The sequence below is a fragment of the Rathayibacter sp. KR2-224 genome (assembly GCF_049446075.1).
Classification (GTDB): Bacteria; Actinomycetota; Actinomycetes; order Actinomycetales; family Microbacteriaceae; genus Humibacter.
On sequence record NZ_JBMSEB010000001.1, the window covers coordinates 854130 to 969472 of the forward strand.

The window sequence follows — 115343 nt, forward strand, 5'->3', positions numbered from 1 at the left end:
GGGCAGGTGGTCGTGCAGCAGGCGGAAGTCCGTCAGAGCGGCAGCGTCACTCCCTGAGGATCGCCTCGACATCATCGACGTCATCGACGTCGGAGTCGTCGCCACGCTCGAGTGTTTCGTCGTCTCCTGCGTGGATCTCGGCGAACCGCTCCCACTCATCCATCAGCTGCTGCACGGCGTCGCGGAGTCGCCTGATGGCCGCGCCGGGGGTCGTGTCGCCGAAGTAGTGCTGCACCCAGAACGCGAGTCGCTCGCCGGCCTCGTCGTCGTGCTGCAGCGCGTCGAGGATCGAAACGATGCTGCCTGCATCCTTGGCGTACAGCCACTCGCAGGCGGAGAGATAGCCGGCTCTGTCGATCTCGGCCTCAGGGCGGACAGGATGCGTGACGAGCAGCGGCTTGCCGGCAGCCAGCCGGTCGTAGACCATCGCGGAGATGTCGACGACCGCGATATCGGCGGCCGAGAGCTGCCATCCGAGCTCGGGGCCGTCGTCGTACACGTGCTTCGCCTCGGAATCCGCCACGTTGGCTGCTGCGATGGCCTGGATGATGCGCTTGTTCGCCGCCGCATACGCCTCGTCGACCACGCCCGAGCGAGGGTGCGGACGGTAGATCACGCGATGCCGCCCAGTCGCGAGAAGCGCATCCACGAGCGCAACGCCGTGCGAGCCTATCGATCCGTAGGCCGCCGCCGCCCTGTCACCTTCCCAAGTGGGCGCGTACAGCACGACCGTCCTCTCGTCCGGTGTGTACGGAAGCTCACCCGAGTAGTAGTCGGCCTGCGGTCGCCCGATCTTGATGGCCCGCTTGTCGAAGTCGTAGTCCCACAGCACTTTGCTCAGGCGGGTGACGGCGGCGTCACCTGCCACCAGCGCGTAGTCGTACGCCTTGAACTGGTTGGTGGTCATGTAGACCTTGTCGGACTCGCCATGGTTGATGAACACGTGCCAACGCCGTCCGTATCGCATCATCTGGAAGTTGCGGGTGCTCTGGTTCACATAGAAGATGACCCGCAGATCTTGGTTCGCGATCGTGTTCTCCAGGTCGACCACGGTGCGCACGTAGGCGACGGGGACGGGCGACTCCTCGAGGAGCACGGATGCCGCGAGGGGCGAGCGCGAGAGGATCACGACGGGCCACCTCTTGCTCAACTCGGCCATCGGCTTGTACCACTGACGAATCTGGTAAAGGCTCGCAGCGCCGTCCGCAAAGTAGACGCCGATCTTGTACGTGCCGGGTACGAGTTCGGGAGCCTTGGGCAGCCGCGCCGCCAGTTCCACCCGAGCCCGCCGGTGCGCAAAGGCGTTCCGCACGAGACGAACGCCGGCTCGGGCGTCACGAACTAGACCCATGGCGTCAAGAGTATTAGCGGATTCTTAGCGACAGCCTGGCCGTCCGGTCAGATGATCGGAGGTCTGCCCGAGAGCGTCATGCGCAGCACCGTGCGCCACCGCATGGGACGCCGCTCACCCGGATCGTCACGCCAACCGGCCGCCCACCCGGCGAACCATGGACGGAGGGTGCGTGGTGCGCGGGCTGCACGCAGCAGCTGTATGACCGTCCAGGTCGCGACATAGACGGGAACGAGCACCACGGGGAGATTTCGCCTGGCCACCCACACCCTGTTGCGGGCGTTGCGCCAGTAGAAGTCGGTGTGCCGTGTTGCCGCCACGTTCGGATGCCTCGCCTCGAGGTCACCCGCGTACCACGCACGCCTGCCCTGATCCCATACCCGCCAGGCGAGCTCGATTCCCTCATGCGCGTAGAAGAACGGGCCTGCCCAGCCACCGACCGACTCGAAGATCGCGCGGGGCATGACGATCGCTCCCTCGAGCAGGGAGAACACCGGACTGGACTCTGCGGGATCCCCTTTTCGAAGACGCGGTATCCAGCGCCTCGGCGGCTGGGAACCGTCGATGGTGCGAACGCGAGGCTGCAGCACGCCAAGCGTGCGGTCGGCGCGGAAACGCGCGATGGCATCCGCGAGGAAGGTCTCGCTTTCGACGTATTCGTCGTCGTCGAGGAAGAAGAGGAACTCGCCTGTCGTGCGCGGCACACCTGCATTGCGACCTGCAGGGATGCCGAGGTTCTCTGGCAACCCGAGCGCCGCCACCCCGGGCGGCAGTCCGGTCGGCTCCCATCCATTGCCGACGCAGACGATGTCGACCTCCACGTCACGCTGAGCCAACACGGATGCCAGCGCGCGATTCAGTTCGGCCGGTCGCGTTCCCTGCGTGAGTACCACGACTCCCACGGTGGGGTGACCGGCGGCCGCATAGCTCCCGGGGGACGCCTCACTCATGGCCTGGTCGCCTCAGCGGTGAGGACCACGGTCACGCCCGCAGCCGCCTGGAGCTCATGATCGCGACGAAATGCCCGAGCAATCCGACGTTCGCGAACAGCAGCAGCACCACGAGGTAGACGCGTTCGGTCGCGGGGGAACCGGTGAACAGGGCTATCACCGCGACCACGAACGTGACGAGCGTGAGCTCGACCGAGTGGAACATGCGGTGGAACGGGAAGAACTTGACCGCGCGCCTGGCCAGCGCGATGAGGCGCTGCTGGGGGGCGGCATCCGCTTCGGCGTTCCCCAGGCGAGGCAGGCCGGCGTATGCGCGCGCAACCCTCGTCAGGTCGTTCAGGGCCTTGTTCAACACGAGAACGAGCGCTAACCCCAGCCCCAGGGTCGTCCACAGATAGTCGTCTGGCGCCGTGAACGGCCATGCCGCGGCGCGAAGTCCGAGCGCGATGGCGATGAACGTCTCGGTCGTGTAGTGGCCGACGGCATCGAGGAAGTGACCCGCCGGGGATGAGCTGTTGCGCCACCTGGCCACTTCGCCGTCGCAGCAGTCGAAGAGCATCTGGACTTGCCCGAGCACGACGGCGAGAAGCGCTCCACCGATGCCGGGAATCAGGAGGGAGGCCGCAGTCAGCCATCCGGACAGGATCATGAACCCGGTGACGCCGTTGGCGCTTATCCGTGTCTTCAGCAGCGCCCAGGTGAGGTAGGGCGAGACGTCGCGCAGGTAGAGGTGGGCGGTCCAGTGCTCTGCGTTGCGTCGCTGGCGCACCTCCGGTGGCTGCGTGACCTCGCGCAACTCCGCGATGGACGCGGGCCGGCGCTGCGATTCCGAAGCCGACACGCTACCTCCCAGACCGGCTGTGCAGGTCGTGCGACAGCTCGAAGAACCCGCCGATGAAGCCGATCCCCCAACTCAGATGGATCGTCGGCACGACCACAATGAATCGCAGCATAGCGGCGATCCCGTCTTGTGAGCCGATGGTCAACGCGGCGACGAGTACGAACAGCAGGTAGAGAACCGGCACGGCGAACGCCAGGGTCAGCCACCCCAACGCTGCTCCGATGAGCAGACCTGCGATGCCGAGCAGGCCGACGATGAGCGACGCTGCCAGCAGCACGACCAGCACCGGAGGGGCGAAGTAGCGTACGGAGTTCGCAGACGAGAAGCGCCGCACCAGCTCGCCTCGCCACATGCCGGTGGCGAAGAACTGGTTCATGAGCGAGCGGATGCTCGACCGTGGCTGATACGTCACCACCAGTTGCGGAGTGAACCACACCGTTCCGCCGGTCGCCCGCAACCGCCTGTTGAGCTCCCAGTCCTGACCACGTCGTACGCCTTCGTCGAAGAGTCCGACTGCTTCCAGCCGGTCGCGGCGGAACGAGCCGAGGTAGGCGGTCTGGGCCGGGCCCTCCTTGCCGCCGACATGGTGCTGAGTGCCGCCGAGCCCGATGCGGGAACGGTAGGCGCGCGCGACGGCTTTCTCGAAGGGGGTAGTGCCGCGGGCATCCATGAGGCCGCCGACGTTGTCGGCGCCGGTGCGCTGCAGCGTGTCGACCGCGATGCGGGTGTAGTCGGGCGGCAGAAGTGAATGGGCGTCGACCCTGATCACGACCGGGTGCGAGGATGCCCTGATTGCCGCGTTCAACCCGGCCGAGGTGGACGCCGCCGGGTTGGCCACGACGCGCACGTTCGGGTACTCGCGCGACAAGGCGGCCAGGACGTCTTCGGTGCCGTCGTTGCTGGGCCCCACGGCCAACGTGATGTCGTAAGGACCGGTGTAATCCTGGGCCAGGAGGCGTTCGACGGCGGCTCGCACGTATGGTGCTTCGTTCAAAACGGGCATCACGTACGAGACACCGGGTAGTGCGCCCGTACCGGCGCCTGTACTGCTGGATTCGCCCATCACATCCGCTCGTCGAACCGTCGGCTCAGCCTATCAGCGCGGCGTGAGCGGACACCCGGCAGGTGCACAGGAGGATGCCCGCGCAGTCGGCGTCTCGTGCGGCGCCGGACGACGACGAAACCGCCGATCGAGTTCGTCGAAAGCCCCTGGCAAGGGGTCGCGACGCGCGCCTTCGGCGCTGCTCGATCGGCGGTTTCGGGCCGTTCAGCCGGTAGGTCAGTCGGTCGAGAGCGTTCCGAGCGTCACATCTGTCTGCTTCGCCTGGCCGCCGCGCACGTACGTGACAGTCGCCTTGCTTCCACCGGCCAGAGCCCGAACCTGCGCCGTGAGGTCGGTCGCATCGGTGATGGGCTTGCCGTCGAAGTTGGTCACGATGTCCCCCGCCTTCAGCCCGGCGTTCGCGGCAGCGCCGCCTGAGCTGACCGACTTGATCAAGGCACCGACAGTCGTGGCACTGGTGTCCGACGTGGAGTCGGCGACCGTCGCGCCGAGCAGACCGCTGCTCGCCTTCCCGTCCTTGATGATGTCGTCCGCGACGCGCTTGGCCACGTTCGAAGGGATCGCGAATCCGACGCCGATGCTTCCGGTCTGTCCGCTCGAGGCGCTGGACGAGCCCGCGCTCGCAATGGCGACGTTGATGCCCATGACCTGACCCTTGCCGTTCAGCAGTGGCCCCCCGGAGTTGCCCGGGTTGATCGCGGCATCCGTCTGGATGACAGGCAGCGAGATCGTGCTCTGCGTCGACGACTGACCGCTTCCGCCGTTCTGGTCGAAGTTCCAGAAGTTGAACGGGTTGCTGCCGTTGCCGCCGTTACCGCCGTTGTCCTGCTGGTCCTGCTTGGGCGCAGCGGACGACGCGATCTGGATGCTCCGGTTCAGCGCGCTGACGATGCCGTTCGTCACGGTTCCGGCGAGGCCGAGCGGTGCGCCGATGGCGATCGTCGAGTCTCCGACATTCACCTTGTCGGAGTCCGTGAAGGTCGCAGGGGTGAGGCCGCTGGCTCCCTGCAGCTGGATCACCGCGAGGTCGAGCACGGGGTCGGTACCGACCACCTTAGCCTTGTAGATCTTGCCATCATTGGTCGTGACGGTGACCGTCGGGCTCCCGGTGACGCCGTCGAGCGTGACCACGTGAGTGTTGGTGAGCACGTAGCCGTCCGAGCTCAGGATGATGCCAGAACCGGTGCCGGCCTCCTGGCTGCCCGACACATTGATCGTCACGACGCTCGGGCTCACCTTGGATGCCACGGCCGTGACGTTCGTCGCCGTCTGCGGGTTGTTCACCGTCACGTTCGTGGCGCCGGTGGAGGCCACAACCTTGCCACCGTTCGAGTTGGCAGCGTAGATGCCGACGACACCCGCTCCGACGCCGCCGCCAAGCAGCCCCGCGAGTACGAACCCGGTGATGAGAAGCCCGGCCCTGTTGCTCTTACCGTCCTTCTGCTTGGCCGGCTTCTCGGTCGTCGCTGTCTGGGCACCGAGGCCCGGCTCCTGAGCGGCATAGGTGGGCTGGCCGAACGCGCCGTGCTGCGGCTGCGCGTGTCCGGGCTGCTGGGGCGAGTACTGGTACGCCCCGGCGTGCTGGCCGTAGGCCGGCTGTTGCGGGTACTGATACCCCTGCTGCGCCGCGTATGGGTTCTCCGTGCCTTGCGCCGCCTGGCCACTACCCTGCGGGGACTGCGGGATGCCCGTCTGTGGTGCTGCGCCGTACGGCGGCAACTGCTCGGTCGGCTGCGTCTCGTTCAGCCCAGTCTCGTTCGATGGAGTCTCGTTCGACCCGGATTCAAATGGCCGGGTCTCGTTCGCGCTCGAGCCGTCGTTCTGCTGCGCGGCCGGCTGCACCGTCGGCTGCGTTGTCGTGTTCTGCTCGGTCGCGCCTGTTCTCGTGGAGACGCTGTCGCTCGACCCGGGCTGGGGCGCGGCTGTCTCCTCGCGTGCGTCGGATTGCGTCGCATCGGCAACCGAGTCCTGCGCGGCAGGCTGCTGCGGTGCCGTCTCCGGCGTCTCCGCGGGGTCCTTCGGTGTGTCGGTCATCTGTCGTTGCTCCTTCCAAGCACTACAAGCATCCGCCGTCATGCTGGGCATGGATTATGGGCAATCTGTGAACGGACTAGAACATTCCCATGGTTTAGCAACGACGCATCGATCGCTCCGACGTGACCGGCATCATGCCCGATGCCTGGTCATGCCCTTCGACATCAACGGATCCGCCGCAGCCCTCAGCAGCCCGGCCCTCGTGGATCGAGCTGACAGTTGCGCTGCACCAGAACCGTCTTCGCGTCGGCCGCGATGACGGTGAACGTCGGCGCGGACAGGGCCAGCGTACCCGGCACGTCTTGCCATGGCGCCGATCCGATGCGGTACTGCGCCGTGTATTGCACGCTGAGGCTGACGCCGTAACTGCCGGGCGCGGAGTAGACGTGACTGGTGGGCGTCGGGCTGAACTCGGGAAGACCGAGCTCCTTCCACGTTCTGCCGCCCGTGGCGGTTTCGGCACGGATGCCATCGCCGTAGTCCCACGAGAATGCCTGCGGCGTGAAGCGCACCGTCGCGGGCCGGCCCAGCAACGAGCCGGACGCTGAATGCGTTCGAGGGTCGGCGACGAAATTCGTGTCGAGGCCGATGATCGCCCAGCCGTTCGGTTCCTCGCTGATCGTGGGCTTCTGAGGGTAGAACGACGCGAGGTCGGACATCGCGAGGCTGACCGGTTGGAACACCGCCTCGCCGGTGCAGATGCGCCCCTGTCCAACGCAGGCATCTGCGGCGGGTGGCCCGGGAGGCGCATTGCCGTCGGATGCCTGATCGTCGCGCGTCTCGCCTGCGCCGCCTCCGCCGCCGGTGTGACCCCCGATGTCGACGTGGTCCCCGTTGATGGAGCCGGTGGAGCAGCCGCCCGTGTATTGGCTCCAGCGACCGCAGCCCTCATCGCTATTAGCGCCGGCCAGCCCTGTGAAAGAGATGGCGACTACAACTAGAGCGGCCGCTATCCCTCGCAATAGTCCTGCCCCGTCCACAGCATCCGGTCGACGACCACTAGCCGACTGTTGGATGAAGCCTGAAACCAGACTTGCCAAGGAGTTCGTGTCTTCCTGTCGCCACTAACAACCGAGGTCCCATGACTGTCCACCACATCAACATTGCTCACGTCGTCGCACACAAAAATCGATACGGGGATCTTCAGAGCCGGTTTGTAGAACGACAGACGCGCCGAGTCGAACTTGGTGTATCCAACCGTGTGCGCGCTATTTCTCTTGAATTCATCGGCATCGCTCACTGCCTTCTTGAAAGCGTCGCCAGTTGAAACTTGTCGGAACGCCTCCCGTTCGGCTCCCCCACTAGCAAGAACTTCGTCAGTGACTTTCAAGTACGCGGCGTAGGCATCCGTTGCGGCTTTGAGTGCCTCCTCGTCCGAGGCGAACAGCGGGCTGCGCGTCGCGGTCGGCGAAGGTGTCGGCGTCGGATTGCTCGGCGTGCACCCGGCGAGCGAGAGCGCGATGAGCGCAGCGAAGGCCGCAGCGGGCATCCGTCTGCGCAGCGACATGGACACCACGGTAGGGCACCCTCGGCAGGTCCGATTCTGTTATCCACAGCCCCATCTGTCGATCGAGGATCGGCGAAGCCGCACGTCACGGCGGCGGGGCATTAGCGTTGGGGAGCACCGCACCACGAGGAGGAGGCACCATGCCGTCGTTGATCCATGGCAACTGGCAACGAGCGGCGCACGGCGCAGGATTGCTCGGCCGCGACGGCGCCGTTTCGCCCACGATCTTCGCGGAGATGAGCGCGCTCGCCACTCGCACCGGCGCCATCAATCTCGGGCAGGGGTTTCCGGACGAAGACGGTCCGGCCGAGGTGCTGGAGGCGGCCGTGCGAAGCATCCGGGACGGCGTGAACCAGTACCCGCCCGGCATGGGAATGCCGGTGCTGCGCGAGGCCATCGCCGAGCACCAGAAGCGCTTCTACGGTCTTACCGTCGATCCGGACCGCGAGGTACTCGTCACGGCCGGAGCGACCGAAGCGCTTGCGGCCACGCTGCTCGCGCTGCTCCAGGACGGCGACGAGGTGGTCACATTCGAGCCGTTCTACGACGCCTACGGGGCGACGATCGCGCTCGCAGGCGGCATCCATCGCACCGTGGCGCTGAGGGCTCCGGACTTCGAGCCCGATCTCGAGGAGCTGCGCGCCGCCGTCACCGATCGCACCCGCGTCATCCTCGTCAATGACCCCCACAATCCCACCGGAGCCGTGTTCGGCCGCGAGACGCTCGAGACCATCGTGGAGCTGGCACACGCCCACGACGCGATCATCGTCACCGACGAGGTGTACGAGCACCTCACGTTCGATCGGCCGCATATCCCGATCGCGACGCTGGCCGGCGGTCGCGACCGCACGGTGACCATCTCGTCGGGCGGCAAAACGTTCAGCACCACCGGATGGAAGATCGGCTGGGTCGTCGCTCCCCCGCCGCTCGTCACCGCGATCACCGCCGTGAAGCAGTTCCTCACCTACGTCAACGGTGCACCGTTCCAGCCCGCGATCGCGGCCGGGCTGCGGATGCCCGACTCATTCTTCGCAGACATCGCCGCCACGCTGGCGGCCAAGCGCGACCTGCTGTCCGCCGGACTGGAGAGCGCCGGATTCGGCGTTTTCCCGTCGCACGGCTCGTATTTCGTCGTGGCGGATGCCGCACCCCTCGGCTACACGGATGCCGTGGCCTTCTGCCGCGAGCTCCCCTCTCTCGCCGGCGTGGTCGCCGTGCCGATCAGCGCCTTCTGCGGACAACGAATGCGCGGCGAGGCGGAATCGCTCGTGCGCTTCGCGTTCTGCAAGCGGGTGGACGTGCTGGAGCGTGCAGCGGCGCAGCTCGCCGACCTGCGCTGAGCTGATTCGCCGCCTCGGCGGCCGCTCACCGCTCTTGCTCGCAGTGTCCGCCCCGGCCACAGCGGGTGCTCCGACCTTCGCAGGCCGCTCAGTCCTTTGGCACCACGGAGTAGCGCCTGAGTGCGAGCGCCGGGTTGATCTCGCGCACCTGCTCGAGACGTGCACGGTCGAGCCAGGCGAGGGTCACGGCCTCGCGCTCACCGGCATCCGCGAGCACGACGCCCATCGGGTCGACGATCACGCTCGAGCCCACGCCCACGGGCCCGAGGTGGTCGGCTGCAGCGACGAAGACCGTGTTCTCGATGGCCCGCGCGGTGATGAGGGTGCGCCAATGGTGCTCCTTGAGCGGACCGCGTACCCATTCGCTCGGAACCACGACGACCTCAGCCCCGGCGTCGACGATGGTACGCGTTATCTCGGGAAACCTCAGGTCGTAGCAGGTCTGAAGCCCGATCGTGAGGTCCCCGACCGTGAACAGCTGCGGTGCAGCCAGCTCGCCGGCGAGCACGACATCGGATTCGCGTGCACCGAACGCGTCGTAGAGGTGCTGCTTGCGGTACAGGGCGACGATGCCCGCGGACGGCGCGACGGCTGCGAGTGTGTTGGAGAAGCGACCTGCGACGTCCGTCTTCTCGGCGAAGCCCGCCACGATCGTCACGCCGAGCATGTCGGCGAGGTCTGCCAGTCGTTTCGTGAACGGGCCGTCGACAGGCTCGGCGTTCGCAAGGAAACGCGAGTCGACGGGATCCGCGAAGTACGACGAGTACTCGGGAAAGACGATCAACCGGGCGCCTCGGCCAGCCGCAGTGGTCGAAAGCTGCTCGATGATCGCGAGATTGTGGTGCGCATCCTCGCCGGGCGCGAACTGAGCGACCGCGACCGCGACCGACCTCTCGGCCGCCGGTCCCTCTGCCGGGCGCGACCCTGCGTCGTCTGCGGTGGATCCGATGCCAGCCACGTCACCTCATTCGGTCGGCGCCACGAGGATACGAAGAAGGCGTCCCTTGCGGGACGCCTTCTCGATTGGTTGCGGGGGCAGGATTTGAACCTACGACCTCTGGGTTATGAGCCCAGCGAGCTACCGAGCTGCTCCACCCCGCGGCACGATTACGAGCCTAGCATGCCGGCAAGGGGAGCTGAAATCCGCGGGTTACGCCGTCGGTGGTGTGACCGGTTCCGCGCCGCGCTCGATCGTGACGCCCGTGAACTCCACGTCCACGGGTTCTGTGAACCTGCGGCCGTTGATCTCGTCGTGTCGCATGAAGGCGGGCGGCTCGACGTGCACGCGCAACACGTACTCGCCGTCTTCCGGAACCGTCCAGTTGCGCGCGTAGTGGTAGATCATCGGATGCCACACCAGCACCTGCTCGTGCGGCCCCAGCTCATCGCCTGACGGCGTGACCAGAGTCGCCGTGACGCCGACGCTCGGCACGAATCGTCCGTCCGAGCCGTCGCAGACGACGACCTCCAGATGCACGTTCTCGTCCTCGGGGTTGTGCCAGGTGAGGGTTCCTTCGTCGAAGCTGTACATGCCCTCCGCATCTTCGACCGCGTACCCGATCAGGTAGTCGCCGGCTCGCTGCAGGCCTCCGCCCTTGGCCACCTCGCCGACCATGTAGTCGAGAGCCTTGCGATACGACCGCCCCTGCTCGGCTGCGAGCTCGAGCTGGCGTTTGGTGGCCTCGGACGTGTCCGGGTCCATCGGTGGCGTTGCGTCCTTTCCCGGATCGCGGTTCGGCTCACTGCTCATGCGTTCCTCCTCTCTTTCCGTGGGATGCCGTGCTCGACCGGCGTCGGCGTACGTGACGACCGACGCGCGTGCATCCGCCACCCCTCCGCCCACGGACGGGCACGACCGGGTCCACGAACGGGCACGACCGGACGTAACGGTAGGGAGCTAGAAGATCGGAGGGAACCGGTTCTCACCACGTGGTGCTGGTGCTAGGCCGCCGCCTACGCTTAGAAGGTTCTTGGGTCAGGGTTCAGAGCCTGGGGCTACCCTGCCCGGATCAAGTCCGCCAACCTCAACTCAAGGTCGCCTGTGAAGTCACCACTCGCCCGCATCCGCCGCCAGGCGCGAAAGCTGCGGCGTGCCGCCCAATACGATCGCCACGCATTCTGGCGCAAGCAACCCATCCGCCCAGGCACCGTTCTCTACGAGTCGTTCTCGGGAAACGGGGCGCTCTGCAATCCGGAGGCGATCTTCCGCGGGCTGATCGCCGACCCTGAGTTCGCGGACTTCCGGCACGTGTGGGCGATCGCCGGGCGGAACGCCGCTCCCGAGCTGATGCGCGAGTTCGCCGATGACGAGCGCGTCTCCTTCGTGACGTATCGCAGCAGCGCCTACTACAAGGCGCTCGCCACCAGCCAGTACCTTGTGAGCAACGCCACGTTCCCCGCCGAGTTCAGCAAGCGAGCAGGACAGGTGTACCTGAACACCTGGCACGGCACACCGCTGAAACAGATGGGCTTCGACATGCCGGGCGGAGCGCTCGACTCGGCCAACACGCTGCGCAACTTTCTCGCGGCCGACTTTCTGCTGGCCGCCAACGAGTTCATGGCCGAGCGCATGTACGAGGACGCCTACCGCCTGCGCAACATCTACACCGGCCGCATCATCACCGAGGGTTACCCTCGCATCGACCGACAGCGTCTGGACGGTCAGGCCGCCGCTCACCTCCGTGCGGCCCTGGAGCGATCGGGCGCAGAGCTTGGCGACCGCTCCATCGTGCTTTACGCACCGACCTGGCATGGTGAAACGTTCGGCCGGCCGGAGGATGACGTCGACCAGCTGATCGCCGACGTGCGCGCGATGCAACGCGAGCTCGGACCACGCTACGTCGTGCTGCTGAAGACGCATCAGATCGTGCATTCGTTCGCGGCCTCCCGGCCCGAGCTGAGGAGCATCCTCGCGCCGAACTCACTGCCGACGAACGCCATCCTCGGCGTATGCGACGGGCTCGTCACGGACTACTCGTCGATCTTCTTCGACTATCTGGCCACGGGAAAGCCGATCGTCTTCTACACGCCGGATGCGCCGGCGTACGCGGAAACGCGCGGCACGTACTTCGCGCCAGATGAGCTGCCCGGGCCCGTGGTCGATGACGCGGCTCTGGCCGGGAGCACGATGCACGCGTTGCTCGGTGGCGAGCCGCTCACCCCTAAGTACGCAGACTGGCAGCGGCGCTTCGCTTCCAAAGAGGACGGCAATGCGACGGGCCGGGTCATCGACGTGGTGTTCCGTGGTCTGACGGACGGGCTCGACGTGCGGCCGGCCGCCACGGACGGCAGGCGCCGGCTGCTGCTGTACCTAGGCGGAATGCGTTCGAACGGCATCACCACCGCGGCCATGAACCTGCTGGCCGACATCGACCACGATCGCTACGACGTGACGGTCCTCATGTCGTACTCGCGTCGCGGATGGCACCGCGCCAACCAGGCGCTGATCCCTCCCGAGGTGCGCCAGATCTTCCGGGTCGGCGGCATGAACGGCAGCAAGCTCTCCCACGTGCGACGCAAGTGGGACGAGCGCCGGGGCGACGTGCTTCAACACGAGGACCCCCTTCGCCACAAGTCGCTGTGGGACGACGAATGGACCAGAGTATTCGGAGACGCACGCTTCGACTGGGTCGCCGACTTCAGCGGCTACGGCCCGTTCTGGTCGACGCTTCTGCTGCATTCCCCCGACGCACCGCGTGCGATCTGGTTGCACAACGAGATGGCGGCGGACCGGCAGCGAGAGGTGAACGGCAAGAAACGCATGCTGCGCAGCCTCGGGCACGTGTTCGCCCTGTACCACTCGTACGACCGCCTGGTCTCGGTGTCGCCGCGTCTGACCGAGCTGAACCGAAGAGAGCTGGCCGAGTACGCGCCGCCCGAGCACTTCGTGACAGTGCGGAACCTGCCCAACGTCGAGCGAGTGCTCGCCGGGATGAAGCAGCCGTTGGCCGAGTTGGAAGGGCATCCAGTCGACCCGGAAACCGAGGAGGTGCTGGTTCCCGACTGGGTGCAGCAACTGGAGCGGCACGACGCGCGCTGGTTCGTGACGGTCGGACGCCTGTCGCCGGAGAAGAATCACGCACGCCTGATCCGGGCGTTCGCGCACGTGCATGACAGGCATCCTGATGCGCGCCTCCTCATCGTCGGCGGTGGACCGTTGCGCGATCAGTTGCAAGACCTGATCGACGACAGCGGCCTAGGAAACGTGGTCACGCTGACCGGCGCCTATCAGAATCCGTTCGCCATTCTGGCGGCCGCGGACTGCTTCGTGCTCTCAAGCGTGTACGAGGGCCAGCCGATGGTGCTGCTGGAGGCAGCGGTCTGCAGGCTTCCGATCGTCTCTACCGCGTTCGCGTCGGTGCATGACGCGCTGCCATCTGGCGCGATCCACGTGGTCGGTCAGAGCGACGCGTCGTTGGCCGACGGCATGATGGCGTTCTGGGCAGGCGACGTTCCCCCGAGCTCGCTCGACGCCGATGCCTACCGAGCGGAGGTGGCAGAGGAGTTCACGGCCGTGGTCGAGGCCGCGCACGAGGACGCGCGATGACCTTGCGGCGTATCGGACCTGAAGTCGCCAGATGCCGTATCGCCGCTTCACGACGGATGCCGTGGCATCCGTGCCGCCATCAGGCCGAGTCGACCTGGTCGTGGTACCCCTGATGATGAACGCCGGATTGCCGAAGCTGAACAGCGCCCGTGGACGAAGGTACGACGGGACCGAACAGCAGAGCGCCGACGTGCAGGGCGCCGGTGCGTTGGAGCCGGCCGAGCGGGGGCGAAAGGTGCGGCCGATGGGCACGAACGGCGGGGACACCGGGGAGACGCGGCAGTTGCTGCTGCTCATCGAGGACGACGCCCGGCTCGGCCCCCTCATGGCGAAGGTTCTGCAGGCATCCTTCGAGGTCGAGCTCGTCGCCGACGGGCAACAAGGGTACGAACGCGCACGCAGCGGCGATCACGACGTGATGGTCATCGATCGCAGACTCCCGTCCGTCGACGGCCTGACGATCGTGAAGAGGCTCCGTCAGGACCGCGTGACCACGCCCATTCTGCTGCTCACGGCCCTCGGCACGACTGCCGACAAGGTAGACGGGCTGGATGCCGGTGCCAATGACTATCTGGTGAAGCCCTTCGAGTACGACGAGCTGCTGGCGAGGCTTCGAGCGCTCACCAGGCGGTTCGATCCGCAGGGTGTCGGGCTGCCGATCGGCGAGTCCACGTTCTACCCGGATGACGGATGCATCTACTCGCCGCACATCGGGCGCATCCTGCTCACGCCTCGCGAGTGCGCCATGCTTCGGCTGTTCGCCGAGAACCCGGAGCGCACGTTCTCGCGCGAGCACATCCTGCGCACCGTGTTCAGCGCCGACGATCAGCCCGGAACGGTCGACACCTACGTGCACTACCTGAGGCGCAAGACCGACAGGGACATCGTCTTGACCGTGCGGCGCAGGGGCTACCGCCTGGGCCAGTTGTGATGAAACGCGCGGCGGTGGGCCCCGACTCGGCTCGCGCCAAAGGAGCGGATGCCGCAGCGATCGCCAGGGCGTCGCGCGTCGTTGCAGCCCAGATCACGCTGGCCGCAACGGCCATCGTCGTTCTCGTGATCGCCCTCACGGTGGCGTTCATCATCGATCAGTCGCAGCCCAGCGAGCTGGTGGAGAAGTCGGCGCCCGGCGAGACGAAGATCTACGTCGACGCGCATGCCGTACTCCTGGCTCTGGTCGCACTCGGCATCATCGCCATCGTCGTCGCGGGGGGCCTCAGCTGGGTCATCGCCAGCCGCGCAGTGCGGCCGCTCGGGGAAGCGCTGCGCATCCAACGCACCTTCGTCGCCGACGCCAGCCACGAACTGCGCACGCCGGTTGCCGTCGTTGCCGCGCGTGTCGAACTGCTCGGCCAGGAGATGGAGTCAGGTGCCGACACCAGGGAGAACCTCGAGGATTTGAGGCAAGACGTGCGCGTGCTGGGCGACGTGATCACCGACCTGCTCCTTGCGGCCGCCTCTCCCGGCGAGATCGAGTCCGGACGCACGGCCGACGTCGCATCACTCGCTCAGGAGACGCTCGACGATCTGCAGCTGATCGCGCGCGAGCGCGGCGTGGTATTGCGGCTGAACGCGCGGGGACAGAGCATCACGCACGTGCCGCGGAGCACGCTGCGACGGTGCATCGTCGCGCTCGTCGACAATGCCATTGCACATTCGCCGGCTCGAGGCACGGTCACGGTCACCATCGAGCCGGCGAAGGAGCCATCCTTCTTCGCCCTGTCGGTGCGCGACGAGGGCGAAGGCGTCAAGGGCATCGACCCCGACCGGCTCTTCGAGCGGTTCGCGCACGGCGACGTAGCCACCCGGGGTAACGCGCGCTCCGGATTCGGTATCGGTCTCGCCCTGGTGCGTGACATCGCCGACCGCTACGGCGGACGCATCGAGTTGACCGCGACCTCATCTGCAGGCACCTGCTTCACTCTCACGCTGCCCCAGGTCTGAGCATCCTCTAAGGGTGCCCCCGTTCTTGGCCGAATCTGGGAATCATTGATCGAACGTGGCTGAAGGGGAACGGATTTCGGGAGGCCTCATGGACGTCAAGTGGATCGCCGCCCCGGCGACCCTCGCTGCCGCCCTGCTGGCCGGCGCCGTCTTCTTCGGCCTGGCCCTTCTCGGCAACGAGTGGCGCCTCCGAAACGAAGAGTCAGCGCCAGACGATCCGGATTGGACGGAAGAGTGACGGCAGACACCGCCACGATCCACCTGCCATCCGTCGTTCGCGTCAGCGAACGGCGGCGGCTCGGCGTGCTCGCGCTGACGCTGGGCGTTGTTGCCACGGCTGTCGCTCTGACCGGCTCCTGGATCCCGTCGCTGTGGGGCGACGAGGCCGCGAGCCTGCTGTCTGCGCAGCGCTCGTTCGACAGCCTCTTCACGATGCTCGGCCATGTGGATGCAGTGCACGGCCTCTACTACGTGCTGCTGCACCTGTGGATAGGCGTCGCAGGCACGTCGCCGTTCGCCATCCGCCTGCCCAGCGCCGTGGCGACCGGTCTCGCAGCTGCGGCCGTTGCCTGGATGTGCGGAAGACTGGGGTCCCGACGCCTCGCGCTCCTCGCCGGCATCGTCGCCGCGGTGCTACCGCGGCTGACCTTCGCGGGCGAGGAAGCGCGCTCGTACGCGACGGACGCCGCGCTGTGCGCGGTGCTGTGCGTCATCGTGGTGGAGATCGTGCTGCGGCAGCGGAGCAGCGCCGGACTGTGGACGGCCTACACGTGCGTGCTCGCCCTGGCAACCTACCTGTTCCTCTACGACCTGCTCATCGTCGTGGCGATCGGCGCGTTCCTCGCGCTCACGCCGAGCGTCAGGCGCCACCTGCTCGCCTTCGTCGTAGCCACAGGCATCGCCGTGCTCGCGGCCTCACCGATTCTGGTGTTCGCATACCTCGAGCGCGCGCAGGTGGCATACCTCGGCGGGCAAGCGCAGGTGACCGCCACGTCGGTATTCGTGCAGATGTGGTTCGGCGCGCTGCCCTTCGCGATCCTCGCCTGGCTGCTCATCCTGGTGGCGGTATACGACCTCGTTGCGCGCTCACTCGGCAGGGGCATCCTGCCGAGCCTGAATGCGTGGCCGTCAAGCGCGCCCGCGACAGTGGACTCGGCACCGAACGCCCGTCCGGACGTCGTGTTGCTGGCGCTCTGCTGGCTCGTTCTGCCCATGGGCTCGCTCATCGCCGCGACCGCGGTGTTCCACGGCTTCACCGCCAGGTATGGCACCATGGCGGCGCCTGCCGCGGCCATCCTCATCGCAGCGGGCATCGACCGCCTCGCCCGGCGCAGGTGGGTGGTGGTGGCGGGCCTGGCGGCGGTGCTCCTCGCCGCAACGCCGGTCTGGATCGGCCAGCGCGGGCCGTATTCGATGAACGAGTCCGATTGGAACCAGATCGCCGCGACGATCCAGGCCAAGGCGGTGGCCGGGGACGGCATCGTGTTCGACGAGGGCGTCAGGCCTTCGAGGCGTACCCGACTGGCGATGAGCACGGATCCTTCTGCGTTCTCGGCCGTGAAGGATGTCACACTGCGCGTGCCGTACGCCCAGAACCTCACCTGGTACGACTCCGCGTACACGGTGGACCAAGCCGCCGCTCTCGGTCGCTTCCACGGGGTCGACCGCGTGTGGGTCGTGGAGTACTCCATGCCCGGACACGAATACCTGTGGGGCACGTCGTCGCTCGAACGGCTCGGCTATCACGAGACGGCGCACTATTCGCTGCACCGCAGCGTGATCTACCTCTTCACGAAGTGAGATCGCACGGCACACGCACGAGTGCCGGTTGTCCCAGAAGCACGACCAACGCCATGAACACAGGGAACGCATGACACAGCTCGACGCAGGACGAAGCCTCCGACCACGACTCCCCCGCGTTCCCGACCCGACACCGATCTTCTGGATCACGAAGGCCGTCTCCACCGCAATGGGCGAGGCCGTGTCGGACTACTCGATCCACGTGCTCCCACCCGTCGTCGCCGTGCTGTGCGGATTCGCGCTCTTCGTCATCGCCCTCATCGTGCAGTTCAGCCGCGCGAGGTACACACCGTGGTCGTACTGGTTCACGGTCGGAATGGTCGGCGTGTTCGGCACCATGGCCGCCGACGTCATGCACGTCGCGCTCGGCGTTCCCTACGCAGTGAGCACGGCCTTCTACGCCGTCGCCCTCGCGGCCGTCTTCGTGCTGTGGCGAAGGTTCGAGCACACGCTCTCGGTGCACGATGTCGACACGCCAAGGCGTGAGGCGTTCTACTGGGCCGCTGTCGTGGCGACCTTCGCCATGGGCACGGCACTCGGCGACCTCACTGCGATCGGCCTGGGCTTGGGTTACCTGTCTTCGATCGTGGTCTTCGCCATCGTCATCCTGATTCCCGCGCTCGGGTACCGCTTCGCGCGGTGGAACGCCGTCTTCAGTTTCTGGTTCGCGTACGTGGTGACCAGGCCGCTCGGGGCATCCATCGCCGACTGGCTCGGCAAGCCGCGCGTCGACGGAGGCCTAGGTGTCGGAGAGGGAGTCGTCTCGCTCGCCCTGGTGCTGGCCATGGTGCTGCTGGTCTGCTTCATGTACGTGCGAGCGCCCAGACGAGAGCGCGCCGCCACTCAGGAACAGCTGGAGGGCGCAAGCGAGTCGTGAGCGCGCGAGCTCGCGCGGCTCTCGCCTCAGTCGCCTCTATCGCGGCGTACCGCTCACAGACTCCATCGGCTCGGCCACACGAGCAAGCTCGCGCGGCTCTCGCCTCAGTCGCCTCTATCGCGGCGTACCGCTCAGAGACTCCATCGGCTCGGCCACGCGAGCAAGCTCGCGCGGCTCTCGCCTCAGTCGCCTCTATCGCGGCGTACCGCTCACAGACTCCATCGGCTCGGCCACGCGAGCAAGCTCGCGCGGCTCTCGCCTCAGTCGCCTCTAGGCTTCTGGCATGACCCCGGTGCTTCTGAACAGTCTCATCGGGATCGCCGTGCTCATCGCCTTGACCACAGGCGTGCTGTGGTTCTACGGAGCGCCCCGCCACTGGGCGCCCGCGCTGGCCGTGCTGCGCGGCATCCTTCAATTGGCGGTCGTGAGCCTCATCCTGACGGGCGTCATCACCAACGGGTATTGGGTAGCCCTGGCGCTGCTCGTCATGTTCTCGGTGGCCTGCGCGACCGCGATCCGGCGCATCGGATGGAGCAGGCAGCACGCGCTCATGATGCTGTCCGCCATGGCCGCCGGCATTGCAGTCACGCTGACCATCGTCTTCGTCACGGGGACGATCGAATTCACCGCCAGATACGTGCTCGCGATCGGCGGCATCGTGATCGGCAACTCCATGACCATCGCGACACTCGCCGGCCGGAGGTTCGTCGAGCTCGTCCGTGACCGCTGGGACCAGGTGGAGGCCTGGATGTCCCTCGGCGCCACCCCGCGTCAGTCGACTCACGAGCTCGCCAGAGACGCCGTCTACGCCGCGCTCATCCCCTCGACCGACCAGACGAAGACGACCGGGCTCGTGACCCTTCCAGGCGCGTTCGTCGGCGCCATCTTCGGCGGCGTCTCGCCTCTGGAGGCCGGGCGCTTCCAGATCGTCGTGCTGGCTTCGATCATGGCCGCAGGGGCCATCACCGCCGTCATCGTGGCGCTGTGGCTGTCTCCCGTGCGGGTCAAGCCCGCGGCCTTGGTGTGAACGGCGTGAAGTCGTCGACCGAAAGGATCGGGCGAAGGGCGCTGAAGCGTCTGCTCGTCGGGGTCGTCGCGCTCGCGACGATGAGCGCCGCACTGACCGGATGCGTCACGACCGAACAGGGACCGCAGCTCACCGCGCCGCCCATGGGATGGAACAGCTGGAACCACTTCGGCTGCTCCGTGACCGAAGCCGACGTCAAGGCGGCCGCCGACGCCATCGTCGCGGACGGTCTGCGGGATGCCGGTTACCGGTATGTCAACGTCGACGACTGCTGGCAGGACCCCGCGCGAGACTCGCATGGCCGGCTGCGCTCCGACCCGAAGCGCTTTCCCGATGGCATGGCAGCGCTGGCTGCGTACGTGCATTCCAAAGGCCTGCTGTTCGGCATCTACGCGGCCCCTGGCAGCCGAACCTGCGCCGAGCGCTACCAGGGATACCCGGGGCGCATAGGCAGCCTTGGCCATGTCGAACAGGATGCTCGCACCTTCGCCTCATGGGGCGTCGACTATCTGAAGTACGACTGGTGCGGCGCCGACCGCGAAGGAGTCGGGCACGAGCAGGCGTTCGCGCGAATGCGACAGGCGCTCAACGCGACCGGCCGGAGCATCGTGTTCAGCATTCACGACAAACCGGAGCAACCCGTGCCAGCGTGGCGGCACTGGGTTTCCGATCTCTCCAGGTCAACACCAGACATCCAGGACTCCTGGCCGTCTGTCGTCTCGATCACGGAGTCGACACTCGCGCTGACGAAGCAGACTCCGCCTGGGTTCTGGAACGACCCGGACATGCTCGAGGTGGGCAACGACGGTATGAGCCTCGACGAGCAACGCAGCCATTTCGCGCTCTGGGCACAGCTGTCGGCGCCGCTTCTGATCGGATCCGACCTGCGCACGGCCGGCACAGCTGCCGTCGGCATCCTGGGCAACCGCCGCGTCATCCGCGTCGATCAGGACCGACTCGCCTCCGCACCATCGGTTCTGAACTCCACCCCCAACGAGCTCGTGCTGCTGAAGCGCCTCTCTGACGGATCCTCGGCGCTCACGATCACGAACCTCGGCTCGACCACGCGCACGATCGCCGTGAGATACCATTCGCTCGGCATGACCCCGCGCTATTCGGCGACGGATGTGTGGACGGGCGTGACGCGCGCCGAAACCGGAGGCATGTCGGTGCGGCTCGCGGCACACGCAACCGCCATGTACCTGCTGGCGAACTGACGGGGCCGCCCGGCAAAGGGCTGCCCCTTCCCTGTGCTTCTTCTAAGTCTTGCTATGCGTCGTCTCTGACGTCACTGGGAGGGGCCGTTTCTTGCAGTGGTCTCAAAATCGCGCAAGCAGCATCTCAGTATGACCACCTATCGACAGGAGCCGTCCGGGCTCTCCGCCGACGTGTCCGGCACAGCCCCGACCTGGGTCATGCCGGTCGAGGGCGGCAGTTCGCGCACGGATTGGTGGCGCATCGGAGCGGTCACCGTCGTGTGGCTCACGAGCTTGTTCGTGGTCGCCCTGTGGATGTCGGGCGGTGGCATCGAGGATCTCCTGCGACTGAACGCCGACAGCCTGAACACGCTCGGGCGCGTCACGGGTCTCGTGTCGGCGAACCTCCTCCTGTACCAGGTGCTCCTGATGGCCAGGATCCCGCTCTTCGAACGCGGATTCGGTCGCGACGGCATGACCAGGATGCACCGCCTCGTGGGGTTCTGGTCGTTCTGGCTCATGCTCGCGCACATCGTGCTGCTCACCATCGGTTATGCCGCCGAAAGCGGTACGAATCTGGTCGTTCAGGCCTGGCAGTTCGTGTGGGACTACCCGGGAATGCTGCTGGCCACGGCAGGCACACTGCTGCTCATCATGGTCGTCATCACCTCCATGCGAAGGGCGAGGCGCCGCATCCGCTACGAGTCGTGGCACCTGCTGCACCTCTACGCCTACCTCGGCATCGGGTTCTCCATCCCGCACATGCTCTGGACGGGTGCCGACTTCCTGAACTCCCCCGCCGCGACCGCGTACTGGTGGACGCTGTGGGCGCTGGCCGCCGCAAGCGTCGTGGTCTACCGGATCCTCGTACCGCTTGCCCGCTCCCTCAGGCACAGCGTGCGAGTCGCCTCGGTGGAACCGGACGGCGACCGCGGGGTGGTGGTACGTATGCAGGGACGTGCGCTGTCCAGGCTCCGCGCCGAGGCAGGTCAGTTCTTCGTCTGGCGCTTCATGGACGGGCCGGGGTGGATGCGCGGGCATCCGTTCTCGCTTGCTGCGGCTCCCCGCGGCGATGAGCTGGTGATCTCGGCACGAGTCCTCGGCGACGGAACGCGCAGGCTGACCCGCTTGCGCCGCGGAACCAGGGTCATGTTCGAAGGCCCGTTCGGGCGCATGACGGGCAAAGAGCGCCAGGGACGCAAACTGCTCATGCTTGGCGCGGGTGCAGGCGTCGCGCCGCTCGTGTCGCTTCTCGAGTCCGAAAACTACGCCGAAGGCGAGGCCACCCTTGTCGTCCGCGACAGTGCGAGCGGCGATGGGCTACGCAGCCGAGCCATCGACCGCCTGGTGCTGGAGCGCGGTGTTCGCTTCGCACGGCTCGACGGACCGCGTTCGAATGGCCGATCGGCATGGCTGCCCGCGACGCACGCGGAGTGGCGAGGTCCCGAGCTCATCCGCTACCTCGCGCCCGATCTCGAGGAGTACGACGCATACGTCTGCGGGCCTCAGCCCTGGATGGAGAGCGTCACGCGCGATCTGCGTGCTGCCGGATTGCCCGCCTCGCGCATCCACACGGAGCGGTTCTCGATATGAGCGGGCGTCAAGCGAGCAGGTGCAGTAGCGGGAGCAGAAACGGGACAGTGAGACACGCACGACGGGAGTTCAGGTCATGAAGAAGATCATCTACGGGCTGCTCGCGACGGTAACGGGAACGGTTCTGCTGCTGAGCTATCGCACATCCCTCGAGGTCGTGAATCCGACGGCATCGACCGGCACGGGCTCGAGCACGAGCGGCTCGGGATCGTCGGCTCAATCGGGATCGACAGGCACGACCCAGTCCGGATCGACCTCGAGCAGCTCGACGCCCTCGTCGACGCCGTCGGCGTCGTCGTCATCGTCCTCCGGGCTCAAGGACGGCACCTACACGGGGCAGGCGGCCGACACGCGCTACGGGGCCGTGCAGGTGAAGGTCACCGTCTCCGGGGGCAAGATCACGGCCGTCGACGTTCCGCAATACCCGACCGAGAGCTTCAGGGACGAGGAGATCAACCGGCAGGCCGTACCGCAGCTCGTCTCCGAGACGCTCAAGGCCCAGAGTTCCTCCATCGACATGGTCTCGGGCGCCACCTATACGAGCGAGGGCTATCTGCAGTCGCTGCAGAGCGCACTCGACGGGGCGCGAGCATGAGCACAAGCAGCGGGAGCCGCCAGATTCGCACCGACGACGTCATGGGAACGGTTGCGAGCATCCACGTGATCACGGATGCCTCCCACGACGTGGTCTCCGCGGTCGATGAGTCCGCGCGGTCGTGCTTCGACGAGTTGCACGAGCTGGACAGGATCTTCTCGACCTATCGCGACGACTCCGACATCTCGCGGATCCGAAGCGGCGAACTCGACCTCGCGCATGCCGACGAACGCGTAGCCATGGTGGACGCCGCTTGTCTCGAGGCGCGAGAGACGACCGGTGGCCTGTTCGACGCCTGGCAACAGGGCTGGTTCGATCCGACCGGCTATGTGAAGGGCTGGGCGGCCGAAGGCGCCGCACGGCGTGCGCTGCTCCCTCTTCTCGACGTCCCAGGCATACATGCCGCCGGCCTGACAGTGGGCGGTGACATGCAGCTGTTCACGGCGGACCGCTCGGACTGGACGTGGCGCGTCGGCGTCGCCGACCCTGCGGACCCGGCGCGCCTCGCCGCGACCGTCGACGTGCGCACGGGTGCCGTCGCCACCTCGGGCACCGCAGAACGCGGCTGCCACATCGTCGACCCGCGGACCGGGCGGGCGAGCTCGTCGGTCGCAGGCGCAACGGTCGTCGCAGACCGGCTCACGACGGCTGACCTGTGGGCTACGACGGCCGTCGTCGCCGGATTCGAGGACCTGACCTGGATCAGGACTCCAGGGGTGCGGTCCGGCGTCGTCATCGCATCCGACGGGCGGGTGCGCCGCTGGGCAGCCGGCGTCGAGCTCACGTCGGCGGGCGCGTCCGCTGCCTGGCCCGTGGCGCACCGCTCCGCCTCGCGGTCGGCAGCTTGAGCAGGAACACGGTGCCCTGGGCCGACGTGCGCTCCACAACCACCGTGCCGCCGTAGCGTGTGGCGACCTGCCGCACCAGTGCGAGCCCGATACCGAATCCCCGCCTCCTGCCCGTCTCCGGCGAGCGCGCGAACCTGTCGAACACGCGTTCGGGGTCGATGCCGACGATCCCCTCACCCGCGTCCGCCACGCGGATGGCCGCGAAACCATCCTCAGCGTCGGCACTCACGATCACGTCGCTGTTCGCCGGCGCATGCTGCACGGCGTTGTCGATGAGCGCGATGGCCACCCTGGTCACGGTTGCGGACGGGAGCCTCACGGCGAGGTCCGTTGACGCGTCGAGCCTGAGGCGCACGTCTGCATCAGAGGCAAGCGGGGACATGGCATCCACGGCATGGCGAAGCGCCTCGGCCACGACCGTCGAATGCTCCGGTGCGGTGCCCGCGCCCTCTGCCGTGAGCAAGAGGTCGGTGAGGAGCTCCGCCATGGCGTCGACGTCACGCCTCAAGCGGGAGATCGTGTCATCGATCGGCTGGCCGCGCTGTTGACGCCGTTGCAGCACCTGAACGCGGCTGCTCAACGCGGTCAGCGGCGTGCGCAACTCGTGACTCGCGTCGGCGACGAAGCTGCGCTGCAGCGTCAAGGCATCCGATAGAGGCTTCGACGTCCTGCGCGCCGCCAGCCACCCGACAACGGCCAGCAGCGCCACGCCGACCACGCCGAGGCCGATGACCCAGGGCAGCACGTGATCCACGTCGACGACGAACGTGTCGCCGACGCGGGGAGGGCCGCCGAACTCAGGGTGGTCGGGACCACCCTCGTGACGGCCCGTCGTGAGGATCACTGCGAGCAGGATGCCGACGCCCGCCGCGATGATGATCGCCGACGCCACGCCGACGAAGAGACCCACCGCGAGCGCCGCGCGCCGAGCCCGCCGGTCGTCGTCGTTCATGACCCGCCGGCCCGGTATCCTCGCGCACGCACCGTCTCGATGACCTCTTTCGCCGTCTTGCGCCTGATGAAGTGAACGTAAGTGTCGACGGAGCCTGGGCTCTCGCCGCCGGGAAAGACGACTGCGAGTATCTCCTCCCGGCTGAAGACGTGCTCCGGGCTGTCCGTGAGCAAGCGCATCAGAGCATCCTCCGTCGCCGTCAGAGGCACGCGAGACCCGCCTGGCGAGTACATGGCCTGCGACTCGGGAACGTACAGCCACTCGCCGACGTACCGACGACGCCCCTCCGCACGGAAACCGCGACGCAGGGCACGCAGACGGGCGAGCAGCTCCTCGAAGTCGAACGGCTTCACCAGGTAGTCGTTGGCACCGGCATCCAGCCCCTCGACGCGGTCGCGCGTGGAGTCGAGCGCGGTCAGCAACAGGATCGGTGTCGTGATCTGCGCCTTCCGCACGGCCCGCACGAGTTCCACTCCGTCGAAGCCAGGTAGCCGGCGGTCGACGACCATCGCGTCGTAGCGCTGTCCGAGTGCATGGCGAAGCGCGAGGTCGCCATCGGTCACATGGTCGACGTCATACGCCTCCGACAGCACTTCGACCACCATGCCGGCGATATCTCTGTCGTCTTCGACGTAGAGGATGCCCGGGCGAGCGTTGGCGGATGACGGCATGAGAGAAGCACATCACACCTCGGCGGCATCACCGCTCGTCAGAGCCTGTGTTCCCCTCGCGCAATGCACGCTCGCCTCGTTGCATCACCTCTGCAATGTTCCCGACCTCATCGGCTGGCGCCTCGACGTCTCCGGGGTCGTCCGGCCCGCCCTCTCCCGGCGCTTGGCGCACGGCGGACTGGTCGATCTGCGGGTCTGACGGCGCTGCGTCGCCCTTCGGAGACTCGTGCTGGCGCACTTCGGTCTCCCGTTCGCTCGACGGACTGTACGCCCTGTCGTGCTGGATGCTCTCTTCCTCGCCCACGCACCACTCCCTCTTCTCGACTGGTTGCCAGCCCAAGGTCTCAGGAGCGGCAGCACCGCTCAAGGGGTTGTCTCTATCACGATCCAGGTGACCTGGCGACCCGTTTCAGCGCACGTCGTCCGCAGCGTAGTCAAGATGCATGCGAGCTCTCACCTGGCAAGCCATGAAACAGGTCGCCGTGATCGACGTGCCCGACCCGCACATCGAGGAGCCGACGGATGCCATCGTTCGCGTGACATCCACGGCCATCTGCGGCTCCGACCTCCACCTGTACGACGTGCTCGGTCCCTTCCTCTCTGCAGGTGACGTGCTGGGCCACGAGCCGATGGGCATCGTGGAGGAGGTGGGATCCGAGGTTCACAACCTCGCCGTCGGCGACCGCGTCGTCGTGCCCTTCGTGATCGGGTGCGGCGAGTGCTTCATGTGCCGTCTCGGCCTGACCACCCAGTGCGAGACGACCCAGAACCGGGAGCACGGCACGGGCGCCGCCCTCTACGGCTACACGGAGCTCTACGGGTCGGTGCCAGGAGGGCAGGCACAACGGATGCGCGTTCGCCTGGCCGATTACAACGCCGTGAAGGTGGGCAGCGATCTTCCCGACGAGCGGTATCTGTTCCTGAGCGACATCCTGCCCACAGCCTGGCAGGCCGTGGAGTACGCGCAGTTGCCACCCGGCGGCGTGCTGGGAGTCATCGGCCTCGGGCCGGTCGGCCAGTTCGTCTCGCGCATCGCCCGGCGGCGAGGGCACCGGGTGGTGGCCGTCGAGCCCGTCGCGGAGCGACGCGCCATGGCCGAGCGGCACGGGATCGACACGTTCGACCTGAGCGACGACATCGCCGACTGGCTCAGGGAGGCGACGGATGGCAGGGGGCCGGACGCGGTGGTGGATGCCGTCGGCATGGAAGCGCACGGCAGTCCGGCCGCGGCCGCGGCTCAGTCGGCGACCGGGATGCTGCCCGACCCGGCGGCGAAGAAGCTCATGGAAACGGTCGGCGTCGACCGGCTGGCCGCCATGCGGCTCGCCTTCGATGCCGTGCGACGAGGTGGCACTGTATCGCTCGCAGGGGTATACGCCGGAGCGGCCGACCCGTTCCCGATGGTCCAGTTGTTCGACAAGCAGGTCGCGATCCGCATGGGACAGTGCAACGTGCAGGCCTGGGTCGAGCAGATCCTTCCGTACGTCGAGGCCCCGGACGATCCGCTGGGAACCGAGGACCTTGTGACCCACCACGCGCCGCTCGAAGACGGCCCCGAGCTGTACGAGACGTTCCGCGACAAGAAGGACGGCTGCGTCAAGGTGGTGTTGCACCCGTGAGGCTGCCCCATGTGAACAACACCCTGCTCGCCAACCTCACCAGAGGCATGGCCGCGGGACTCGTGGCGACCGGTGCGATGAGCGTCGTGCTCGCAGCGGCACATAAGGTCGGTGCCATCGGCCGCCAGCCTCCGGAGATCATCGTCGACTCGTTCCTTCCGCAACTGCCGGTGGACAAGAAGCGCATGCTCGCCTTGATCGCACACTTCGGGTACGGGTCGGCTGCGGCCGCAGCGTATGCCGCCGCGCTTCCGACCCTCTTCCGCGGCGTGACGTCGGGCACTGTGTACGGAGCCGCGGTCTGGCTGGCCGGATACGAGGGATGGCTGCCGATGATGGGCATCCTTCCTCCAGCTCACCGCGACGACCGCAGGCGCGTGGGCACAATGGTGGCCGGCCATCTGGTCTTCGGAGCAGCGCTCGGCCTCATCCTGCGACGCAGGCGAGGCTGAGTCCCCCTGCCGCTCAGACGGCTACGTCGAGAGACGGTTCGGTCGCGGCGACGACCTCGTCGACCGTGACGCCCGGGGCGAGCTCCACAAGCCTCAGACCGACATCCGTCACATCGATCACCGCGAGGTCGGTGATGATGCGGTCCACGACCGCCTTTCCCGTCAGCGGCAGCGAGCATGCGTTCACGATCTTGGGGCTGCCGTCTTTCGCCACGTGCTCCATGAGCACGATGACCTTGCGGGCGCCGTGCACGAGGTCCATCGCGCCGCCCGGTCCCTTCACCATCTTGCCCGGGATCATCCAGTTCGCCAGATCGCCGCATGCCGACACCTGCATGGCCCCGAGGATCGCCGCGTCGATCTTGCCGCCCCTGATCATTCCGAAGCTCAGCGCCGAGTCGAAGAACGCGGCACCGCGAAGTACCGTGACCGTCTCTTTGCCTGCGTTGATGAGGTCGGGGTCGACGGCATCCTCGGCCGGGTAGGGACCGACGCCGAGGATGCCGTTCTCGGACTGAAGCACGACCGTCACGCCGTCGGGCACGTAGTTGGGCACGAGCGTCGGCAGGCCGATGCCGAGGTTCACGTATGCGCCGTCCGGCAGTTCGCGAGCGGCGCGTGCCGCCATCTGCTCTCTCGTCAGCGGCATGGTCAGTTCCCTTCTCTCGCCGGCTGACCTGCACTCGTCGCCTCGTCGGCGCTCCTGCGCACGGTTCGGCGCTCGATGCGCTTCTCGACGTCGGGGCCGACCACCACGATGCGGTCGACGTAGATTCCCGGGAGGTGCACGGCGTCGGGATCGATGGAACCGGGATCCACCACCTGCTCGACTTCCGCGATGCAGAGACGGCCGGCCATTGCGCACAGCGGTGAGAAGTTGCGCGCCGACTTGTCGAACACCAGGTTTCCGTGTCGGTCGGCGAGCTTCGCGTGCACGAGCGAGAAGTCGGTCGTGATGGCCTCTTCGAGCACGAACTCCTTGTCGACGCCGTCCACCCGGAAGGACTGCACCTGCTTGCGCGGGCTCTGCACCGCGACGCTGCCGTTGGCGTTGTACCGTCTGGGCAGTCCACCCTCCGCCACCTGCGTGCCGACCCCGGTCTGTGTGAAGAACGCGGCGATGCCGCTTCCACCCGCCCGCAGCTTCTCGGCGAGCGTGCCCTGCGGCGTCAGTTCGAGCTCGAGCTCCCCGGAGAGGTATTGCCGCTCGAACTCCTTGTTCTCGCCCACATACGACGAGGTCATCTTGCTGATGCGCCCGGCCGCGAGCAGAACGCCCAGGCCCCAGTCATCGACACCGCAGTTGTTCGAAACGACGCTCAACCGCTCGACGCCAGTCTCCAGGACCGCATTGATGAGGACCATCGGGATGCCGCACAGCCCGAATCCGCCAACGGCCAGACTCGCACCACTCGGGATGTCGGCAACGGCCTCCGCTGCGGATTCGACCACCTTGTCGATCACCTCGGCGTCACCCCCTCGCCCGGGACACAGGTCGTGTGAAGGTGATGCATGCGGGCCTCCTTGCCTGCCTGGGCCGGTCATCCGTCATGGGGATGCCCCGAACCCGTTTGCCGCTTCGCGTGCGAACGCCTGCACCGGCTGGTGGCCGTCGCAGGGGCTCACCTCCAGCGTGGCACGAGTGCGGCGCTCGCGCATGCGCCGGGGCCGGCCGAGTCTCGATACGCGCCTTCGCCGCCACTCGGCCCTCGACAGCCCTCAGCGTTCGAGCGTGAAGTCGAAGACCGACGTGTCGAACCGGGTGTATCCCTCGTAGTCGATGAGGTCGTACAGCTCGGAGCGATGCTGCATGCGATCGACCGCGCCCGCTAGGCTCCCCCGCTCGTCGAGCTCATCCAGACCGCGCATCGCAGCGCCCATCGCCAGGCGCAGCAACGAGACCGGCCAGATCACGAGATTCATGCCCACATCTGCAAGTTGCTGCACCGTGAACAGCTCGCTCTTGCCGAACTCGGTCATATTGGCCAGCAGTGGCACATCAACGGCGGCCCGCACGGCCGCGAACTCGTCCAGGGTCGTCATGGCCTCGGGGAAGACGGCATCAGCTCCTGCGTCCACGAGAGCCTTCGAGCGGTCGACCGCGGCCTGTAGTCCGTCCACTGCCCGGATGTCGGTGCGCGCCATGATGAGGAAGTTCGGGTCGCGTCGGGCATCCACCGCCGCCCGGATGCGTTGAAGCGCCGTCTGCTCATCCACGACCTGCTTGCCGTCGAGATGACCGCATCGCTTGGGATTCACCTGGTCTTCGATGTGCAGGCCGGCGAGGCCGGCATCCTCCAGTTCCTGCACAGTGCGCGCCACATTCATGGGTTCACCGAACCCCGTGTCTGCATCGACGATGGCCGGCAGGTCTGTCATTCGGGCGATCTGCCGGGCCCGCCCGGCGACCTCGGTGAGTGTCGTGAGCCCGATGTCCGGCAGCCCGAGGTCGGCAGAGAGCACCGCACCGGAGATGTAGACGCCGTCGAATCCCTTGCGCTCGATGAGCCGTGCACTCAGCGGGTTGAACGCGCCGGGGAACCGTAGCAGGCCGCCGGCGGCGAGCGCCGCTCTGAAGTCCGCCCGTTTGTCGGCGGGGTTCTTGCCGGAATACAGCATGGTGCGTCCTTTCGGTGCCAGACGTTTCGTCGCGCGTTCGTGGCGCGCTGCAACGAACGTAACAGCGGCGCACGGGCCGGGAGCATCCGCGCCTCGCATCTGCCGACCGTGAATGTCAACATCTCGAACCGTCGAGATCAGGGCTCATAACATCGCCACCAGGCGCCGCAGCGCCGCACCGCTCACGCACCACGAGGACCACACAGCATGACAAGCACAACAGTCGCCGAGGCATCCGCCGCATCGACGGCTGCCATCGTGCGACGCGCGAGGCTGCGGCGAAGCGACCCGAACGGGCCGGGCATCCGTCGTCTCGACGGCGACCCACCGCAGTACGTGGATGCAAAGGGCCGCCGGCTCACCGACTCCCGTCAGCTGGACCGCATCCTCGCCCTGGCCATACCACCCGCATGGCAGGAGGTGTGGATCTCCGCCGACGAGCGTGGGCACATTCAGGCCGTGGGAACCGACGGCGCCGGACGCCGCCAGTACCTCTACCACGAGGATTGGCGCAAGCAGCGGGATGCCGCCAAGTTCGACCGTGTGCTGTTGCTCGCCCGCTCGCTTCCCGCCGCCAGGCGCGTCGTCACGCGCGACCTCAAGAGGGACGGCTTCAGCCACGACCGCGCACTTGCCGCCGCCTTCAGAGTCATCGACCGGGTTTCGCTGCGCATCGGAAGCGAGGAGTACCTGCGTCGTTACGGAAGCCGCGGGCTCACAACGCTGCAGTGCCGCGACGTGGTCGTCGAGGGCGATGACATCACTCTGCATTTCCCCGCCAAGAGCGGCCAGCGGTTCCAGTCCAGGGTCACCGATCCGGAACTCGCGCGCTATCTCGGCGACGTCTGCCGCTCGCGTCGCCCCAGTGGAAGAGCCATCGCGTGGCGGGACTCGACGTGGCATGCTCTCACGACGCGCGAAGTGAACGATTACATCCGGGCACGCACCGGAGTGGATGCCACGGCCAAGGACTTCCGCACCTTACGCGGGACCATCGTCGCGGCGTCGGCCCTGGCGCAGATCGGACAGCAGAGCACCAAACGAGCAAGGGATGCCGCGGTGCGCGCAGCCGTCGACGTCGCGGCGGAGGCGCTCGGCAACACCCCGACGGTGGCCAGGACGAGCTACATCGACCCACGGGTGCTCGACAGGTATCGCTCCGGCGAGTTGTTGTCGTTGAGAGGCGCGCCCGAGGCGGCACTGTGCCAGCTGCTGTCGTGACGGTCTGAGACGTGCGCGAGGTCGGCTCCCCTCAGCGTGCGCTACCGTGATCCCCGATGGCTACGCAGGAGCAGACGGCGACCGGGTCGAGCAGCAGCTGGCGTCCCCTGACCTGGATCATTCCGGTCGTCGTGGTGGGCGCCGTGATCGTGGTGCTGGCGGCCCGCTGGTTCGTGGCGTTGCCGGCCGTTGCAGACTTCATCCACGCCTATCCGGGCAGGAGCGAACTGCCGTCCTGGGCTCCAGTCGGATTTCCGTTGTGGCTCTCGATCCTGCATTTCCTGAGCGGCACGTTCCTGCTCTTCATCGTGCTGTCCGGGTGGTCGGTACGCCGCACGAGGCGATCGGGAGCGCGTCCACGCGAGTTCTGGATCCGCGACAATGATCGGCTCGTGCGCACCAAGAACCCTCCGGTGCGCATCACGCTGACCTCGTGGTGGCACCTCACGGTCAACACGCTCTGGGTCGCGACGGGCATCCTGTTCGTGGTGCTGCTGTTCAGTACGGGACAGTGGGTCCGCATCGTGCCGACGCGCTGGGACGTCATCCCGAACGCCGTGTCCGCTGGACTGCAGTACGTCTCGTTCGAGTGGCCGCACGCCAACGGCTGGGTCAACTACAACTCGCTGCAGCTGCTCACGTACTTCGCCACCGTCTTCCTCGCGGCGCCGCTCGCGGTGCTCACGGGCATCCGGCTCGCGCCGGGGCTGTCGATGCGGTTGCGCCGCTTCGACAAGGCGCTCCCACTGCGGGCCGCGCGCGGCATCCATTTCGCGGTGATGATCTGGTTCGTGGCGTTCACGGTCGTGCACGTGAGCCTCGTGCTCCTCACCGGACCGCTGCGCAACCTGAACCACATGTACGGGCTGCGCGACGACGAAAGCTGGATCGGGCTCATCGTCTTCGTGATCTCGCTCGTGGTGATCGTCGTGGCGTGGGCGCTGCTGCGGCCACCGCGCCTGGATTCCGTAGCCGAGCTCACCGGCAGCGTCAGGCGCCGCTGAGCCGACGCCCGGCGCCGACCGGCGCAGGCGACCGGCCCGGTCCGCCGACGAATCGGGCTAGCGAGCGGTCCAGCCGCCGTCGACCGCCAGCGTCTGGCCCGTGACGAGCGAGGCCGCAGGCGACGCGAGGAACACGGCGGCTCCCGAGACCTCGCGAGGAACGCCGATCCTGTGCAGGCCGGCTATGCGTTCGACTGTGTCGGCGCGAAACACCGCGTCGGCGAGCGCCGCTTCGGTGCCGTCCGTCTCGATGAACGTCGGTGCCAGCGCGTTCACCCGGATGCCGTACTCACCCCACTCCACCGCGTGGCACCTGGTCATGTGGACGACCGCCGCTTTCGCGACGCAGTACGAGGACTCGCCGGGGAGCGCGACAAGACCGGCCTGAGACGCGACGTTCACGATGGCACCACCGCCTGCAGCCCGCATGTGCATGGCCGCGTGCTGCGAGAGGAAGTACGTGGACTTGGTGTTGAGCGCCCAGACCCGGTCGAAGTCCTCCTCCGTCACGTCTATGGCAGCTCCGAGGATGCCGCCGCCCGCGTTGTTCACGAGGGTGTGCAGACGGCCGAACTCGGTCACGGCCCGGTCGATCGCCTCCCGCCCGGAACGCAGGTCGGTCACATCGAGGCGCACGGCGAGCGCTCTGCGGCCGAGCGATTCGATCTCGGATGCCAGCCCCGCGTCATCCGTTTCGTCGCGCAGCCCGATGGCGACGTCGGCTCCTGCCATGGCGAACTCGAGCGCGATGGCACGTCCAAGACCTCGCCTGGCACCCGTGACGAGCACTGCGGTTCCCGACAGGTCGAACGGAGAAGCCTGTGCGGAAAGATGCGCGGATGTCTGCCGCGACGTGTCGGCTGGTTCTGCGGAAGGGAAGAGGTCGGTCATGCGCGCCAGGCTACCGAGCGGAGCGCTTCACCGGGACGAGAGCACGCGCACGGGTACGCCGGCGAGATAGGCGAGAACGTCTTCCACCGCGTCCGCATAGAACGCGCGATAGTTGTCCGTCGTGACGTAGCCGATGTGCGGCAGCAACAGCGTGTCGGGCGCCGACCTTAGCGGGTGATCGGTGGGAAGAGGTTCGACGTCGTACACGTCGAGCGCGGCTCCGGCGAGGCGACGATGGCGAAGGGCATCGAGCAGTGCGCTCTCGTCCACGATGGGGCCACGAGACGTGTTGATCAGGTACGCGTCCTCGCGCATCAGAGCCAACTCGTCTCTCCCGATCAGGCCTCGGGTTTCCGCAGTGAGCGGCAGATGCACGGTGAGGATGTCCGACTCGGCGAAAAGCGCGTCCCGCGACACAGCCGTCACGCCGTGCTCGGCAGCACGGGCAGCAGTCAGCGACCTGCTCCACGCGACCACGTTCATTCCGAACGCCAGGCCGAGCCGTGCCACCGGGATCCCGAGCCGCCCGAGCCCGAGCACTCCGAGCGTGAGGCCGGAGAGGCCGGGGCCGATGGTGTGCTGCCACCCGCCGGCGCGGATCGCCGCGTCTTCCTGCACGAAGTGCCTGGTGAGGGCGATGGCCATTCCGAAGACGAGCTCGGGAACGCTGTTGCCGGCCGACCCCGTTCCGGTGACGACGATTCCGTGGTGCGCGGCGGCATCCAGGTCGATCGACGCGTTCCGCATTCCGGTCGTCACCAGCAGCCGCAGCGCAGGGAGGGATGCCATGACCTCGGCTGGGAACCCGGTGCGTTCCCGCATCGCCACGATCACTTCGCTCGAGGCGATGCGGGCAAGGAGCTCGTCGCCCTCCAGGTGCTCGCGCACGACGTCGATGTCGAAAACATCGCGCAGCGCGCTCCAGTCGGCCGAGGTCGTCGCAACGCCCTGGTAGTCGTCCAGCACGGTGAGCCGACGAGCCATGGAACTACTTCGAGCCGGTCGACGAACCCGATCCGAGCGCCTGCGAGATCGTCAGTGCGTCGGCCAGGTCCTTCTTCAGGCGGGCATCCTGAACACCGTACGTCGCCCAGTCGCCGGCCTTCAACGCGGCATCGCGGTCGGCGAGCGCCTGCTTGGCGTCATTGAGCGCGTTCTGCAGCTTCTGCTGCTCTGTGGCGTTGGCCGCCGAGCCGCCGGTCTGGCCCGTTCCACCGGTCTGGCCGGCACCCGTCGACCCGGTTCCCTGGGAGGAGCCGTTCGTCGAGCCCGCCCCCGTATCACCGGCTGTCGCGCCCGAGTCCCCGCCGAACAACACGTCGAGAGCGCCGTCGAGCGTGTCTTCGAACGCGATCTTGTCGCCGAACGACACGAGCACCTTCTGCAGGAGCGGATAGCTCGTCGATCCACTGGATTGGATGTAGACGGGTTCCACGTACAGCAGACCGCCGCCCACCGGCAACGTCAGCAGGTTGCCGTTGATCACCTTCGTCGATCCCTGACGCAGCAGGTTCAGCGCTGCCGAGACGCTCGGATCGGAGTCGAAGTTGTTCTGCACCTGTCCGGGTCCCGGAATGGTGTCTTGCGACGGCAACCTGAGCAGCCGGAGCGTGCCATAGTCGGACGCCTTCGTGCCCGTCTTGTTGCCCGCGTTCGAGTCCACGGCGAGGTAGCCCTTGAGCACGCTGCGGTTGGAAGCGCTCGTCGACTGCGGAATGTAGGTGGTGTAGAGCGAGAACTGTGGCGACTTCTGGCCAGGCATCTGCATGGTCAGGTAGTAAGGGGGCTGCAACGACGCGGAGTCAGCACTCGACGGGTCATCCGGCACCTGCCACGCGTCCGTGCGCGAGAAGAACGAACCGGGGTCGGTCACGTGGTACTGCGCGAGGATCTCGCGCTGCACTTTGAACAGGTCGGCCGGGTAACGCACGTGGCTCATCAGGGCGCCGCTCATGGCGCTCATCGGCTTCACGGTGCCGGGGAAGACCTTCTCCCACGTCTTCAGCACGGGATCGGTGGAGTCCCACGAATAGAGCGTGACCTTGCCGGAGTACGCGTCGACCGTGGCCTTCACCGAGTTGCGGATGTAGTTGACGTTGTCCATGCCGAAACCGGGCGTGGACGAGCGCTGCGAGTCTGCGATGGTGTCGCTGTACGGCACCTCTTGCGAGTACGGGTACTGATCGCTCGTCGTATAGCCGTCGACGATCCATACGATGTGGCCGTTGACGACGGACGGGTACGGGTCGCTGTCGAGGGTGAGATACGGCGCCACCTGCTCGATGCGCGAGACCGGGTTGCGGTTGTAGAGGATCTGGGAGTGGCTGTTCACGGCATCCGAGAGCACGATCTGTTCGTCCTGGAACTTGATGGCGTAGGCCAGCCGGGTGAACAGGTTGTCGAGCTTGGGGCCGCCGTTCGACGAGTACGTGGTGTACGTCGCCTGCTGGCTTCCCGTGCCGGCCGGGTAGTCCAGTTCGACCGGCTTCGATCCGTTCGGCGCTCCGACGATCGAATACTTCGGCGAATCCTCCCCGAAGTAGACGCGCGGTTGGTAGCTGCCGAGCGCCCCGGCTGTCGGGATGCCTGACTCGAAGAAATCGGGCTGGCCGTCCGTCTGGCGCTTGTTGCCGTAGGCCGCGACGAGGCCGTAGCCGTGCGTGTACACGAACGTCTCGTTGTACTTGCCGGAGTCGCCGAGGCCCGACTGGTGCAGCTCACGTACGGCGACGACGCTGTCCTGCTCCTTGCCGTCGATCGTGTAGCGGTCGACGTCGAGGTCTGAGGTAAATCCGTAGTACTGCCGGAACTGCTGCAGCTGCGCGAAGGCACCAGACACCACGGCCGGGTCGAGGATGCGGATGCTCGCCGTGGTGTCGGCGTCCTTGCGCAGCGCACCCTGCTTGGCATCCGTCTTCGCGTCGTAGGTGCTCACCTTCACCTTGTCGACGCCGAAGGCTTCCTGCGTCGACTTGATCGATCGTGCGATGTAGGTCGACTCGATGGTCTTCTCGCTGGGTGCGACGAGAAGCTTCTGCACGCCCCACGGGTAGATGACCCCCACGATGAGCGCGGACACGATGAGCAGGGCGGTGCCCACCAGCGGATACCGCCAGCGCCCGACGAACGCCGTGAGCACGAACAGCAGAGCGACCAGAACGGCGATTCCGGCAAGGATCGCCCGTCCGGGAATGGTGGCGTTGACATCGGTGTATGCGGCGCCCGTCACCCGGCCGTCGACCGATGCGTCGGTGACGGAGGCGTACCTGTCGAGCCAGATGCTCACGGCCTGCAGCAGCATGTAGACGGCGGCGATCACAGCGATCTGCACACGGGCCGATCGCGAGATGCGCACCTCTCGCCCGCTCACTCGAATGGAACCGTAGAGGTAGCTCGTTGCCACGCTGGCGAGCAGCGCGATGATGACGACGGCCGACGAGAATGCGACGACGCTGCGGTAGAACGGCAGCGCGAACATGTAGAACGACACGTCGAGATGGAATTGCGGGTCGGTCTTGCCCGCCGAGACCCCGTTGAGCCACAAGGCCGCCGTCTGCCATCTGCTGGCCGATGCGGCGCCCGCGAAGAGGCCGAAGACGATGGGGATGCCATAGGTCGCGACCCGCCTCAACGGTTCGACGACCTGCTGGTAGCGCCCGACCCCCGAGTCGAGCTTCGCGTACACCGGGCGAAGCCGGTATGCGAGGAACATGCACAGCCACAGCGGCACCGCCATGCCGGCGAATCCGATCAGGAACATCGTCGTGCCTGCGAACCACTGCGTGGTGAGCACCTCGAGGTAGCCGACCTGCTGGAACCACAGCACGTCGGTGTACAGGCTCGTGAAGATGAAGAAGGCGATCACCAGCACCGTCACGATGCCGAGCGTGATCCAGACGGCCGCGCGGCGTCTGCCAGGAGGGCGAACTGATGCGGATGTCACGAAGGGTCCTCTTCTGGGCGCGCGAACCCTGCGGTCCGCTGTCGGGCGACAGGGCACGCTGAGCGCGCCCTGGAAGTTTCCATCCTATGGCGGGGGTACGCGGCACCGGTCGGGCGCCACCTGCGAGTGGACTGTGCGTCCGATACCGGTCTGCCGAATATCTCGGTGACGCGTGGAGGTCGCCGAGCGCGATCAGGAGGTCGGGCAGGTCGGCAACTGGGCAGTACTCGAGCCGGTGCGCACGGCATCCAGAACCTTGATCGAATCGCTCAGTGTCTTCACCGCGTAGACATGGAGTCCTGACGGGATGTGGCCTGTGACCTCGTCGCAGTTCGAAGCCGGAGCCAGGAACACGGTTGCGCCCGCGTCACGCGCACCGTACATCTTCTGACGGATGCCGCCGATCGCCCCCACGTTTCCCTCGTTGTCGATCGTGCCGGTCCCGGCTACCCGCTCTCCCCCGTTCAGTGAACCGGGCGTGAGCTTGTCCATGATCCCGAGAGCGAACATCTGTCCCGCACTCGGGCCGCCCACGTTGTCGAGCTGGATCTTCACCTGGAAGGGGAAGGCGTAGTCCATCTGCGCCCCGACGCCGATCACGACCGTTCCGTCCGTCTTCTCCGGGGTGACGGTCACGACCCGCTGCTCGCCGTCGCGAAGAATGGTGATCGACGCGGGCTTTCCCGCCCCGTTCTTGTTCACCTCGTCGCGCAGCGACTGCACGCCTTTCACGGGCACGCCGTTCACCGCAGTGATGCGGTCTCCGACGTCAATGACGCCCTTTGCAGGTCCGTCGACGACCTGTTTGACCACGATGCTCTGCCGAAAGTGGTACCCGAGTTCGTTGAGAGCGGCGGCGACGGCATCCTTCTGCGAGTCCGTCATGAGCTGCGCGTTCTCCGCGTTCTGTTCCTGCACGTTCTGCCCAGGCGGATAGGCGATGTCGACGGGGATGACGGCCTTCGACGGCGTGAACCAGGCTTGGATGACCTCGCCCCAGTTCGGAAGCTGCTGCGGGTTGCCGATCTCGGACACCGTGAGCAGATCGAGGGACCCGCTCGTCGGGTAGGTCTTACGCCCATCGATCACGATAAGCGGCTTCTTCTGGTCGGCACCGCTCGGCTCCGCCCCCACCGGATGGTTGGCGCCCAGTGTGTTGAAGACGGGCCCAGGGGCTTCGATCACATATGGCGCGGGCGAGAGTGCCATGACCAGAAGCAGCACGAACGCCACAACGACGAGCGCTGCGCCGACGCGCTGGGAGCGTGGAACGCGGGGCTCGACGGACGCGTCGTCGCCGGCATCCGTTTCCCCGCCCGCCGAGTCTGCGCCGGGCGACTCAGCGGCATCCGAGTCGTGCCGGATGCGCGAGTCATCGGAGAAGAGGGACACTCGCGCAACTCCTGTTCGCGACGGGCGGACGGCAGACCAGCCAAGCGTAGCGATTTCCCACCCTCACCCGCTGTGCACCGGGCTAGCGTTGGATATGCGTCGATGCCGCTCAGGTTCAAGTGCAGGCGGCCGACGCGGCGGTATGACCAAGCGCCATCGACAGGAAGAGGCATCGCATGTCCGATGACGACAGGAACGACCCCGAGGACGAGTTGCGCGACATGCTGCGGCAGTTCCTGTCGGGCAACGCGTCGTTCGACCCGAGCCAGCTTGCCGGGGCGGCTGGGCTCCCGGGCGACGCCGCAAGCATCCAGGCGCTGATGAGCCAGTTGCAGAGCGCGTTGCGCTCACCGTCCGACGGCATCGACTGGAACATCGCCCTCGACCAGGGAACGAGCATCGCCTCGAAGGATGCCGTCGAGGCCACCCCTGCCGAACGCGCGGCCCTCGACCAGGCATTCACGGTCGCGGCGCTCTGGCTCGACGAGGTGACGAGCATTGCAGAACTCACGACCACGCCCGTGCTGCTGAGCAGGCGGCAGTGGGTGAAAGACAGCATGCCGGTCTGGACTCAGCTCGCGGAGCCGGTCGCGACGAGCATCTCGGATGCCCTCTCGCGCGTCATGCAGGAACAGGCGCCCGAAGAGCTGCAGGGCATGCTGCAGAACGCGGGACACATCGTGCGAGCCGTGGGCGGCACACTTTTCGCAGTGCAATTGGGACAGGTGGTTGGCCAGCTGTCGGCCGAGGTGGTCTCGGGGGGCGACGTGGGCATCCCGTTGCTGAGTGACGGCACGGCGGCGCTTCTGCCTCAGAACGTCACGGCGTTCGGCGATGGCCTCGACATCGACTCCGACCAGATCGCCATCTACCTCGCCGTGCGCGAGCTTGCGCACGCGCGACTGTTCCGGCACGCCAAATGGCTCCGGCTCCGCCTCATCACGGCCATCACCGAGTTCGCGCGCGGCGTCAGCATCGACACGGAGCGCATGCAGGAGCTGGCCGAGAGCTTCGACCCGTCCAACCCGGAAGAGCTGCGCGAGGCCATGGTGAGCGGCGCGCTCATACCGCCGAAGACGGAAGCGCAGCAGGCGGCACTCAGCCGGCTGGAAACGATGCTGGCGCTCATCGAGGGCTGGGTGGACGTCGTGACCGCTCGCGCGACCGGGCGTTTGCCGAAGTCGGATGCGGTCGCCGAGACCGTGCGTCGTCGCAGGGCGGCGGGCGGCCCTGCCGAGTCGGCGTTCGCCACCCTCGTCGGCCTCGAACTGCGTCCGAGACGCCTGCGCGAGGCCGCAGCAATGTGGTCGAAGCTCACGGACGCCGTCGGCGACGACGAGCGCGACAAGCTGTGGTCGCACCCCGACCTCCTGCCGACCTCCGACGACGTCGACGATCCCAGCAGGCTCATCGCGAGGCTGACGGCATCCGCTTCGGGTGCGCAGCCGGAGTACGACGAGCTCGACGAGGCCATCGCCGCGATGCTCGACGGAACGGACATCGCGGGCGACGAATCGTCGGGTGCGGGCCAGAGTGGTGAGGCGACCGATCACAGCGCTGAGGATGGCCCCGACGAGGACGGGCCGAAGCCCGTCTGAGGCAGCGCCACAACTCGCGGTATGGCGCGAAGTCGACCGTCAACCGAGCAGATGCCTCAAGTAACGCTCCGGGGCCTGCAGGTATGAGCGCCAGTGGCCGACGAGTTCCAGATCGGCCCACGCGGTCTCCCGCATTCCCCATGGGCCCAGTTCGAGGATGCGCGCGCCAGGCAACGCGGCGAGAACGGGCGAGTGCGTCGCGCAGATCACCTGTCCGCCGTCGTTCGCTATTCGGTCCAGCGTGGCGATGAGGGCGAGGGTCGAGTTGAACGACAGTGCGGCCTCCGGCTCATCGAGGCAGTAGAAGCCGGGAGAGTCGAAGCGCGTCTCCAGGATGGCGAGGAACGACTCCCCATGACTCATCTCGTGGAACACCGGTTCCGATCGGCGTGACGGGTTGCGCTCCAGATACGTGTAGAACGAGTGCATCGTCTCAGCCCGCAGGAAGTAGCCCCACCGCCCGGCTCCGATGCCTCGTTGCAGCATCAGCCAGTCCGAGAGCGGGGATTCGGTCGGTCGCGTGGAGTGCCTGGCGGAAACCGACCCACCCTCTGGCGATAAGCCGTAGGCGAGAGCGATGGCCTCGACCACCGTCGACTTTCCCGACCCGTTCTCGCCCACCAGGAACGTGACGCCTGGAGCCGGCCTCAGCCCTTCATCCAGCAGCTGAGCGACGGCCGGCACGGTCCGGGGCCACACGCCATCCCGATCGGCCGAGTCCGCTGCTCGGTTGACCGCCACAACGGGAGGCTGGTGGAAGCGGGATCGCCGGTTCCTGCCGCGATTCTGGCAGCCGCCACCGACTCCCTCCAGGCAGGCGGCGGATGGGCGACTGTGGACAACGTCGCCGTCGCGGCTGCCGCGCCGAGCATGATGTCCGCATGATCTATCGCCTCGATCCGGCCGTTCCCCTCGTCTGGCGCGACCCGCACACCCTGCAGCTCGGCGTCGACCGCGTGGTGTGCGTGTTCCCTCTGGTGTCGCAGTCGACCGAGCGGATGCTCGCAGCACTGCGCACCGGGGCGCCCAGGTCCGCGCTCGAGGTTGAGGCGGCATCCTCATCGCGAGAGGATGCCTCGCACGAGGTGACCGCACTGCTCGAGTCGGTCGCCGGCGCGCTCGAACCGCAGGAACCGCGCGAGCGAGCACAACAGGCGTCGACCATTGCCCTCGACGGGGACGGCCCGACCGCTGAGCGGGTGATGCGATTGCTGCGCGAGAGCGGGCATCGCGTGGTGGCTTCCGCTCCGGACGGTGCAGCGCCAGATCCGGCCGCAGCGGTCATCGTCGGCTCGTACGTGCTCCCGCCATGGCGCCACGGTGCGTGGTTGCGGAGGGACGTTCCGCACCTGCCCATCGTGTTCGGAGACGACGGTGCAGAGGTGGGCCCGTTCGTCGACACGGACGGGCCATGCCTGCGCTGCCTGTCACTGGCGAGGCGCGACCTCGATCCGGCGTGGCCGGCGATCGCCACACAACTCGACACGCATCAGCGGCCCGCAGAGCCGGCGCTCCTGTCTGCGCAGGTTGCGTCGCTTGCGTCGCGATGGGTGGATGCCCGAGTGCGGGCGGGCGACAGGTCTCACGCGGCCACCAGCATCCGGGTGCACCGCGACGGGACGGTCAGCGAGTTCGAGCACTCTCCGCATGCTCTGTGCGGATGCCGAGCTCTGCCAGAAAACGTGACGGCTCTCGTCGCCCTGCAGCATTCGTAGCCCAGCTCAGCGCAAGCCGGCGCCTCGCGCGCGTGACGCCCACGTAGAGCAACCGCCGTTCCTCCTCGACTGCTTCGGGTGTTCGCGCGTACCCGATGGGAACGAGGCCCTCGCCGAGACCGACGATGTGCACGTCGTCCCACTCCAGACCCTTCGCCGCGTGCAGCGTGCACAGGGTGACTGCAGCGATCGCAGGCTCGTGCTGCGCCGCCTGTCGCGCGAGCAGATCCTCGGTGAATTCGCGGAAGGTGGTTCCTTGCGGCGCATCGTCGACGAGGCCCATGATCGCGTTCAACGACTCCCAGCGATCCCGCACACTGCCTGCCGCCTGCGGAGGCTCGAGCGTCCAACCGAGGGAACGCAGCACGTCGCTGACGGACTGGAAGAGCGGCTCATCGGTCGCCGCGAGCGACGCTGCGCGGAGCGTCATCACCGCCTGCCGAACCTCCGGAAGCTCGAAGAACCGCTTGCCGCCTCGCATCTGGTAAGCGACGCCCGCATCGTTCAGTGCGACCTCAAGGGGCGCAGCCTGCGCGTTCACCCGGTACAGCACCGCGAAGTCCTGCGGCTTCTCCCCCTGCAGAATACGTGCCCGGAGTTGGGCGGCCACGGCGGCTGCTTCCTCGGCGTCGGTCGCGAATCCCGCGACCGTTGGTTCGGGCGGCGTCTCGACGATCTGAGGGATGGGCCGCTGTCGTTTGCCCTTCGACGTGCCTCCCGCTTGCTCAGTGAGCGGTGTCGCGCCCGAGGCCTGGTCAGGGAGCAGTGCCACGCCTGCGGCCTCATCAGAGAGGGACGTGGGGCCTTCGGCGCCCTCTGCAATCGGCGCGGGCTGCGGGTCACGCGCCCTGAGCGTGAGCGCACCCGGTTTGCCTCTCATGAGGCGGTTCGCCGTCTCGACGATCGGCGCGCTCGACCGGTAGTTGTCCTCGAGCCGCACGATCGCGGCATCCGCATACCGCCGGCCGAAATCGAGCAGGAACGAACTGGATGCCCCGGCGAACGAGTAGATCGTCTGGCTCGCGTCGCCCACGACGCACAGGTCTGACCTGTCTCCAAGCCAGAGATCGAGCAGGCGTTGCTGCAAAGGCGAGACGTCCTGATACTCGTCGACGACGAAGAACCGGTATTGCTCGTGCACGTGCATCGCGACGGCTGGTTCGGTCTCGATCATGCCGGCGCACGCCAGCAGTACGTCCTCGAAGTCCAGTTGCCGCCGCTCGTCTTTGAGCGCCTCGTACGCGCGCTGCAGGTCGACCACCTGCTGCGGCTTCAGCGACCCCGGCGTCGGACGACGTGGCGTACCCGGTGAACGCTCCGTCGGGGAGGCATCCCCCACCATCCGCTCGTAGTCGTCGATGCTCAGTTCGCTCACCTTGCGCCACTCGATCTCGGCCGCAACATCTCGCAGAGTGGCGGTGTCGATGCGCATGCGGATGCGCTCGGCCGCCTGGGCGAGCAGCCTTGCCTTGCCGTCGAGCACGCGGGGCAGGCTGCCGCCGACGACGATCGGCCAGAAATAGTTCAGCTGGCTCAGGGCCGCAGCGTGGAAGGTGCGGGCAGCGACACCTGATGCCCCGAGCACACGCAACCGGGTGCGCAGCTCCGACGCGGCACGGCTCGTGAACGTGAGCGCCATGACACGGTTGGGTGCATAGACACCGGTCGCCACACCGTACGCGATGCGATGCGTGATCGCCCTGGTCTTACCGGTGCCTGCGCCGGCCAGCACGCACACCGGCCCGAGCAGGGCCTCGGCGACGACACGCTGAGCGTCGTCCAGCCCAGCAAGCAGCTCCTCGGCGGAGTGCGTCACGCCGCGTCCGATCGCCCGTCGTCTGGGGAAGCGTCTCGGGCATCGTCGGATACGGCGTCGTCTCGCGTGTCTCGACCAGGCGCCTGGTCGAGCGGACCGCCGTACCAGTCGCGCACGATGGCATGCGCGATCGACGACCCGCCTGGCAGCAGGATGTCGTCGCGCTCTCGCCAGATCTCCTCACGGCTGAACCACCGAAGGGCGAGGATCTCCTCGCCGTCCGGATGCAATCCGGTGTGGCCGGCCACTGCCCTGGCCTCCATGCCGATCATGATGGATGCCGGGAACGGCCATGGCTGCGAGCCGAGGTACTGCGGGTCGGCCACGATCACGCCGGACTCCTCGGCGACCTCGCGCAGCACGGCGTCTTCGAACGACTCCCCGGCCTCGACGAACCCGGCGAGCAGAGACCAGCGATTGTTCTCCCACAGGGCGTTGGATCCCAGCAGGATGCGGTCCTGATCGTCGAGCACTCGCACGATCACAGCCGGGTCGGTGCGCGGGAAGATCTCGTTGTTGTCCACGAAGCAGCGGCGCATCCATCCGCCGTGTTCGACCACGGTCGGAGTGCCGCAGCGCGGGCAGTGAGTGTGCGACGCGTGCCAGTTCGCGATCGCGACGGACTCGGTCACGAGGCCCGCGTCCCGATCGCTGAGGTGGGTTGCCAGCTCGCGCAGGCCGCGCCAGGCGGACTGGTCGGGCTGCAGCTCCCCCGCTGCGGCATCGGTGAGCACGGAGAGGATGACGGGCGTTCCGGCCGGCTCGTCCCTGGTCGCCTCGATGGTGCGCCCGAGGTAGACCCTCGTGAGCGCGGACGTCACCTCGCCTGTGCGGAAGAGCCTGATGCGCAGGTTGCCCTCGGCCTCGCCGGGATCGGCATCCGTGGTCAGCACTCTGCCGTTCCACATCGGAAGAACGCGTGCGGCCTCGTCGGAGAGCAGTTCGTCGAACAGTGAGTCGCGGGTGCGACGTGCGCCGTCGCGGTCCACGGCCGACCTGGACATGGGAAGAACGCCGAGCGGACGGGGCATGGAGCACTCCTCAGGCCGATGGATGAACGGGGACCTTGCGTGACCGGACCACGATGTGGCGGCCGGTTCCGCTGACGCCACCGCCGGACCGATCGCCCCCGGCAGGGCCGGATGCGTACTCGGCGTGGACCGGAGCGCGTGGCGCGCGGGCCCGGCACCGACGGGCGCGCCTACCCTTGACGGTATGGCCAGATCCCATCTCACTCTAGCCGCGCTGGCCACGTCGGCCGTGCCCGACCTGGACGTCGCCGGAACCCGCAGCTACAGCTACGATCTGCACGGCGATTTCGAGTCAGCGCTGCTCACCAGTCGCGACGGCACCGAGATGATCATCCGCGTGCCCACCTCGCAAGATGCGGAGACGGAGCAGAGCGCCGACCTCGTCGCATTGCACGCGCTGACGCCTGGCGTGCGGTCGCGGCTGCCATTCGACGTGCCCGAATATGTCGGCCAGACTCCGATCGGCGGCACACGTGCCGTCGTCTACACGTTCCTGCCTGGCGACAAGGTCGCACTCGAGAACGTTCAGCCCGGCGACGGCCTTGCTGCATCCATCGGCCGGTCGATCGCCGCGATCCACGCGCTGCCGACCTCCTTCGTGACTGATGCCGGCCTTCCCGCGCTGTCGGCATCCGAGTGTCTTGCGGCGACCAAGACACTCATCGCCTCTGCGAACGCCACCGGGCTGGTACCCGCCGCCCTGGCGAAGCGTTGGAGGGAAGCGGTCGACGATGAGGAGCTCTGGCGGTTCCAGCCGACGGCGATCAACGGCGCACTCACGATCGACTCGTTCATCGTCCGCCAGGAGTCGGTGATCGGCCTCCTCGGCTGGTCGGCGCTGCGCGTCGGGGATCCGGCACGTGACCTGCACTGGGTGCTCGGCATGAACGCGGATGCCGCCGAGAGTGCGATCGAGGCGTACTCGCTCGCTCGCGGCTCGGCATCCGATCGCAATCTGCTGTTCCGGGCGACGCTGTATGCGGAGCTCGAGCTGGCGCGCTGGCTCATGCACGGCAGAGATCTGCACGATCAGCTGATCATCGATGACGCGGTGTCCATGCTCGACAGCCTCGTCGAGCGCGTGCACGACGACGAGGTGGATCCCCTCGCCCCGCACACCGGGCCCATCATGGCGGTTACCGACGTCGAGGCGCTGCTGGATGCCACGCCGCTCGACCGCCGACGCGGCGACGCGTCGCAGGGGCTCCCGCCGGTGGCGGACGACCGCCCGCTGTCCGACGACGAATTCGACCGAGACGACGACTGAGCCGACCGCCCTCGAGTCGCCGCACTTCCTGGGTGACCGGTCCTCCGTGCTCCGGCCGTGCGTGCCCGGGCCTGCGTGCTCCCGCCCTCCGTGCTCCGGCCCTCCGTGCTCCGGCCCTGCGTGCCCGGGTGGTGCCCTCGGTCGCCATCTCCCGCAGCCTGACGCCAGCACGTTTTCAGGACAACGCCCGATCGGCGGCCACTATGTGGCTGGCGCAGCACATGTCCTGAAATACGTTCGGCGAGACGGCGTCGGGCCGGCAATAGTCTGCGTTCGCTCGGAGTCCGAGGACTCACGCCGCGGCGAAACCGCTGCCGGCGGCGTGGGTGCTCGCTCGCCAGAGCCGCAACAGCTCGTGCTCGTCGACCAGCTCGGTCGGTCGGATGACGAGGTCGTCGGCCACGTAGTAGAAGGCCGCATCGACCAGGTCGGGGTCGATGCCTCGCCACCGTGAGAAGGCCAAGCGGTACAGGGCCAGCTGCAGCTGCTTGCTCGCGAGGTCGGCGGCATCCTTCGGCGGCCTGCCGGTCTTCCAGTCCACGATCTCGAACCGTCCGTCGTTCTCGTAGACGGCGTCGATCTTGCAGATGACCAGGTGGCCGTCGAACGGCAGGTGGATCTCCCGCTCCACCTCGATGGGCTGCCGATGGGCCCACGGGGAGCGCTCGAACGTGCGCTGCAGCGCCGCCAGGCGTTCCCGCTCGACCCGATCGGCGGATGCCTGCGACGGCTCCGCCCCGTCCCCATCGCGCTCGACGGCGCCGATGCCGAGCGGGTCGTCGTCGAACTCCCCGACGAGTGCATCGATGACCTCGGTGCCACCCGCGATTCCCGCGCGTCGCTCGACCCAGGCGTGGAACAGTGTGCCGAGCCGTGTCGCTCGATAGGGGCGCTCGGGCATCGGGCGTCGCAGCTCTTCCGCCACCTGTGCGGGCGAATCCACGTAGTCCTTGAAACGCGAAGCAGGCACCCGTGTCGGCATGGCGACCTCCGGGGATGCACGCAGCATGCGCTCGCGCTCGGCCAGCAGCAATCGCACGTCGTGGGCCCACCTACCTGCTTCGGCCACGGCCACCTCGACCGGGGCCGCGCGTGCCTGTCCGACGTCTGCGTATCCACCGTCCGTGCGTCCGGTGTCTGCCTGCCCGGTGTCTGCCTGCGCGGCGCCTGCGCGTCCGGCATCTGCGTGTCCTGAATCTGTGTGTCCTGAGTCTGTGTGTCCTGAGTCTGCCGGACCCGGTTCACCACGCCCGGCGAGCCCGGACCCCGCACCGGCCTCCTCGGCACGTGGCGGGTTGCCCTGAATGCGCTCACGGGCCTCGCGCACCATGGCAGCTGCCCCCTCCACCGCCTCGCGTCGACCGCCCAACGGGTCGAGCGGCCAGCTGATCGACAGCGCAGCGTCGCCCATCGGATTCTCTTCGTGCGCTGACGCCTCGGGAAGGGGCGCCACGATGCCCGCGTCGGCGAGTTCGACCAGGTATCGGCTGGCATGACGCGGTTGCTTCTGCGTCGACCAGAACGAGCCGGTCAGCAGAAGACCGTGCCGGGCGCGTGTGACGGCGACGTAGGCGAGCCGGCGCTCCTCGCGCTCGTAGTGCTCGGCGACCTCGCGCTTGAACGTCTCCCGTGCAGCCTTCAGCTCTTTCCTTGTCGTCGCCTCTCGCCAGCCGAACGACGGAAGCTCGTCCGCGTCGCCGCGGAACTCCCATGGCAGACGGCCGAATCCGATCCACCCGTTGGTTCCCTCGTTCGGCTTAGACGGAAGCTCATCCTCGACCAGCCGCGGCACGACGACCTGGTCCCACTCCAGTCCTTTCGAGCCATGCACCGTGAGGATCTGAACGCATCCCGGCTCCGGCTTCTCGGGTCTCGGCGCCAGAGAATCGCGGCGTTCCGCCTCTCGCAGCCAGCCGAGAAAACCAGGGAGGCCGGCCATCTCGCTCACCGCGAGGTAGTCCTCGAGTGCGTCGAAGAAGGCATCCATGGCCCCGCGCCCGCCCGTGCGCGATTCGTTGGCGGCCAGTTCGATGTCGATGCCCAACTCGTGCTCGACGAGCGTGACGAAGTCGAGCAGGTCGAGACCGCTTCGCGCTCGGAGTCGCGCGAAGAGCCGGCCGGCATCGCGCATCCTCGCCAGGCCGATCTCACTGATACCGGCGAGCATGCTGTGTCCGTCTGGCGCATGCACTATCGCGTCCAGCGCGTCGACGATGGATGCCTGCTCGCTGTCGATCACGCTGGCTCGCATGGCCGCCCGAACCTCGGCGTCCAGTCGCTGCTGCCGGTAGTCGTGCTCGGCCAGCCACCTCGCCGCGTCACGCAGCCCGCGCAGGTCGCGTACGCCGATACGCCACCTCGCTCCCGCCAGCAGGCGCACGAGCTCGGAACCGGCCGTCGGGTCATCGACGACCCGAAGCGCGCATACCAGATCGGCGATCTCCGGTTCTGCGAGCAGCCCGCCCACCCCGAGCACGTGGTACCTGACACCGTGGTCGCGCAAAGCCGCCGTGAACGCGGCCTGTGTCGCCCTGGACCGAAACAACATGGCGGCACTCGGCACGACCCGTCGGCCCTGCGCGTCGAGCGCCGGACGACCATCATCGTTCATCACGGGCTCGGCAAGGCGGTCGCGAAGCCACAGTGCGGCCGTCTCCGCCTCATCGGCAAGCGTCTCTGCAAAGGCAGCGTGCACGTCCCGTGCACTGGCGGTGGGCGAAGGGGTGAGGGCGTCGACGGCAACCCGAGAGCGAGCGGTCAGCGGTTCGACCAGGCGATTCGCGGCATCCAGAATGCGGATTCCGTTGCGCCAGCTCGTGCTCAGCCCGTAACGCTGCACCGCGCCACCGTCACCGGAACCGAACGCTTGCGCGAACTGCTCGAGATTCGACGCGCTTGCACCGCGCCAGCCGTAGATGGACTGGTGCGGATCGCCCACCGCCATCACCGCCCTGCCTACGAAGAGGGCGGAGAGCAGCTTGGTCTGAACTACCGAGGTGTCCTGGTACTCGTCCAGAAGCACCACCGAGTGCTGTTCCCGAAGCCGCTCGCCGACCTCCGGCGACCGCTGCACAATCTGGAGGGCGAACGCCACCTGATCGGAGTACTCCACGAGTCCCCGACGCAGCTTCTCCTGCTCGAACGCCCTCGCCAGGTCGAGCAGCAACGGTAGCTGCCCTACGGCACGAGCCGGCTCGACGACCTCCTTCACGTACGCTCCAGTGCCACCGTTCGGCAAGTCCTCCAACCGGGCGAACTCCCGAGCCATGCCTGCGACATCCTCGGCATCCGCGATGTTCTCGGCCAAAGAGTGAGCCAGCTCGAGCACGGCGCGCGTGACCTGGTCGACGGACTGGTCGATCTCGAGCAGGCGAGGGTCGTTGCTCGAGACGACCACGTTCCTGGCCAATTGCCATGCCGATGCCTCGCCAAGCAGCGCCCCATCGCCTTCGCGTCCGAGCAGCAGGGCGTTGTCGCGGTAGACGGTGTTCGCGAACGAGTTGTAGGTGGAGACCACGGGAGGATCGAATTCGTCGGGCTCCTCGATGAGCCCGGCCTGCGCCAGACGAGCGACACGATCACGGATGCGATCGCGCAACTCACCCGCCGCCTTTCGGGTGAACGTCAGGCCGAGAACACGACCGGGTTCCACGAGCCTGTTGGCGAGAAGCCAGAGCACACGGAACGCCATCGTCTCGGTCTTGCCACTGCCCGCGCCGGCTACGACGAGGGCGGGCCCGAGCGGCGCCTCGATCACGGCGCGTTGCTCCGCCGTGGGCCGATGTGCGCCGAGAGCGTCGGCTATGGCATCAGCCGAAACGCTTGCACGTATGTCGGCCATCAGGTCGTCGACCGTCGCGGCGTCAGTCACTGCTCACCGCCTTCACCCGGTGCATACGGCGCACCGCGACGCCGTACTTGAAGTCGTCCAGCTCGGCCTTTCCCTCGAAAACTGCGACGGCGATCGCTTCGGCCGCCTGCCGTATACGCTGCCTGAACGCGTCGAGACCGGCTTCATCGAGTGTTTCCTGCCGGCCCTCGCGGTACGACTTGTCGCGCACCCCTTCACGCACGTACAGCAGCTTCGCGCCTGCGGAGCGGTGCGGTTCGAACGGCTCGCACAACTCGTTCAACTGACCGGAGGCATATGCCAGCTGGTACACGCCCAGCTGAGGCATCTCGGCCAGCTTGGCTGCGCTGGTCTCCGGTCTGCCCGTCTTCAGGTCCACGATCGTGATCCCTCCCGAGGGATCTGCTTCGACCCGGTCGATCTTGCCGTGCACCTGTGCACGACCGACCTCGAGCCGGAATCCGGTCTCGGCGGCCACCAGGCGAGATCCGGCGCGCTGCGCATCGGCCAGGTACTCGGCGACGCCCTGCACCAGCCGTCGCACCGCACGCTTCTCACGCGCCGCGATCCAGGGCGCTTCGAACACGAGCTCGTTCCATCGTGATTCCACGGCGGCGAAGAGTGCGTCGACGTCCGGATCGTCAGCCGTCTCCATCGCCCAGTGCACGATCGTGCCGATGCCCATGGACGTGCTCGTGGTCGAGCCTGCAATGTGGTCGAGAAACCAGTCGAGCGGCGACTCCTCGATGTTCTCGATATGCGAAGGCGAGACCGGCACCGGTTCATCGCCCTCGAAGAGCGGCTCCGTCGTCGAGGGTTCGACTAGTCCGTGCCAGTGCACCGGATCGGCACCAGGCACGCCCGATTCCGCAAGTGCCGCTAGAGCCGAGGCCGCCTCACGCCTCGCGACGTTCGGGGTGTCGTTCCTGGTGAGCTCGCGCCGTAACCGTCCCGTGAGGCCGCGCAGCGTGAGCGCCGGTGCGGAGACGTCCACACTGGGGGTGCCGCGAGGGGCGAGCCCGAACAGGACGCTCGGCGATTCCTCGTCGTCGGATGCCGCGGCGAGCACGACTTGTCTCGCGGCGCGCGAGATGGCAACGGCGAACATGCGCAGCTCGTCTGCCGCAACCTGTTTGCGGGCGTCGAGCACGGCATCCGCCTCGCCAGACGCGGCGCGCACGAGCGCGTCGGTGTTCAAGAGGGTGCCACGCACGCGCAGATCGGGCCAGACCCCATCTTGCAGCCCGGCCACGACGACGACGTCGAACTCGCGACCCACGACAGCTGACGGCGTTGCGATCAGCACGGACTCCGGCGTGCGGGTCGGGGACAGCGTGTCTTCCGGAACGTCCGCGTCGAGCACCCGCGTCAGGAACACCGTGGGCGGTGAGTCGGGTTCGCGCTCCCCGAACCGTTTGGCCGCCGTGAACAGTGCCACCACGCCATCCAGATTGCGATTAGCCTCGGATGCCGCCACCCCGCTACCCGACGCCGCCTTGCGCCACCGAATGCCGGCCCCGGTGCGCTCCCACACCGTCCACAGCAGCTCTTCGACGCCTGCTCCAGCGACGGATGCCTCGCGCACCGCTTCCAGCGCTCGCGCGAGTCGGTCGGCCTCCCTGGCGATGCGATGGTCGATCGTCGAGAGCCTGCCAGGAGCAGAGATCGCCTCCACCAGCAGATCGTCTGCCGCTCGGTCGCCTCCCGACGCGACTTCCTCGGTGCGCAGGGCGACGCGCAGCCTTCGCACTGCGAGCCGGTCGAGGCCGCCGAACGGACCGAGCAGCATGGCCGTCACCGCATCGATGTCGAGCGGCGTGCGCCCGATGCCGTGGTGGACGATGTCGAGCAGCGCCCGCGCTGCCGGGTCGTCGCGAAGCGCGAGGGTGGCTGCCGCCGTCTGCACAGGGACCTCCGACACTGCCAGAGCTCGCGCCACCCCGTCGATCAGAGCGCCGGAGCGCACGACCACGGCGAGCCGGGACCACGGGATGCCGTCGATGAGGTGCCGCTCGCGCAGCAGGCGAGCGACTGCCGCCCATTCCCTGGCCGGCGTTGGCGCCTCGATCGTCATGATGGGCGCCAACGGGTCGTTGCCGGGCCGTGCCGCCATGGGTGCTGCCGCGCGCTGGCCCACCACTCCTGCGGTGCCGATCTTCTCGGTCACCTTTCGGGTCAGTTCGCGCAGCGCTGGCGGCTGCCGGTGCGCGATCCGAAGCAGGTGGGTCGGCAGGCCTGCGCCGAACCGCGAGACGATATCGGCCGATCCTCCGCGGAAGACGCTCGTCGAGGCATCCGGGTCGCCGAAGGCCACGACGGCGACGCCTCGTGACCGCAGCGCGGCGATCAACGCGAGCCCGAGTTCGGTGGCCTCCTGCAGGTCATCGACCGCGACCAGTCGCAGACGCGCGACCGCATCGCTGACCTCACCACGCTCCAGTGCAGCGACCGCGAAGCGCACCAGCTCGGCCGAGTCCAACTGGTCGGGCCGCGCGGACGCGATGGATGCCGCGTAATCGTCGATGAAGTCCGCTGCGGCGGCCCATTCCTCGTGCCCGTGCCGGCGGCCGAGGCTCCGTATCCGTTCGGACGTCATCCGGTGCTCGGTGGCTCTCGCCATGAGCTCGCGCAACTCCGTGCGGAACGAACGCAGCCCACGCACCGCTTCTCCCAGATGCTGCGGCCAGTGCGGACCCACTCCGTCTTCGATATGCCCGGCAAGCAGCGCTGCCACGTCGGCATCCTGCTCGGCCCCCGTCAGCAGCGTCGGCGGTTCCGCGCCGGCCCTGATCGCCGCCTGCGCGACCAGGTCGAACGCGAGCGACGAGACCGTGCGCGCAAGCGGTCCGTTCACCGCTTCCCCGATGCGCAGCCCCAGGCGATCGCGCAGCCGAGTCGCGCTCGCCCTGTCGAACGTGAGCGCGAGCACGGATTCGGGAGCGAAGCCCAGACGAAGCACCCGGTCGGCGAGGAGTTCGACGAGCGTGGTGGTCTTGCCCGTACCCGGTGCACCGACGACGAGAGCGGATGCCGCGGCATCCATCGCGAGCACGCCCCGTTGCGAACCGTCGAGGTCGCTCGACGCGGTGGGCACTGGGCGGTTCTGCATCACGGCGTTCACGATAGGGCCGGCCTCCGACACGGCGAGGCTGCCCTGCCGCGTCTGCCCGAAGCGGATGCCCGATGGTCTCCGAGCGCGCCGTTCTGCCGTCAGTGAACTGTCGCGGAACGGGCGCGGTGGCTGCCGTAGTGTGACTGAACGAAACAGGCACGTCCGATCGGTGCGGCCGGGATGCTCGCATCCGCGGCCTTGTCGGTTCGGGATGTCACGCGGCACAGCCGCGAGCACGAGACAACGGAAGGTATCCCGTGGAAATTCGCATCGGCATCGTCAACGCCCCCCGTGAGTTGAGCTTCGAGTCCAATCAGCCGGCGGCAGAGGTCGAGGAGGCAGTGACTGCGGCTCTGAGCAGCTCCGCGACCACACTCGAGCTTCGCGACGATCACGGCAGCCTCTTCATCGTGCCGACCGCGGGCATCGCGTACGTGCAGATCGGCAGCGAGGAATCGCGTCGCGTGGGCTTCGTCGCGTAGCCTGGCACCGCCATGGAGCTACTCTTCATAACCCTGGGCGGTGCGATCGTCGGCCTGATCGCGCGCTACACGCTTCCGCACAGGCACGCTCACGGCAGCGTGCTCGTGCCCGCATTCGGCGCGGGCGTCGCTGCGGCGCTCTGGGTCGCCCTCACGTGGATCGGGTTGAAGTGGAACGGCGGCTGGATCTGGTGGATCACGCTCGTCGGCACCATCATCGTCACGGTCGTCGTCGACCTTCTGATCGGCAACCTCCGCTCCCGCGGCGACAAGCAGCGGCTCGAGCGCTACACCCGGGCGGGCGTCCCCTCGAAGGCCTGATTCCTTCGCACGGCCACGCGCCGCTCGGCTTCAGGCGGTGAGCCCGAGAGCGTCCATTCTGCGGGTGTGAGCGCCGATGATCTCGGAGAACACGGGATCGAGGCGCTCGTCGTTCCAACGCTGATTGCCGGAGAGGTTCAGCGCCGACCTGGCGACGAGCAGTGTGTCGCCGACGAGACGCCTGCCCCACATCGCTAAACGTGAGCCGAGCGTGGCGTCGGCGTGGATCTCGGCCTCGAGGATGCCTGCAAGCTGCTCCGACCCGGTCTGCGCGCCGAGCAGGCTCGCCGCGCGGGGTCCGACGTCGCCTGGGAGTCCCTGAGCGAGCCGCATGAAGAAATCGCTGAGCAGGCCGTCGGTGACGTAGACGGCGAGCAGGGTCTCCTGCCAGTTCCGTCCGACGGTGATCGCCTGGAACCCGTCGACGGCCAACGCGAACGGCGCCATCACGTCCGCCGGATCCGCGTCGCGCCTGCGGATCTCGGCGATGACGGCCTGATGCCTGCTCAATGCGGCGCCGGCGGCGTTCGCGATGATCTCCTTGCTGTTGAGCGACGGCACCTGCTGCACGACTCGGGAGAGCGTCTCGAACGCCTGCAACTGCAGGTACGCGACCTGACCGAGGTACGGAAGCAACGCGGGTGCGATCTCGTGCAGGTCCACTCGAGTTCCCGCGACCTGTTCACGTCGCGGCTTGAGCTTCGGCGCGTCGACGGGCGCCGATCTGCGCGCGAACCAGGAAGCCACGAAACGTAAGTCTATGGGCGATTGAGGGTCGGACAGGCGAGCTGGCTCGCCTGTCCGAGCCGATTGAGCCCATGAGCCGCCAGCGGCGATATGGGCGCGCTGGGCGGCGAGACTCGGCGTATGCGACGAGACATGGCGCACAGACACGAGTCTCGTCGCGCACACCAACTCTCGCCTGAGGGGAGCTCGCCTGCGCCCGCCTCCGTCGCCGATAGACTGGACTGGCCGTCGGCGCAGGATCGACGGCCACCGTGCCCTGTGAAGACGTGATGAACCGTGCGGGCGCGGCCATGCGGATCGCCTCGATCCGCTTCATCTCCTTCGACAGGCAGAAAAGACGTGACGTTCTCCGATTTGAACATCGATGCCGACATGGTGCAGGCACTCGCCGCACAGGGCATCACCGAACCGTTTCCCATCCAACAGCAGACGATCCCGCTCGCGCTCTCCGGCCAAGACATCATCGGTCAGGCCAAGACCGGCACGGGCAAGACCTTCGGCTTCGGGCTTCCGCTCATCCAGCGCCTCGGCCCGGATCCCGCGCCAGGCGTGAAGGCGCTGATCGTCGCTCCGACCCGCGAGTTGGCCATCCAAGTCGCGGAGGACCTCGAGGTGGCCACCTCGGGCCGCCCGACCACCATCGCATCGATCTACGGCGGCAAGGCCTATGAGGGTCAGATCGAGCAGATCAAAGCCGGTGCGCAGATCATCGTCGGCACGCCGGGCCGCCTGCTCGACCTTGCAGGCCAACGTCTGCTCGACCTTTCACACGTGAGCGAGATGGTGCTCGACGAAGCGGACAGGATGCTCGACCTGGGCTTCCTGCCTGACGTCGAGAAGCTCTTCTCGCTCACCCCCGCGACACGCCACACCATGCTGTTCTCGGCGACCATGCCAGGGCCCATCGTCGCCCTCGCCAGACGCTTCATGTCCAGGCCCATCCATATTCGAGCCTCTGAGCCCGACGAGGGTCTGACCCAGGCGAACATCAAGCACCTCATCTACCGGGCGCACGCGCTCGACAAAGACGAGGTGATCGCGCGCATCCTGCAGGCCGAAGGACGCGGCAAAACCCTGATCTTCACTCGCACCAAGCGCGCAGCGGCCAAACTCGTCGAAGAACTCAGCGACCGTGGCTTCAATGCGGTCGCAGTGCACGGCGACCTCAACCAGGAGCAGCGCGAGCGGGCCATGAACGCCTTCCGTGCAGGCAAACGCGACGTTCTGATCGCTACGGATGTGGCCGCACGCGGGATCGATGTCGATGACGTCACGCATGTGATCAACCACACCATCCCCGAGGACGAGAAGGCCTACCTGCACCGCGTCGGCCGCACCGGCCGCGCCAACAAGACAGGCATCGCGGTCACGTTCGTGGACTGGGACGACCTGCACAAGTGGGCTCTCATCAACCGGGCGCTCGAGTTCGGACAGCCGGAGCCGACGGAAACCTATTCCTCGTCGCCGCACCTCTACAGCGACCTCAACATTCCCGATGGCGCGAAGGGCCGCTTGAAGGCGACTCCTCCCGTCAAGGCCGAGCGCCCGCGCAACAGCGAGAGCTCAGGCGGCTCGGGCGAGGCATCCACTTCGGCCTCGAACCGGTCGCGCTCACGCAGGCGTACCACCGCCGGATCGAACTCCGGTTCAGCAGCGCCGTCCGTTGCAACGGATGCCTCCCCTGCCACCGAGAAAGCCGCCGCGGGCACGCACGACGGACAGGGGCACCAGCACCACGACGGAAATGCCGCGCCACAGCGTCGCCGTCGCCGTCGCCGCGGTCCGTCCGGCGCCGCCGCAGCACAGTAGGCCGCCGCGGGCGGCCGTCAGCGGCTGCCCGCGAGGTATGCGGACTGGGCGAGGATGCGTTCGAGCGCCTCGGGCGACGTCGTGTTCTCGCCCAGCCGGTTCGGCTTGCCCGCCCCGTGGTAGTCGCTCGACCCGGTGAGCACCAGCCCGTAGCGGGCGGCGAGCTCGCGCAGCGCGGCCTTGCCGTCTTCGGTGTTCTCGCGATGGTCCAGCTCTAGGCCGGCCAGACCGGCATCGACGAGCCGCTGCAGATAGACATCCTGAATGATGCCGTCTCTCCCCCTGGTGGCCGGATGCGCGAGCACGGGTACCCCGCCTGCACCCCTGATGAGGCGTACACCGTCCAACGGGGTCGGCGCGTAGATCGGCTCGTAGTATCCGCCCCGCGGATGCAGCAGCGTGGCGAACGCCGCCGACCTGTCGGGCACGACACCGCGCGCGACAAGCGCGTCGGCGATGTGCGGCCTGCCCACGGTCGCTCCTGGCGCCGTGTGCGCGAGAACGTCGTCCCAGCTGAGGTCGTAGTCCACAGCGAGACGGTCGACCATGGTCTCGGCCCGGCTGAGGCGTGCCTCGCGGATGCGTTCCAGCTCGGCGGTGAGCGGCTCATCGGCCGGGTCGAATAGGTAGGCGAGCATGTGCACGCTCTTCCAGCCGTACCTCGTGGAGAGCTCCATGCCCGGGATGAAGGTGATTCCCGTCTCGGATGCCGCCTCCGAAGCATCCGCCCACCCGGCCGTCGCATCGTGATCCGTGAGCGCCACCGTTCCGATCCCGGCGCCTGCGGCGGCACGCACCAGCTCATCCGGCGACTCTGTGCCGTCGGAGACGCTGGAATGCGTGTGCAGATCGATCGGTGCCCGGAATTCGCGGCGGTCGGCGGCCATCCCACCATCGTATTGCCGCGGCCTTCCCGTCCCTGCGCCGACCCGGATCATGCACGCGGGCGCAAGGGAGACAATGGACAGATGTCCGACACCGCGACCTCATCGACCGAAGCCGGGACCGCATCCGCTACGGATGCCCCGCAACCGCGTGCGACTCAGAATCGTTCGACAACTCCCGCGTCGTCTGCTTTCGCCGAGTACATCGGCTCCGGTTGGGCCGACCGCGACGAGGAGTTGCCGGAACCCAGGGATGCCGCGGCTTCTGCCGCAGCACATCGAGCGGCTATCTCGGCCCGGCACCCGGGCAAACGGTTGATCGTCCCCGCGGGCAGGCTCAAGCAGCGCTCGAACGACACCGACTACCCGTTCCGCGCCCACTCGGCCTTCACCCAGCTCACCGGGTGGGGGGCTGACACGGAACCCGGAAGCGTTCTCGTCATGGAGCCTGGTGGCAACGGCCACGACGCCACGCTGTACTTCCGTGAGCGCGCCGCACGCGACTCAGACGAGTTTTACGCCAACCCCGAGATCGGGGAGTTCTGGATCGGCCCTCGGCCTTCACTGCAGCAGGTTGCCGGAGACCTCGCGCTGCCGACGAGGCACATCGCCGAATTGCGGGACGCGCTCGACGCGGCCGATGGTTCCACACTCATCGTGCGGGACGCGGATCCCGCGATCACCGCCGAGCTCGACGCACACCGCGGCGCTGGGACCGGGGACTCGGACGGCGTCGCTGCCGAGTCGGATGCCGAGCTCGCACGCGACCTCTCCGAGCTGCGTCTCACCAAGGACGCTTGGGAGGTGGCCGAGCTTCGCGCCGCGGTCTCCGCCACCGCGAAGGGGTTCGACGACATCGTCCGGGAGCTCCCCCGGATCGCGGAGCACGAGCGTGGCGAGCGCATCATCGAGGGCGTCTTCAACGCGAGGGCTCGGCTGGATGGCAACACTGTCGGCTACGACACGATCGCGGCGGCGGGCCCGCACGCGTGCATCCTGCACTGGACTCGCAACAACGGCCCGGTGCTGCCAGGCGACCTCGTACTCATCGATGCCGGTGTGGAGGTCGAGAGCCTCTACACCGCGGACATCACCAGAACGCTGCCCGTCAGCGGCACATTCTCGCCGACTCAGAGGCTCGTGTACGAGGCCGTGCGGGAAGCAGCGGATGCCGCCTTTGCGGTCGTGCGGCCCGGCATCCGTTTCCGCGAGGTGCACGCAACCGCCATGCAGGTCATCGCCCGCCACGTTGCGGCATGGGGCATGCTGCCCGTCAGCGCGGAGGAAGCGCTCGAGGCCGACCAGCAGCAGCACCGCCGCTACATGGTGCACGGCACCAGCCACCACCTGGGTCTGGACGTGCACGACTGCGCACAGGCACGCCGCGAGTTCTACATCGACGGCGTGGTCGAGGCCGGCATGACGTTCACCATCGAGCCGGGCCTGTACTTCCAGCCGGACGACCTGACCGTGCCGGAGGAGTTCCGCGGCATCGGTGTGCGGATCGAAGACGACATCCTCGTCACCGAGACGGGCGCTGAGAACCTCTCCGTCGCCATTCCGCGCACCGCAGACGACGTAGAGGCGTGGATCGCACGCTTGCGGGCCTGACGCATATGCCCTCCGGGGCATAGAACCCTTCAGCCCGGCCTCTGACCGCGAACGTCACCGAACGCGGTCCCTTAGCTCACGCACTGGGCTCAGGCGTGACCTATTCGCCCGATGGCGGCGTCGATTCGTCTCGCGTCGTGGGCTCAGCGGTCCGCTCGCCGTACCTAGGCGGCTCAGCGGAGGATGAACGAGTCTGCCCCTTCTCGGGTGAGTCCTGACGCCCGGGAGCCTGTGCCGGCGGCGCCGAAGGCGGGTCGGACGGATGTTCCGACGGCGGCGCGAAGGCTGGCGGCACGCCCTGCGCGGTGGCGGAAGCGCCGCTCACGCCCTGCTGACCGAGAAGGTTGCGCGCCCTATTCGCCAACTCGGGGTCGACGATGATCGAATAGCTCGTCGCCAGCACCTGAGTCATCGACGTGTAGTCCCTGCGCCTGCGGGTGATGGCATACGAGACCAGGCTGAAGAGGATGCCGAACCCGGCCCCAAGAAGCAGCGCGGCAAGCAGCACACCGAAGCTTGTCGCCGGGCTGAAGATCAGCAGCAGCAGACCGAAGAAGATGCCGAGCCACACACCGGATGCAGCCCCCGCGGCAGCGACGCGGCCCCAGGTCAGCCTGCCGGTCACGCGCTCTACCGTCTTCAGGTCGCTGCCCACGATGGACACCTGCGCGACCGGGAAGTCGGCCCTCGCCAGAACGTCTACGGCGCCCTGCGCGTCCTGGTACGTCTCGAAGGTCGCGACCACCTCGCCTTTCGGCACCGTCGGGAAAACCTGGCGCTGACGCCCGTCGAGCGGGCTCTGGCTGCTCATGCGGCCATTGTCCCATGCCAGGTGGCGAGACCCGAGGCTCTGAGCGTATGCAAAGCCTGGGACTGCGGGGTACTCGAGAAGTCGCGAACGAGCACCGTGTACTCGGACCGAGCCGGCACAGCCGCCTCGGCGCTGGCATCGAGGCGAAGGCCCACCGGACCTTCGCTCACAGCTCCAGCGCGCAATCGCCCGTATCGCGCCTGCGCCGCTCAGAGGCTCAATCGGGTTGGTGCCAGGAGCAAGCTCCCGCGGTACTCCCAGCGCGCGCCCGTATCGCGGCTGCGCCGCTCAGAGACTCAATCGGGTCGGTGCCAGGAGCAAGCTCCCGGCACTCTCCCCTCAATCGCCTCTAAGGTTTAGTTGTGAGTGCAGCACGCGTCTTCGTGGCCCGGTTGGCCGGGTGCACGGTCTTCGACCCAGCGGGTGACCGCGTGGGCAAGGTACGTGACGTGCTGGTGGTCTATCGCAAGAACGATCCGCCTCGCGTCGTCGGGCTCGTCGTTGAGATTCCCGGAAAACGCCGCGTGTTCGTCTCGATCGGCCGCGTCACGAGCATCGGCGCAGGTCAGATCATCACGACCGGTCTCATCAACGTGCGCCGATTCGAACAGCGCGGCGGCGAAGTGCGCGTCATCGCCGAGGTCCTCGGACGCACCGTGGACTTCCGCGACGGATCCGGCCCCGCCACCATCGAAGACGTCGCCATCGAGCAGTCCGCGCCGGGCGAATGGTCCATCTCCCAACTCTTCGTACGCAGACCCAAGACGAGCGCATCTCCGTTCGCGAAGGGGGCGACCGCGTTCGTCACCTGGAACGACGTGCGAGAGCGCACGGCAAAGGGAGGCGTGCAGTCCGCCGAACAGCTCATTGCGACCTACTCCGACCTGAAGCCCGCGGACCTCGCGAGCACGCTTCTCGACCTTCCCGAGCGGAGACGGCTCGAGGTCGCAGGCGAACTGCCCGACGACAGACTCGCCGACGCGCTCGAGGAGATGCCGGAGAGCGAACAGGTCGAGATCCTTGCCGGGCTCGACGACGATCGCGCCGCCGACGTGCTCGATCAGATGCAGCCGGACGACGCCGCCGACCTCATCGCCCAGCTTCCGGGCGACAGAGGCGAGCACCTCCTCGAGCTCATGGAGCCCGAAGAAGCAGACGATGTTCGGATGCTGCTCAACTACGCGCCCGACTCGGCGGGCGGTCTCATGACGACCGAGCCGGTCATCCTCTCCGCCGACGCCACCGTTGCCGAGGGTCTCGCGCTGATCCGCCGCCAAGAACTCGCCCCTGCGCTCGGTGCCGCGGTCTGCGTCACCTTGCCGCCGTACGAGCCGCCCACCGGTCGCTTCCTCGGCATGGTGCACTTCCAGCGGATGCTCCGCTATCCGCCCCACGAGCGACTGGGCACCATCATCGACCAGACCCTCGAACCGGTGACCGCGAACACCTCGGCTGCTGAGGTGTCGCGCATCCTCGCCAGCTACAACCTGGTCTCGGTGCCGGTCGTCGACGACAACTACAGGCTCGTCGGGGTGGTGACCATTGACGACATCCTCGACTTCCTACTGCCGGACGACTGGCGAAGTCACGACGAAGACGACGAACTGCCCAGGAGGCAGAGCCAGGCGCTGAGCACCGGCATCACGCGCAACAACACGGGAAGGAGGGTGAGCAATGGCACGAGTTGACAGGGCCGTCGCACGACTGGATGCGCCCAAAGGCCTACGCACTCCTGTACTGCGTCTCGGCGTCCGCAGCGACGGCGACAGATTCGGCCGTTTCTCGGAGGCGTTCGCGCGCGCGATGGGTACATCCGGATTCCTGATCGGCATGACGGTCTTCGTGGCCGTCTGGCTGCTGTGGAATATCGGCATGCCGCGGTCGCTGCAGTTCGATCCTGCGGCGACCAACTTCACGCTGCTCACGCTCATCCTTTCCTTGCAGGCGTCGTACGCCGCCCCCTTGATCCTGCTCGCGCAGAACAGGCAGGACGACCGCGACCGCGTGCAGATCGAGCAGGACAGACAGCGCGCCGAGCGAAACCTCGCTGACACCGAGTACCTGGCCAGGGAGGTCGTCGCGCTGCGTTTGGCGGTGAAAGACATGGCCACCAAGGACTTCATCAGGGCCGAGTTGCGCTCGCTGCTGGACGAGCTGGATCGCGACAGGGAAGAGCCGCACGAGACATCCCAATCAGACGGCCCGGATGCCCAGCGAGTCCGCGCCACGAAGCGCGACGAGTCCTCCCGTGGCTGAGTCCGCCCCACCCGATTCGGCCAGAGCAGAAGGGGTGCGGGCCGCCCTCGCGCGCGTCATCGATCCGGAGATCCGCCGGCCCATTACCGAGCTCGGCATGGTGGGCGACGTGTCCGTCGACCGGGCGGGACGCGCATCCGTCGCGATCAAGCTGACGATCGTGGGATGCCCCGCAGCAGACACGATCGAACGTGACGTGCGCGAGGCGGTCGCCTCCGCATCGGGCGTGACGTCGATTGACCTGAGCGTGTCCGTCATGACGCCCGCCGAACGAGCGGCGCTCACCGAGCGGCTGCGGGGGTCGCGTGGGCGCACCAACCCGTTCACCGCCGACTCGCTGACCCGGGTGTACGCGGTGACCAGCGGAAAGGGCGGCGTGGGCAAGTCCACGATCACCGCCAACCTCGCGGTTGCCCTCGCCGAGAGGGGACTCCGGGTCGGCCTCGTCGACGCCGACGTCTACGGCTTCTCGATCCCCGCCATCCTCGGCCTCTCCCACGACGGAGTGACGCAGCAGCCCACCCGAGTGGACGACATGATCCTGCCGCCTGTCGCGTTCGGCGTGAAGACCATCTCCATCGGGATGTTCCTCGACCCCGCACGCGGACAGGGCTCGTCCACCGCAGTAGCGTGGCGAGGCCCGATGCTGCACCGCACGATCTCGCAGTTCCTTACAGACGTGTACTTCGGCGACCTGGACGTGCTGCTGCTCGACCTGCCGCCAGGTACCGGCGATGTCGCCATCTCCGTGGGTCAGCTGCTGCCCGGCGCCGATGTACTCGTCGTGACGACGCCGCAGCCGGCGGCAGCCGACGTCGCGGTGCGCAGCGGCATCGTGGCGAGGCAGACCGGGCAGAACGTCTTCGGGGTCATCGAGAACATGGCCGGTCTCCCCCAGCCCGATGGTACGGTGCTCGACCTCTTCGGCTCTGGCGGTGGTGCCGAGGTCGCGATGCGACTTTCCGAGGTGGCGGAGCGGGAGGTGCCTCTGCTGGCATCCGTTCCACTGAGCATCGCACTGCGCGAAGGCGGCGACATGGGCGAGCCCATCGTCGTCGGGCGTCCCAATGATCCGGCGTCCATCGCGATCAAGGCCGTGGCGGATCGCCTCGCGAGCCGGCCGCGCGGACTTGCCGGCCGTCCGCTCAATCCGAGACCTGTATAGGCACGGGTTCGGGGCGCGAGTGGCTAGGTCGCTTCGCTGTCGTACGGCGGCAGCGCCCCCTCGTCGAGGCGCGCCGTCTTGCTCGGCCGGCTCAACGTGGGCGCCGGCTCGTCGTCGAGCAGGGCGTCACGGATGATGCGGCGCGGGTCGTACTGCCTTGGGTCGAGCTTGCGCCAGTCGACGTCGTCGAATTCCGGCCCCAGTTCCTCGCGCATCTTCTCAGTCGCGTTGGTGGCCATGTTCCTCAGATTGCGCGCCCACTGACCCAGTTGAGCGGCGTATTTCGGCAACCGGTTGGGCCCGACGAGAAAGACGGCGATCACCCCGATGATCACCAGCTTCTCCATGGTCAAACCGAACACCCGTACAGAGTAACCCGAGCGACCGTGCGTCGGCCCACTGGTGCGCATCTCGTTACCTGCGGACTTGGGGGTCGTCCGCAGTGCGCAAGCACGTTCGTCGCGGTGCGAAGCCTGCCGAGGCGGCCTGGCGCGGCAGCCGGGCCCGGCTGCCGGCTGGCCGTATTGTTGAGCGCGAGGAAGGAAGGTCAGTGTCTCAACACGATCAGAGCTGGAAGTTCGCGGACGACATCGTCTTGGAGTCACCCGTCGTGCAGGCCGCCAGGGCGCAGTCCCTCGAGCTCGGCATCGAGCCGGTCTCGCCCGCCGTCGGCGCGCAGGCAGCCGTGATCGCGGCTGCGTCGCAGGCCACCAGCATCCTCGAGGTCGGCACGGGTGTCGGGGTCTCCGGCCTTTGGCTGCTGCAGGGTGCCGGCTCGGCCACGCTGACGTCGATCGACGTGGAAGCCGACCACCTGCACAACGCGCGCACCAACTTCACCGATGCGGGCATCCAGCCCGCCAGGGTTCGTCTCATCACCGGGCGAGCCCGAGACGTGCTGCCTCGCATGAACGAGAACGCATACGACATCGTCTTCGTCGACGCCGATCCGGCAGGCGTCATCGAGTACGTGGAGCACGCGCTGCGCCTCGCCCGCCCGGGCGGAACGGTTCTCGTCGCTCACGCTCTGTGGAAAGGCCGAGTCGCCGACCCGGCGCAGCGCGACGAGGTCACCACCGGTTTCCGTTCCCTCGTCACCGAGATCGCAGCCTCACCGGCAGTGGTGAGCGCACTCAGCACCGTCGGCGACGGGCTCCTTCAGATCACCAAACTGGGCGCCTGACCGGACTGCCCATGCCGGCCACTGGCCGCCGCAAAAGCCATCGCCGCGGCAAGGACGAACGAGAGCGGATGCCCTAAGGCATCCGCTCTCGTCGGTTGTGCTTGGTTGCGGGGCGTCAGCTGCCCGAGATGACCGCGCCGAGCACGTCGTGAAGCTCTCGAGCCTCGGCGTCATTGACCGAGACGACGAGCCGGCCACCACCTTCGAGGGGGACGCGCACGATGATGAGCCGCCCCTCCTTCACAGCCTCCATGGGTCCGTCTCCGGTTCTCGGCTTCATGGCCGCCATGTAGCTCCCCTTTCGTGGATGTCTCTCCATTATCCGACATCTGATGAACGGCTGGGAAATCGCGACACGCGACTGAGCATGCGCTGGGGCATCGTTCGGCGCTCGAGCGGCCTTCGGAGGGGCGTGATCACGGTGGTGACCAGTCGGCTCCGTCCACCCCCCAGCAGAGCAACAGCCAGCCCCACTGGAGCACGATGCAGGCAACCACAGCAGCGATGCGATAGACGCGGCTCGTCGGCTGAGCGAGCGCGCCGGCCAACGGCGACATCGGTGCTAGCAGCCGGAACGTGCTCGACTGCGGAAAGAACACCGCGAGAAGGTACAACGCGTATGCGATGATCCAGAACCGCAGATCGACCCCGAGCCGGCGCACGGACGGCGCGAACATCCAGATCGCGAACAGCGCGAGGATGAGGACGAGCGTGAGGATGCCCAGCCACGGCGGAACGCGCAGCCACACCGAGAACCACCAGTCCACGGCCTGGAACCAGGGCGCGAACGGCAGCAGATGGCTTGCGCCGATGTAGTCGGCGCGCCACGAGAGCTCGGTCGCTGTGTAGGCATCCGGAACCCCCGTGACCCAGCCGGCGATCACCGGCCAGGCGATGCCCGAGAGCCCGGCCACGAGCGTGAGGACGACGGATGCCACGCGCTCGGCAACCGGGAACGGGTCGCGTCGACGCGTCACCCACCTGTACACGACGTGGAAGCCCATGGCGAGCGCGAAGGCGAGTCCGCTGGGACGCGTGAACGCCATCGCGAGGATGGGTGCGAGCATCCACCAGTACCTGCGTTTCAGCAGCAGGTAGAGGGCCAGCATCAGGAAGAACAGATACATCGACTCGGCGTAGGCCACCTGGAAGAGCGGCGACGTGGGGCCGGCGCTGAACAGGACCGTCGCGAACAGCGCAGTCGAGGAGGACAGACGAAGCGCGAGCAACCGGTGGAACAGCAGGGCCGCGCCGAGTCCGAAACCGAATGACACCAGAACGGCGGCCGGCGACCACGGTAGGAACGTCACCGTCATGACCGCACGCACCAGGAACGGATATGCGGGCAGGAACGCCCACGCGTTCTGCTGCACCGTGCCGTCTGTGCCGAGCGGCAGCGTCTTCGGATAACCCGCCTCTGCAACAATGTCGTACCAGCGGCCGTCCCAGATGGACGAGTAGTCGAAGTATCCGGGCTGCGCACCCGTCCACGGGTTCGGGCCCTGAACGCTGGCAAGCACCAGAAGCATGACCGTCGTCACCAGCCGGGCGAGCAGGTAGACGACCACCACCTTGACCCACCAGGGGGTGAGCCGGTAGCGCACGCGGATGCCGGGCGAGAGCATCCCGCCCGCCCGATGAGCGGTGCCGACGGCTGTCACCGGCTGAGCCAGCGCCGCAGTCCCCGTTCGCACGCCTCGATCTCCGCCAGCGCGACCCGCTCGTCATCGGCGTGCGCCTTGAGTGGATCGCCCGGCCCGTAGTTGACCGCGGGGATGCCGAGGGCGGAGAACCGTGCGACATCCGTCCAGCCGTACTTCGGCCGTGGCGTCGCGCCGACCGCTGCGAGGAAGTCCTGCGCGAACGACGTGTCGAGCCCCGGCCGGGCGCCCTCTGCGAGATCGACCACCTCGACCTCGTACTCGCCGAACAGCTCGTTCAGGTGCTCGATGGCCTCCTCCCCTGAGCGGCTGGGAGCGAAACGGTAGTTGACGTGCACCACGCACTCGTCGGGAATGACGTTGGTGGCAACTCCCCCCGTGATGAGCACGGCGTTCAGCGCCTCGCGATAGACCAGCCCATCGACCTCCACCTCTCGCGGGGTGTAGTCGGCGAGCGTCTTGAGGATGCCCGCTGCCTTGTGGATGGCGTTGTCACCCACCCACGGTCGGGCCGAGTGCGCCCGCAGTCCCGTGGTGCGCACGTCGACGCGCAACGTGCCGTTGCATCCGCCCTCCACGCCCGCTCCGGTCGGCTCGCCGAGGATGGCGAAGTCGGCGAGCAGGAGCTCCGGATGCTCGACCGACAGCCGGCGCAATCCGTTCAGCTCGGAGGAGACCTCCTCGTTGTCGTACCAGAGCCACGTGATGTCATAGCGGGGGTCAGCGAGCTCTGCCGCGAGCACCAGCTGCACGGCGACCCCGGCCTTCATGTCGACCGTGCCGCGTCCCCACAGGTATTCGACGCCGTCGATCGTCTCGAAGCTGGTGGGCAGGTTGCCGTTGACCGGAACCGTGTCGATGTGGCCGGCGATCGCGACACGCTTTTCCCGTCCGAGATGGGTGCTCGCCACGACGTTGTTGCCCACCCGGGTCACCTTCAGGTGCTGCAGCGGCTCGAGGGCCTGTTCAATGGCATCCGCCAGCTCGCGCTCGTTGCCGGAGACGGAGTCGATGTCGCAGATGGCGCGGGTGAGGTCGACCGGGCCGGCCGTGAGGTCCAGAAGCACGCTACTAATCTAGATGCATGCCCGCCGCCGAATCCGACGCCGTCCGTTCCGCCGACTTCGAGGCCGCAGAGGCGGGCGGTGCACTCGCGTCTCACGCCTGGGGGTACGGGCTCGTCACCGTTGCGGCCGACGGTACCATCCTCGACACCTGGTACCCGCAGCCGCGACTCGGGCGGCTTCCCAAAGACCGGGAGCCGTGGATCGTTCCGGCCGAACTCGAAGCTCAGACAGGTGCCGACACCCGACGCGACGTGCGTCTCGACGCCCGCGCCATCGAGATCGACCTTTCCTCACCGGTCGGCAGCACGCCGGATGCCTACCTGCGGCTGCATCTGCTCTCCCACCTTCTGGTGCAGCCGAACAGCATCGAGCTCGACGGTCTCTTCGCGCATCTGCCGATCGTGGCGTGGACGAATGCCGGCCCGATGCATCCTGCGGACTACGCGCGCCTCCGCCCGGCCCTGCAGCGGGATGGCATTCAGGCGAGCGGCATCGACAGGTTCCCGAGGCTGCTCGACTACGTCGTTCCGCAGCGGGTCCGCATAGCGGATGCCTCGCGCGTGCGCCTCGGCGCGCACCTCTCCCCTGGCACCACAGTCATGCACGAGGGCTTCGTGAACTACAACGCCGGCACGCTCGGCGCCTCGATGGTGGAGGGCCGCATCTCGCAGGGCGTCGTGGTCGGCGACGGATCGGACATCGGCGGCGGTGCGTCGATCATGGGGACCCTCTCCGGCGGGGGCACGCAGCGCGTGTCGATCGGGGAGCGGTCGCTGCTCGGCGCGAACAGCGGCATCGGCATCTCGATCGGAGACGACTGCATCGTCGAGGCCGGCCTGTACGTGACGGCGGGAACGAAGCTGGTCGTCGTCGGGTCTGCGCCTGACTCCTCGGGCCGCCCCCAAACGGTCAAGGCCGTCGAGCTCTCCGGCGTGCCGAACCTGCTCTTCCGGCGCAATTCGCTCACGGGCGCGGTCGAGGTGCTGCAGCGCAGCGGCAAAGGCATCCAGCTGAACGCCGTTTTGCACGCCTAAGCGGGTCGCCGACCTTCCCCGGTGCGTCGGCCGCCGCCGATACGATGAGCGCGACGGCCGACACGAAGGAGTGAAGTGGGCACCGACGCATCGCGCCTGAGTCGCAGGCATCCGTTCTGGCGGTTCCTTGGCATCCTCCTCGCCATCGTCGTGACTCTCGCGGTGATCGTGGGCGTTCTGGGCTTCTGGACGGTGACCAGGTCGTTCCCGCAGACGACGGGCACTCTGTCGGTTCCCGGCCTCAAGGCCAAGGTGGAGGTGCAGCGCGACGACGCGGGCATCCCGCAGATCACGGCATCCAGCGCGCACGATCTGTTTCTCGCCGAGGGCTACGTGCACGCGCAGGACCGGTTCTGGGAGATGGACTTCCGCAGGCACGTCACGGCCGGGCGCCTGAGCGAGTTGTTCGGCAAGAGCCAGATCGGCACGGACGAGTTCATCCGCACGCTCGGCTGGCGACGCGTGGCCGAGCAGGAGGTCAAGCAGATGGATGCGACCTCGCTCTCGTACTACCAGGCGTATGCGGATGGGGTGAACGCCTACCTCGCCGACCACAAGGGAGCCGACCTCTCCCTGGAGTACGCGGTGCTCGGGCTGCAGAACTCCGGCTACAAGCCCGAGAAGTGGACGCCCGCAGATTCCGTCGCGTGGCTGAAGGCCATGGCGTGGGACCTGCGATCCAATCTCGAAGACGAGCTCGACCGCGCGCTGCTCGCGACGAAGTTCTCACCGGAGCAGATCGCGCAACTGCATCCCACGTACCCCTACGCCTCGCACCCCACCATCACGGATGCCGGCGGCGGCAACCCGCAGCGCGTGGCTCCCGCGGTGTCCCCCACCGCAGACACCACTGCCGCAGCCACGGCTTCCGATTCGGAGGCCGCGGCAAAGGACGTCGCCGATCTCGCGACGCGAGTGCAGGCATCCGCTGCGAAGGTGCCAGCACTGCTCGGCATCAACAGCGATGACATCGGCTCGAACTCCTGGGTGGTCGCCGGCTCGCATACGGCCACCGGAAAGCCCATGCTCTCCAACGATCCGCATCTGGGACCGGCGGCACCGAGCATCTGGTACCAAGTCGGGCTGCACTGCTCCCAGGTGCGCCCATCGTGTCCGTTCGATGTCGCCGGCTTCAGCTTCTCCGGCCTGCCGGGCGTGATCATCGGGCACAACGACCGCATCGCATGGGGGTTCACCAACCTGGGTCCGGACGTTGCCGACCTCTACCTCGAGAAGCTGAGTGGTACGGGCTATGAGTACGACGGGCAGGTGCTGCCGTTCACAACGCGCAAGGAGACCATCAAGGTGGCAGGCGGTAAGCCCGTCACCATCACGGTGCGCTCAACGGTGCACGGCCCGATAGTCACGGGCGGGGACTACGACACCATCGTCAAGAGCCACCGTAAGCCGACGGGTGATGTTCCCGGCGGTAACTACGCCTTGTCGCTGCAGTGGACGGCACTCACACCCGGCACGACGGCCCAGTCCATCTTCGCTCTCGACGAGGCGCGCGATTGGCAGGGATTCAGGGATGCCGCCCGCAAGTTCGCGGTGCCCGCGCAGAACCTCATCTACGCAGACACCGCGGGAAACATCGGGTACCAGGCGCCCGGCACGATCCCGATCCGCAAGCAGGGCGACGGCACGACCATCACTCCAGGCTGGTCGAGCGCGTATGGCTGGAGCGGCTACATCCCCTTCGATCAGCTACCGAGCGTCTACAACCCGTCGAGCGGCTTCATCGTCACGGCCAACAACGCGGCGGTGGGGCCGGGCTTCGCGCTCAACCTCACGCAGGATTGGGATTCCGGCTACCGGGCCGACCGCATCACGAGCGACCTGCAGAAGCTGATCGCGTCCGGCAAGAAGATCACGTCCGCCGACATGTCCAAGGTGGATGCCGACACGTACGACGCGAACGCGGCCGTGCTCGTTCCGTTGCTGCAGAACGCTTCCCTCGATGACGGAACCCGCAAAGCCGTCGACCTGCTCGCACACTGGAACTACCACGACGACGCCGACAGCGCGGCCGCCGCCTACTTCAACATCTTCTGGCGAAACCTGCTGCACGACGCGTTCGCTCGCAAGCTGCCGTCGGGTGCTGCACCCGTCGGAGGCGACAGGTGGTTCCAGGTGGTCGGCGCTCTGTCCAAGGAGCAGAACTCGTCATGGTGGGTCGACGGTGACCTGGGTGTCGGCAACCGTGACGAGATGTTCGCCTATGCCGCCGACCAGGCTTACCACGAGGCCGTGAAGCTCATGGGACCCGACATGTCCTCGTGGAAGTGGGGAGACATCCACACGCTCGAGGTCACCAACCAGAGCTTCGGCGAGTCGGGCATCGGGCCGATCGAATGGCTCTTCAACCGAGGACCGTACCGGTTGGGCGGCGGCTCATCGGTTGTGGATGCCGTGGGCTGGGACGCTTCGCGGGGCTACGACGTGAACTGGGTGCCGTCCATGCGGCAGGTGATCGACCTCGGGCACTTCGACCGGTCCACCTGGATCAACCTGACCGGCGACTCCGGCCACGCATTCCACCCGCACTACGTGGACCAGACCACGCTGTGGCAGCTGAACAAGACCCGTGCCTGGCCGTTCACGCCGGATGCCGTCGCGAAGAGCACCAAGGACACCCTGACGCTGGCGCCCGCCTCGTAGCCGGCACGGCCGCGAGGCAGGCCGGGCGTGCTAGCGCTCGGACGGGTAGTTTCGCTCGGGCTCACCCACGTAGAGCTGCTGCGGACGCCCGATCTTTGTAGCCGGGTCCGCGTTCAGCTCACGCCAGTGCGCGATCCAGCCGGGCAGGCGTCCGATCGCAAACAGCACGGTGAACATGCGGGTGGGGAAGCCCATCGCCTTGTAGATCACGCCCGTGTAGAAGTCGACGTTCGGGTACAGCTTGCGCTGGATGAAGTAGTCGTCGTCGAGCGCGATCTGCTCGAGTTCCTTCGCGATGTCAAGCAGCGGGTCGTGCACGCCCAGATCTTGCAGCACGGCATCCGCGCTCTCCTTGACGAGCTTGGCGCGCGGGTCGTAGTTCTTGTAGACGCGGTGCCCGAAACCCATCAGGCGAACGCCGTCTTCCTTGTTCTTCACGCGCTCCACGAAGCGGTGCACGCTCTCGCCTGAGTCCCTGATGGTGGCGAGCATGTCGAGCACGGCCTCGTTGGCGCCGCCGTGCAACGGACCGTACAGAGCGTTGACTCCGGCAGAGATCGAAGAAAACAGATTCGCCTGCGTCGACCCGACGAGGCGCACCGTCGAGGTGGAGGCGTTCTGCTCATGATCGGCGTGGAGGATGAGCAGCCGCTCGAGCGCCCTCGACACCGTCGGGTTGACCTCGTACGACTCCGCCATGGTGCCGAAGTTGAGCCGCAGGAAGTTGTCGACGAAGCTCAACGAGTTATCGGGGTAAAGGAAGGCCTGCCCGAGGCTCTTCTTGTGGGCGTACGCCGCGATGACGGGCAGCTTTGCCAGCAGACGGATCGTGGAGAGCTCGACCGCCTCCGGATCGTGGATGCTCAGCGAATCCTGGTAGAACGTGCCAAGTGCCGAGACCGCGCTGGAGAGCACGGACATGGGGTGCGCGTCGTGCGGCAGGGCGCTGAAGAAGCGCCTCAGGTCTTCGTGCAGCAGCGTGTGCCTGCGGATGCGTTCGTCGAACGCGCCAAGCTCGTCGGCGGTGGGCAGCTCGCCGTGGATGAGCAGCCACGCGACCTCGAGAAAAGTCGAGTTCGCGGCCAGTTCCTCGATCGGGTAGCCGCGATAGCGCAGGATTCCCGCCTCGCCGTCGATGTACGTGATCTCAGAGCGCGTGGCGGCCGTGTTGACGAATCCGTAGTCGAGCGAGGTGAAGCCGGTCTGCTTGGTGAGCGTCGAGATGTCGATGCTGGATGCGCCGTCCACGCTGGGCAGGATCGGGAACTCCGCACTTCCGCCCGGGTACGTCAGAGTGGCTCGCGTTTCGCCTTCCGCTCCGTCGTGACCACCTGCGTTCACTCGAGTCTCCTCACGAATATGCGCCAACGAACGTGCCAGTACAGCCTACGGGCAAAGGTGGTCCACTGTCGTACCCGCCAACGGCACCCCCGTTCAGCGTGAGAAACCCGCCAAAAGCGGGCATTCTGCGCGGCCGAAGAGTGAATCCGGTGTCGATGTCACGGCTACTCGCCGCCCACTCAGAGCAAGGCGAGCCGTTCAGCCGCAGCGTCGATTCGCTCGTCGGTGGCAGTGAGCGAGAATCGCACATGCTGCGGGAAGAAGTCGCCGTAGAACACTCCTGGGCCGGCGAGGATGCCGACGTCCGCCAGCCTGCCCATGGTGGTCCAGGCATCCTCGCCCGCGGTAGCCCACAGGTAGAGGCCGGCCTCGCTGTGGTCGATACGGAACCCCGATGCCCGCAGCGCAGGCAGGAGCACCTCGCGCCTGCTCCGGTACCTGTCCACCTGCTCCCGAACGGCCTCGTCATCGCCCAAGGCGACCACCATCGCCCGCTGCAGCGGGGCAGGCAGCATGAGGCCCGCGTGCTTGCGCACAGTCAGCAGCTTCGCGATGAGCTGCCGGTCACCCGCGAGGAACGCGGCACGGTACCCGGCCATATTCGACTGCTTGCTCAGCGAGTACACCGAGAGAACGCCGCTCGTGTCGTCGCCGATCACCCGCGGGTCGAGGATGCTCGGCACCGGTTCGGTCGCCCAGCGCCCCTCCCAGCCGAGTTCGGCGTAGCACTCGTCGTTCGCGATCACGGCGCCAAGCTCGCGGGCACGCTCGACCGCCCTGCGCAGGAACGCCTCATCGAGCACCCGACCGTCCGGATTCCCTGGGGAGTTCAGCCAGATGAGCTTCGTACCCTCCGGCCACTCGTCCGGTTCGTCGGCCGCAACCGCATGCGCCTGCACGATGGCCGCGCCGATGGCGTAGGTCGGATAGGCGGCACGTGGATGCACGACGACATCGCCCTCGCCGAGGCCGAGCAGCACGGGAAGCAGGGCGACGAGCTCCTTCGACCCGATGGTGGGCAGCACATTCGAGGCCGCCAGGCCCGGCACTCCCCTGCGCCGCAGGTACCACGACGAGATGGCATCTCGCAGCTCGGCCGTCCCGGCCGTCTGCGGGTAGGCGTGGGCATCCGTCGCCTCCGCCAGTGCTCTGCGCACGGACTCAGGTGTCGGGTCGACCGGTGACCCGATCGACAGGTCGACGATGCCGCCCGGATGCCTGCGGGCACGCTCGGCGAACGGGGCGACCTGATCCCATGGGTAGTCGGGCAGATCCGGACGGGACACGGTTGGCCCGGCCGGTCAGTGGCTCTGCGGCGGAAGCGCTGCCACCAGGGGGTGGTCCTTCGGGATCACGCCGACCTTCGCTGCGCCGCCCGGCGATCCGATGTCGTCGAAGAACTCCACGTTCGCCCGGTAGTAGTCGCTCCAGACCTCTGGCAGGTCGTCCTCGTAGTAGATGGCCTCGACAGGGCACACCGGCTCGCATGCACCGCAGTCCACGCACTCGTCCGGGTGGATGTACAGCGAGCGCTCACCCTCGTAAATGCAGTCCACCGGGCATTCGTCGACGCATGCGCGGTCTTTCACATCCACACACGGCAGAGCGATGACATAGGTCACGTGGGCTGGCTCCTCTCGGGCTCTCTTGAGCGCCATGCAAGTCTACGACGGCGGTTTACAGCTCGTGACGCCCCGTGACACCGCGTGACGGACGATGCAACGGAATTGCCTGCACGCTCAGGATGCCCGCGGGCGAGCGGCGAACCGAGGCCACCCGACCACCAGAAGAGCGATCGCGAGGGTGCCGCCCATCCAGGTCCAGCCGATCGCGCTGTCGGTGATGAGCACCGACCCGCCGAAGCTCTTCTGCGAGAGAACGCCGATCGCGATCAGGGCTCCGAGCGCTGCGCACACCGTGTACAGCCTGCCCGTGCTGAGCAACCGGATGCCCGCCAGCAGGCATCCGAGTGCGGCCAGCGCCACCACGATGCCCCAGGGCAGATGCAAAGTGCCCACGGTCGCCGTGTGCACCAGTGTGCCGAGGGCTCCGAACACGATGCCGACGAGGCCGAGCAGAACGGCGGTCAGCAGGCGCACGAGCATGCTCACATCCTATTGAGTGGTCGCTGCCGGGCGGAGTGCTGCGAGCCGCCGGGGTCGGCGTCGAGCTGACGGGGCGGCGGGCGTGAACCTGACCTGGTCCACGGGCGTCGAGCTCCCGAGTGGACACCGCGGCCCCTTCGCGGATACAGTCGATGCAGGTAAGGTTAGCCTTACCGAATTCCCCCGAATCCCCTCCTCCCCTGAAGGCTCCCCTGTGCTCGCAACCCTGGTGATCGGTCTTCGCGAAGGCCTCGAGGCAGCGCTGATCGTCGGCATCATCGCCGCGTTCCTGAAGCGCAACGGGGCATCCATGCGCCCGATGTGGATAGGCGTCTGCACGGCCATCGGGCTCAGCATCGCGGTCGGAGTCGTTCTGCAGGCCATCGAGGCCGGCCTTCCCCAGGCCGCCCAGGAGGGCATGGAGACCATCATCGGCGCGGTCGCCGTGGTCTTCGTCACCACCATGATCGTCTGGATGAAAAAGCACTCCCGCGGCATGAAGAAGGAGCTCGAACGGGAAGCCGCGGCGGCGCTCGGCTCCGGCACGACGTGGGCTCTTGCCGGCATGGCCTTCCTCGCCGTGCTCAAGGAGGGATTCGAGACCTCGGTGTTCCTGCTCGCCACGTTCCAGGCATCCACCAGCTCTGGGGCAGCAGCACTTGGTGCGGTGATCGGAATTGTTGGCGCCGTCGTCATCGGGATCGGGCTCTACACCGGCGGCGTCAAGCTCAACCTTTCCCGGTTCTTCACCGTCACGGGCGTGTTCCTGGTGTTCGTCGCGGCGGGGCTCGTCGTCGCAACGCTGCGCACCGGGCACGAGGCAGGCTGGATCACCTTCGGACAGCAGCGCACGGTCGACCTCGGCTGGCTTGCGCCAACCGGCTCGGTTCAGGCCGCGCTGATCACCGGCGTGCTGGGCATCCCTGCCGATCCCCGGGTGATCGAGGTGCTCGGGTGGCTGCTCTATGTGATCCCCGTGCTCGCGTACTCACTGTGGCCCAAGGGCTGGCGGTTGGCGCCGTCGGCGGCGCGGAAGACACTGTTCGGCTCCGCTGCTGTGCTCGCGCTCACCGCCATCGTTCTCGCGATCGCGGTTCCGTTGGGATCCGGTTCGCAGGTGCCCGCCTCGGCTCCCCTCAGCAACGGGGCGACCGCGACTCTGGTGCACAGCGACACAGGCCAGTCCCTCCGTGTGTCGGGAGCAGGCGCGTACAGCCTCGGTGCGCCAGAGGCGACGACCCACGAGGGTGCCGACCGCGTGTGGACGACGAGCAAGACGACCCGCCCTGCGAACCGTCCCACCACGCTCAGCCTCGACGACCTCGTGGAACTGAGCGGCGACCGCATTCCGGTCGGCATCGACCCCAGCAGAGCGCCCGGCCCGTACAGCGCCAGCTGGACGACCACGACGCGCGTCACCGCATACACCCGCGACAACGGCCTGGTGGATGCCTCGAGTACGGCACGCACCGTGGTCGCGATCTCCGGCGGCGGCCTCTCGGCGCCTCGCGCCTTCGCCGTGAGCGACGGCGACGCCGGCTGGTCGGTGAACGCCGGCCACGTTGCAGCCGTCAGCGCCTCGATCGCCAGGGCACACGCATCCGATCGCGAAGCCATGCTGTGGAAACTGTGGCTCCCTCTGGTCTTCGCCATCGCGGCGGTCGCGCTCGCATGGCGTGGGGTGCGCGCGACGGGCCTCGCCTCCCCGGAAGAGCCGGTGCGCGACCGTTCCTCCTCGGCCGTCGTGGCCGGCCCTGTTAATACCGATGCCGGCACGGCCGCACAACGCACGGCATCCCCGAACACCAGGAGTTCAACGTATGCAGCCAAGTAGGCGTCGTCGCTTCGGTACAGGCCTGGCGGCGATGGCCGCTGTGGCGAGCGCAACACTCGTTCTTGCCGGATGCGCCACCGACCAGGGAGCTGCGAAACCGTCCGCCTCTGGGGCTTCGCACGTGAAGATCACGCTGAAGAACGACGGGTCATCCGATCTGTGCGCGTTCGACCATGCTTCGGCGCCCGCGGGACCCATCACGTTCACGGTGGCAAACGAGAGCGCAACCGGCATCACCGAGGTCGAGCTGCAGAGCGACCAGCGGATCATCGGCGAGAAGGAGAATCTCGCGCCTGGGCTGAACCCCGTGAGCTTCACGCTCACGCTCGGCGGAGGCAAGTACAGCCTGTACTGCCCAGGTGGCAAAGACGAGAACATCGACTTCACGGTGACCGGAAAGGCATCCTCCCAGAAGACGGGCAGCGTGCAGACCCTGCTGAAGCAGGGTGCGCAGGACTACGCGGGCTACGTCGACGACCAGCTCGGAGGGCTCCTGCAGGGCGTTGACTCCCTGAAGACGGCAGTGGATGCCGGTGACCTCACCGGGGCACAGCAGGCGTACGGACAAGCGCGGCAGTTCTACGAGCGCATCGAGTCCGACGTGGACGGTTTCGTGCTGCCTGGCACGAAGGCCAACGACAACTCGGGCAACCTCGACTACCTCATCGACATGCGCGCGTCGAACCTCGATGACGCGGCGGGCTGGCACGGCTTCCACGCGATCGAACGCGACCTGTGGCAGACCGGCGCCATCACCGACGGAACGAAGCAGCTGGCGGCCGAGCTGCAGAAGAACGTCTCTACGCTGGCCGGACTTGCGAAATCTCTGAAGTACAAGCCAGAGGACCTGGCCAATGGTGCTGCCGGGCTGCTCGAAGAGGTGCAGTCGTCGAAGATCAAGGGCGAGGAGGAGGCGTACAGCCACACCGACCTCGTCGACTTCGCCGCGAACGTCGAAGGCTCACAACAGGCATTCGAGTACCTCCGGCCCGGTCTGACCAAGATCGACTCCGGTCTCACGGCTCAGATCCGAACGCAGTTCGGCAAAGTGACGGCATTGCTCGACACGTACCGCGATCCCTCCGCGATCGGCGGATACAAGACGTACACGCCCGAGTTGAGGGCCAGCGACGCCAACAAGCTCAGCCAGGCGGTCCAGGCACTGCAGGATCCACTCTCCCGGCTCGCCGAGAAGGTCGCCACCGCCCAATGACGGATGCCACACAGCAGCCGGACGACGCTCCCGCCGCCCAGCAGTCCCCCGCTGCCGTCCCTGCATCCCACGTGAGCAGGCGCGGACTGTTCGCCATGGGCGCCGGCGGCCTCGCGGTGGGCGCCCTCGCAGGCGTGGGTGGGACGCTCGCCGCGCAGGCGCTCGACCCCAAGGACCAGGGCGATGCGGTCGACGCAGCCCTGAGTCACCCGTTCTACGGGGGCGGCCACCAGGCAGGCATCCGCACCGAACCACAGCGGCACTGCGTCTACATGACCTTCGACGTGGACCCGGGGAGCACGACGAGCGACCTCGAGTCACTGTTCGCCCGCTGGTCGGCCGGTATCGCCCAGCTCATGCAGGGCAAGCCGGTCGGACTCGTGCAGCCCAACCGGCCCGGAGCGGTGCCACAAGACACCGGAGAGGCCGCCGACCTCAGCCCGAATGCCCTCACCGTCACACTCGGGCTGGGACCTGGGATCTTCGACGATCGATTCGGCCTGCAGACCAAGCGACCCAGACTCCTGCAGCGTCTGCCCGACCTCCCGAGCGACAACCTTCAGTCCGCGCTCACGGGAGGGGACCTCAGCCTGCAGGCGTGCGCTGAGGACCCGCAGGTGGCGTACCACGCCATCCGGGACCTGGCCAGAATGGGCAGGGGAACCGTGAGCACAAGATGGACGGTCATGGGTTTCGGGCGAGCATCCGCTGGACCCAACCAGACGACACCGCGTAACCTGATGGGCTTCAAGGACGGCACCCGCAACATACGCTCGGACGACGAATACCGCGACTTCGTCTGGCTCGGCGACGATGCCGGCTGGATGTCACGCGGCACGTATCAGGTGGCACGCAAGATCCAGATGAACATCGAGATCTGGGATGCCGACCGCATCGGCGATCAGCAGACGGTGTTCGGCCGCAGCAAGTCCGAGGGTGCACCGCTCACCGGCACGAAGGAATTCGACACCCCCGACTTCGCCAAGACGGCCGGGGGCGAACACGTCATCGCGCAGAACTCGCATGTCGCACTCGCGGCCCACGAGAACAACGGAGGCATCAAGATCCTCCGCCGCTCGTACAACTACACGGACGGCATCAACCAGTACGGTCAGCTGGATGCCGGCCTGCTGTTCATCGCGTACATGAACGACCCTGCGCATTTCGTGACGCTGCAGAAGCGCCTTGGCTCATACGACCGCCTGAACGAATACATCTCGCACATCGGGTCCGCCGTCTTCGCCGTTCCTCCCGCCCCGGAGCCAGGGCACTACCTCGCAGAGAAGCTGTTCTGAGCTCTGCCGCCGGCTCGACCGTGACGTCTTAGCGCGTTCACTTCTTCTCGGTGACGGTGTAGTTCGCCACCCAGCCGTTCGACGAGTCCTTCGCGATGACGACGAGCACGGAATACGGATCCTTGGTGAACGAGACGGTGGCGCCCTTGCCCGTCTTGTTGTCGAGGTCCTGCTGGTAGCCGGCATCCTTGAACTGCGACGTGATCTCGCCGGTGGCGTCTGCCCCGCTGACCTTGATGGTGACGTTCCAGATCTTGCCGTCCGACGACCCGACGGATGCCCCGTAGATCACGTCGCCCTTGACCAGGGGCACGCCCTTCGGAAAGTCGGCGGGAACCGACTTGCCGCCGAGATCGACGTGCCCGTGCGTGACGTTCTTCACCAGATTCTGCACGCTGCAACCGGACAGCGCTGTCGTCGCACCGAAGGCGACGGCGAGGGTGAGCGGAACCGCGATCAGGGCACGACGACGCGCGAACATGATGACCCCCTGGGCTGGGTGCCGGTATGAGCCGACACCCGTACCGTAACGCCTCGGCTCTGCCGTGTCACGGGCGGAAGCGGTAAATGCTCGCCCGCGAGAGGATGGCGCGGCGCGGCTCAGTCCTGCGAAGCGCGCTTGAGCCGTGCCGCCGCGCGCCCACGGGCCTGCTGATCCAGCTCGACCTTGCGAATGCGTACCGCCTCCGGCGTCACCTCGACGCACTCGTCTTCGCGAGCGAACTCGAGGCACTCCTCGAGAGTCAGCTGGCGGGACGGCGTCATCGACTCGAAGTTGTCGGCGGTGGACTGCCGCATGTTCGTCAGCTTCTTCTCTTTGGTGATGTTGACGTCCATGTCGTCGGCACGCGAGTTCTCGCCGACGACCATTCCCTCGTAGACCTCTTCCGTCGGGTTGACGAAGAACGTCATGCGCTCCTGAAGGGCGATGATCGCGAACGGGGTGACGACTCCCGCGCGGTCGGCGACGATAGAGCCGTTGCTGCGAGTGACGATCGAGCCGGCCCACTCGTCGTAGCCGTGCGAGATGCCGTTCGAGATTCCGGTTCCGCGGGTGATCGTGAGGAACTCGGTGCGGAATCCGATCAGGCCGCGCGAAGGAACGATGAACTCCATGCGCACCCACCCGGTGCCGTGGTTCGACATGGACTCCATGCGGCCCTTGCGGGAGGCGAGCAGCTGCGTGATGGCGCCCAAATACTCCTCTGGAGCGTCGATCGTGAGCTGCTCGTACGGCTCGTGGATCTTTCCGTCGACGCGCTTCGTGACCACCTGCGGCTTGCCCACCGTGAGCTCGTAGCCCTCTCGGCGCATCTGCTCGACGAGGATGGCAAGCGCGAGTTCGCCGCGACCCTGCACCTCCCAGGCATCCGGGCGGCCGATGTCGAGAACCTTGATCGAGACGTTGCCGATCAGTTCGCGATCGAGGCGGTCCTTCACCATTCGGGCCGTGAGCTTGTGGCCCTTCACCTTGCCCATGAGCGGTGAGGTGTTGGTGCCGATCGTCATCGAGATGGCGGGCTCGTCGACATGGATGGCCGGCAGGGGACGCACGTCCTCGGGGTCGGCGAGCGTGTCGCCGATCATGATGTCCGCGAAGCCTGCGACGGCGACGATGTCACCGGGTCCCGCGCTTTCAGCGGGGTAACGGTCCAGCGCCTTCGTGATGAGCAGCTCGGTGACGCGCACGTTGTGCACGTCACCGTCGTGCCGCACCCAGGCCACGGTCTGGCCCTTCCTGATGGTGCCGTTGAACACGCGGAGCAGAGCGAGTCGACCGAGGAAGGGCGAGGCATCCAGGTTCGTCACGTGCGCCTGGAGCGGTGCCTCGTCGTCGTACGTCGGCGCCGGGATGTGCTTCAGGATGGCCTCGAACAGCGGCTCGAGGTCGGGGCTGTCGGGCAGCTCGCCGTTGGCGGGCTCGCTGGTGGAGGCTCGTCCGGCCTTTCCGGACGCGTACACGACGGGCACGTCGAGGATCGCGTCGAGGTCGAGGTCCGGCACGTCGTCGGAGAGGTCGGAGGCGAGACCGAGCAGCAGGTCCTGGCTCTCGTGCACGACCTCGGTGATGCGGGCATCCGGCCGGTCGGTCTTGTTCACGGCGAGGATCACGGGCAGCTTCGCCTCGAGCGCCTTGCGCAGAACGAAACGGGTCTGCGGCAGCGGCCCCTCACTGGCATCCACGAGCAGCACGACCCCGTCGACCATGGAGAGGCCGCGCTCGACCTCCCCGCCGAAATCGGCGTGCCCTGGGGTGTCGATCACATTGATCGTGACGGGCGTGCCGTTCGCATGCTTGCCGTTGTACGAGATCGCCGTGTTCTTGGCGAGGATCGTGATGCCCTTCTCGCGCTCCAGCTCGTTGGAGTCCATGGCGCGCTCTTCGACGTGCGCGTGCTCGGCGAAGGAGTGCGTCTGGTTCAGCATGGCGTCGACGAGCGTCGTCTTGCCGTGGTCGACGTGGGCGACGATTGCGACGTTGCGCAGATCGTCGCGGGAGCGGATGGCCATGGCGTGAATTCCTCGCGTGCAGGGATGAAGTGGATGCCTGCCCGCGTCACAGCGGTCAGGCCGAAGCCGGATGCTCCGCCTCTCGCACAGGATGCGGGCGGGCACGACGAACGGGCGGAAGGAGCCCGTCGATCAGTCTACCGGAGGATCCCTGAACGCCCGTGCGTCCGCCGCTTCAGGCGACCGGCGCACGGGCGGTGCGTGCGAGAAGCTCAGTCGAGGGGACGGTCCCTGTCGGACTCGGGGTCCTCGCCGCCTCCGTTGTAACCTTCGGCCGCCGGATACTGCTGCGGCGGGGCGTACTCGCCCTGCTCAGGATGCAGCGCTGCGTTGTTGTACTCGTCGCTTCCGGCCGCGAGGATGCGTGCCCGCACCTCGCGCCGTTCCCGCTGCACCTCAGGATCGGGAAGCGGAACTGCCGCGATGAGTCGCTGAGTGTACGGATCCTGCGGGTTGCGAAGGATCTCGTCCCGGGTCCCGACCTCGGCGAGGCGGCCGAGGTGCATCACGGCGATGCGGTCGGCGAGCACGTCGATGACGGCGAGGTCGTGGGTCACGAACAGGCACGCGAACTGGAACTCGGTCTGAAGGTTCTTGATGAGGTCGAGCACGGTCGCCTGCACAGACACGTCGAGCGCCGACGTTGGCTCGTCTGCGATCAGCAGGTCGGGGTGCAGCGAGATGGCACGTGCGATGCCCACGCGCTGCTTCTGACCACCGGAGAGCTCGTGCGGGTAACGGGTGCTGTACGCGGCGGGCAGCTCGACGCTGTCGAGAAGCGCCCGCACCTCCTTGTCGAGGGCACGCCCCTTGATCCCCTTGGCCAAGAGCAGCGGCTCGCCGATCGACTGGCCGATCGTCATGCGCGGGTTAAGGGACGAAGCAGGGTCCTGGAAGACGATGCCCGCGTTCTTGTGCACCTGGCGTACGAGCTTGCGATTCCAGGTGGACAGGTCGACACCTGTGACGTTGAGCCCACCAGAGGTGACGGGAAGCAGGCCGATGGCGGCGCGGCCGAGCGTGGTCTTACCCGAGCCGGACTCGCCGACAAGACCCATCACCTCACCCTTGTGCACGGTGAGGTCCACTCCGTCGATCGCGCGGAACGCCTTCACCCGGCCGTGGCCCGGGTACTCGATCACGACGTTCTTGAACTCGAGCACCTTGTCACGGCGTTCGTATTCCAGCGCAGCCCGGTGCGCCTCCTCGAGCGCTCGCTCGTTCAGCTGGATCTGCTCGAGCAGACCCGTCGGAGTGTCGTCCTCGCCGAGCGCGGCCGCAGCGAGGGAGACGGTGACGTCGATCTGTTCGCTGCCTGCTCCCTGGCCGAGGTGAGGCACGGCATCCAGAAGCGCTTTCGTATACGGATGCTGGGGGTCGCGGAAGATCTGCAGCGTCGTTCCGGCCTCCACCACTTCGCCACGGCGCATGACGGCCACGTGGTCTGCGAGGTCGGCGACCACACCCATGTCGTGCGTGATGAGCAACACGGCCGAGTCGAGCTTGTCGCTCAGGTTGCGGATCAGGTCGAGGATCTCGGCCTGCACCGTGACGTCGAGCGCGGTGGTCGGCTCGTCGGCGATGAGAAGTCCGGGGTCGCACGAGATGGACTGCGCGATCATGGCTCGCTGACGCTGGCCGCCGGAGAGCTGGTGCGGATAGGAGTTGAAAGCCTTGGCAGGATCGGGCAGTTCGACGAGCCGAAGCAGTTCGATGGCGCGATCGCGGGCCTCGTGCGGCGAGATGCCGTAGTGGATGCGCAGCGTCTCCACGATCTGAAAGCCGACCGTGAGAACGGGGTTGAGCGCCGTCATCGGCTCCTGGAAGATGACCGCGATGTCCTTACCCCTGATGCCGCGCATCTGCTGCGGTGAGAGTCCGCGCAGTTCGCGGCCGTTGAGCTTGACGGAGCCGCTCACCCGGCTGTTGGGCGGCAGCAGGTCGAGCACCGACATGGAGCTGACGCTCTTGCCCGAGCCGGACTCGCCGACGAGCGCCATGACCTCGCCGCGCTTGATCGAGTAGCTGAGGTTCTTGACCGCGGGAACCCAGAGGTTGTCGACGGCGAAGTCCACGGAAAGGTCGGATACCTGCAGAACGGGGGTGTTGTTCTCCGGTGCCATCAGACGGCGGCCCCTTCTCGGCCGGTAGGCCGGATTGCGAGTCGAGTTGCCGCCCGGGTCGCGGGAGGCAACTGCACGGATGCGCGAGCGGATGCTGTCACGATGGACTCATGCAGGATTCCGCGGCTGTCGACCGTGATGTGTACGTTTCGAGATTCAACCGCGTGCTCGCGGTGCTCGTCTGGATTCTGGATGCCTTCGTGCTCGTCGGCTACGTGTGGATCCACGCGGGACTGCCCGACGTATTCGCGATCGTTCCCGTCGCCTTCGTGGCTCTGCTGACGTGGGTCGCCCTGTGGCGCCCCGGTCTCGAGATCGACGACGACGCCATCGTTGTTCGCAACGTCTTCCGCACGATCAGCGTGCCGTGGCCGGCGCTCATCCACGTCGACACCAAATACGCCCTCACGCTCTTCACGCCCGACCACCGCTACAGTGTCTGGGCCGCGCCCGCGCCGGGTAGAACCGGGGCGGCGATGGCCGAGCGCAGGCAGGACCGCGGACGCGTCGCGATGGCTCCGGTAGCTGCGGACGGGACGATCCGTCCTGGCGACCTGATCGCCAGCGAATCGGGACAGGCCGCCTACCTCATCAGAGAACGCTGGTCGAGGTTGCGCGATGCGGGACGCATCGAGGCGGGTGTTGCCGACACGACGCCCGTCGGCATCCGAGTGCACTGGTGGCTGAACGGCCTGATCGCCGTTCTGCTCGTGGCCAGTGTTCTCGTTGTCGTCTTCTGACGATCTCCGCATGCGCGGTGGCCGGGACGGTGCCGTCATCAAGCGTCCGTCCTGCCGCCCGAGGCGCCGCCGTCGCGGTCCGAATCCGACGGGGATGCGCCTGGACCGGATGCCGACTGAGCGGCAGCAGCGATCGCCTCGCTCTGCGCGGCTTCCGCCTCGGTGGGCTCCGGCTCCTTGGTGCGCCGCAGGCTGAAGCGCTGCTGACGCGGATCGAACGCCTCACGCAGGCCATCGCCGACGAAGTTGACGCACAGCGCGAGCAGCACGATGAAGAGTGCGGGCCACCAGAAGAGCCACGGACGCGTGCTGAACGCGCTCTGGTTCTGGCTGATCAGGAGGCCGAGCGAGGAATCCGGCGGCTTAATGCCGAAGCCGAGATAGCTGATGGCCGTCTCCAGCAGAATCGCCGACGCGATCAACAGCGTCGAGGAGACGATGATGACTCCGATGGCGTTCGGCAGAATGTGCCTGAAGATGATGCGCGCATCCGATGCGCCCGCTACGCGTGCTGCCTCGACGAACTCTCGCTCGCGTAGCGCTAGGAACTCCGAGCGCACGAGACGTGCGATCACCATCCAAGAGACGAGCCCGAGCAGCATCGCCAGGCCGAACGCCCCAAGACCTCCTGCCGTACGGCCGACGATAGCGCCGACCACGAGGGCGGGGATCACGATGAAGATGTCGGTGATGCGCATGAGAACGGCATCCACCCAGCCGCGGAAGTAGCCCGCGATCGCGCCAACGAAGACGCCGACGGCCGTCGCGAACACGCCGAGCACGATCATCACGAGCACGGAGTTCTGAATGCCCCGCATCGTGAGCGCGAAGTAATCCTTACCGATGCGGTCCTGGCCGAACGGATGCGCGCCGAGATTGAACGGCCACAGCCTGAGGGTGGGGGCACCCTGATCGACCTGCGAATTGAGCTCCTTGTACGTGTACGGCCACCAACCGTGGATCGGGCCGAGTCCAATTGCCGAGATCGCGAACAGCAGGATCACCACGTAGACGATGAGCGCTGCAACGGCGACCTTGTTCTTCAGGAACCGGTGGAAGATGATGCTTCCCTGGCTTTGGCTCTTGCCGCCATTACCGGTCTCGGCGACGTCGACGCCGTCGTTCAAGCTGGGCTCTGGCAGGTTTCCCTGAATCGTGCTCATGCAGCCACCTCCGCGGCCAGTAGTTCTGCGCCCTGCACCTGCGTCATGGACCCGGTCATCGCACACGCACCCTCGGGTCGAGCACTGAATAGGTCAGGTCGGCGAGGAAGTTGAACGCGATGGCCGTGATCGCCACCACGAGGAAGTAGCCCATGATCGGGTTCACATCGGTGCGGAAGAGGCCCGCGATGAAGAGCTGCCCCATGCCGCTGATGCCGAAGACGTACTCCGTGATGACCGCCCCACCCAGAAGGGCTCCGACATCCGTGGCCACGAGTGTCGTGATCGGGATGAGCATGTTGCGGAACGCGTGCCGCACGATAACGGTGCGCTCCGGCAGGCCCTTTGCGCGAGCTGTGCGCACGTAGTCCTGCCCGAGCACCTCGAGCATGCCGGAGCGCGAGTAACGCGTGTAGCTCGCGAAGCTGATCGCCAGGAGGCTCAGCGTCGGCAGCAGGAAGTGGCTGAACGTATCGAGCCCCGTGATCCAGACGTCACCGCTGAGCCCCGGCGTGCCCGACCCCACCGTGGCCAGGGGGCGTCCGTTGGTGTCGTCCATGTACGCCGGCCACGAGCGCATGAACCTGTCCAGCACGATGACGCCCGAGCTGAAGAAGGCCGTCAACGCACCGATCCGCATCATCAGGCCGCGGTCGTAGCCGCCGACGAAGTAGCCGACGAGAAGACCGATCCCGATGGCTGCGATGCCGAGGATGATGAGTGTGCCCGCGCTGGAGATGTTCAGCAGCCCCTGCAGGCCGAAGTAGCACCCGATGGCGATGGCCACGTTGATGCCCGCGGTGATGAGCGCCTTGCGATTCTGGACGCCGGCAAGCAGCGACACGACGGCGAACCCGATGGCCGCGCAGAAGATGATCACGATGACCGGGCCGAGCGATGGCTTGACGAACCAGTCGGTCGCCGACATGAACCACAGGATGAGAGCCGTGACGGCACCCGCGATCAGGAAGGCGACCAGACGCCTGCGGAATCGTCCACCCATGATCAGCTGCACGACGAGGCCGACGACGACGCCCCACACCACGAGTGCGAGGGGCGAGAGCCTCGGGTCGGCGAGGAAGTTGTTGTAGCCCAGCGCGATGAAGCTCTTGAGCAGCACCGCGATGAGGAACGACGGCAGCGAGAACAGGAAGAAGCTGACAAGCGTGATCGAGTAGTCGAATCCGCTGTACGCGCGCAGCGCCGTGATGATGCCGAGGGCGACGCCCAGCACGACCGCGAGTACGAACGCGACCGTGACGAGCTGAATCGTCGACGCCGTCGCCTGGGGCAGCAACTGAGAGACCTGCTGGTTCTGGAACGTGGTACCCAGGTCACATCCGCCGCCGACAGGAATGATGCACCGCCCCACGCCACCCAGCCAGAGCAACCAGCGCACTGGCGCGGGCAGGTCCAGGTGCTGGGTATGCACTCGGGCTTCGATCAGTGCCGTTTTGTTCGGGGAATTGCTGCCTTCCAGATCCTGGAGGGGATCACCGGAACTCGCCGCGAGCACGTACATGATGAACGACGCGGCTATCAAGATCAGGATCGAGACGCCGATGCGCCTCGCAATGTAACTCACCATAGGAAACGAAAACCTCTGCTAACCGGAGGCGCGATCGCGTCGGTTCGGCGACGTTGCCGAGTGCGTACCAGATGCTACGCCGAAGCGACCTTGCCCAGCGACGGGGCGCCGAACCCTTCGGTCCGACGCCCCGCGTGATTGAGTGATCTTAGCTGATCAATCGATGGGCTTTCCTACTTCGTCCACTCCCAGAAGTTCCAGAAGATTCCGTTCTGGCCGCCGAAGTACTTGATGCCCTTGACCTTTCCCGTGTAGGCGAACAGTCCGGGCAACTGGAACAGCGGCAGCCCGTATGCGTCCTTGAAAGTGAGGGCATCGATCTGCATCTTGATGCTCTCCAGCTTCGACGGATCGAGCGTGACCTGCGACTTCACGGCCAGATCGCTGGCCTGCTGGTCGTTGTAGTTGTTGTAGTTGCCGCCGTTGCCGATCTGGAAGAGCTGCGGAAGCGCGGCGTTGCCGGCTCCTGGGTTGATCCAGCCGAACAGCGAGGCGTCGTAGTTGCCACCGGCCAGCAGCGAGCTCCACTGCGGGGAGCCGCCGTCCACGACGTTGAAGCCTGCCTTGCCTGCCGAAGACTGAATCGCCTGGAACGAGTCCACGCGGTTCGGGTTGCCCGTGTTGTACAGGATCTTCACGGTAGGCGTCTTGCCGGCGAGCAGTTGCTTCGCCTTGGCGATGTCGACCTTGTCGTATGCCGACGACCCGTTGCTCTTGACTGACTGGTCGTAGCCCTGCTGACCAGGCAGGAAGACCTGCGAGTCGAGCACCTTCGCGTTCGGGTTGATCGGCGTGATGATCGAGTTCAGGATGTCCTGACGCGGAATCGTGAGCAGGAAAGCCTGACGAACGGTCGGGTCGCTGAACACCGGAGACTTGAAGTTCAAGTCGAGGTGGTCATAAGCGACCTGGTCGCCTTGCAGGATGTGTGCACCTGAAACAGCCTTCAGGGCCTTCACCGTGTCAGCGGACGCCTGCGGCTGGATCGCGTCGACCTCACCGTTCTGCAGAGCCGTGACCTGGGCATTCGCGTCACCGATGAAGCGGATGACGAGCTTGCCGAACTTGACCTTGTGCGATCCCTTGTACTGCGGGTTCGGCACGAAGGTCATCGACTGCTTCGGCGTCCAGGCCGAGACCTCGAGCGGGCCGCCGGAGATCAGAAGGTTCTTGTCCTTCGGCAGCGCCGTCGCGTCGTAGCCGGTGTTGAACAGCTTCGCGGCCTTCTCGATGATCGGATTGGCCGGAGCAGGATTGTCCGGGTTGCCTTTCGGCGTCTTCAGGAACGCGTTCGTCAGGTCTTTGGTGCTGACCCCGATCTCCTTGGCAGTGGCGTGAGCGGGGAACTGGATCGGGCTCACGAGCTCCCAGTCCACGTAGGGCTGGTCGTAGGTGAACGTGATCGTACGGTTGTTGTTGCTGATCTTCGGCAGGTTGGTTGCGAAGGGGCATCCGGCGGCGAGCGTGAAGTACTGCGTGCCGGTGGTGACGTTGCCCTTGTCGTCGAACTTCGCGGAGTCGTAATAGCACGACGCCTGCGCCCAGCCGAGCATCAAGTCATCAGCTGTCATCGGCACGCCATCTGACCACTTGGCGTCGGGGTTGAGCGTGTACTCGACCTTGAGCGGGCTGTTGCTGAGCTTCTTGTACGAGCCGAGATCGGAGTTGTGGACGATCTGATAATTGTCGCCCTGCAACGTGAAGAACTGGGGCTGCGTCATCTGCCAGATGTAGCCGTTCGTGTCCAGGTTGCCCTGGGGGGTGTTGTAGTTGAACGACGACGCCTCGTTGACCTGGGCGACCGTGATGGTCTTTCCGCCGGACGATGCCTCGCTGGAGGGCGTGCTCGTCGTGCAGCCGGAGAGCACAAGCCCTACGGCGGCGGCGACCGCGACGGCACCCACTACGGGGCGCAGACGCTTTCGCGTGATCTTCAATTTTCCTCCTGGTTGGGAATTTGGCGCATGACAGACCGGAGGCTGCGACATGCGCTAGATAGCAATGAAAATAGACACCTCACCACTGAGGACCAAACTGGCGGCAGGAACCGTTACGAGCTAGTAACCGCGATGCGGCTTTCAAGCGTGGATTTCCTCGAAGCTGACGATTTCATGCGCGAATTGCAACATTTGAGCAATGCCGAGAAACGCTCAGAATCGGGGCTCCTGAGCGGGCCGGAGGAACTCCGAGCCGTGACAGGATGACTGACATGGGCGAGGTGGAAGGGGCGCGGCGAGCGCGGGCATCCTTTCCGGTCGAGCAGCCCGTCGCACACCGTTTGCGCCCCCGCCTGTGGTGGGAAGTCGCGATCGTGCTCGGCCTCTCACTCGGACAGTCCGCGGTGTACTCGATCTTCACGATCGTGCAGCGACTGGCCGCTCCGACCCCGCTGAAGGATCAGAGCGCGCAGCTGAATCCGTCGCAGTCGGCGAACCAGTGGGTCGATTTCACGTATCAGGTGCTGGACATCGGGTTCTCACTGATGGCAGTGGCTCTGGCGATCTACCTCTTGTGGCGGCCGGCACGCTCCGGGTTCCGGCGCATCGGCCTGGACTGGTCCCGGCCCCTGCGGGACCTCGGCGGCGGTGCACTGCTCTTCGCGGTGATCGGGGTGCCGGGCATCGGGCTCTATGCGCTGGGGCGAGCGGTGGGGATCACCGTCGACGTGCAGGCGTCCCCACTCGATGCGTACTGGTGGACGGTGCCCGTGCTGCTGCTGTCCGCCGTGCGCGCCGCCCTCCAGGAAGAGGTCATCATGGTGGGCTACCTCTTCACCCGGCTGAAACAGCTGGGCTGGAATTCGTGGTGGGTCATCGTGGCCTCTGCGCTCGTACGCGGCAGCTACCACCTTTACCAAGGGATCGGGCCGTTCTTCGGCAATGCGGCCATGGGCGTCGTGTTCGGCTGGTGCTACCGCCGCTGGGGACGCACGGCCCCGTTGGTCGTGGCGCACAGCCTGCTCGACATCGTGTCGTTCGTCGGATACCCGCTCGCGGTCGCACTCTGGCCCGGAGTGTTCGGCCCGCCGTCAAAGGGCTGAAGCCGCGCACTCCGGACCGTGGTCGCTAAGCGAAGGCCTCGCGCGCCGTAGACGCCTGCCAGCAAACACAGCGGAGGTTCCGCCTGAGGCATTCGCTAAGCGAATGCCTCGCGCGCCGTAGGCGCCTGCCAGCAAGCACAGCGGAGGTTCCGCCTGAAGCCTTCGCTAAGCGAAGGCTTCAGGCGGAGGACAGGCGCAGAACAGGTTGCGGTCGCCCCACGCCTGGTCGATGCGGCGCACAGGAGGCCAGTACTTGTTCCGCACGAGCGTCGGTAGGGGGTACACCGCTTGCTCTCGCGAGTACGGGTGCGTCCACTCCCCCACGACCGACTCGGCAGTGTGCGGCGCGCCACGAAGCGGGTTGTCGTCCGCCGGAAAGACCTCAGCCCCCACGGCATCCGCTTCCGCCTTGATCGAGACCATCGCCTCGATGAAGCGGTCGAGCTCTGCGACGTCTTCGCTCTCCGTCGGTTCGACCATGAGCGTCCCGGCTACCGGGAAGCTCATGGTCGGGGCGTGGAAGCCGTAGTCGATGAGACGCTTGGCGACATCGTCGACGGTGACGCCTGTGGCATCCGTGAGCGGGCGGATGTCGAGGATGCACTCGTGCGCAACGAGCCCTCGCTCGCCCGCGTAGAGCACCGGGTAGTGCTCGCGCAGGCGTGCCGCGATGTAGTTCGCGGACACGACGGCCACACCCGTTGCCCTGGCGAGCCCGCTCGCGCCCATCATGCGCACGTACGCCCACGAGATCGGAAGGATGCTCGGGCTCCCGTACGGCGCAGCGGATACCGGTGCACCGGCATGCGCGTAGCCGACGTGATCGTTCGACTGCATGAGCGGATGTCCCGGAAGAAACGGCGCCAGATGCGCCTTCGCCGCCACCGGACCCACGCCCGGCCCCCCGCCGCCGTGCGGGATGCAGAACGTCTTGTGCAGGTTCAGGTGCGAGACGTCGCCGCCGAAGTCGCCGAAACGGGCGAAGCCGAGCAGTGCATTGAGGTTCGCGCCGTCGATGTATACCTGTCCGCCCGCCTCGTGGACGGACTCGATCACCTCGACGACGTCGTGCTCGTACACGCCGTGCGTCGACGGGTACGTGATCATGAGGGCGGCGAGCTCGGCGGCGTGCTCGGCCACTTTGGCGCGCAGGTCGTCGAGGTCCACGTTGCCCGACGCATCCGTCGCCACCACGACCACGCGCATTCCCGCAAGCACCGCAGAGGCCGCGTTCGTGCCATGGGCGGACTGCGGAATCAGGCAGACGGTGCGGTGATCGTCGCCGTTGGCGTCGTGGTATCCGCGGATGGCGAGCAGTCCGGCAAGCTCTCCCTGGCTGCCCGCGTTGGGCTGAAGCGACACCGTGTCGTAGCCGGTGAGCTCGGCGAGCCAGGTCTCGAGCTGAGCGATGAGATCCAGGTAACCGCCGACATCCGACGCCGGGGCGAAGGGATGCATGTTCGCAAACTCCGGCCACGTCACCGCGGCCATCTCGGTCGCGGCGTTGAGCTTCATGGTGCAGGAGCCGAGCGGGATCATGCCCCGGTCGAGCGCGTAGTCCCGATCGGCGAGAAGCTTGAGGTAGCGCATCATCGCCGTCTCGGAGTGATACGAGTTGAAGACGGGGTGCGTGAGGTAGCCGCTCGTGCGGGTGAGCGCCTCGGGGATCGCGGACGCCTCACCGGGGAAGGTCACGTACCCGCTCTCGACTCCGAACACGTCGACGAGCAACCGGTCGACCGTCGTGGCATCGGACGCCGTCAGCTCGTCGAAGGCGATCGTGACCGTGTCGCCGTCCGACGCGCCGATCAGCAGTCCAGCGGCGTGCGCCACCCCGGCGAGCTCGTGCGCCCGGCCGGGCACACGTACGGTGATCGTGTCGAAGAACGCGTCGTTCGCTACCTCGACACCGGCCTGTTGCAGCCGATGCGCGGCTGCGGCGGCCGCCGAGTGCACCTTCTGCGCGATGGCGCGGATGCCTCGCGGACCGTGATAGACGCCGTACATCGACGCCATGACGGCCAGCAGCACCTGCGCGGTACAGATGTTGCTCGTCGCCTTCTCGCGGCGGATGTGCTGCTCGCGAGTCTGCAGCGTGAGGCGGTAGGCCGGCCTGCCGACGGCATCCTGGCTGACGCCGACAAGGCGTCCCGGAAGCTGACGCTCTAGGCCGTTGCGAACGGCCATGTAGCCGGCGTGCGGACCGCCGAACCCCATCGGAACGCCGAACCGCTGGCTCGTGCCCACCGCGATGTCGGCACCGAGCTCACCAGGGGCCTTGATGAGCGCGAGGGCGAGCAGGTCGGCGGCGACGACGGCGAGTCCTGCGCCGGCGTGCACTGCCTCGATCACGGGACCGGGATTCCAGACCCGACCCGAAGCGCCGGGGTACTGGATGAAGGCCCCGAATGCATCGGGAAGGTCGACGGCGGAGCCGCTCTCCTCGCCGAGCGGGGCGAGGTCGAGCTCGACGAGTTCGATGCCGACGGCTGCCGCACGCCCCCGCAGGATCGCAAGAGTCTGCGGGAATGCATCCTTGTCGACCAGGAACACGTTGGACTTCGCGCGCGATGCTCGCCTGGCCAGCAGCATCCCCTCGGCGACAGCTGTGCCTTCGTCGAGCATCGATGCGTTGGCGATGTCGAGGCCGGTGAAATCGCACACCAGCTGCTGGAAGTTGATCAGCGCCTCAAGGCGACCCTGTGAGATCTCCGGCTGGTAGGGCGTGTAGGCCGTGTACCAGCTCGGATTCTCCAGAACGTTGCGCTGGATGACAGCCGGCGTGATGGTTCCGTAGTACCCGAGCCCGAGGAACGACGTGTTGACCCGGTTGCGAGACGCCAGTTCGCGTAACTCGGCGAGCGCCTCACGCTCGCCGACCCCGTGAACGGGAAGGGTGCGTCCGGGCAGCTCAACATCGGCGGGCAGCTGGATGCCTGCGGGTACCGCGGTGCGCACGAGCGCTTCGACCGAGTCGAAGCCGAGCACATCGAGCATGCTGCGCGTCGCATCCTCATCGGGCCCGATGTGCCGATCGGCGAACGTGCTGCGGACGCCTGTGCCGAACGCGCCGCCGCCGAATGGACCCTTCTCGTCGTCAGCGGCGCTCACGCGGGCTCGCCGATCAGGGCCGCGTATGCCGCGGCGTCGAGCAGATCTTCGAGGCGGGAGGCATCCGACACGCGCACCTTGAGCAGCCAACCCTCGCCGAACGGGTCCGAGTTGACGAGCTCGGGCGAGTCGATGACCGCCTGGTTGGCCTCAACGACCTCTCCCGAAACGGGCGCGAACAACTCTCCCACCGACTTCGTCGACTCGATCTCGCCCACCACGGAGCCCTCCGCCGCGTCGCTTCCCGCACCGGGCAGGTCGACATAGACCACGTCGCCGAGCTTGTCTGCCGCGTACTCGGTGATGCCCACGGTGACGACGTCGCCGTCGGAGAGAACCCACTCGTGCTCGGCGGTGTAGCGGCGGTCTGTTGGCACGGCCATGTCAGTTCTTCTTTCTGCTGTAGAAGGGCAAGGTGGTGACGCTGAACGGGATGCGCGACCCGCGCACGTCGACGTCGAGTCGGGTGCCGGTCGCTGCGTATTGCGGTTCGACGTAGGCGAGCGCGATCGGTTGTCCGAGCGTGGGTGACAGTACGCCGGAGGTGATCTCCCCGACCGGGCCGCCGTCAACGCCGGCGGATCCGTCGGTTGCTTCGCCTCCTGACGGCTCACCTGGATAGAGCGAGTAGCCGGCGCGAGCCGCACGCTTGCCCGAGCCGATCAGGCCAACGAGCACGCGGGCATCCTCGGGCGCACCCTTCTCGATGGCTGCGCGCCCCACGAAGTCGCCGGGCTTGTCGAGCGCGACGACACGTGCAAGTCCGGCCTGCGACGGCAGGATGCCTGGGGTCAGTTCGTGCCCGTAGAGCGCCATGCCCGCCTCAAGCCTTAGCGTGTCGCGCGCGGCGAGCCCTGCTGGGACGAGGCCCGCGCCTGCGCCCGTTTCGAGCAAGGCATCCCACAGCGCCGGCGCATTGTCGGGTGCGATGTACAGTTCGAAGCCGTCTTCGCCGGTGTAACCCGTGCGCGCGATGAGTACGGGCTGGTCCTGGAACGTTCCGGACAGGGACCTGTAGTACTTCAGCGTCGAGAGCGCCTCGGATACGTCAGGCTCCTCGCGGTCCTCTGGAACGTCGTCGCCCGCCTCGATGCCCAACGCCTCGACGTTCTGCAGTATCTCCAGCGACCTCGGCCCCTGGATAGCGATGAGGGCGATGTCGTCCGACTCGTCGTACACGTCTGCGTCGAAGGATGCCGCGCGCTTCTCGAGCTCGTCGGCCACCGTCTGCCGATTGGCCGCGTTCGCCACGACCAGGTAGCGGTCCGCACCGGTGCGGTACACGACGAGATCATCGAGGATGCCGCCGCGCTCGTTCAGGAGCAGGCTGTACTTCGCCTGGCCCTGCTGCAGGGCTGAGAGCCGGCCCGCGAGTGCGTAATCCAGCGCTTCGGCAGCCTGCGGCCCGAGCACGACGATCTCCGCCATGTGCGAGAGGTCGAAAAGTCCTGCGGCGGTGCGCACGGCATGATGCTCTGCGAGGTCGCTCGAATACCGCACCGGCATCTGCCAGCCGGCGAAGTCCGTGAAGCTCGCGCCGGCGGCGGAGTGCGCGTCGTTGAGCGGCGACAGCCTTGGGGCGACGGCCTCAGCCGAATCGTTGGCCATGAGTTCTCCGATCTCTTCGCGGGGAGAACCTGGGTCCACCCGTCGAACGCGTTACGCGCCAGGCGGCGCGATACGGGAACTCCCCCTCTGTCACTGAATGCCTGAGAGATTCGGTCCGGATAGGTACCGGACCTTTCACCGTGGGCGAGACCGCATGGGTATTCGCGGTCTGCTCTCCAGAGCGGCCAGTTCGACGCGGTAGGGGTACCTGAGAGATTGTCGGGGAGGATTGCTCCTTCGGTGTCCAGCGTGCGCCGCCGCAATGGCGCTCACGTGGACTCTCCCGCATCGACCGTATGGCCCGATCTTCGGTTGTGCGCTCAGCCTATCGTGCACGGTGGAGCTAGGAGTCACGGCGCGGCAAGCCCTCACCGGGACCCAGCGCCGAGTGGGCTGAGCTCACCCGGTTGTGAGTTAAGGTCATGCGCACCAGAAGGTGTATTATGACTTCAGGTCATTCAAACCTTTACTCTCATGACAGCCGAAGCGAACACTCCCCCCGACGCGGCAGCAGCGCGTGCGACGGCATCCGGCGCGCACGTCGAGCTCGCCGTGTCGACCGTGATCTTCGCGCTCCGCAGCGACGACAGGTTCGGCGCGCAGGGCGCATTCCCTGGGCTGTGGCTGCCACTCGTGCGACGCATTCGTGAGCCCTTCGAGGGCCGCTGGGCATTGCCCGGCGGACCGCTCCGCGTAACCGAAGGGCTCGCGGATGCCGCACGGCGCACCCTGGGAGACACCACGGGTCTCGCACCTCGCTATCTCGAACAGCTCTACGCCTTCGGCGATGCCGATCGCTCCCCAGGCGAGACCGCCGAACCGGATACGATCACTGCCCGCGTCGTCTCCATCGTGTACTGGGCATTGGTGGGATCCGGCGAGGCCGCACGCGCGACCGTCGGCCAGAACGTGAGATGGTTCCCGGCCGACGAGTTGCCGCCGCTCGCGTTCGACCACAACCTCATCGTCGAGTACGCGCTCTGGCGCCTGCGCAACAAGATGGAGTACTCCCGCATCGCGCACGCCCTCCTCGGTGAGACGTTCACGCTTGCCCAACTGCGCGAGGTTCACGAGGCGGTGCTCGGCAAGCGCCTTGATCCAGCCAACTTCCGGAGGGCGATGGAGGCATCCGACGCCCTCGTCGACACCGGCGAGCGCCTCACCGGCACACGCCACCGCCCACCGAAGCTCTATCGCTACGACGCGTCGGTAGACCTCGCAGACAACGGCCCGCTCCCGCCACCCTGAGCCGTGTCGAGCCCTCCGGCACGACCGGAATTCCGCACAACAGAAGTCGAACAACAGCAGTGGCACTACAGCAGAGAAGGCATCTCATGACACTGACCGCCTCCGTCGACACCACCATCCGGCTCATCGAGTCGGGTGAAGAGTCAGGCGAGACCTGCACGCCCGAGCTCGTCGAAGCTCCGTGGGCATTCGACCTGGGGATGCCCGGGTACGGTCCCGGCGCATCCATGGCCGACCCGATCCCGGAAGATTCTCCGACCCAGGGCGAGTTGCCGCAGCAATACCGCGATGCATCCGCGCAGGAGCTCGCCGATCGCATCCGAGTCGCGAAGCACACGCTCGGGGAGCGTGTCATGGTGCTCGGTCATTTCTATCAGCGTGACGAGGTCGTGCAGTTCGCGGACTTCGTCGGCGACTCCTTCCAACTGGCCAACGCGGCCAAGGCGCATCCTGAAGCAGAGGCGATCGTCTTCTGCGGCGTGCACTTCATGGCCGAGACCGCCGACATCTTGACCTCTGCGGAACAGAGCGTGATCCTGCCCAATCTGGCCGCCGGGTGCTCCATGGCCGACATGGCGGACATCGACTCGGTCGAGGACGCCTGGGAGCAGCTCATGCAGGTCTACGCGGGTGAGACGGGCGCGGACGGGACGGCATCCGTGGTCCCGGTCACGTACATGAACTCCTCTGCTGCACTCAAGGCGTTCTGCGGCAGGCACGGCGGCATCGTCTGCACGTCGTCGAATGCGGCCACCGTGCTTCGCTGGGCATACGAACGCGGCAAGCGCGTGCTGTTCTTCCCGGACCAGCACCTCGGACGGAACACGGCGAAGGCCATGGGGATCCCCGTGGAGCGCATGCCGATGTGGAACCCGCGCAAGGCTCTCGGGGGCAACGGCGCGCAGGAGCTGCTCGACGCCCAAGTGATCCTGTGGCAGGGCTTCTGCTCGGTGCACAAGAGGTTCACGGTGTCGCAGATCGAGCAGGCCAGGGCAGAGCACCCGGGAGTGCGAGTGATCGTGCATCCAGAATGCTCGATGGAGGTCGTGGACGCGGCAGACGAGTACGGGTCTACTGACTACATCGTGAAGGCGATCCAGGCTGCGCCCGCGGGCTCGACGTTCGCGATCGGCACCGAGATCAACCTCGTCCAGCGTCTGGCGGCGGAGTACCCGCAGCACACCATCTTCTGCCTCGACTCGGTGGTGTGCCCGTGCTCGACGATGTACCGCATCCACCCCGGTTACCTCGCCTGGGTTCTCGAGTCGCTCGTCGACGGAAAAGTCGTGAACCAGGTACGTGTCGACGACGCAACCGCCTCACACGCCCGCGTGGCGCTGGAGCGGATGCTCGCAGCGCGCCCAGACACCACGATGGCGGCGTGATATGCCCGGCCAGGCATATTCCCAGAGGGCGCTGAGGGTCGCGGCAGCGCCGCGGGTCGTCATCGTCGGAAGCGGTATAGCGGGTCTCACGGCAGCTCTGCGCGTTTCGTCCTTCGCCGACGTGACGCTGCTCACGAAGGGAGCGCTCGAGGAGAGCAACACCCTGTACGCACAGGGCGGCATCGCTGCGGCGCTTTTCGACGATGACAGCGTCGAGCTGCACGTTGCAGACACGCTCCGCGCCGGAGCCGGGCTCGGTGACGAGGATGCCGTGCGCATCCTCTGCTCGGAGGGTCCTGATCTCGTACGCGAGCTCGTGCACTTCGGTGTGCCGTTCGACCGCGACGGCCGAGCGCTCGCTCGTGGCCTCGAGGCGGCGCACTCGCGCTCGCGGGTGCTCCACGCCGGAGGGGACGCGACCGGACGAGCGATCGAGCTCACGCTCGCGCAGCGGGTGCGGGCATCCGGCGCACGGGTTCTCGAGCACACCATGCTCGTCGACCTCGTGGTGGACGACGGCCGCGTCGTCGGGGTTCGCACGATCGACGAGGGCGGGAGCTCAGGAATGCTGGCCGCCGAGGCGGTCGTGCTCGCCAGCGGCGGCGCAGGGCGGCTCTATTCGCACACCACGAATCCGGCCGTGGCGACGGGCGACGGGGTGGCGGCCGCGTGGCGCGCGGGCGCCGAGCTCGCCGATCTCGAGTTCTACCAATTCCATCCGACGGCGCTTGCCGTGCCAGGCGGCACGCTCGTTTCTGAGGCTGTTCGCGGTGAGGGCGCCGTTCTCCTGGACACCGCGGGCTACCGCTTCATGCCCGGCGTGCATCGTGACGCCGAGCTGGCGCCGCGCGACATCGTGGCACGCGCGATCGCACGGCAGATGCAGAACCAGGGCGCTCCCGTGCTGCTCGACGCCACGGGGCTCGGCCGTGCCTTTCTCGCGCGTCGGTTTCCGACCATCCAGGCGGCATGCCAGGCGGCCGGACTGGACTGGGCTCGCGAGCCGATCCCGGTGATGACTGCTGCCCACTACTGGATGGGCGGTGTGAAGACGGATGCCTGGGCTCGCACGAGCCTGCCCGGCCTGTTCGCAATCGGCGAGGTTGCCTGCACCGGGGTTCAGGGAGCCAACAGGCTGGCATCGAACTCGCTCCTCGAGGGGCTCGTGTTCGCCGCGCGAGCGGCGGACGCGCTGTCCGCGTCGGACCTTCCACGGTCTCCGCTCGAGGACGTGCTCGAACACGGTGCCGAGCGGTCCGAGCGGCAGGCGCAGCGCGTCGATGCCGGCACGGCGAACGCATCGGCACGGGATCGCAGCACCCCGGCGAAGCCTGCACCTGCGGCGATCTCCCGGGTTCGAACGGAGCTGCAGGAGACGATGTGGCGTCACGCCGGCCTGGACCGCGACGAAGCCGGCCTGCGCGAGGCCTCAGCTGTGCTCGACGGCTTTGGTCGACGCGTTTCCAAGGCAGGCGTATCCGCGCTCGACGCGCACGGTGGAACCCAGACGATCGCGGAGCATGAGGACCGGAACCTGCTTCTGCTTGCGACGCTTGTGGTGCATTCGGCCGCTGCCCGTCGCGAGTCGCGCGGGGCGCACTTCCGCAGCGACTTCCCCGTCCCGTCGCACGAGCCGGCACACAGCGTCGTCATCAATAGGTCCGGGGAGATCGCCATTCGCGCGACCCGGCAGCTGGCCCGGGAGGGCCTCGTTTCGGAGGTGGTGGCCGCGTGCTGACCCAGCAGATCATCGACCGCGTCGTTCTTGCAGCGCTCGACGAGGATGCGCCGTGGGGCGACATCACGAGCGAGCTGTTCATACCGGCGGACGCGACGGCATCCGCTCGCCTCGTGGCTCGTGAACCCGGCGTGTTCTCCGGCGGCCAGGTGCTGGTTCGCACGATGCACGCCGTGGATCCTCGGCTCTCCGTGAGCCTCGAGGTGGCCGAAGGCGGACGGTTCGAGACCGGGGACACGCTGGCGACGGTCGAGGGCGCCGCACGGGCGATCCTGCGCGGCGAGCGCGTCGCCCTGAATCTCGTGCAGCGCATGAGCGGCATCGCCACCCTGACGTCGCGCTACGTGGAATCGACCGCGGGCACGCGGGCCCGCATCGTTGACACCCGAAAGACGACACCCGGGCTGCGCGCACTCGAGCGCCACGCCGTGGTCTGCGGCGGCGGCCGCAACCACCGCAACTCCCTGTCCGATGCGGTCATGGCCAAGGACAATCACCTCGCGGTGCTCACCGCTGGCGGCCTCTCGGTGACCGAGGCCATCCGTTCCGTGCGGGAGCGACTCGGTCACACGACGCATCTTGAGGTGGAGGTGGACCGCATGGACCAGATCGAGCCCGTGTTGGCAGGAGGCGTCGACACCATCATGCTCGACAACTTCACGGTCGACGAGTTGCGGGCTGGAGTCGCCCTTGTTGGCGGCCGGGCCATCGTCGAGGCGAGCGGCAACGTCAACCTCGACACGGTGAAGGCGATCGCATCCACCGGGGTCGACATCGTCTCGGTCGGCGCGCTCACCCACAGCGTGCGCTCGCTCGACATCGGCCTCGACGTGGACATCGCTCCCCTCGACTGAGTGCCTGAAGGCCGCCATGACATCGCTTCCGACCCTCTACCTCGACGCTGCAGCCACGACACCGGTTCGCCGTGCCGCGCTCGAGGCCGCCTGGCCCTACCTCACGGGCGAGTTCGGCAACCCATCGAGCACGCACGATGCCGGTCTGCGGGCGGCAGCCGCCCTCAAGGATGCCCGCGCCGGCGTCGCCGCAGTGCTCGGCTGCCGCGCGGGAGAGGTCGTCTTCACCTCAGGCGGCACCGAGGGCGACAACCTGGCGATCAAGGGAATCGCCCTCGGCGAGCCACGAGGCAGGCACATCGTCACCGCGGCGACGGAGCACGAGGCCGTGCTGGAATCGGTGGACTACCTGCGGCGGATGCACGGTTTCGAGATCGACCTCGTGCCGTTGGACGAGCAGGGACTGGTGCGGCCGGAAGCGCTGGCATCCGTGCTGCACCCCGATACCACGCTCGTCTCGGTGGCGTACGCGAACAACGAGATCGGTACGGTGCAGCCCGTTCCGCAGCTCGCGGCCGCGGCGCACGCAGTGGGAGCCCGGTTCCACACGGACGCCGTGCAGGCGGCAGGCCGTCTGCCGCTCGACGTGCGGGCGCTTGGAGTTGACGCGCTTTCGTTCTCGGGTCACAAGGTGGGTGCGCCCAAGGGCTCGGGTGCGGTGTTCGTGCGCGGCGCCATCCAGCTGGAAGCCGTGCTTCACGGTGGCGGGCAGGAACGAGGACGCCGCTCCGGGACCGAGAACGTCGCATTCGCCGTCGCACTCGCCACAGCGCTGGATGCGGCCGAGCGTGAACGGCGGGCCGGAGCGGGCGACGAGGCCGAGGGAACCAAGACGACGCCCGACGCGAATACCGTGAGTTTCATTGAGGCGGTGCTCGCGCACGTACCGGGAACGAGACTCACCGGGCACCCGAAACAGCGCATCTCCGGACACGCTTCTTTCGTGATCGACGGCATTAACGGCGAGACTGTGCTGCTCGAGCTGGAGCGCCGCGGGATCGTGGCGTCAAGTGGCTCCGCGTGCGCTGCCGGCCGCGACGAGCCATCCCACGTGCTCACGGCGCTCGGGTTCCCTGGCGATGTCGCTACCACCGCCGTGCGCTTCAGCTGGACGCATGCCTCCGCGGCGGACCTCGAGCGGGTGGCCGATGCACTGGCCGAGGCAGTGCGGGCCGTGCACGGCGTAGCGTTCAAGCCATGACCAGGCCGGCACCCGCTCCCTGATCGCTGAAGCGGCCTGCGTGCTCGTGCAGGCTCGGCCAAGATGGGGTGCATGACGGCATCCGACATCATTCCCGCCGAGTTGGTGCACCTGCTCACGGAGCCGAACTTCGGGTTCCTCGGCACGATCCGGCCGGACGACACTGTGCAGGTGAATCCGATGTGGTTCGAGTTCGACGGCGAGCACATCCGCTTCACGCACACGACGAAGCGCCAGAAGTACCGCAACCTTCAGCACAACCAGTCGATGAGCCTTGCGGTCGTTCCCGAGGGCGACTTCTATCGGTATCTCGAGGTGCGCGGCCGCCTCGTCGACGTCGTCCCTGACCTCGAAGGCGAGTTCTACGTTCGGCTCGGCAGGCGATACGGCGACACCGAGGTGCAGCCGCCGGCCGACCGAGCGGACCGAGTCATCCTGGTTATGAGTGTGGAGCACGCCGTCCACAACTAGGTCGCCAACGCGCTTCTCAGACGGGGCGTGCGATGAACACGAACTCCCTGCCTGGCCGGTCTGGAGCGTCGCGTAGATCGACGACCTCATAGCCGGTCGCGAGCAGGGACTCCTCGATCTCGTCTCGTGGCCGGAAGCGCAGCGTCGATGTTGAGTGCAGGGTTTCTCCGTCGGGAAGGATGAGCGTGTCCGCGAAGGTGACGAGTGGAAGCGCCGCCTCCTTCGGTTCGGTCCACGTGCGCACCCGGCCGACGCCTTCGACCTCCGTGTCGATGTAGGTGCGGTCGCGGGTCCACTCCAGCCACGCTTCGCGCGCCGGGTCTCTGGTCTCGAAAACCAACCTGCCAGCGGGATGCAGCGCGCCACGGATGCCTTCGAGCGTCGCCCGCCACTCCTCATCGGTGAGGAACACCTGGGCGACATTGCCGGTCATGAAGGCGATGTCGACCGTGAGCTCCGGCAACGTGGTCGCATCGCCATGAATCCAGCGCACCTTGTCGGCGTGCGGTTTTCCTCGGGCGACATCGAGAGACGCCCCCGCCGGGTCGACGCCGACGACGTCGAATCCAGCCGACGCGAGCAGGCACGCGAAGGTGCCGGTCCCGCATCCCACGTCGAGCACCGTACGTGCCTCGAACTCGTGTGCCATGGCGACGTAAGCGTCGAGGTCGCTGCGGTCCGGATCGAGCGGGTCGTAAAGCCCGGCGAAGCGAGGGTCGTCGAACAGGGCGTCGGGCATGGGATCAGTCTGCCAGCGGCGCAAGTGCTGCTCGAGTCGCCGTCGCGTGCCTGGCGATCGCCTCCTGGTCCGGTGTCGGCATTCTGGCGCCGCCATTCTTCCGGGGTACGCGCCGGGTTCGGCCCGCTTCGAGCACTTAGGCTGTCAACCCCTGCGGGTGCCTACAGAGGCCGCAATATCGTCGGCAGCATGAGCGGAGAGCTGAACGGTAAGAAGGTCGCCTTCCTGGCGACCAACGGATACGAAGACGCCGAACTGACCTCTCCTTGGCAAGCCCTGCAGGGCGCAGGCGCCACTCTGACGATGGTCTCTCCGGAGGCCCGCTCCATCAAGGGCAAGAACGGGCACGAGCAGACGGTGGATGCCTCGCCGTCGCAGGTGCGGGCATCCGATTTCGACGCTCTCGTGATGCCGGGTGGAGTGGTGAACGCCGACCATCTACGCATGGACGAGGCGTCTGTGGGGTTCGCCAAGGGATTCTTCGAAGAGCACAAGCCGGTCGCCGCGATCTGCCACGCACCGTGGACGTTGATCGAGGCGGGCGTGGTCGACGGCCGACGCATGACGAGCTATCGGAGCCTGAAGACGGATCTGCTGAATGCGGGCGCTGACTGGGTGGATGAGGAGGTCGTCGTGGATCAGGGGCTGGTCACGAGCCGGACGCCCGACGACCTGCCCGCCTTCAACGCGAAGGCGATCGAGGAGTTCGGCGAGGGCGAGCACGAGGGCCAGACCACCTGAGGAGCGGACCTGGGAAAGGATGCCCCATGAACGACAAGAACGACCGAGCCGAATCGCTGGGTACATCGGGCGCGCCAACCGGGGACGCCGGACGCGAGCCGACCCAGAAGCCGGACGGGCTGGGCGAGGACGGGACCATCCCGCCCCACCCCGACGGAGTCGCCGCGGGACATAGCGGCGAGAAGTCGACGTTCGAACCCGAAGAGGACGACACCGTCGAGTAGGGCTAGAGCCGCTCAGACCGGCAGGATCTCGCCGCCCGTCTGGCATTCGGGGCAGTACTGGCCTGTAGTGCCGGCGAACGCGAACTCCCTGATCGTGCCGTCGCATTCCGGGCACGGTTCGCCGGTTCGTCCGTGCACCCGCATAGCCGCCGTCTTCGCCGCCTTCAGCTCCCCGAGAGGAACTCCACGGCGGGCCTCGACGGCCGAGCGGATGACACCCGTCGTCTGCTCGAAGAGCCGAACGAGCTGCGCATCGTCGAGGCCCGCAGCGTGGGCGACAGGGCTGAGCCGCGCCTCGAACAGGATCTCGTCGGAGTAGGCATTGCCGATACCTGCGATGGACTTCTGCTCCTCGAGGATGGCCTTGAGTTGCTTGCGCCGGCCGGCGAAGGCGCGGTCGAAGTCGGCGCGCGTATAGCTGGAGTGCGCGGGGTCGGGACCGAGCGACGCAACGCTTGAGACATCGAGCGGATCGTCCACCACCCAGGTGCCGAGCGAGACCCAGCCACCGGCATCCGTGAGTTCCAGCTGCGTGCCGTCGTCGAAGTCGAGCAGGGCGAGTGCCGGGGGCGCCTCCGATGCGAGTTCTTCTCCACCCCATCGCGCCCAGCCGTGCCGCCCCAGCGAGATCACGAGGTGCTGCCCGCCGAACGCGACCGCCACGAGCTTGCCGAACCTTCGCGCGCCCGTGATCCGCTCCCCCACCAGGGTGTCTGGCAAACGCGATCGTGTTTTGATCAGGCGGAACTCGAGCACGTCGACCGCGGCGAGCGCGCGGCCGGCCAGCCGCTCGCCCACCTGCTCTGCGAGCGCCTGCACCTCTGGTGACTCGGGCATGGTGCCAGCCTGGCACAGACATCCGACGGTGGAACCGGGTGTTCGCGCGGCTCCCGATTTGTGTGGGCATTGCGGACGATTCCCGTCCGGATTGCCTCGTACCTTCGTTCGGTATCAACGAACCAGGCCCGAAGGGGCCGTCCCACAAGGAGACTCAGTGCAACTGGCAGCCACCCGCATCATCACCGACGACGTCGACGCCCTCGTCGAGTTCTACGAGAAGGTCACCGGAGCACGAGCCGAGCGGCTGCATCCGCTGTTCGCAGAACTCCGGACCGCATCGGGCACGCTCGCGATCGCCAGCTCGGCCACGGTGCCACTGCTCGGCGAGAATGCCGCGGCAGCTCGCGCCAACCGATCCGTGATGCTGGACTTTCTCGTGGACGACGTCGACGCGCTCTACGCGTCCCTGCGCGGCGTCGTCGACGAGTTCGTGAACGAGCCGACGACCATGCCGTGGGGCAACAGGTCACTCCTGTTCCGCGATCCGGACGGCAATCTCATCAACTTCTTCACGCCGGTGGGCGCGGACGCTCGAGCACGGTTCGCGGGGTGAGGGGGCTCGATCGAGCGTGGCTGGACGTTCTGAGCCGTCAGCTGACGGCCGTGCGCCGCACGAGATTCGGGTTGTGAGGACGCGCGATCCATGACGCCGCCGCGATCAGGAGCGGAAGCGCGAGTGCCAAGCCGGCGATCAGCGGCCACGGCACGTCCTCGGCGCGCCACGAGCTCGAGAAGAGCGTTACCGCAACGGCCGGTGCCACGCCGATGAGAGCTCCGACGACGGATCCACCGCCCGAGATGATCGCACCTTGAAGGACGTTGATCCATCGTCGGACTCTCGTGGTGCCACCAACCGCAGCAAGGGTCGTATCGTCTAGGCGGCGCTCCACGCGCGACAGCCCCAAGCAGATGGCGCTCGCCCCGACGACCAGCACGCCGGCAACGCCGGCGATGAACGCGAGCCACGGGAGCACTGACGCCGGGCCGCGCTCCACGACCAGGTAAAGCTCGCCGTCACCGACGAAGACCTCCTCGGCCGCCGCCCTCATCGCGTCTTCTTGAGCCACACTGGGAGGCGTCGGAAAGTGCGCGACCACGGCGTCCGGCCGTGTCTCGATATGCATCCGCCTTGCCGTCTCGGGTGCCAGAAGCATGGTCGCGTTCCCGTATGCGTAGGACCTCACGAGCGCCGGGAGAATCGCGCTCGCGGAGGGACCGGCCAAGGATTTCGTGGTGTTTCCTGCACGGCTGCGGAGAACCGCCACCTTGCCATTGCGCGTCTCCGAGGCGTCGGCCACGATCGCCGACCCGCCCACATACTGCTGAAGCTCTGAAGAGTCGAGTCGCAGTCCAGCTGCGGTACCCAGGTCGTGCGCGTCGACGACGGCAATCTGTCCGTAGGCCGACCACCCTCCCACCGCCGACGAGCACTCGCTCGTGCAGGCGACCCCGGCGCTGAATATCGGTCGATCAGGCTCAAGCAGACGTCCGGTCTTGGCGTCGTAGGACGGGAAGACGGGGGCTTCGACCACGGCTACATGAGTGGCGCCAGCATCCCGGACAACATGTGATGCCGCTGCCACCAGTATTCCGTCCTCTGGCGCCGTAGCCGGTTGGAGGCCGGGGTTGAGCCGAACCACCGCGCTGCCGAGAGGACCAGCCCAGCCATACTCCCGTGCATTGGCAGCTCCCGCCGCGGAGGCGAGGGCGAGCGCGAGCGTCGCGATGCACACGCTGATGGCGATGCTCCCTGCGGCAGGCACCACACGCGACGGATTGGCGGCGGTGTCTCGGCTGGCCAGCCGAGCGGCGACGCCCGCACGGGAACACAGCCTTCCCAAACCGATGAGCAGCCAATGTCCGCTCATCATGGTGCCGGCCAGGAGAGCAATCGGCCCTGCCGACACCAGTACCGCGAACGTGAGTTGGTCGGTGAGGCTATGTACGTGCTGGCTCGTCGACGCGCTGCGCAGGTATGGCCCATATCCGAGGCTCGCTGCTGAGAGCAGGACCCCTACGACGAGCAGGAGCACACCCCAGCGTGGCATCGCCCGCGAGAGCTGAACGGGACGACGGGCTCCACGAAGCGCGCTCAGCGTGTCGCCACGCGTTGCTGACAGCGCCGGGAAGAACGCAGCTCCGATGCCTACGGCCACGGCAAACGCTGCAATACCCAGGATCAGACTCACGGGGATGTGCAGGCCGTAGTTGCCGCGCCAAAAGCTCCAGGGCTCCCCGTGATCGGTCGAGGCCAGCGCGAGCGCCGCGAGACCGATTCCTGACCCGATGCCGAGCACGGCACCGGCCACCCCGAGAATCGACCCCTGCAGCAAGACCACCCGGAACAGGTCTCCGCGTGCGGCACCGACGCTTGCCGCCATGGCAAGCGAGCGCTGCTGCCGCCGAGCGCTGACAGACATCGCAGCACCGGCGAGCAATGCAACGAGTGTCGCGAGAAACAGACCTCCTGCACCCAGCAGGATGAACGTGGTCTGGTAGGACGTGATCTGAGTGGTCGGTGCGCCGAACGGTGGCTCGAGCACGAGATCGCGAGCGAGCACGCCGTAGCCCGACCGAACGAGCCGGGTGAACTGCACGTAGTCCGGCTGCCAACCCGTGACGTACCAGGTGGGTGCCGACCCCGTGTGGTCGACCGGTAGCGCGCCGGCGGGCACGAACAGCTGATCCTGCGTCGGGTCTTGTGAAGCGGCGAGCGTGCCTGTGATCGTGAAGGACGCGCCGCCGTGAGCGAGATGGACTGGGTCGCCGGTCTTGACCCCAAGGCGCTCAAGCAGGTGTGGCGACACCATCGCCTCGTTCGCTGAGGACGGACCGCGCCCCGTTCGCTTGTATACGCCGGTCAGTGCTGGGTCCCATGCCGGTCCTTCGATGACCGGCACCTGACCGACTCCCGTCGCCGTCGTCACCTCGGCCACCGATGGAAGCAGCGTCACAACGTGTGCCGATGAAGGCACGGCGGCCGGAAGCGCGGTGGGACGATGCCCGCGCGCCGGCCCCGCAGACGCGGCACCAAGGCCGTCGATGTACTGCACGCGTGTTGGATCGGGCGCACTCAGGGGCGTGATGAGCGCTTCTGTGTTGCCCAAGAGCATTCTCGCTTCCTGCTGCGGCGTGGGCTGGTGGCTGGCGAAGAAGACGAGGCCACCCGATGTCGAAGCAATCGGCAGGGCGATCAGGCATGCCACGAGCGCGGAGGTGCCACGCGAACGCAGCACCTGCCTGGTTGCGATGCGAAAAGCAGCACGAAGTCGGGGAATGGCGAGCATCAGTGCCTGGCCGCCAGGAAAGCCGTCTCGGGATCATCGCGTGTGGTCTGATCGACGATGCGACCGTCGCGCAGGAACAGGATGCGGTCGGCCCAGGCTGCGTGGCGGGGCTCGTGGGTCACGAGGATCGCTGCGGTGCCGGCATCCACTCGCGAGCGGATCAAGCGCATGACCGCCTCGCCGGTCGCCGAATCCAATGCACCCGTCGGCTCGTCCGCCAGGATGAGTCGACGTCCGCCGACGACGGCGCGCGCGATCGCCACGCGCTGCTGCTGTCCGCCGGAGAGGTCGTCTGGGTAGGCGTCTGCCCTGTCTTGCAGCCCCACGCCTGCCAGCGCATCCTTCGCCGCTCGACGGGCCGCGCGCCGGCCGATCCCGTCCAGTTCCAGTGGCAGGGTGACGTTCTCGGCCGCGGTGAGCGTCGGGATGAGGTTGAAATCTTGGAAGACGAAGCCGAGCGAGCGTCGACGCAGACCGGCGAGCGCACTTGCGCCGAGGGATGAGAGGTGCGTCCCTTCGACGATCACCTCACCGGCCGTGGGCGTCTGCAGGCCGCCGGCTATCGACAACAGAGTGGATTTGCCCGAGCCCGAAGCGCCCATGATCGCAACGAGTTCGCCTCGCGAGACCTCCAGGTCGACCCCGCTCAGAGCACCCACGGCGAGCTCACCGTGCCCGTACTGCTGACTGACGCCGACGAGTCGCAGCACGATGTCGGCCGACGGAGCGGCCGGGGACGCATCGGCTGCACCAGCGTTTCGGATCAAACGGTCGTTCCAATCCTCCAGGCGGATCACGTCGGGGTCGCGATGCGGCTCGCGTCGCTCGCGCTCGTGCCGCCGGCTCACGCCTGCGCCACCCGCTCGACCGTCGCCTTGACCGGACGGCCGCGGCGCGGACGATCAGTCGAAAGACCCATCTCCCGATCGGATCGAGGGTGAGAGCGGAGCCGTTCTTCGACGTGGTCGAGCCAGCGCACCTCGGCCTCGGTCGCGAAGATCATGGAGTCGACCACGAGTGACCAGGCAAGCTCCTCGGCCGACTCGGACGAACCGGCGTACTTGGCGCGATTCAGCTCCTGCATCTGGCGGAGGGACGCCGCCCGCTGCGTCTGGATCACGCTGCCCACGTCCACTCCCGGAAGCGTGGCCGCCACCGCGAGCTTGATCGCGAGTTCGTCGCGTGTGCCCATGCTGCGCTCGACCGGCGATGACAGCCAGGTCGCGACCTCCGCGCGCCCGGCATCCGTGATCTGCCAGAACACACGTCCGGCCGAATCGACCTCGCCACGTTCCACGAGACCGTCGCGCTCGAGTCGCTCGAGCGTGTTCGAGATCTGTCCGACGTTCAACGGCCAGGTTGAACCGGTGCGCCGGTCGAACTCGGTACGCAACTGATAGCCGTAGCAGGGTCCCTGCTCGAGGATGGCCAACAGGCTCTGTCGGACGGACATGACAGCTCCGATCGCAATACGTTTCCCGGTATCTATCTTTCGGGAAAAGATATACCAGGAAAAGTGTCACGTGCCTCGATCGAACTCGCGTGTCGGGTCCGCTCGCCGAGACGTGACCGCACCGAGCGGGCCGAAGGCCGCGGCGTGACCGCTGGCGCTGTGCTCAGTTGTTGAAGCGGAACTCCACGACGTCGCCGTCCTGCATTACATAGTCCTTGCCCTCGAGGCGCGCCTTGCCGTGCGCACGGGCCTCGTGCACCGACCCGAGCTCCACGAGGTCCTCGAACGAGATGACCTCGGCCTTGATGAAGCCCTTCTCGAAGTCGGTGTGGATGACGCCTGCCGCCTGGGGTGCCTTCCAGCCCTTGCGGATGGTCCATGCGCGCGACTCCTTGGGGCCGGCGGTGAGGAAAGTCTGCAGGCCGAGCGTGTCGAACCCGATGCGCGCCAGCTGGTCGAGTCCGCTCTCGTCCTGGCCGGTCGAGGCCAGCAGCTCGGCGGCATCCTCTTCGTCCAGGTCGATCAGCTCAGATTCGAGCTTCGCGTCGAGGAACACGGCCTGGGCGGGCGCAACCAGAGCGGCGAGATCTGCCTTGCGCGCGGCATCCGTCAGCACCGCCTCGTCGACGTTGAAGACGAAGATGAACGGCTTGGACGTGAGCAGCCCGAGTTCTTTGATGGGCGCGAGATCGAGTTCGGATGCCGACAGCAGCACGCCCTTCTCGAGCGCGTCCTTGGCGGCGAGCGCCGCCTCGAGCACGGCGCCGTCGAGCTTGCGACCGCGCACCTCCTTCTCGTAGCGCGTGATCGCCTTCTCGAGCGTCTGGAGGTCGGCGAGCATGAGCTCGGCGCCGATCGTCTCCATGTCGTTGGCGGGGTTCACCTCGCCCTCGACGTGCACCACGTCGGAGTCGGCGAATCCGCGCACGACCTGCGCGATGGCATCCGCCTCTCGGATGTTCGCCAGGAACTGGTTGCCCAGCCCCTCCCCGGTGGACGCGCCGCGAACGATGCCCGCGATGTCGACGAAGCTGACCGTGGCTGGAACCACTCGCTCCGAGTGGAACAGGTCGGCCAGCACCTTCAGCCGGGGGTCTGGCAGGTTCACCACGCCGATGTTCGGCTCGATCGTTGCGAACGGGTAGTTCGCCGCGAGCACCTGATTCTTGGTCAGGGCGTTGAAGAGGGTGGACTTGCCGACGTTGGGCAGGCCGACGATGCCGATAGTGAGAGCCACGGGCATCCATCGTATCCGGCGGGGGCGAGCCGCCCCGGCGTGCGGAAAATCGGAGTTCTATGGCGAAACACCGCGTGCGGCACCGGACACACCGAGCTCGGCGGCAGATCTCCGATTTTCGGCGGTGCGTAACCCGGGGTCGGTGTGTAACCCGGGGTCGGGTTAGGAACCCGGGGTTGTGATGGTCACGGGCGCACGTAGCGGAAGGCGAGGGTGACGTAGGGCAGCTCGACCGTCTCCCGTCCGGCGACCTGCGGATGCCCGTCGAGCAGCTCGCGGACGGCACCGAGCGTTTCCGTCTGGTCCTCGGGCGACATGACGGCGAAATAGCTGCGCGACCGCACCAGGTCCAGCAACCCTTCGCGGGTCTGCGGCTGGACCCACTCGAACAGGGCGCGCTCGGGCTCGCCGAACGGTGCGTGCACGCGTGGGTTCTCGTCCATTCCTTCGGTGTACTGGTCGCCGTCGGCATGCATCGCGATACCCAGTTCGCGGACCCAGTCGACCCGTTCGTCGCGGAAGTTCCAGATCAGGCCAAGCGTTCCTCCAGGCTTCAGCACCCGTCCGGCCTCGGCCGACGCAGTGATCGGATCCACCCAGTGCCACGCCTGCGCGAAGGTGACGGCATCGACCGATTCGTCGGGCAGCGGCATCCGCTCCCCCGTTCCCACCAGTGTTTCGACGCCTGGCACGGTGGAGCGGAGCACCTGCAGCATTTCCGGCGACGGGTCGACGGCGACGACCTCGCGTCCCTCGGATGCCAGCACTCGCGTGAGCTTGCCAGTCCCGGCTCCCACGTCGACCAAGTGTCCCTGATCGGGGCGCACCAGCCAGGCGACGGCATCCGAGGGATACCCGGGGCGGGATGCCTCGTACACGTCGGCCACGCCTCCGAACGACCTGGCATGTTCGAGCTTCGTATCGCGTGACTCCATGAGCTCACCCTACGGCTGGGCTGCCGGCGGAACTCGGCCCGCGGGGCGTCCTCTACCGAGTCACCCGACGGGCCAAGCCGTCGGATCAGTCGACGACGGCCGCGTCGGGCTCGTCTCTATCGGCGATCTCCGCCGCCTCGTCGGCGAGCGAGTCGTCTTGCAGTCCGGCGAACTCCGCATCGATGTCGGTCGCCGCCTGCTCGAACTGCGAGTTGTACAGCCGGTAGTAGGCGCCCCGAGCCTCGATCAGCTCCTCGTGCGTGCCCTGCTCGACGATGTCGCCGTGCTCCATGACGAGGATGAGATCCGCGTCGCGGATGGTCGACAACCGGTGGGCGATGACGAACGAGGTGCGGCCCTGGCGTAGCGCGGCCATCGCGTGCTGCAGCAACAGCTCCGTACGGGTGTCGACCGAACTCGTCGCCTCGTCGAGGATGAGCACAGACGGCTTGGCGACGAACGCCCTGGCGATCGTGATGAGCTGCTTCTCGCCGGCGGAGATGTTGGAGGCATCCTCATCGAGCAGCGTGTCGTATCCGTCAGGCAGAGAGTGCACGAAGCGATCCACGTACGTCGCCTTGGCGGCCTCGAGGATCTCAGCATCGGTGGCATCCGCTCTGCCGTAGCGGATGTTGTCGCGGATGGTCCCGGCGAACAGCCACGGGTCCTGAAGCACCATGCCGGTCTTCGACCGAACGTCGCGCCGAGTGAGCTCGGCGATGTTCTGTCCGTTCAACAGGATGCGACCGCCGTCCAGCTCGTAGAACCGCATGATCAGGTTGACCAGGGTGGTCTTGCCGGCTCCGGTGGGGCCGACGATGGCGACGGTCTCGCCCGGCTCCACGCGGAACGTGAGGTCGGTGATCAGCGGGCGCTCGGGCGAGTACGAGAACGACACGTGCTCGAACTCGATCGTTCCATCGCCGTCGACAGGGTTGGGCGCGTCGACCGAATCGGGCTCCTGCTCGGACTGGTCCAGGAGTTGGAAGACCCTCTCGGCAGACGCCGTTCCCGACTGTACGACCGCCGCCATGCCGCCCAGCTGCGACAGCGGCTGGGTGAACTGCTGGGAGTACTGGATGAACGCCTGCACGTCGCCCAGCCGCAGTTGCCCACTTGCGACCATGAGGGCGCCGAGCACGGCGATGCCGACGTAGGTCAGATTTCCGATGAACATCATGCCGGGCATCATCGTGTTGGAGAGGAACTGAGCCTTGAAAGAAGACTCATACAGCTCCTCGTTCTCGGCTTTGAATGCCTCGCGGGAGCTCTGTGCTCGTCCGAAGACCTTGACGAGGGCGTGACCGGAGAACGACTCCTCGACTCGCGCGTTCAGCCGCCCCACCTTGCGCCACTGAATACCGAACGCCTTCTGCGACCGCGGACCGATCACGCCGAAGATCACCGCCATCAGCGGGAGGGCGACGAGCGCCACCAGTGTGAGCTGCCAGGAGATGGAGAGCATCATCACCAGCACGCCGACCACCGTCAGCACGCTGGTCACCGCGCTGGAGAGCGACTGCTGCATCATCTGCGTGATGTTGTCGATGTCGTTCGTCACGCGCGAGATGAGCTCGCCGCGCTGCACACGGTCGAAGTAACTCAGCGGCAGCCTGTTGATCTTCGCCTCGACCTGCTCGCGAAGGCGCCACATGGTGCGAACCATGATCACGTTGATCACGTAGCCCTGAAGCCAGCCGAGCACCGAGGATCCCACATAGAGAGCGAGCACGAGCAGCAGAATCTGCCCGAGACGCGTGAAGTCCACGCCCTGGCCGGGAACGAGATCCTGCATCGCCGACACGATGTTCGCCAGGTCGTGCTGCCCCGAGTGGTTGAGCTGCTCGACCACCTGCTGCTTGGTCACTCCGTGCGGCAGCTGCTTGGAGATCACGCCCTCGAACAGGATGTTCGTGGCCTCGCCGAGGATCTTGGGCGCGAGCACCGTGAGCACCACGCCGATGGCGCCGAGGACAGACACGAACACGAAGGCCACGGCGTTGGGCCTGAGCAGTCCGATCAACCTGCGGAACGACGCCCCGAAGTTCGCGGGCTTACCTGGCGCCACTCCCCCTGACCAGTCGTCGGCGGACAGCCGGGCCTGTTCCGCAAGCTCGAGTTCGGCCTTCTCCTCCGCGGTGAGCTCGACGGTCTTCGGCTCTCCGGTCTTGGCGTTGTTCTTGCGGGGGCTCATCGGCCTGCCTCCACTCCGAGCTGGGACTCCACGATCTCGCGGTACGTCGTGTTCGATTCGAGGAGTTCCTCGTGCGTGCCGAGCCCCACCATGCCGCCGTCGTCGAGCACGACGATGCGGTCGGCATCCGTGATCGTCGAGACGCGCTGCGCGACGACGATCTTCGTGACCTTGGGAAGCTCGCGCCACAGTGCCTGCCTGAGCCGCGCATCCGTCGTCAGGTCGAGCGCAGAGAAGGAGTCATCGAAGACGAGCAGTTGCGGCCGGTGCACGATGGCCCGCGCGATCGCGAGACGTTGGCGCTGCCCGCCAGACACGTTCGTGCCGCCCTGCGAGATGCGCGCGTCGAGCCCGCCCTCCATCTGGGCGACGAAGTCGCTCGCTTGCGCGATGGCGAGAGCGTGCCAGAGCTCCGCGTCGCTCGCCTCCTCGCGACCGAATCGCAGGTTGGATGCCACGGTGCCGCTGAACAGGAAGGGCCGCTGAGGTACGAGCCCGATGGTTCTCCAGAGTGCGTCGAGCTCTGCGTCGCGCACGTCGACGCCGCCCACGCGCGCTTCGCCGCCCGTCACGTCGAACAGACGAGGGATGAGCGAGACGAGGGTCGTCTTGCCTGCACCGGTCGAACCGACGATCGCAACCGTCTCGCCCTGTTCCGCCCTGAACGTGATGCCGGAGAGCACGGGCTGCTCCGCGCCCGGGTATGTGAAAGAGGCATCCACGAACTCCACTGTGCCCGGCGACGGGAACTCTGAGACCGGGTGAGCGGCGCGCTTCAACGACGTGTCGGAGGCCAGCACTTCGCCGATGCGCTCGGCCGAGACGGCAGCTCTCGGGATCATCATCGTCATGAAGCTCGCCATCATGACGCCGGACAGGATGATCATGACGTACTGCATGAACGCGAACAGTGTGCCGATCTGCACCTCCCCCGAGTCGACTTTGATGCCGCCGAACCAGATCACGCCGATCACCGTGACATTGAGGATGAGCATCACGATCGGGAACAGCAGCACGAACAGCGAACCGACACGGCGACCGACGTCGAGGATGCCCGTGTTCGCGTCGCGGAACCGCTCCTCCTCGATCGGCTCGCGCACGAATGCGCGGATGACACGGATGCCCGTGAGCTGCTCGCGCATGATGCGGTTCACGCCGTCGAGGCGCTGCTGGTAGCTGCGGAACAGGGGAACCATGCGGCTGATCACGAGGCCGGCGACGATGAGCAGCACGGGTACAGCGACCGCGATGAGCCAGGACAGGCTCACGCTCTGCCGCACCGCGAGCACGATTCCTCCGATGGCGAGGAGCGGAGCGGAGACGAGGAAGGTCGCGGACATCATCGCGAGCATCTGGACCTGCTGCACGTCGTTGGTGTTGCGCGTGATGAGCGAACCGGCACCGAACGTCGTGACCTCGCGTTCGGAGAACCCGGACACCTTTTCGAAGACGTCGTCGCGCACGTCGCGGCCGAGCCGCATGGCGGCGCGGGCGGCGAAGAACGTCGCGATGACCGACGCCACGATCTGGCCGAGGGAGATGGCGAGCATGAGGCCGCCGTTGCGCCAGATGTAGCCCGTGTCGCCCTTGGCGACCCCGTTGTCGACGATGTCGGCGTTGAGGCTGGGCAGATACAGGCTGGCGAGGGCCGACGCGAACTGGAAAACGACGACGCCGAGAAGCAGCCAGCCGTATGGCTTGAGATAGCGGACGAGGAGCTTGAGCAGCACGGGATACTCCGTTGGATGCGAGGTGCTTGTGAAGATGAAGACGGAACGTGAGATGCGCACGAGGCGGACCATGGGCATCCTGCCCGGCACCACCGACACTGGGACGGCGCGCATCTCGAACGGTCGCTGATCACGATATATCGCGTTGTCGGAGGAAGCAATACCGAGGCGCGCCGATGCCGTTTCCGGCCGCATCACGCGTGCATGCCAGCATGACAGCGTGCCAGTCGACTTCACCGCCATCGACTTCGAGACAGCCAATTCGAGCAGCGCCTCGGCGTGTTCTGTCGGCCTGGTGAAAGTACGCAACGGGCGTGTGGTCGATACGGCGAGCTGGCTCATCAAGCCGCCGCCTGGGCATGACGCGTTCCTGGAGTGGAACATCCGCATCCACGGCATCCAGGCACGTGACGTCGCGTACGCACGAGGCTGGGCCGACCAGCTCGCCGACCTCGTCGACTTCGCGGGTGACGACGTATTCGTCGCGCACAACGCCGGGTTCGACATGGGCGTGATCCGCGGGGCCTGCGCCGCCACGGGCATCCCCTGCCCGCGCTACGACTATCTGTGCAGCCTGCAGGTGGCCAGAAAGACGTACTCACTCGACTCGTACCGACTGCCGGTTGCCGCGATGGCTGCCGGCTTCGAGGGATTCCATCACCACGAGGCGCTCGCGGATGCCGAGGCGTGCGCCGCCATCGTCGTGCACGCTGCCAAGCGCCACGGCGCAGGCTCGCTCCACGAATTGGCCGCGAACGTGCCGGTACGAATGGGCCGAATAGGAGAGGTCGCGGCCGCGGCCTGACGGACCCGGTTGCAGACCGTTCCATCGGCACTCCCACCGTGACGGGACGGATGCGCCGTTGCCGGGCGGGGCGCGACCGGGATGTCGGTGCCTGCTGAGACCATCGAAGCATGGACGTCGTGCTGCTCATCATCGGTCTCGCGGTCGGCGGCGTCGCCGGCCTGCTCGGGGGTACTGTTCTCGCGCGCAGGCGCTCGGCGGATGCCGTCTCGGGCCCGGTGCTCGACCCTGC

General features: G+C 67.1%; 100 protein-coding genes, 1 tRNA gene and 2 riboswitches (2 of these 103 cut by a window edge). Of the genes, 47 read left to right on the forward strand and 54 right to left on the reverse strand.

The genetic code is table 11. From position 1 onward, the window contains the following. On the forward strand, positions 1-57 hold the 3' portion of the coding sequence (locus ACO2Q7_RS04040; protein WP_423354339.1) for a hypothetical protein. 777 nt of this gene lie to the left of the window's left edge; 57 of the gene's 834 nt are visible here — the last part of the coding sequence; its start codon lies off the left edge, out of view; it ends in the stop codon at positions 55-57. Here ACO2Q7_RS04040 and ACO2Q7_RS04045 read toward each other — a convergent pair. The 7 genes from ACO2Q7_RS04045 to ACO2Q7_RS04075 form a co-directional block, all read right to left on the reverse strand. Continuing rightward, positions 47-1351, reverse strand: a complete 1305-nt coding sequence (locus ACO2Q7_RS04045; RefSeq protein WP_423354340.1) for a CDP-glycerol glycerophosphotransferase family protein — start codon at positions 1349-1351, stop codon at positions 47-49. The two genes, ACO2Q7_RS04040 and ACO2Q7_RS04045, sit on opposite strands and share 11 nt — an antisense overlap. A 47-nt stretch (positions 1352-1398) precedes the next feature. Continuing rightward, the gene (locus ACO2Q7_RS04050; protein WP_423354341.1) at positions 1399-2301 is read right to left on the reverse strand and encodes a glycosyltransferase family 2 protein; all 903 of its coding nucleotides are present in this window, start codon (positions 2299-2301) and stop codon (positions 1399-1401) included. A 31-nt stretch (positions 2302-2332) separates the two neighbouring features. Next, entirely contained in the window at positions 2333-3142 is an 810-nt protein-coding gene (locus ACO2Q7_RS04055; protein WP_423354342.1) for a CDP-alcohol phosphatidyltransferase family protein, read from the reverse strand. Position 3143: 1 nt separating this feature from the next. Beyond that, positions 3144-4205, reverse strand: a complete 1062-nt coding sequence (locus ACO2Q7_RS04060) for a glycosyltransferase family 2 protein (protein WP_423354343.1) — start codon at positions 4203-4205, stop codon at positions 3144-3146. 216 nt (positions 4206-4421) lie between these two features. Further along, positions 4422-6239 (reverse strand): trypsin-like peptidase domain-containing protein, encoded by a 1818-nt coding sequence (locus tag ACO2Q7_RS04065; RefSeq protein ID WP_423354344.1) that lies wholly within the window; start codon positions 6237-6239, stop codon positions 4422-4424. Between the two features lie 185 nt (positions 6240-6424). Next, positions 6425-7219 (reverse strand): hypothetical protein, encoded by a 795-nt coding sequence (locus tag ACO2Q7_RS04070; protein ID WP_423354345.1) that lies wholly within the window; start codon positions 7217-7219, stop codon positions 6425-6427. Continuing rightward, entirely contained in the window at positions 7189-7746 is a 558-nt protein-coding gene (locus ACO2Q7_RS04075; protein ID WP_423354346.1) for a hypothetical protein, read from the reverse strand. Before ACO2Q7_RS04075 ends, ACO2Q7_RS04070 begins: the two co-directional genes overlap by 31 nt. 140 nt (positions 7747-7886) lie before the next feature. Between ACO2Q7_RS04075 and ACO2Q7_RS04080 the strand changes: the two genes are divergently transcribed. After that, complete coding sequence (locus ACO2Q7_RS04080) at positions 7887-9086, forward strand: pyridoxal phosphate-dependent aminotransferase (RefSeq protein WP_423354347.1); 1200 nt, start codon at positions 7887-7889, stop codon at positions 9084-9086. Positions 9087-9174: 88 nt separating this feature from the next. On the opposite strand, the gene ACO2Q7_RS04085 is transcribed toward ACO2Q7_RS04080, so the two are convergent. The 3 genes from ACO2Q7_RS04085 to ACO2Q7_RS04095 form a co-directional block, all read right to left on the reverse strand. Beyond that, a complete protein-coding gene (locus ACO2Q7_RS04085; protein ID WP_423354348.1) occupies positions 9175-10044 on the reverse strand; it encodes a carbon-nitrogen hydrolase family protein in 870 nt (289 codons plus the stop codon). A gap of 66 nt (positions 10045-10110) precedes the next feature. After that, a tRNA-Met gene (locus tag ACO2Q7_RS04090) sits at positions 10111-10187 on the reverse strand. Between the two features lie 49 nt (positions 10188-10236). Then, on the reverse strand, positions 10237-10836 hold the full coding sequence (locus ACO2Q7_RS04095; RefSeq protein WP_423354349.1) for an iron transporter: 600 nt from the start codon (positions 10834-10836) through the stop codon (positions 10237-10239). A gap of 291 nt (positions 10837-11127) precedes the next feature. Between ACO2Q7_RS04095 and ACO2Q7_RS04100 the strand changes: the two genes are divergently transcribed. The 11 genes from ACO2Q7_RS04100 (at position 11128) to ACO2Q7_RS04150 (ending at position 23512) form a co-directional block, all read left to right on the forward strand. Then, positions 11128-13632: a CDP-glycerol glycerophosphotransferase family protein gene (locus ACO2Q7_RS04100; protein ID WP_423354350.1), complete on the forward strand. Its 2505-nt coding sequence runs from the start codon at positions 11128-11130 to the stop codon at positions 13630-13632. Between the two features lie 31 nt (positions 13633-13663). Continuing rightward, a complete protein-coding gene (locus ACO2Q7_RS04105) occupies positions 13664-14563 on the forward strand; it encodes a response regulator transcription factor (RefSeq protein ID WP_423354351.1) in 900 nt (299 codons plus the stop codon). A 14-nt stretch (positions 14564-14577) separates the two neighbouring features. Beyond that, the gene (locus tag ACO2Q7_RS04110; RefSeq protein WP_423354352.1) at positions 14578-15576 is read left to right on the forward strand and encodes a sensor histidine kinase; all 999 of its coding nucleotides are present in this window, start codon (positions 14578-14580) and stop codon (positions 15574-15576) included. Between the two features lie 55 nt (positions 15577-15631). Then, positions 15632-15814, forward strand: a complete 183-nt coding sequence (locus ACO2Q7_RS04115; RefSeq protein WP_423354353.1) for a hypothetical protein — start codon at positions 15632-15634, stop codon at positions 15812-15814. Further along, positions 15811-17376 (forward strand): glycosyltransferase family 39 protein, encoded by a 1566-nt coding sequence (locus ACO2Q7_RS04120; protein WP_423354354.1) that lies wholly within the window; start codon positions 15811-15813, stop codon positions 17374-17376. Before ACO2Q7_RS04115 ends, ACO2Q7_RS04120 begins: the two co-directional genes overlap by 4 nt. Before the next feature lie 70 nt (positions 17377-17446). Beyond that, positions 17447-18253, forward strand: a complete 807-nt coding sequence (locus ACO2Q7_RS04125) for a hypothetical protein (RefSeq protein WP_423354355.1) — start codon at positions 17447-17449, stop codon at positions 18251-18253. 283 nt (positions 18254-18536) lie between these two features. Beyond that, positions 18537-19280: an ABC transporter permease gene (locus tag ACO2Q7_RS04130; protein ID WP_423354356.1), complete on the forward strand. Its 744-nt coding sequence runs from the start codon at positions 18537-18539 to the stop codon at positions 19278-19280. Next, positions 19238-20497, forward strand: a complete 1260-nt coding sequence (locus ACO2Q7_RS04135; protein WP_423354357.1) for a glycoside hydrolase family 27 protein — start codon at positions 19238-19240, stop codon at positions 20495-20497. The genes ACO2Q7_RS04130 and ACO2Q7_RS04135 overlap by 43 nt, the downstream gene beginning before the upstream one ends. A 129-nt stretch (positions 20498-20626) precedes the next feature. Next, the gene (locus ACO2Q7_RS04140) at positions 20627-22069 is read left to right on the forward strand and encodes a ferredoxin reductase family protein (protein ID WP_423354358.1); all 1443 of its coding nucleotides are present in this window, start codon (positions 20627-20629) and stop codon (positions 22067-22069) included. Positions 22070-22145: 76 nt separating this feature from the next. Next, on the forward strand, positions 22146-22664 hold the full coding sequence (locus ACO2Q7_RS04145) for an FMN-binding protein (protein WP_423354359.1): 519 nt from the start codon (positions 22146-22148) through the stop codon (positions 22662-22664). Next, positions 22661-23512: an FAD:protein FMN transferase gene (locus tag ACO2Q7_RS04150; RefSeq protein WP_423354360.1), complete on the forward strand. Its 852-nt coding sequence runs from the start codon at positions 22661-22663 to the stop codon at positions 23510-23512. The genes ACO2Q7_RS04145 and ACO2Q7_RS04150 overlap by 4 nt, the downstream gene beginning before the upstream one ends. Here ACO2Q7_RS04150 and ACO2Q7_RS04155 read toward each other — a convergent pair. The 3 genes from ACO2Q7_RS04155 to ACO2Q7_RS04165 are packed head-to-tail and all read right to left on the reverse strand — an operon-like array spanning position 23445 to position 25439. Next, positions 23445-24464 (reverse strand): sensor histidine kinase, encoded by a 1020-nt coding sequence (locus tag ACO2Q7_RS04155; RefSeq protein ID WP_423354361.1) that lies wholly within the window; start codon positions 24462-24464, stop codon positions 23445-23447. The two genes, ACO2Q7_RS04150 and ACO2Q7_RS04155, sit on opposite strands and share 68 nt — an antisense overlap. Then, positions 24461-25135, reverse strand: a complete 675-nt coding sequence (locus tag ACO2Q7_RS04160; RefSeq protein WP_423354362.1) for a response regulator transcription factor — start codon at positions 25133-25135, stop codon at positions 24461-24463. The genes ACO2Q7_RS04155 and ACO2Q7_RS04160 overlap by 4 nt, the downstream gene beginning before the upstream one ends. Before the next feature lie 28 nt (positions 25136-25163). Then, positions 25164-25439: a hypothetical protein gene (locus tag ACO2Q7_RS04165; RefSeq protein WP_423354363.1), complete on the reverse strand. Its 276-nt coding sequence runs from the start codon at positions 25437-25439 to the stop codon at positions 25164-25166. A gap of 139 nt (positions 25440-25578) precedes the next feature. Here ACO2Q7_RS04165 and ACO2Q7_RS04170 point away from each other — a divergent pair, with 139 nt between their 5' ends. Beyond that, the gene (locus tag ACO2Q7_RS04170; RefSeq protein ID WP_423354364.1) at positions 25579-26754 is read left to right on the forward strand and encodes an alcohol dehydrogenase catalytic domain-containing protein; all 1176 of its coding nucleotides are present in this window, start codon (positions 25579-25581) and stop codon (positions 26752-26754) included. An 11-nt stretch (positions 26755-26765) separates the two neighbouring features. After that, the gene (locus ACO2Q7_RS04175; protein WP_423354365.1) at positions 26766-27206 is read left to right on the forward strand and encodes a DUF6789 family protein; all 441 of its coding nucleotides are present in this window, start codon (positions 26766-26768) and stop codon (positions 27204-27206) included. A gap of 13 nt (positions 27207-27219) precedes the next feature. Here ACO2Q7_RS04175 and ACO2Q7_RS04180 read toward each other — a convergent pair whose 3' ends face one another. The 3 genes from ACO2Q7_RS04180 to prpB form a co-directional block, all read right to left on the reverse strand. Continuing rightward, positions 27220-27855: a CoA transferase subunit B gene (locus ACO2Q7_RS04180; RefSeq protein ID WP_423354366.1), complete on the reverse strand. Its 636-nt coding sequence runs from the start codon at positions 27853-27855 to the stop codon at positions 27220-27222. Between the two features lie 2 nt (positions 27856-27857). Continuing rightward, a complete protein-coding gene (locus ACO2Q7_RS04185; RefSeq protein ID WP_423354367.1) occupies positions 27858-28670 on the reverse strand; it encodes a CoA transferase subunit A in 813 nt (270 codons plus the stop codon). 255 nt (positions 28671-28925) lie between these two features. After that, positions 28926-29825: a methylisocitrate lyase gene (gene prpB, locus ACO2Q7_RS04190; RefSeq protein WP_423354368.1), complete on the reverse strand. Its 900-nt coding sequence runs from the start codon at positions 29823-29825 to the stop codon at positions 28926-28928. Between the two features lie 207 nt (positions 29826-30032). On the opposite strand from prpB, the gene ACO2Q7_RS04195 reads away from it, so the two are divergent. Both ACO2Q7_RS04195 and ACO2Q7_RS04200 read left to right on the forward strand, forming a co-directional pair. Further along, positions 30033-31046 carry a DNA topoisomerase IB gene (locus ACO2Q7_RS04195; RefSeq protein ID WP_423354369.1) on the forward strand — a complete coding sequence of 338 codons (1014 nt, stop codon included), beginning with the start codon at positions 30033-30035 and terminating at the stop codon, positions 31044-31046. A gap of 56 nt (positions 31047-31102) precedes the next feature. Beyond that, entirely contained in the window at positions 31103-32050 is a 948-nt protein-coding gene (locus ACO2Q7_RS04200; protein WP_423354370.1) for a cytochrome b/b6 domain-containing protein, read from the forward strand. 57 nt (positions 32051-32107) lie between these two features. Here ACO2Q7_RS04200 and ACO2Q7_RS04205 read toward each other — a convergent pair whose 3' ends face one another. The 4 genes from ACO2Q7_RS04205 to ACO2Q7_RS04220 form a co-directional block, all read right to left on the reverse strand. Continuing rightward, on the reverse strand, positions 32108-32941 hold the full coding sequence (locus ACO2Q7_RS04205; protein WP_423354371.1) for an SDR family NAD(P)-dependent oxidoreductase: 834 nt from the start codon (positions 32939-32941) through the stop codon (positions 32108-32110). Positions 32942-32968: 27 nt separating this feature from the next. Beyond that, positions 32969-33925 carry a D-2-hydroxyacid dehydrogenase family protein gene (locus ACO2Q7_RS04210; protein ID WP_423354372.1) on the reverse strand — a complete coding sequence of 319 codons (957 nt, stop codon included), beginning with the start codon at positions 33923-33925 and terminating at the stop codon, positions 32969-32971. Between the two features lie 4 nt (positions 33926-33929). After that, positions 33930-36884, reverse strand: a complete 2955-nt coding sequence (locus ACO2Q7_RS04215; RefSeq protein ID WP_423354373.1) for a UPF0182 family protein — start codon at positions 36882-36884, stop codon at positions 33930-33932. A 192-nt stretch (positions 36885-37076) separates the two neighbouring features. Beyond that, on the reverse strand, positions 37077-38276 hold the full coding sequence (locus ACO2Q7_RS04220) for a YlbL family protein (RefSeq protein ID WP_423354374.1): 1200 nt from the start codon (positions 38274-38276) through the stop codon (positions 37077-37079). A 176-nt stretch (positions 38277-38452) separates the two neighbouring features. On the opposite strand from ACO2Q7_RS04220, the gene ACO2Q7_RS04225 reads away from it, so the two are divergent. Beyond that, positions 38453-39874 (forward strand): zinc-dependent metalloprotease, encoded by a 1422-nt coding sequence (locus tag ACO2Q7_RS04225; RefSeq protein WP_423354375.1) that lies wholly within the window; start codon positions 38453-38455, stop codon positions 39872-39874. Positions 39875-39913: 39 nt separating this feature from the next. Here the strand turns inward: ACO2Q7_RS04225 and ACO2Q7_RS04230 are convergent, their stop codons facing one another. Continuing rightward, positions 39914-40615 carry an AAA family ATPase gene (locus ACO2Q7_RS04230; RefSeq protein ID WP_423354376.1) on the reverse strand — a complete coding sequence of 234 codons (702 nt, stop codon included), beginning with the start codon at positions 40613-40615 and terminating at the stop codon, positions 39914-39916. A 12-nt stretch (positions 40616-40627) separates the two neighbouring features. On the opposite strand from ACO2Q7_RS04230, the gene ACO2Q7_RS04235 reads away from it, so the two are divergent. Both ACO2Q7_RS04235 and ACO2Q7_RS04240 read left to right on the forward strand, forming a co-directional pair. Continuing rightward, on the forward strand, positions 40628-40759 hold the full coding sequence (locus ACO2Q7_RS04235; RefSeq protein ID WP_423354377.1) for a hypothetical protein: 132 nt from the start codon (positions 40628-40630) through the stop codon (positions 40757-40759). Further along, a complete protein-coding gene (locus ACO2Q7_RS04240; protein ID WP_423354378.1) occupies positions 40756-41589 on the forward strand; it encodes a hypothetical protein in 834 nt (277 codons plus the stop codon). Before ACO2Q7_RS04235 ends, ACO2Q7_RS04240 begins: the two co-directional genes overlap by 4 nt. Here the strand turns inward: ACO2Q7_RS04240 and ACO2Q7_RS04245 are convergent. Both ACO2Q7_RS04245 and nudC read right to left on the reverse strand, forming a co-directional pair. Beyond that, positions 41498-43405, reverse strand: a complete 1908-nt coding sequence (locus ACO2Q7_RS04245) for an ATP-dependent helicase (RefSeq protein WP_423354379.1) — start codon at positions 43403-43405, stop codon at positions 41498-41500. The genes ACO2Q7_RS04240 and ACO2Q7_RS04245 overlap by 92 nt on opposite strands. Further along, entirely contained in the window at positions 43402-44436 is a 1035-nt protein-coding gene (nudC, locus tag ACO2Q7_RS04250; RefSeq protein WP_423354380.1) for an NAD(+) diphosphatase, read from the reverse strand. Before nudC ends, ACO2Q7_RS04245 begins: the two co-directional genes overlap by 4 nt. A 184-nt stretch (positions 44437-44620) precedes the next feature. On the opposite strand from nudC, the gene ACO2Q7_RS04255 reads away from it, so the two are divergent. Further along, positions 44621-45703, forward strand: coding sequence for a phosphotransferase (locus ACO2Q7_RS04255; protein ID WP_423354381.1), 1083 nt, complete (start codon positions 44621-44623; stop codon positions 45701-45703). A 292-nt stretch (positions 45704-45995) separates the two neighbouring features. Here the strand turns inward: ACO2Q7_RS04255 and ACO2Q7_RS04260 are convergent, their stop codons facing one another. Together ACO2Q7_RS04260 and ACO2Q7_RS04265 are read right to left on the reverse strand one after the other, a co-directional pair. Further along, the gene (locus tag ACO2Q7_RS04260) at positions 45996-49574 is read right to left on the reverse strand and encodes an ATP-dependent helicase (RefSeq protein ID WP_423354382.1); all 3579 of its coding nucleotides are present in this window, start codon (positions 49572-49574) and stop codon (positions 45996-45998) included. After that, on the reverse strand, positions 49567-52662 hold the full coding sequence (locus ACO2Q7_RS04265; RefSeq protein WP_423355956.1) for an ATP-dependent helicase: 3096 nt from the start codon (positions 52660-52662) through the stop codon (positions 49567-49569). The genes ACO2Q7_RS04260 and ACO2Q7_RS04265 overlap by 8 nt, the downstream gene beginning before the upstream one ends. A gap of 260 nt (positions 52663-52922) precedes the next feature. Between ACO2Q7_RS04265 and ACO2Q7_RS04270 the strand changes: the two genes are divergently transcribed. Both ACO2Q7_RS04270 and ACO2Q7_RS04275 read left to right on the forward strand, forming a co-directional pair. Continuing rightward, a complete protein-coding gene (locus tag ACO2Q7_RS04270) occupies positions 52923-53147 on the forward strand; it encodes a DUF3107 domain-containing protein (protein ID WP_423354383.1) in 225 nt (74 codons plus the stop codon). A gap of 12 nt (positions 53148-53159) precedes the next feature. Continuing rightward, the gene (locus ACO2Q7_RS04275) at positions 53160-53468 is read left to right on the forward strand and encodes a hypothetical protein (RefSeq protein ID WP_423354384.1); all 309 of its coding nucleotides are present in this window, start codon (positions 53160-53162) and stop codon (positions 53466-53468) included. Positions 53469-53498: 30 nt separating this feature from the next. Here the strand turns inward: ACO2Q7_RS04275 and ACO2Q7_RS04280 are convergent, their stop codons facing one another. Next, positions 53499-54215, reverse strand: a complete 717-nt coding sequence (locus ACO2Q7_RS04280) for a ferritin-like fold-containing protein (protein ID WP_423354385.1) — start codon at positions 54213-54215, stop codon at positions 53499-53501. Positions 54216-54554: 339 nt separating this feature from the next. On the opposite strand from ACO2Q7_RS04280, the gene ACO2Q7_RS04285 reads away from it, so the two are divergent. Continuing rightward, positions 54555-56024, forward strand: a complete 1470-nt coding sequence (locus tag ACO2Q7_RS04285; protein WP_423354386.1) for a DEAD/DEAH box helicase — start codon at positions 54555-54557, stop codon at positions 56022-56024. A gap of 17 nt (positions 56025-56041) precedes the next feature. On the opposite strand, the gene ACO2Q7_RS04290 is transcribed toward ACO2Q7_RS04285, so the two are convergent. Then, positions 56042-56911 (reverse strand): PHP domain-containing protein, encoded by an 870-nt coding sequence (locus tag ACO2Q7_RS04290; RefSeq protein WP_423354387.1) that lies wholly within the window; start codon positions 56909-56911, stop codon positions 56042-56044. 81 nt (positions 56912-56992) lie between these two features. Here ACO2Q7_RS04290 and ACO2Q7_RS04295 point away from each other — a divergent pair, with 81 nt between their 5' ends. Beyond that, on the forward strand, positions 56993-58519 hold the full coding sequence (locus ACO2Q7_RS04295) for an aminopeptidase P family protein (protein WP_423354388.1): 1527 nt from the start codon (positions 56993-56995) through the stop codon (positions 58517-58519). A 100-nt stretch (positions 58520-58619) separates the two neighbouring features. On the opposite strand, the gene ACO2Q7_RS04300 is transcribed toward ACO2Q7_RS04295, so the two are convergent. Then, the gene (locus ACO2Q7_RS04300; protein WP_423354389.1) at positions 58620-59330 is read right to left on the reverse strand and encodes a general stress protein; all 711 of its coding nucleotides are present in this window, start codon (positions 59328-59330) and stop codon (positions 58620-58622) included. A gap of 362 nt (positions 59331-59692) precedes the next feature. Between ACO2Q7_RS04300 and ACO2Q7_RS04305 the strand changes: the two genes are divergently transcribed. From ACO2Q7_RS04305 to ACO2Q7_RS04315, 3 genes are read left to right on the forward strand one after another with little or no spacing between them, the layout of a single operon-like run. Beyond that, positions 59693-61018, forward strand: a complete 1326-nt coding sequence (locus tag ACO2Q7_RS04305; protein ID WP_423354390.1) for a magnesium transporter MgtE N-terminal domain-containing protein — start codon at positions 59693-59695, stop codon at positions 61016-61018. Continuing rightward, positions 61005-61586: a DUF1003 domain-containing protein gene (locus ACO2Q7_RS04310; protein ID WP_423354391.1), complete on the forward strand. Its 582-nt coding sequence runs from the start codon at positions 61005-61007 to the stop codon at positions 61584-61586. The genes ACO2Q7_RS04305 and ACO2Q7_RS04310 overlap by 14 nt, the downstream gene beginning before the upstream one ends. Then, the gene (locus ACO2Q7_RS04315) at positions 61537-62751 is read left to right on the forward strand and encodes an Mrp/NBP35 family ATP-binding protein (protein ID WP_423354392.1); all 1215 of its coding nucleotides are present in this window, start codon (positions 61537-61539) and stop codon (positions 62749-62751) included. Before ACO2Q7_RS04310 ends, ACO2Q7_RS04315 begins: the two co-directional genes overlap by 50 nt. A 23-nt stretch (positions 62752-62774) precedes the next feature. On the opposite strand, the gene ACO2Q7_RS04320 is transcribed toward ACO2Q7_RS04315, so the two are convergent. Further along, entirely contained in the window at positions 62775-63113 is a 339-nt protein-coding gene (locus tag ACO2Q7_RS04320) for a sec-independent translocase (RefSeq protein WP_423354393.1), read from the reverse strand. 188 nt (positions 63114-63301) lie between these two features. Between ACO2Q7_RS04320 and ACO2Q7_RS04325 the strand changes: the two genes are divergently transcribed. Continuing rightward, positions 63302-63934 (forward strand): O-methyltransferase, encoded by a 633-nt coding sequence (locus ACO2Q7_RS04325; protein WP_423354394.1) that lies wholly within the window; start codon positions 63302-63304, stop codon positions 63932-63934. A gap of 115 nt (positions 63935-64049) precedes the next feature. Here the strand turns inward: ACO2Q7_RS04325 and ACO2Q7_RS04330 are convergent, their stop codons facing one another. The 3 genes from ACO2Q7_RS04330 to dapE all read right to left on the reverse strand — a co-directional run bounded on the left by ACO2Q7_RS04330 (position 64050) and on the right by dapE (position 66662). Further along, positions 64050-64223 carry a DUF3117 domain-containing protein gene (locus ACO2Q7_RS04330; RefSeq protein ID WP_423354395.1) on the reverse strand — a complete coding sequence of 58 codons (174 nt, stop codon included), beginning with the start codon at positions 64221-64223 and terminating at the stop codon, positions 64050-64052. A gap of 127 nt (positions 64224-64350) precedes the next feature. Continuing rightward, complete coding sequence (locus ACO2Q7_RS04335) at positions 64351-65628, reverse strand: hypothetical protein (RefSeq protein WP_423354396.1); 1278 nt, start codon at positions 65626-65628, stop codon at positions 64351-64353. After that, positions 65592-66662 carry a succinyl-diaminopimelate desuccinylase gene (gene dapE, locus ACO2Q7_RS04340; RefSeq protein ID WP_423354397.1) on the reverse strand — a complete coding sequence of 357 codons (1071 nt, stop codon included), beginning with the start codon at positions 66660-66662 and terminating at the stop codon, positions 65592-65594. Before dapE ends, ACO2Q7_RS04335 begins: the two co-directional genes overlap by 37 nt. Before the next feature lie 17 nt (positions 66663-66679). On the opposite strand from dapE, the gene dapD reads away from it, so the two are divergent. Together dapD and ACO2Q7_RS04350 are read left to right on the forward strand one after the other, a co-directional pair. Beyond that, complete coding sequence (gene dapD / locus ACO2Q7_RS04345; protein WP_423354398.1) at positions 66680-67696, forward strand: 2,3,4,5-tetrahydropyridine-2,6-dicarboxylate N-succinyltransferase; 1017 nt, start codon at positions 66680-66682, stop codon at positions 67694-67696. Positions 67697-67771: 75 nt separating this feature from the next. After that, positions 67772-70357, forward strand: a complete 2586-nt coding sequence (locus ACO2Q7_RS04350; RefSeq protein WP_423354399.1) for a penicillin acylase family protein — start codon at positions 67772-67774, stop codon at positions 70355-70357. A 30-nt stretch (positions 70358-70387) separates the two neighbouring features. On the opposite strand, the gene ACO2Q7_RS04355 is transcribed toward ACO2Q7_RS04350, so the two are convergent. The 4 genes from ACO2Q7_RS04355 to ACO2Q7_RS04370 all read right to left on the reverse strand — a co-directional run bounded on the left by ACO2Q7_RS04355 (position 70388) and on the right by ACO2Q7_RS04370 (position 73803). After that, positions 70388-71650, reverse strand: a complete 1263-nt coding sequence (locus ACO2Q7_RS04355) for a citrate synthase (protein ID WP_423355957.1) — start codon at positions 71648-71650, stop codon at positions 70388-70390. A 227-nt stretch (positions 71651-71877) separates the two neighbouring features. Further along, the gene (gene dapC / locus ACO2Q7_RS04360) at positions 71878-72984 is read right to left on the reverse strand and encodes a succinyldiaminopimelate transaminase (protein WP_423354400.1); all 1107 of its coding nucleotides are present in this window, start codon (positions 72982-72984) and stop codon (positions 71878-71880) included. Positions 72985-72999: 15 nt separating this feature from the next. Continuing rightward, a complete protein-coding gene (gene fdxA, locus ACO2Q7_RS04365) occupies positions 73000-73320 on the reverse strand; it encodes a ferredoxin (protein WP_423354401.1) in 321 nt (106 codons plus the stop codon). A 117-nt stretch (positions 73321-73437) separates the two neighbouring features. Beyond that, positions 73438-73803 carry a hypothetical protein gene (locus ACO2Q7_RS04370; RefSeq protein WP_423354402.1) on the reverse strand — a complete coding sequence of 122 codons (366 nt, stop codon included), beginning with the start codon at positions 73801-73803 and terminating at the stop codon, positions 73438-73440. Positions 73804-74017: 214 nt separating this feature from the next. On the opposite strand from ACO2Q7_RS04370, the gene efeU reads away from it, so the two are divergent. Genes efeU through efeB form a run of 3 tightly spaced genes read left to right on the forward strand, consistent with a single transcriptional unit; the run spans position 74018 to position 78145 of the window. Then, positions 74018-75637, forward strand: coding sequence for an iron uptake transporter permease EfeU (gene efeU / locus ACO2Q7_RS04375; protein ID WP_423354403.1), 1620 nt, complete (start codon positions 74018-74020; stop codon positions 75635-75637). Between the two features lie 31 nt (positions 75638-75668). After that, on the forward strand, positions 75669-76850 hold the full coding sequence (gene efeO / locus ACO2Q7_RS04380; RefSeq protein ID WP_423354404.1) for an iron uptake system protein EfeO: 1182 nt from the start codon (positions 75669-75671) through the stop codon (positions 76848-76850). Beyond that, positions 76847-78145, forward strand: coding sequence for an iron uptake transporter deferrochelatase/peroxidase subunit (efeB, locus tag ACO2Q7_RS04385; protein ID WP_423354405.1), 1299 nt, complete (start codon positions 76847-76849; stop codon positions 78143-78145). Before efeO ends, efeB begins: the two co-directional genes overlap by 4 nt. A 37-nt stretch (positions 78146-78182) precedes the next feature. Here the strand turns inward: efeB and ACO2Q7_RS04390 are convergent, their stop codons facing one another. The 3 genes from ACO2Q7_RS04390 to ACO2Q7_RS04400 all read right to left on the reverse strand — a co-directional run bounded on the left by ACO2Q7_RS04390 (position 78183) and on the right by ACO2Q7_RS04400 (position 82779). Then, positions 78183-78626, reverse strand: a complete 444-nt coding sequence (locus tag ACO2Q7_RS04390) for a hypothetical protein (protein ID WP_423354406.1) — start codon at positions 78624-78626, stop codon at positions 78183-78185. Positions 78627-78745: 119 nt separating this feature from the next. Further along, positions 78746-80656: a translational GTPase TypA gene (gene typA, locus ACO2Q7_RS04395; protein ID WP_423354407.1), complete on the reverse strand. Its 1911-nt coding sequence runs from the start codon at positions 80654-80656 to the stop codon at positions 78746-78748. Between the two features lie 212 nt (positions 80657-80868). Further along, on the reverse strand, positions 80869-82779 hold the full coding sequence (locus tag ACO2Q7_RS04400; protein WP_423354408.1) for an ABC transporter ATP-binding protein: 1911 nt from the start codon (positions 82777-82779) through the stop codon (positions 80869-80871). A 110-nt stretch (positions 82780-82889) separates the two neighbouring features. On the opposite strand from ACO2Q7_RS04400, the gene ACO2Q7_RS04405 reads away from it, so the two are divergent. After that, positions 82890-83519: a PH domain-containing protein gene (locus ACO2Q7_RS04405; RefSeq protein WP_423354409.1), complete on the forward strand. Its 630-nt coding sequence runs from the start codon at positions 82890-82892 to the stop codon at positions 83517-83519. A 38-nt stretch (positions 83520-83557) separates the two neighbouring features. Here the strand turns inward: ACO2Q7_RS04405 and ACO2Q7_RS04410 are convergent, their stop codons facing one another. The 3 genes from ACO2Q7_RS04410 to ACO2Q7_RS04420 all read right to left on the reverse strand — a co-directional run bounded on the left by ACO2Q7_RS04410 (position 83558) and on the right by ACO2Q7_RS04420 (position 88207). Then, the gene (locus ACO2Q7_RS04410) at positions 83558-84682 is read right to left on the reverse strand and encodes an ABC transporter permease (RefSeq protein ID WP_423354410.1); all 1125 of its coding nucleotides are present in this window, start codon (positions 84680-84682) and stop codon (positions 83558-83560) included. Between the two features lie 55 nt (positions 84683-84737). Further along, positions 84738-86270: an ABC transporter permease gene (locus ACO2Q7_RS04415; protein ID WP_423354411.1), complete on the reverse strand. Its 1533-nt coding sequence runs from the start codon at positions 86268-86270 to the stop codon at positions 84738-84740. A 173-nt stretch (positions 86271-86443) separates the two neighbouring features. Next, positions 86444-88207, reverse strand: coding sequence for an ABC transporter family substrate-binding protein (locus ACO2Q7_RS04420; RefSeq protein ID WP_423354412.1), 1764 nt, complete (start codon positions 88205-88207; stop codon positions 86444-86446). A gap of 272 nt (positions 88208-88479) precedes the next feature. Between ACO2Q7_RS04420 and ACO2Q7_RS04425 the strand changes: the two genes are divergently transcribed. Further along, positions 88480-89310, forward strand: coding sequence for a CPBP family intramembrane glutamic endopeptidase (locus ACO2Q7_RS04425; protein WP_423354413.1), 831 nt, complete (start codon positions 88480-88482; stop codon positions 89308-89310). Between the two features lie 165 nt (positions 89311-89475). Here the strand turns inward: ACO2Q7_RS04425 and gcvP are convergent, their stop codons facing one another. From gcvP to gcvT, 3 genes are all read right to left on the reverse strand, one after another. After that, complete coding sequence (gene gcvP, locus ACO2Q7_RS04430) at positions 89476-92307, reverse strand: aminomethyl-transferring glycine dehydrogenase (protein WP_423355958.1); 2832 nt, start codon at positions 92305-92307, stop codon at positions 89476-89478. A gap of 110 nt (positions 92308-92417) precedes the next feature. Next, positions 92418-92804, reverse strand: a complete 387-nt coding sequence (gene gcvH, locus ACO2Q7_RS04435) for a glycine cleavage system protein GcvH (RefSeq protein WP_423354414.1) — start codon at positions 92802-92804, stop codon at positions 92418-92420. A gap of 1 nt (position 92805) precedes the next feature. Further along, the gene (gene gcvT, locus ACO2Q7_RS04440) at positions 92806-94029 is read right to left on the reverse strand and encodes a glycine cleavage system aminomethyltransferase GcvT (protein ID WP_423354415.1); all 1224 of its coding nucleotides are present in this window, start codon (positions 94027-94029) and stop codon (positions 92806-92808) included. 80 nt (positions 94030-94109) lie between these two features. Then, positions 94110-94214: riboswitch (glycine riboswitch) on the reverse strand. 1 nt (position 94215) lies between these two features. Further along, positions 94216-94325: riboswitch (glycine riboswitch) on the reverse strand. 178 nt (positions 94326-94503) lie between these two features. Here gcvT and ACO2Q7_RS04445 point away from each other — a divergent pair. From ACO2Q7_RS04445 to ACO2Q7_RS04470, 6 genes are all read left to right on the forward strand, one after another. Beyond that, positions 94504-95277, forward strand: coding sequence for an NUDIX hydrolase (locus ACO2Q7_RS04445; protein WP_423354416.1), 774 nt, complete (start codon positions 94504-94506; stop codon positions 95275-95277). Between the two features lie 86 nt (positions 95278-95363). Then, positions 95364-96662: a quinolinate synthase NadA gene (nadA, locus tag ACO2Q7_RS04450; protein ID WP_423354417.1), complete on the forward strand. Its 1299-nt coding sequence runs from the start codon at positions 95364-95366 to the stop codon at positions 96660-96662. Between the two features lies 1 nt (position 96663). Continuing rightward, the gene (gene nadB, locus ACO2Q7_RS04455; RefSeq protein WP_423354418.1) at positions 96664-98400 is read left to right on the forward strand and encodes an L-aspartate oxidase; all 1737 of its coding nucleotides are present in this window, start codon (positions 96664-96666) and stop codon (positions 98398-98400) included. Continuing rightward, entirely contained in the window at positions 98394-99254 is an 861-nt protein-coding gene (gene nadC, locus ACO2Q7_RS04460) for a carboxylating nicotinate-nucleotide diphosphorylase (RefSeq protein ID WP_423354419.1), read from the forward strand. The genes nadB and nadC overlap by 7 nt, the downstream gene beginning before the upstream one ends. Before the next feature lie 16 nt (positions 99255-99270). After that, positions 99271-100455 (forward strand): cysteine desulfurase family protein, encoded by a 1185-nt coding sequence (locus ACO2Q7_RS04465; protein ID WP_423354420.1) that lies wholly within the window; start codon positions 99271-99273, stop codon positions 100453-100455. A gap of 72 nt (positions 100456-100527) precedes the next feature. Beyond that, positions 100528-100926 carry a PPOX class F420-dependent oxidoreductase gene (locus ACO2Q7_RS04470; protein ID WP_423354421.1) on the forward strand — a complete coding sequence of 133 codons (399 nt, stop codon included), beginning with the start codon at positions 100528-100530 and terminating at the stop codon, positions 100924-100926. A 16-nt stretch (positions 100927-100942) separates the two neighbouring features. On the opposite strand, the gene ACO2Q7_RS04475 is transcribed toward ACO2Q7_RS04470, so the two are convergent. After that, the gene (locus tag ACO2Q7_RS04475; protein WP_423354422.1) at positions 100943-101665 is read right to left on the reverse strand and encodes a class I SAM-dependent methyltransferase; all 723 of its coding nucleotides are present in this window, start codon (positions 101663-101665) and stop codon (positions 100943-100945) included. Between the two features lie 189 nt (positions 101666-101854). Here ACO2Q7_RS04475 and ACO2Q7_RS04480 point away from each other — a divergent pair, with 189 nt between their 5' ends. Both ACO2Q7_RS04480 and ACO2Q7_RS04485 read left to right on the forward strand, forming a co-directional pair. Then, positions 101855-102406, forward strand: a complete 552-nt coding sequence (locus ACO2Q7_RS04480; RefSeq protein WP_423354423.1) for a type 1 glutamine amidotransferase domain-containing protein — start codon at positions 101855-101857, stop codon at positions 102404-102406. A gap of 26 nt (positions 102407-102432) precedes the next feature. Then, positions 102433-102630 carry a hypothetical protein gene (locus ACO2Q7_RS04485; RefSeq protein WP_423354424.1) on the forward strand — a complete coding sequence of 66 codons (198 nt, stop codon included), beginning with the start codon at positions 102433-102435 and terminating at the stop codon, positions 102628-102630. A 12-nt stretch (positions 102631-102642) separates the two neighbouring features. Here the strand turns inward: ACO2Q7_RS04485 and ACO2Q7_RS04490 are convergent, their stop codons facing one another. Next, positions 102643-103467, reverse strand: a complete 825-nt coding sequence (locus ACO2Q7_RS04490; RefSeq protein WP_423354425.1) for a DNA-formamidopyrimidine glycosylase family protein — start codon at positions 103465-103467, stop codon at positions 102643-102645. Between the two features lie 157 nt (positions 103468-103624). Here ACO2Q7_RS04490 and ACO2Q7_RS04495 point away from each other — a divergent pair, with 157 nt between their 5' ends. Continuing rightward, the gene (locus tag ACO2Q7_RS04495; protein WP_423354426.1) at positions 103625-104023 is read left to right on the forward strand and encodes a VOC family protein; all 399 of its coding nucleotides are present in this window, start codon (positions 103625-103627) and stop codon (positions 104021-104023) included. Positions 104024-104060: 37 nt separating this feature from the next. Here the strand turns inward: ACO2Q7_RS04495 and ACO2Q7_RS04500 are convergent, their stop codons facing one another. The 7 genes from ACO2Q7_RS04500 to ACO2Q7_RS04530 form a co-directional block, all read right to left on the reverse strand. Beyond that, positions 104061-106757 (reverse strand): ABC transporter permease, encoded by a 2697-nt coding sequence (locus ACO2Q7_RS04500; RefSeq protein WP_423354427.1) that lies wholly within the window; start codon positions 106755-106757, stop codon positions 104061-104063. Next, complete coding sequence (locus tag ACO2Q7_RS04505; RefSeq protein ID WP_423355959.1) at positions 106757-107470, reverse strand: ABC transporter ATP-binding protein; 714 nt, start codon at positions 107468-107470, stop codon at positions 106757-106759. The genes ACO2Q7_RS04500 and ACO2Q7_RS04505 overlap by 1 nt, the downstream gene beginning before the upstream one ends. Before the next feature lie 131 nt (positions 107471-107601). Next, complete coding sequence (locus tag ACO2Q7_RS04510) at positions 107602-108210, reverse strand: PadR family transcriptional regulator (RefSeq protein WP_423354428.1); 609 nt, start codon at positions 108208-108210, stop codon at positions 107602-107604. Between the two features lie 163 nt (positions 108211-108373). Next, the gene (ychF, locus tag ACO2Q7_RS04515; RefSeq protein WP_423354429.1) at positions 108374-109447 is read right to left on the reverse strand and encodes a redox-regulated ATPase YchF; all 1074 of its coding nucleotides are present in this window, start codon (positions 109445-109447) and stop codon (positions 108374-108376) included. Positions 109448-109632: 185 nt separating this feature from the next. Beyond that, the gene (locus tag ACO2Q7_RS04520; RefSeq protein WP_423354430.1) at positions 109633-110382 is read right to left on the reverse strand and encodes a class I SAM-dependent methyltransferase; all 750 of its coding nucleotides are present in this window, start codon (positions 110380-110382) and stop codon (positions 109633-109635) included. Between the two features lie 85 nt (positions 110383-110467). Next, complete coding sequence (locus tag ACO2Q7_RS04525) at positions 110468-112576, reverse strand: ABC transporter ATP-binding protein (protein WP_423354431.1); 2109 nt, start codon at positions 112574-112576, stop codon at positions 110468-110470. Next, complete coding sequence (locus ACO2Q7_RS04530) at positions 112573-114306, reverse strand: ABC transporter ATP-binding protein (protein WP_423355960.1); 1734 nt, start codon at positions 114304-114306, stop codon at positions 112573-112575. Before ACO2Q7_RS04530 ends, ACO2Q7_RS04525 begins: the two co-directional genes overlap by 4 nt. A gap of 220 nt (positions 114307-114526) precedes the next feature. Here ACO2Q7_RS04530 and ACO2Q7_RS04535 point away from each other — a divergent pair, with 220 nt between their 5' ends. Both ACO2Q7_RS04535 and ACO2Q7_RS04540 read left to right on the forward strand, forming a co-directional pair. Continuing rightward, positions 114527-115111, forward strand: a complete 585-nt coding sequence (locus ACO2Q7_RS04535) for an exonuclease domain-containing protein (RefSeq protein WP_423354432.1) — start codon at positions 114527-114529, stop codon at positions 115109-115111. A 110-nt stretch (positions 115112-115221) separates the two neighbouring features. Continuing rightward, positions 115222-115343, forward strand: partial view of a DNA recombination protein RmuC gene (locus tag ACO2Q7_RS04540; protein WP_423354433.1) — the 5' end (the start) only. It continues 1234 nt past the right edge of the window; only the first 122 of its 1356 coding nucleotides appear in the window; the start codon lies at positions 115222-115224; the stop codon falls past the right edge of the window.

What these genes read in the sequence shown, in the direction of transcription:
- ACO2Q7_RS04045 (WP_423354340.1), bottom strand. Translation starts at nt 1,351, where the DNA reads ATGGGTCTAGTTCGTGACGCCCGAGCCGGCGTTCGTCTCGTGCGGAAC.
- ACO2Q7_RS04050 (WP_423354341.1), bottom strand. Translation starts at nt 2,301, where the DNA reads ATGAGTGAGGCGTCCCCCGGGAGCTATGCGGCCGCCGGTCACCCCACC.
- ACO2Q7_RS04060 (WP_423354343.1), bottom strand. Translation starts at nt 4,205, where the DNA reads ATGGGCGAATCCAGCAGTACAGGCGCCGGTACGGGCGCACTACCCGGT.
- ACO2Q7_RS04065 (WP_423354344.1), bottom strand. Translation starts at nt 6,239, where the DNA reads ATGACCGACACACCGAAGGACCCCGCGGAGACGCCGGAGACGGCACCG.
- ACO2Q7_RS04075 (WP_423354346.1), bottom strand. Translation starts at nt 7,746, where the DNA reads ATGTCGCTGCGCAGACGGATGCCCGCTGCGGCCTTCGCTGCGCTCATC.
- ACO2Q7_RS04080 (WP_423354347.1), top strand. Translation starts at nt 7,887, where the DNA reads ATGCCGTCGTTGATCCATGGCAACTGGCAACGAGCGGCGCACGGCGCA.
- ACO2Q7_RS04095 (WP_423354349.1), bottom strand. Translation starts at nt 10,836, where the DNA reads ATGAGCAGTGAGCCGAACCGCGATCCGGGAAAGGACGCAACGCCACCG.
- ACO2Q7_RS04105 (WP_423354351.1), top strand. Translation starts at nt 13,664, where the DNA reads ATGCCGTATCGCCGCTTCACGACGGATGCCGTGGCATCCGTGCCGCCA.
- ACO2Q7_RS04125 (WP_423354355.1), top strand. Translation starts at nt 17,447, where the DNA reads ATGACACAGCTCGACGCAGGACGAAGCCTCCGACCACGACTCCCCCGC.
- ACO2Q7_RS04130 (WP_423354356.1), top strand. Translation starts at nt 18,537, where the DNA reads ATGACCCCGGTGCTTCTGAACAGTCTCATCGGGATCGCCGTGCTCATC.
- ACO2Q7_RS04140 (WP_423354358.1), top strand. Translation starts at nt 20,627, where the DNA reads ATGACCACCTATCGACAGGAGCCGTCCGGGCTCTCCGCCGACGTGTCC.
- ACO2Q7_RS04145 (WP_423354359.1), top strand. Translation starts at nt 22,146, where the DNA reads ATGAAGAAGATCATCTACGGGCTGCTCGCGACGGTAACGGGAACGGTT.
- ACO2Q7_RS04150 (WP_423354360.1), top strand. Translation starts at nt 22,661, where the DNA reads ATGAGCACAAGCAGCGGGAGCCGCCAGATTCGCACCGACGACGTCATG.
- ACO2Q7_RS04155 (WP_423354361.1), bottom strand. Translation starts at nt 24,464, where the DNA reads ATGAACGACGACGACCGGCGGGCTCGGCGCGCGGCGCTCGCGGTGGGT.
- ACO2Q7_RS04160 (WP_423354362.1), bottom strand. Translation starts at nt 25,135, where the DNA reads ATGCCGTCATCCGCCAACGCTCGCCCGGGCATCCTCTACGTCGAAGAC.
- ACO2Q7_RS04170 (WP_423354364.1), top strand. Translation starts at nt 25,579, where the DNA reads ATGCGAGCTCTCACCTGGCAAGCCATGAAACAGGTCGCCGTGATCGAC.
- ACO2Q7_RS04180 (WP_423354366.1), bottom strand. Translation starts at nt 27,855, where the DNA reads ATGCCGCTGACGAGAGAGCAGATGGCGGCACGCGCCGCTCGCGAACTG.
- prpB (WP_423354368.1), bottom strand. Translation starts at nt 29,825, where the DNA reads ATGCTGTATTCCGGCAAGAACCCCGCCGACAAACGGGCGGACTTCAGA.
- ACO2Q7_RS04195 (WP_423354369.1), top strand. Translation starts at nt 30,033, where the DNA reads ATGACAAGCACAACAGTCGCCGAGGCATCCGCCGCATCGACGGCTGCC.
- ACO2Q7_RS04200 (WP_423354370.1), top strand. Translation starts at nt 31,103, where the DNA reads ATGGCTACGCAGGAGCAGACGGCGACCGGGTCGAGCAGCAGCTGGCGT.
- ACO2Q7_RS04205 (WP_423354371.1), bottom strand. Translation starts at nt 32,941, where the DNA reads ATGACCGACCTCTTCCCTTCCGCAGAACCAGCCGACACGTCGCGGCAG.
- ACO2Q7_RS04210 (WP_423354372.1), bottom strand. Translation starts at nt 33,925, where the DNA reads ATGGCTCGTCGGCTCACCGTGCTGGACGACTACCAGGGCGTTGCGACG.
- ACO2Q7_RS04225 (WP_423354375.1), top strand. Translation starts at nt 38,453, where the DNA reads ATGTCCGATGACGACAGGAACGACCCCGAGGACGAGTTGCGCGACATG.
- ACO2Q7_RS04240 (WP_423354378.1), top strand. Translation starts at nt 40,756, where the DNA reads ATGATCTATCGCCTCGATCCGGCCGTTCCCCTCGTCTGGCGCGACCCG.
- nudC (WP_423354380.1), bottom strand. Translation starts at nt 44,436, where the DNA reads ATGCCCCGTCCGCTCGGCGTTCTTCCCATGTCCAGGTCGGCCGTGGAC.
- ACO2Q7_RS04255 (WP_423354381.1), top strand. Translation starts at nt 44,621, where the DNA reads ATGGCCAGATCCCATCTCACTCTAGCCGCGCTGGCCACGTCGGCCGTG.
- ACO2Q7_RS04265 (WP_423355956.1), bottom strand. Translation starts at nt 52,662, where the DNA reads ATGCAGAACCGCCCAGTGCCCACCGCGTCGAGCGACCTCGACGGTTCG.
- ACO2Q7_RS04275 (WP_423354384.1), top strand. Translation starts at nt 53,160, where the DNA reads ATGGAGCTACTCTTCATAACCCTGGGCGGTGCGATCGTCGGCCTGATC.
- ACO2Q7_RS04290 (WP_423354387.1), bottom strand. Translation starts at nt 56,911, where the DNA reads ATGGCCGCCGACCGCCGCGAATTCCGGGCACCGATCGATCTGCACACG.
- ACO2Q7_RS04295 (WP_423354388.1), top strand. Translation starts at nt 56,993, where the DNA reads ATGTCCGACACCGCGACCTCATCGACCGAAGCCGGGACCGCATCCGCT.
- ACO2Q7_RS04300 (WP_423354389.1), bottom strand. Translation starts at nt 59,330, where the DNA reads ATGAGCAGCCAGAGCCCGCTCGACGGGCGTCAGCGCCAGGTTTTCCCG.
- ACO2Q7_RS04310 (WP_423354391.1), top strand. Translation starts at nt 61,005, where the DNA reads ATGGCACGAGTTGACAGGGCCGTCGCACGACTGGATGCGCCCAAAGGC.
- ACO2Q7_RS04315 (WP_423354392.1), top strand. Translation starts at nt 61,537, where the DNA reads ATGCCCAGCGAGTCCGCGCCACGAAGCGCGACGAGTCCTCCCGTGGCT.
- ACO2Q7_RS04330 (WP_423354395.1), bottom strand. Translation starts at nt 64,223, where the DNA reads ATGGCGGCCATGAAGCCGAGAACCGGAGACGGACCCATGGAGGCTGTG.
- dapD (WP_423354398.1), top strand. Translation starts at nt 66,680, where the DNA reads ATGCCCGCCGCCGAATCCGACGCCGTCCGTTCCGCCGACTTCGAGGCC.
- ACO2Q7_RS04370 (WP_423354402.1), bottom strand. Translation starts at nt 73,803, where the DNA reads ATGCTCGTGCGCCTGCTGACCGCCGTTCTGCTCGGCCTCGTCGGCATC.
- efeO (WP_423354404.1), top strand. Translation starts at nt 75,669, where the DNA reads ATGGCCGCTGTGGCGAGCGCAACACTCGTTCTTGCCGGATGCGCCACC.
- efeB (WP_423354405.1), top strand. Translation starts at nt 76,847, where the DNA reads ATGACGGATGCCACACAGCAGCCGGACGACGCTCCCGCCGCCCAGCAG.
- ACO2Q7_RS04390 (WP_423354406.1), bottom strand. Translation starts at nt 78,626, where the DNA reads ATGTTCGCGCGTCGTCGTGCCCTGATCGCGGTTCCGCTCACCCTCGCC.
- typA (WP_423354407.1), bottom strand. Translation starts at nt 80,656, where the DNA reads ATGGCCATCCGCTCCCGCGACGATCTGCGCAACGTCGCAATCGTCGCC.
- ACO2Q7_RS04400 (WP_423354408.1), bottom strand. Translation starts at nt 82,779, where the DNA reads ATGGCACCGGAGAACAACACCCCCGTTCTGCAGGTATCCGACCTTTCC.
- ACO2Q7_RS04405 (WP_423354409.1), top strand. Translation starts at nt 82,890, where the DNA reads ATGCAGGATTCCGCGGCTGTCGACCGTGATGTGTACGTTTCGAGATTC.
- ACO2Q7_RS04410 (WP_423354410.1), bottom strand. Translation starts at nt 84,682, where the DNA reads ATGAGCACGATTCAGGGAAACCTGCCAGAGCCCAGCTTGAACGACGGC.
- ACO2Q7_RS04415 (WP_423354411.1), bottom strand. Translation starts at nt 86,270, where the DNA reads ATGGTGAGTTACATTGCGAGGCGCATCGGCGTCTCGATCCTGATCTTG.
- ACO2Q7_RS04425 (WP_423354413.1), top strand. Translation starts at nt 88,480, where the DNA reads ATGGGCGAGGTGGAAGGGGCGCGGCGAGCGCGGGCATCCTTTCCGGTC.
- gcvP (WP_423355958.1), bottom strand. Translation starts at nt 92,307, where the DNA reads ATGCTCGATGTGCTCGGCTTCGACTCGGTCGAAGCGCTCGTGCGCACC.
- gcvH (WP_423354414.1), bottom strand. Translation starts at nt 92,804, where the DNA reads ATGGCCGTGCCAACAGACCGCCGCTACACCGCCGAGCACGAGTGGGTT.
- gcvT (WP_423354415.1), bottom strand. Translation starts at nt 94,029, where the DNA reads ATGGCCAACGATTCGGCTGAGGCCGTCGCCCCAAGGCTGTCGCCGCTC.
- ACO2Q7_RS04445 (WP_423354416.1), top strand. Translation starts at nt 94,504, where the DNA reads ATGACAGCCGAAGCGAACACTCCCCCCGACGCGGCAGCAGCGCGTGCG.
- nadA (WP_423354417.1), top strand. Translation starts at nt 95,364, where the DNA reads ATGACACTGACCGCCTCCGTCGACACCACCATCCGGCTCATCGAGTCG.
- nadB (WP_423354418.1), top strand. Translation starts at nt 96,664, where the DNA reads ATGCCCGGCCAGGCATATTCCCAGAGGGCGCTGAGGGTCGCGGCAGCG.
- ACO2Q7_RS04465 (WP_423354420.1), top strand. Translation starts at nt 99,271, where the DNA reads ATGACATCGCTTCCGACCCTCTACCTCGACGCTGCAGCCACGACACCG.
- ACO2Q7_RS04470 (WP_423354421.1), top strand. Translation starts at nt 100,528, where the DNA reads ATGACGGCATCCGACATCATTCCCGCCGAGTTGGTGCACCTGCTCACG.
- ACO2Q7_RS04475 (WP_423354422.1), bottom strand. Translation starts at nt 101,665, where the DNA reads ATGCCCGACGCCCTGTTCGACGACCCTCGCTTCGCCGGGCTTTACGAC.
- ACO2Q7_RS04480 (WP_423354423.1), top strand. Translation starts at nt 101,855, where the DNA reads ATGAGCGGAGAGCTGAACGGTAAGAAGGTCGCCTTCCTGGCGACCAAC.
- ACO2Q7_RS04485 (WP_423354424.1), top strand. Translation starts at nt 102,433, where the DNA reads ATGAACGACAAGAACGACCGAGCCGAATCGCTGGGTACATCGGGCGCG.
- ACO2Q7_RS04490 (WP_423354425.1), bottom strand. Translation starts at nt 103,467, where the DNA reads ATGCCCGAGTCACCAGAGGTGCAGGCGCTCGCAGAGCAGGTGGGCGAG.
- ACO2Q7_RS04500 (WP_423354427.1), bottom strand. Translation starts at nt 106,757, where the DNA reads ATGCTCGCCATTCCCCGACTTCGTGCTGCTTTTCGCATCGCAACCAGG.
- ACO2Q7_RS04510 (WP_423354428.1), bottom strand. Translation starts at nt 108,210, where the DNA reads ATGTCCGTCCGACAGAGCCTGTTGGCCATCCTCGAGCAGGGACCCTGC.
- ACO2Q7_RS04520 (WP_423354430.1), bottom strand. Translation starts at nt 110,382, where the DNA reads ATGGAGTCACGCGATACGAAGCTCGAACATGCCAGGTCGTTCGGAGGC.
- ACO2Q7_RS04525 (WP_423354431.1), bottom strand. Translation starts at nt 112,576, where the DNA reads ATGAGCCCCCGCAAGAACAACGCCAAGACCGGAGAGCCGAAGACCGTC.